This window comes from Pedobacter sp. GW456-11-11-14-TSB4 (assembly GCF_059424425.1).
Genome location: NZ_JBWKZK010000002.1, coordinates 907,924 through 1,023,254, shown reverse-complemented (window position 1 = coordinate 1,023,254; position 115,331 = coordinate 907,924). Strand labels below are relative to the sequence as shown.

Sequence of the window (115,331 nt, the reverse complement as noted above, 5' to 3'; positions counted from 1 at the left end):
TTTCGAGGGGCCCACCCTCATCATTCACAAAGCATCTAATCACTGTATTCAGCCAGTAATTAGTTCAGGGCACACTCGAGTTTTAACATATTCTCCTGTATCTTTCCCAAGATGCTTCCGAAGATATTAGCTATGGGAAGCCACAAGAATATGTTCACATATCTTGCCAGCCAAACCGTTAAGGTATTCTGAAAACCATCGAATACCGCAAAACCAAATACCAGAGGTCCCAAAATGGCCAGAACGATCAGAAAAAACGTTCTTACGGTATTGATGCACAGTGAAGCGGCCGCATAAAGCACCTCAAAAACTTCTTTCATCCATTGCTTGATGGAATTGCGGAAGTTATAGGACTGCTTCTCCATAAAAAACTGGATATCATGCCCTAAACCATCTAATATACCTTCACTACCTTGTTCCGGAAAAGTATACTTCAACCATTTTTCACGGTCTCCACTCCCATTTTCTCCAACGTACATTTGCCAATGCTTGCTTTTTTTAATGGCCGCTTCCTTGGCTTTAAGCAAGCGTTCTATTGTTTTGTTGCTATCACTTACCATTTTTCCCGTTGCCGAAACCGTTGGTTGTAACACTCCGTTCATCATTGAAATAACCAGCGGAAATATCATGATAGCCATTCCCAATGCAAAAGGTCTGAGCAATGGGTAAAAATCTATGGGTTCGGCACTGGCAATCTGGCGCCATACGCGACTGGCGATATACCATAGCGCACCAAATCCAGCTATCCCCCTGCCCACATCGATAAGCCGACTGCATAATGGCAACATCTCGCTGTACACCCTGTCAAGAACGGGTTGCATTCCACCCAGTGTTTCCGATATGCCCTGTGCATATGAGCCCAATGGCGAGAGCAAGGCAAATATCCCGATGCATAACATAATTATTTTTTTCATCACAGCTCAATTTTGGTTATAATATCTTCTGGTGGCATTGATATCCAATTTTTCTTTTTGCCTTTGTAGGTTCAGTATGCTCGCCTCTTTGTTGAAACTTCTTAAAAAGATGAGCTTATCCTGCATATCCAGAAAAATTCGGTCAATTGCCCGCAAGCGTTCATCATCGCTCATTCGTAATTTCGATGAGGTAATCACCGTTAAAAGTTCATCCAGGTTATCAATGCTCTGATCGAAAAGCCGCCCATAAATACCGGATAGGTAACTTAGTTCTTCAGGACTAAAAGTGTCGTCATTTCTGAAACGGTTGTAGGCAGATTTGTATTCTGAAATCAAATGCTGCTGATAGGTGATGATGTCCGCAACCCTTTCATATTTCCTGATTTCGGGATTGACCAGCATCAGACCGTCAAGGAATATCTCATGTATGGAGAAATTGCCCTGTGAAATATTTTTCACCGCATTATATCCATTGGCGACAATGGTATATCCACGCTTCATATCTGAAAGGATATTTTTTAATTGGCTGAGCTTCTCTACATTTAGCAGGAGCTGCTGCACTTCTGTAGACTGTGCCTTTAGCTTAAAAAACGTAGATGAAAGGCAAATGACAAATAAAGTCAGCATTAAATAAAGAGTGCTTTTTACACTCTTTACTCTAATTATTCTAATTGTTTCCATAAATTTCTCTTAAATGGTTAATGGATTTTTGTTCGTTCTTTCTTTGATGGATGAGCAGGTTTACTTCGCCTGTAAAACTTTGCACAAATACAGCTTTATCCCGCATCCTTTCATAAATACTATCCAATCTTTCTATCCGTTCATCGTCACTCATTTCCAGCCTTCCAGAAGTAATAACCAGCAGTAGTTCCTCCATGTCACCAAGGCATTCATCGGTTACCCTATCCTTTACATCTAATATGTACTGGTTGTCAGAAAGTTTCAGTCCATCATTATCGCCAATACTTTTAAAAGCCTTTACGATGGATATTTGCAGAGAAATAATACTGGAAACTTTTGCATTTTTTCTGATGGCAGGGTTAACGCTTTTGAGCGAGGAAAAAAAGGTGCTGTGCAAACTGAACTCGCCATTCTTTATATCCCTAACAGTACCTATTCCACTGCCGACAATATCATAGCCTTTCTTGAGGTAGCTTGCATACATCTTCAAAGCAACAAGTTGTTCGAGCAGGTATTTTTTCTGCGTTTTTTTTTGGCTAAAGAATTCGCCCCAGGTTTGACCAAAAGCGTTTGTACCTACAAAAAGTAATAGAAATACAAGCCCTAAAAGGCTGATTGGTTTCGATACAGACATACCTTTATGGCTATAACTACTTTGTTGTTGTCTATTGAATTCCATACAATTCTTTTAAAATGGTTACCTCATCCAACGATTTTGCCCTTTGAATGCTCAACAGGCTATTTTGGGTATTGAAAGATTTTAGGTCGCTAAAGTTGGTATTCATCTGAGCGGCGGCAGCACTGATGATTTCCAGTCTTTTGGCATCGCTCATCTGCGTTTTAAATGAATTAACCACGAGCAGGATCTGGTCTAAATTTTTGATACTTTCATCCAGTATGCCCGAATAGACTTTCTGCATGTGTTCCAGCTCATCAGCGGTGAAATGTTTATCTTTCTGGAACAAGCCCCAAGCCCATTTGTACTCATCTACAATGGCAATCTGTTTTTCGGTCAGGTCTTTAATTCGCTTGTAATAGGCAATGGCCGATTTAACTTTCCATAGCTCTTCGTAATAATTTTTGTAGAGTTCTTTCTGCTTTTCTGTCCAATCGGCTATTTCAGTCAGCTTTAATTTTGAAAGCTGGTTTTCCAATACTTTTTGCGCATTTTGTAGCCAGATGGTTTCGTTCTGTAGGCGCTGAACCTTAAGGTCTACAGCTTTGATTACTTTTTTTACTCCTGCCTTGATGACTTCCAAAACGGCTATCTGTGCATTTGCCCCTGTGGGTATCGATACAAATAGCGTCATGGCACTCACCGGAAGGATGACCATGTATTTTTTCATAACTTTTTTGATTGCACTGATGCAGGCAAACGCACCAGTTTTGTGAATGGTTATCATAACTGATTATTGTTTATTTTTTAATTCATTTGCTAGTACCGCTATACCCTTTTGGATGCTTCCATATTGCTGCGCATACTTTTGAACCTGTAGCTTTTCGCTTTCCTCAGTGGTGTAGGCGAGATACTCGCTTGTTGATACTTCTGTTCGGTAAACCTTGCTGTACTGGCCACCGAGAGAAATAAAGACTTCCTTGTATTTAAGCTTGGGATCATTGGCTTTGTTCATCGAAAGTATCTGCGACTTTTCCTTTTCTGTAAGCCCCAAAAGTTCCTGTATGGCGTCAAACTTGTTCTGGTATTTGGATTGGTCTAATAAAATCTTACAGTCTGAATTATTGATGATGGCCTGTTTTACAATCGGCGAACTGATGATATCCTCTACCTCTTGGGTTACCACAATGGCTTCTCCAAAATACTTTCTTACCGTTTTGAAGAGGTATTTGATGTATTCTGCCATACCCTCTTTTGCAATGGCTTTCCAGCATTCCTCAATTAGCAAAACCTTACGTATCCCCTTCAACTTTCTCATTTTGGAAATGAACATCTCCATCAGGATCAGTGTAACCACGGGAAATAATATCGGATGGTCTTTGATATTGTCCAACTCTATTACAATAAATGGCTGATGCAATAATTCCAGATTTTCAGATGCGTTCAACAGGTAATCAAACTCGCCTCCACGGTAGTATGGATTAAGGACATACAGAAAATTATTGATATCAAAATCCCTATCTTTTACCTTACTGGTTTCCAACACCTGTACATATTCATTGCTCAGAAACTCATAAAATGTATTGAAACAAGGGAAAATATCAGGTCTGTTTGCCAGTTGGGCAAAGTAAAGCGTCAATGCATTTGATAAGGCTACATATTCCGAACGCCTGAAATTTTCATCGTCTTTTTTCCATAAGGCAAGTAATAACGTTTTAATGCTTTCCTTTTTCTCCGTGTCCAAAACATCACCTTCAGAAAGGTAAAATGGATTGAATTTAATGGGGTCGCTCTCGCTGTAGGTAAAATAATAGCCTCCTACCAGATCACACAAACCTTTGTAGCTATGTCCCACATCCACCAATACCACATGAGCCCCTTGCTCATAGTAGGAACGAACCATGTGGTTGGTGAAAAATGATTTTCCGCTACCACTTGGCCCCAAAACAAACTTGTTCCGGTTGGTAGTAAAACCCATCCTCATAGGTTCGTCAGAAATATCGACATGTACGGGCCTACCATAAAGGCGATCACCTAAACGTAATCCAAATGGACTGAGAGAAGAACGGTAGCCCGTTTCCAGATTGAAAAAGCAGGTTGCCTGTTCTATAAAAGTGTCGAAGGTATCGTTCATAGGAAAATCGGCAGCATTTCCGGGAAGTCCAGCCCACCAGATTTGAGCTTGACCATCGGTTTCCTGTTTGGCAACTGCATCCAACTGTGCCATTGCCGACGATACGAGATTTTTAAGGTCTCTGCTTTTTTCTTGGTCTTCCGACCATACCAATACATTGAAATGTGCCTTGATAGGTAATCGTTGCAGGGCAATTGCCTCGTTCAGAAAGTCGTTTGTGGCATCTCCTGAAATTGAATTTTCTCTCGAATAGGCAGATAAGGATTGTAGACGGAGCTTTTTGGCTTCCAATCTTTTGATGGTTTTCTGCACATCTGATACAAAAACATATTGGCTCAAGATATGGTTGCAATTTAAGAGTGAACCTAATGGACTTGCAAAACCAACGGAAAACTTGCTCCTGTCCGTACTGTACTTATCATAATTGATACGGCTTCCGCAAAGTGCAGGCATATTTTCCGTATCACATAAAGTGTAGAGTTCAACTTTTTTATCGCCAACTACGATCTCATCTTTCACGTGGATATCACGGATCATTGGTTGGTTATTCTTGTTCAATAAAAAGCAATATCTTTCTATAATGCCAGCTTTGTTTGCAGTTCCAGCCAACTCATCATCGTTCAAACTTTTTAGTCCAACAAATCCACTATCAGTCAGTATGCGCTCAAACTGCCCCGCACTGTCCAGAAAATCCTTAAAAAGTATAGGAGAAATGGTTTGGCTGGGTACAATGGACTTTCGCAAAATATTACTGTATACCGAACTGGAAAGCTTTCTTTCTTTTGGTTTCTGGGTTAGGAAAATATAGCACTCATGATCCAAAAATGGTCTTTCGTTGAAGAATACCTCACTGCTACGGGATAGGAAACTGCGATCAATAGTATAATCAGCTTTGTATTTGGTTTCGGTAAACCAGTCCTGCTTTAGGAAAATGCTGTGCTGTGGTAACAATTTAATTGCCTTTACCCAAGTCTGGTGATACGCCTCGTAATCTCTTTCTGATAAGGTAAAGATTTCTGGAAGCTCCACTCTATAGCCAATGGTTACATCGCCATGCATCGAAATAATGGCGTTGTTCTCCACCTTGTAAATGGGCAATATGTCTTTTGCTTCTACCATTGGATTAGTTTTTAAATGATGTTGTTGGAATATTCGATTTGCTTTTGAGCGAGGTAAACAATCGTCTGGAACGGAATTTCAAGTAATTTGGAAGGCTACGTTTTGCCCAAAATTTCATCAAGCCATGCTCACCAAAACGGTGGCTTAAGCGGAATACACCGAAAAAAAGTGTTGTTCCAAGGGTGATGATCAATGGTAATAGCACCAAAAGGCTCAGTCCAGAAATGTAGAGAATGGCAAAGCTGATGAGTAATAGAACCAGTCCTACAGCTAGATAGGCAATGTACTGTGCCTTTAAGCCTCTAAATTCTATAGGTCTGGTTACACCTTTGTTGATTTTATAAACGCTGGCCATGGCTATATCCCGAAAAATGATTGAAGAACAGTTGCCACTACCACCAAAAAGATACAGCTACCGAACCAGGCTGCAGCTACCTTGTTGGTATCAGGCTCTCCGGCATTCCACTTATTGAAAACTTTAATTGCCCCTATGATGCCAACAACTGCACCGATGGCATACATCAGGTCGGTTCCCGTGTCGAAATAGCCTTTTACCTTGTTGGTTGCTTCCTGTATCCCTGCATTTCCATCCTGGGCGAAAAGAGACAGACTGGTCAACAAATTGTAGATACAAAGGGTAAATAATAGCAATAGAGACTTGCCTAAATTTTGGTTGACGTTATTATTGGATTGACGTTTCATAATGTTTTTGATTTTACAGCTTGAGAATAAATTTTGATGCTAATTGGTAGATGTTAATCCCAGAGATTTTCCAATTCTTCTTTCGAGAGGTGGAATGGGGCATGTTCAGCAATAAACTGGTTAATCTGAACTATGCGTGGGTTGGAACCAATCTGTCCATATTTTGCCCTGACCATTTCCATCATATTGAAAAAGTCCTGTTTGTTACCGTCCTCTTTTTCCAGAATGGAAAAAATTTCTTTCAGCTCCTGAAGTACATCGGGTATCAATCCAAGCTGTTCAGATTTAGCATTTTCATCCTGTCCAAAACTGATTTGCCCCATACTGACCGTACTGGTTCCCACAGCAGGTTTAGAAGCGCCCAGTAGTCCATCGTGTTCTTCAGGTTTCTGATTGGGTTCTTCTACCCGATCTGACCAGCGGTGCGGAAGCGGTTCTTTGGGATTTGAACCTTTGCTAAAAAATGAATTAAGTTCTTTGCGGTAATACAGCAGGATGATGCCCGAATACCAGAGTAAGGTGAGCAGGAGCATTGCAAGCCAAAACTCCTGCCATGTAAATTGTGCCAACATAAATTCTTTGCTTTTCTCCCAAGCACCATTGCATTGGGATTTGATGAAGCAAAGTTTCTAAGCTTTCGATTTTTTGTTTGGCAACCAGTTGGGTACTACCCAAAAATAAAAACATAATAACCTAATAAACAGGCGATTAATAATTACCTAAAATTAGGCTTTGGAACAAACTCATCGTCTTCATCTATTCTTTTATCAATAGCGGTTTTCATTTGATCGAGATATTTGGTCTTGCTTAGCCTTTTGCGCTGCTTGATTTCAGCAAATCTCCTTGAAGGTTTACCTATCGCAATATTGAATGTCGTTTCAAATAGTCTTACTATCTCAGCTATTCCAGCATGACCATTATTGATTTCACCAGTGTAATACAAGCCATAGGCAAGTTCCACTAGATTAATTGCCTCACCTGTCCATCGGTATTCCTTTTTGTCTGCAGAACCATTTCCAGTAACATTACCATCCTGCAGTTTTACTATTTCTTCGGCCAAATAAAGCCTGATTTTTTCCATTGCTAAGATCTTTGCCACCAAATAATCTGCTGGTGTTGAAAATCTTTCATCACGTTCAAGCTTAGGCTTGAGTAACCAATGCGGATGTTCCTCAACTTTTCTTAAGAAGAGTTGTTCATCCATCTCAGTTGCTCCCGAATAGTAATAATTGAGGAGATTTTGGTTGTAACAATGAAAAGAGCAAATCTTCTGAATTTCATCGGTATAGAATTTCTTCAATATCTTCTTGCAGCCCTTCGGTTTTTTAAAAGTGATATCTTGCAATGTCAAATAATAAATCTGCAAAGACCTGAACTTGGGCTTCACCGTCTTAAAAAACAGAATTTCTTCCTGCTGATCAACAAAACTTCCTGTGAGCACCAGTGATTGCAGGGCATTCATAAAATGGTTTGCAGTTTTAAGGTAAGGTGCAGGATCGATTAGAACCTCCCTGTTATCCTGTTCCAATTGCTCTATAGTTTCTAAGAGCTCTTCAAAAAGTGTTGTTGCTGCTGTTAAAATCATATTCAAGAAAATTATACAGCTTATAGCCGTTGAGTAAAGATTAAACTTTGAGCGAAATTTGGTCATAACATGTATGATCTTGCTTTAAGTATCGCTTGGTGTATCTTTTACAAAAGTTTGAAAATGAACATTGTTTTTTAGGTGGAAAGACCTTACTAATTATTCCACCTCAAGTACATAAAATTCACTTGAAGCAGCATATTTAGAAACTTGCAGATGGATTGGAATGTCCAATAATTCTAATAAAATCTGGAGTTAATTAATTTGAATGCTGATGCAGAACGCATCAGCGACAAATGTTCCGATTGGAAAGAATAGTACCATCAAATAGTAAAGAGAAAATAACGTAAGCGTATGTATTCTCTAAATATTAGTAGTATGATTAAGAGAAATTAAAAGGCTATCAGGATGCAGCATAAAGAAAGATACTTCTCATCTATTTGCTTAATTAACGATTGTAATAACGCTTTAACTTTTATTGCGGTAACTCTATTATTCTCGGCATAGGTGTTCTGCATATTTCCAATGGAAAGGTTATTTTTTTTGGCAGTGCCAACATGAGCGTGGATAAATTCATAGAGATCAGCCTTGCGCTTGACTAATACAATGCCTTTATCGATTAAGAGCCGAAAAATGAACAAAAACTGCTCCATAGATATAGAGATTTTAAAGTAGAACTGTTGTAGAAAATATTTTGTTCCACTTCCCTCAAAGATTTTTTTATTCATATTGATCAACTTCTTGATACAAACAAGTTCATTTTCCAATGTATGGCAGAGTACTTCCCTTAATTCAACAGCATCGGCATCATAGCTATATCCCCGTCTAATAATCAATTGCCTCAACTTTCTTATCTCGACGGTAATCTTGATATATTCCTCCCTATAATTATCAACGGCATTATAATCAAGTTGCAATCTTGATATGTAGTATTGAATAAGAGGTGCATAATTGAAATTATGGTAGCAAAAAATCCTTCGCAGATCCAGTTCATTCTCATCCATACTTGCTGAACTAATTTTAATAAGGTCATGTGTAAGCCCTTGACGAAAATCCAGCAAATGGAAACTGGTTTTTTTAGTATTTTTCATTTCCAGGAAATATCCCTTAAGTATTTCATTTAGTCCTTCATCTATCCCAGCTGATTTAAATGATTGGATAAGCTTATCAGAAATTTTGGTTAATGTTAAATCTGTTTTTTGTTTATAACGAACAGGTACCACCATTTTAAAGTTAAAGCAGTAGTTGTAATGGTCTTTTAAATGGTCAAAGAGATTATTAATTGCATCCAGCATAATTAATAGATATTCTTTGACATATGTTTCAATTTGTGCTTTTTTATCAGGCAAAATAAATGTATTGCATTCTTCTGACAACTGTACCAATTCTGATTGTAGATGATCCATAAAAACAACTGCATTCTCATCCAAATGCAATTGCATAAATAACAAATCTATGTGTGTGCCTGCAATAACACTATTGATTTCAAGAATAAATTGTTCCTTACTATCTGGGAAAGATTCATGACTAGATTGCATTAGATCATGCGCAATTCTTCGTAGTTCATCAAGTGCTTTAATATAAAATTTTGGGTTCTCATTTTCCATAATCCGACACAACTAATTCCATATCCTCATTTTTTATCAAATGCCCAATCAACAATCTGTTCTATAGTCTTTAATATTTCTATTTGGCCCTCCTGGGAATTGATGTCTATTCCGCAGATCGTTGATTCATTCTTTTTGGCATGAAGTATCATATAGTAGATTGCACTCACCATCAGTGCAGTAATACCTTTAAGGCTCTTTTTGCTATTTTTAAATAAAGGCGCTGACTTTTCAAGCAATAGCTTCCCTACCTCTTCTCGAACATGTGAGATGCTATTGAGTAGGTCAGTCTTTTCGGTAATTTCCCATAAGATAATCGAGCGCATTTCTTCATGCGTATTGAAATATTCAAAATGCCCTTTTAACAGATCCGATACCAGGTTTTTTAAAGTTTCCCGATCTGTATTGCCACTAGCTTCTCTATTTACGTCTTTAGCTTTAGCTATCCAATAGTCATTCTTAAGGACATAAGCTTCAACTAATTGATCAACTCCTCCAAAATACCTATGAATTAAAATTTTACTAACATCCGCTTCTTTGGCAATGGTATTCAGCCCTAGTCCTTTATAACCTTTGTGCTTGATGATAGTGCCAACGGCATCTATGAGCCGTTGCATGGTCTGTTCCTTATTTTTTACATGACCAGAAATGTTTATATATCTGAGAGGCATAGGCTGTTAATTTAGGGTTTTGAAATAGATAGTTTACGATCCACATGAGTAAAGGCATTCAGCACCTTGTCCAAATGTTCCTTGGTATGGGTAGCCATAATATTTAGCCTTACCCTGGCATTCTTTTTTGATACTGCTGGATACATTATTGGATTTGCATATACCCCTGCATCAAGCAATAGCTTTCCAGCTTCCAAGGTTTTTCCTATATCGCCAATCTTAACAGGTATAATCGCTGATGCTGTTGTACCAATATCGAGCCCCATACCTAACAATCCTTCTTTAAGGTAATTTACATTTTCCCAGAGCCTATCCTTCCAAAATGGCTCTTCATCCAATAAATCCATTGCTTTAAGTATACCCAAAGTAGTTGGCGTGGCTGTAGTAGAGAAAAGATGCTGTTTTGATTGATATTTTAGGAAGTTGATCAGTTCGGTATCTGCCACTACATACCCACCTATGTGAGCAAATGCTTTGCTAAAAGTCCCCGTTATAATATCAACCTTATCAAATAGGTCATATTCTTCAATTGCACCTCTGCCCGTCTTTCCAACAACTCCAGTTCCATGGGCATCATCAACTACCAAATAAGCTCCATAGTGATGACTAAGGTCAACAATCCGATCCATCGTAGCCAAGTCTCCATCTTGAGAATATACACCATCAATGATTACCATTTTGGTGCGAAAGGTATGTTGTGCATGCTTCAGTGCGAGCTCTAACCCCTCCATATTGTTGTGTAAAAATGTTTTAACATTTGTAAGCTGGCAACCTTCATATACACTTGCGTGTACAGCCATATCAATAATTGCAATATCCTCCTTTTGCAAAAGACATTGCAATGTTGCGCTATTTGCAGTATAACCTGTAGTGTAAAGTATGGCACTTTTTTTCTTGAAAAATTTGGCAATCCTATCTTCCAATTGCCGATGGTAAACAAAATGACCACCGATAGCGGGAGATGCACCTGCACCGCTGCCAAATTGTTCAATTGCCTCTTGTAATGCCACTTTAATTGCAGGATGTTGTGTAAATCCAAGATAGTCATTGGATACAAAACAGGCACATCTCTGTGCTTTACTTTTTCCTGGCAAAAGCAGATCCATCTCTGGAGCACATCCTGATAGGGATTCTATTCTGTAGTTCAAGTGCCCGTTCGCACTTAGATAATCTAGAAACAACTGGAACTCTCCAGCCCTTTCCATTACATCAATTCCAGGAATATTCTCAAAATCCCTGAAACTCGCATTAGCAAAGTCAATATTTTTCATAAACAATAGGGGTTAAAACTCAATTTAGCACCTATTTACATTAAAAGTGGTAACATGGTGATTTTTTGTTTAAGATTAGTCTAACTATTAATAAGCTAAAAACAAACCCTTAAAAATAATAGGACAAAGAAATCCACCCAGAAAAGTCGCTGTCAAGACAAGCATCATAGGTAAAACCCTTACGGGTGGAAAAACAGCAACTAGGCATTACACTTGACTGCGATATAAAAACACTCTTCTTTTGCCATCAAAAACATGAAAAACCAAAAGCTCATCGATAAACTTCATGAAATGCCACATTGCAAAAAGGAGATGAAATTTCTTTTCTCAGAACAGTTTCTTTCTGTTGATTATTTAAAAGGCCAGACTATTATTGGTCCTAACCTCTTTAACAATTCATTATACTTTGTAAATAATGGTCTGTTAAGACGCTATCCTTTAAAATTAGGATTGGCGGGAACAAGCCAACTATTTATTATAGGAGATTTCATTACTCAAAATGGCCTATATCTTAAAAGACCAAGTCTTGAATATATTGAATGTTTAAGCCAAGTTGAACTACTTACCATTAACCATAAACAGCTTGAACGCTTTTTTAGGCAACAGCCAGAAGCGATAAAACTTTTGTTGTGCATTTTGGAAGAGCAAAAATTAAAGGAAATTGAAAATGCAGAAATGATGCGTCTAGAGCCTGCTATAGAAAGGTACAGATTTGCCTCAGCTTTATTGGGAAAGTTTATTCATGATCTTCCCAAACGCGTCCTTTCATCCTATCTACGGATCAGTGAAAAGCAACTGAGTCGGTTACTTGTAGAACTAGCTCACGGTAGATAATTACTCGGATTATATGGACATACGTCCAGTTATTTTCTGACATATTGCCATTTATTTAGCGACATCCGTCCGGTTCATTGTATTGTAAACAACTTAATTTTGGTTTAAGATAAACAACTGAAATAAAGGAACTAGCAATCATGAAAAAGGAAACCATATTAAAATTTATCTGCGGTCTTATTGCTGCATTATTTTTCTATGCGGCTTTTAGCAAACTAATAGACTATGATAAATCTGTTGGAGAAATGCGCAATCAGATATTTTCGGCAGCAATTGCAAACATATTAGCATGGCTAATCCCTACCATTGAAGTTATTCTAACGTTCCTCCTTTTATTTCCAAATACTAGGAAAATAGCACTTTGGGCTTCTTTGTTCTTATTAAGTGCTTTTACTTTATACATAGGTGTTGTAATGACCAGAATATTTGGAAGAATACCATGTAGTTGTGGAGGTATTTTGAAAAACATGAGCTACGGAACACACTTGATATTTAATCTCTTTTTTGTTTCACTTGCCTTATTGGGTCTTGCCATTGAGAATGGCTGGATATTATATAACAGATTTTTTAACCTTAAAAAAAGAAAGGATCAACTACAAAACAGTGGCTAAATTAATTTGGCAGGGAACGAGCTTAACTTGCAACAAAACAAATGAAATCAAAGGTCCAGAAGATCTAAGCTCAAGTGATCTGAAAGACAAAAACTGTTGTACTCATAAAAAAGAAGGGTACGATTACAATACTTACAATCATGGAAAAATTTAAAAATGCGCTTAAAAGCGTTAACAAATTCGGTTTATTAGCATTGGTGTTTGTTGCCTTTGCAACATTGGCTTTCAAAGCTCCTACTAAAGATACAGATGTATTATACAAAAGAGATAATATTAGTGGGGTGTGGTCTCCAGTTACTACTAGTAATTACTACTGTGATGGGGATTTAAATATCTGTACACAATTGTATCCAGCTGGCAAAAACCCGACTGACAATCCAGATGATTATATTGAAGAAACGCCGGGTGTATATACTCCATTTTAGGTCATCAAGTTTAGTTTAACTAACAACACATCCAGTAAAATGATTTCATCTTACTGGATGCGTTGTTTAACGGAGATTTTGTTCTAAACCACTTAAAAGAGTTTCTAATTTTGGAATTGGAAATGTATATCTGTTACTATTTGGAAGTAAAGTATATGTTTGGCCTTCTAAAGTATGGGAAATGGAAATTTGATAACGATTATCTTTATTTAAACGCCGTAAATCACCCCATCTTAATCCCCTAAAAACTAATTCTTTCCTTCGTTCTTCTAGTATTTGATTTAAAGCATCTGTAGGGTCTACGGCCGTTAATGTTTTATAGTTAACTGTATTAGTGTATCTATTTTTTAGTAGGATATTTAAATTGTCCATAGCATTTTCTAATTTGCCTGCACGTGCTTCACATTCTGCTTTAATCAAATAAATCTCATCCCTTGCCAAACCACTAAATAGTGTTCCAATGCTTCCTGTATACCTTCCCTTAAACCATGAAGGGTTGCTTCCAGTAAAAAATATGATTTTTCTTAAATCATCTCCTGAATAAGACCCATAAAGCGAATTGTCCACAGTTGCATTTGTGGCGCCCCCAAAAGTGTATGTAGTCATTCGAGAATAGAATATGGTTTCAATATTCACATTATTAGGAGCTACCGGAAATGGAGTAATGGCTGTTTTGCTCAATGTATTGTAATCGATAAGTGAACTATTAAATTTTAAAACCGCTGTTGCGTACAATAAAGCATTATCATAATCTTCCATATTGAGATAAACCCTAGCCAAAAGGGCTTGCGTAGCTATCTTATTAGGTCTAGTTTGAAAGTTTGAATTATTTGGCAACAAGATTTCAGCTTCTTTTAAATCTTTAATTACCTGGTCATAGGTTTGTTGTAAAGTTCCTCTACTTGATTTTATATTTACATCACCTTCTAACCGAATGGGAATACCTAAGTCAGACCTTGCAGTACTTTTATTATATGGCTTAGCGTACATCTGAGCAATATTATAAAAAGCAAATGCCCTATGAAAAAGTGCACTTCCTTTTATTCTATTCCACTCTTGTTGTTGACTGGAAATTGGTTCAATGTCCAATAGCCCATCCAAAACAATATTGGCATAAAATATCTGTTGATAAGGTGTATTCCAGTCCAAAATTGATAATCCTTCATCAATGTCTTCTGCCCATATATAACTGTTTTTCTGGTATGCCCCAATGTAAGTGTTAACTTTAGCACTAGTAGTATAATAGTCATCAGAAGCGATAACAGGCAATGATGGAGTGATATTAAAAACATTTAAATTATCTAACAGATTTTCAAAATCTGTTAGAGTCTTAGGTACTAATAATGCCTTATCCGTTTTATCTTTTAAAAACTCTTTTTGACAAGATAGAAAAGCGGAGGTTAATATAATGAGTATATAAATATTCTTTTTCATTTTTTCTTTAATTAGAATGTTAAAAATCAATTTTTAGTCCGATACCAAAAGTCCTGACTGGTGTAAAATCTGCATTAGAGAAATCTGGGTCAAAATCTGTTTTGGTAGCCTTCCATATAATCCCGATGTTATTAGCGTAGCAATAAATTTGGGTTCGTTTAAACGAGGATATATGTCTCTTATTATTAATTATATAAGTCAAATTAATATCCTGCAAACGGATGTTATTCCCTTTTTCTACAGTAGCTTCTGAATAATTATATAAGATATCTCTATTGCCGTTTAAAGATAACGGCATGGATGGAACGTTTGTAAATAGTTCATCACCCTCTTTTTGCCAGCGTGTAGTGTATCTTCCATAAGCAAAACCTTGTCCAGTCAAAATATCATTATAAGAGATTAAAGGTGTTCTGAAAAAATAATTGAATCTGTATGTAATGTTAGCTGAAATGGAAATCTGCTTATAGCTAAAGGTATTTCGCAATGACCCAAATATTGTTGGGCGTGCAGACCCATGATAAATTAGATTATCTGGCGTAGCTGCATTCAAAATGTTTGTATAATCCTTACTTACCTGTCCATTTAGGTAACCCTGAGGATCTCCAGTTTTTGGGTCTAGTCCAGCCCATTGATAACTGTACAACGCATAAAATGGTTTACCTTCCAACGGATAAACATTGGTTTCTCCAAATTGGGTATAAAAAACCGCCGATTGCTTTAATTTATAATCGACTACCTTATCCGTTACGTAACTATAAAGAACATTGGTTTCCCATTTAAATACTCCACTCACGTTTTTACTATTAAGTGTGATATCTACCCCATGACCTTTTGTATTTGCTGTGTTGCCCCTAAAAGTATTAATACCTGTTGATGGTGCATAGGCTATATCTCCTATAAGGTCTACACCTTTTTTATAATAAGGTTCAATACTTCCACTTAGCCTATCGCCTTTGGTGTTAAAATCTACACCGAAATTAATCATTCTTACTCTTTCCCAACGCAACTCGGGATTGGGAGGGTTAATAATCGTAGCATAGATCTGATTTATGGCATTGCCAGAAGAATATCTTGCTGTGGTGTATGCGGATAGTGTTTTGTTTATATTGCCATTATAACCATAAGTCGTCCGAATTTTTAGATTAGGCAGCCAATCTATCTTATAAAATTTTTCTTTATTAACATTCCATGCAAATCCTATAGAATAAAGAGGGACGCCTTGTTGGTTGGCATTTACCCCAAACAAGTTACTTCTATCAAGTCGTCCGCTAATAGATATCATGTATCGGCTTAAATAAGCGTAAGATGCATTCGCATAATAGGATAGATAACGGTCTGTAAGTTCAGTTGAGGAATCACTAAATGGAATTGTAATTGAACTTCCAGAGTTAAAATATTGACGATATGTACTTAAATAATCAACTTTCGACAGAGTGGCGTGTTCTTCGTCAAAGCCGTACATTCTATTACTTGTACCTATTGTATGGTATTCTCTAAGTTCATAACCTGCTATACCATTAACCTCATGCCTATTATTCCAATATTTAGAAAAGTTTAACTGAAGCCTAATATTTTGGTTCTCAATATTGCTATTGCTTAAATCATTTATCCCCCCTTTTGGTATTGGATAGCTTAACACACCTGTAGAGCTTTCTTGTGTATACCTATTGATAAGGTTTCTGGTATAATAGCTCTGTTCGCTACGCAAGTTTCGGTTAAGTATGTTGGTACTGCCATACTGATATAAAGCTTCTGCATTTAAAATGGGGAATATTTTATATCTTAAAGATGTATTTATGCGGTAGTCTTTTGAATTTTTTGTGTTATTACCCAAATAGATTTCATCTAAGGGTTTGTAAGTCCAATCGATCAAACCTGCATTTTGTGCATCACGAATAAATTTAACTCTATAATCCTGTGTCATTGCCAGAGCATTTCCTTCGTCATCAGCAAGCTTTGCATATGGATACAGCGAGGTAGCTGAACCTGTATTCATACCAATGGCTCTTGTGCCTGAGTTATTGCTAATTGCATTCCCTTGTGTATAATAAATATTGGCAGATGCTTCTAAATGGTCATTAAGTAAAGAAAAATTGTTACCGAAGTTTAATGTTACTCGGTTATATCCATTGTTTATCAGATTGTCAGTATTGTGGTCGTAACCTGTAGATACATAATAGCGATATTGCTTTCCTCCACCATTTATATTCAAATTATACTGTTGTTTAATACTGTTTTGATAAAAGTATTTTTCGAAATCGTTCCTCACATCGTTATTTTTTAACATTTCAATTTCTTCATCAATCTGGTTTGCTAGCAAAGGATTGTCTCTTTTTTTAATGAGCAGCTCTACTACAGGCGTTAGTGCTGGGTTGTTGGCAGCGGTTTCAAACTGTTTGTAGTAACTCTGTTCAAATAGCTTTTTTTCGATTTCAATAAAATCGTCTGTAGACATACGAGCCTGATAAAATAAATTGGGCTTTGCACCTATGGTGAGGTTACTATTAAAGGATATTTTTGGGGCTTGATCATATTTGCCTTTTTTTGTAGTAATTACAATTACACCATTACCTGCCTTTGAGCCCCAAATACTTGCTGCAGAAGCATCTTTAAGTACAGTAATACTTTCAACATCGTTTGGATTGATGTTGCTTAGCTCTCCCTCATAAGGAAAATTATCGATCACGATTAAGGGGCTTGAATTGCCGTAAATTGTATTTTGCCCTCTAATGCTAATGGAACTGCCTGCTTTTCCTTTGTTAAATACCATACCTGGCGTAATATCCTCTAACCTATCGATGATATTTGTACTTATTCTGCGATTGAGCAATGCATTGTTTAATTGTACAAAAGAGCCAGTTGCTCTTTCCTTAGGTAAACTTTGGTAGCCGGTACTTACAATGTTTACTTCGGCTAATTCGTCAATTGCTTCAACTAAAACTATCTCTAAAGCTGTAGCAATTGGTAAAGTAAGGTTATATTGCTGCGTAACATAACCTATTGATGAAAAGCTGAGTACTACTTTATTTTCTTTTAAATGGACAACAAATTGCCCATTTTGATCTGTTGCAGTATTAATGTTTGTTTTTGTTCCTTGTATTTTAATTGAAACCGATGGCAAGGGTTTACTATCTATTGCAGAAACCACCGTTCCAGTTACTTGCTGTTGCGCAAAGCCTATAAAATGACAATACAGTAATGCGATACTAAATAAAAGAGTTCTCATATCGATTATTTTAAAGGTAATACTTGCTTTTTATCTCTAATGATGAGCATATCGATGTACGCCTCTTTCTCAACAAATTTCAAACTGTATTTTTCAAGTGCTTGATTTAACTCTATCACGTTGCTTAAGTTGGCTTTTATAGAAATATCTGCCCATTGTTTATAATTGGTGTCGTCAAACAATGGCAATGGATGGCTTTGTAAAAAAAAACGCATGCGTGCTATAAAAACTGATAATGGGCAATTGGTCATTTCTCCACCAAAACCGGTAAATAGGGCGGTGGATTCCCCTTTTGAATTTGGAATTTCAGAAGTATTTGATGTTCTTATTAGCGCAAGACACTTGACTTTTCTTTTTTCTATACTTGCTTTATATTCGGTGAAAAAAGCATCCAAATCTTTCTGCATAATTTGATTACTATTCATGGTCAGATAATTTCCATTAATCAACTCGTAGCAATAACTATTTCCATTTCGGCGCCATTCTATATAGTCTGCGGATAGATTGGATTTAAAAACTATGCGTGTAGTATCTTCTACTTCAAATAACATTTGTTTAAAATCCTTTTGATATGCATAATGGTACAATTCTCTAATTGTGCTGTTTCTTGCTAGGATACGTTCGAAACGATTATTTCCCAATTGAAAATTGTTTTTTGAATATCCTAAGCCAACTCCATCTATATAACCTGAAAATGTTGATTGTTTTAAAACTGTGGTTTTATCCAAATAATCTGCAAAGAATAGCGGTTTAGCTTTGTCGTATACAATCGGAATATCAACTTTTGCTTTTGCTGTTATATTTCCATTTGTTAGCATCTTTTTGATATATTCACTATTCACATAATAACTCTCTGTAATAGCCTTTACAATCCCCTGTCCGTCAACCCAAACATAATGTGGCAAATAAACATGCGGAAATAGACTATGCAATTCCTTATCGGATGTTACTAGGGGCAAATTGTAATGTTTCTTTTTTTGGGCTTCAAATTTCTCTAAAAAAGGCAATACCTCTTTCTCCGTTTGATAAGTCACCGAAAGGAACTGTATTTTATCTCCGAAAGACTTTTGTAAACTATCCATCTTCGGTATCATGGCTACGCAGGGCGAACACCAAATTGCCCAAAAGTCCAGTATCAATAGTTTGCCTTTAAAATCTGAAAGTTTAGCTGTTGTGGCTAGTTTGCCATTAGTGTCCTTATAATTGTGCAAACCAGTAATGGTAATATCTGGCACCACCTGCCCTATCTGAATACCTTTTAATGTTACGTCTACCGCTTTATTGTCTTGTGCCCTTACCCAAAAATTTAGGCATAGCAAAGCCAATACGATGTATATCGTTGTTTTTTTCATGTTTAAATTAGTTGTTGATTAAAAAATGTTGCCCAAATGGTTTTGGTTAAAAACCAAGACAGGAAGAAAGAACCCTGCTCCTTTAAAATGCTCATTAACTATTATCACCTAAAATTATGTTAGATAAAGGAAGCAGGGTCTAATACTCAAACAGGACTTTTTATGATTAGCTGGAACAGCTGTTTTGTAGATTTAACCGGTTTTGGCAAACTAAAAACAACATAACCCTCCCCTGCCTCTTTTGTAAAAACTAAGGTAATTTTGATTAGTGTTTTTGGTTGTTTTTTCATTGCTCATCATTTAGGAAACAATGAGCCTATTGCTTGACATAAATACCCAACCCTATAGAAGGGGGCTGGACAAATGCATCTTATTGCAGTCGAGGTACTGGTAGGACCCGCCTCGTCTCCAATAAATTGAAGATTTAGCTTCATCATCTCTTTTCAGAGAGACTATCGTACAAAAATAAGCAAACGCCAGCCCCCACCTATTTTAAGTAGGGACTGCAAAGATAAAATCTTTAGCGTAATACTTACCATCGTACGAGAATTACCAGTTTTCGACTACGAGGCTCGTTTTACCAATTTAACAAATATACACTCGTTATTTATTAATCTACAGTTAAAGATGATTAGTAAACATTAAATGTATTTATTTCAAATATAAAAAAAATAACCATTAAATGTGTAATTATAATCATTAAAAATACATAAATAACCATTAAATGATTATAAAGCGCTGAAAATCAACAATTTGAAATTATATATATTTGTTTTAAAACATTTATATATGCTAAAGCCTCGCTTAAATAGAATCAGTATTATACTTGACGAGTTTAATTTTTCTCAAAAGGATTTGTCAATATATCTTAAAGTAAGTACTAATACGGTTTCCAGATGGTGTAGAAATATCAATCAACCTGATTTGGAAAAGATATATGAAATTGCGAAGTTCTTCAGAATTGATAATAGGAGATTATTTGAGCCAACATCCTGGGACAAAGAGCAAGGTAAAGCACCGTATCTAATTTATTTGGAAGAGAAAGAAAAAAACATTTAAACTCTACTAGAGATATTAATTTTTCATCATTACTATTGCAAAAAATACCATTTATTTTGTTATTATTGAATAGGTTAAATTTTGCTCTCAGCTTTCAATATTCCCATTCTTAATATATTGATGCTCTCACAAGCGATTTGACCCATAAATCGATTATGGAAGAATTAATTAAGCAAATTGTCGAGATCCTTAAGGATTATCGAAGAGAAGATATTAGCTGGATATATAAGACAGAAATTAACGAAGAGCATGTTAACAAATGGATAAACCAATTTGATGAAGGAGATAGAGAATTCATTTTGACTGAATTTCTTCATCTTTTGCCTATGAGTTATTTGACGAAAGAGCGCACGCTTGCAATCATTAGTTCAGAATTTGAAGTTTTAAGGAAAGATTTTGGTTACGATAACGTGCAGGATTTTTTGAACGAAACAAAGTTCTTAGATTGTCAACAACCAGGAAAGAGCCAAAAAATCTTGTTGGGATTTATTGAAGAAGAGTTAAAGGAGAAATTTGGTTATTCATTAGCCGATTGTGGAAAAAAAGAAATTAAAAACTGGATTTATTTTGATGATGTTTTAGCGTCGGCTGGTAATTTTAAAAAAGATATTTTACTAGAAATTACGAATTATGGCGAAGAAGATTTTAAGAAATCTGACATTAGGATTATAGCATCCTTCGTAATTCTACACACTTGGGGAACAGCTAATGTTAGATTTTCTATTGATACAAAACTAGATATTAACCTAGGCAATAGACTGAAATTTTACAGAGTTGCAGAAATAGAAAATAATCCTCGCATCAACTACTTCAATTCAAATCCAGAACTAAATCACATATTCCCAGAACATTCCGATTTGGGAGATGAAATGTTAGAATATATAGAAAGTTTATTCGAACGAGAATACAAAATGATTAAAATGGAATTTGCATTTAGAAACACCGACTACCCTAAAAAAGAAGTTTTTTTTTACAAATCCTGAAATTAGAAAAAGATATGAGAAGATTTTGTGTGAAAAAGGCTATGAGATAATGAAGAGAATTGAAAAACCCAATGCTCACAGTTTAAGACCATTAGGTATGACCCCTCCATCTTATAAAACTCTTGGAACTGGAACTCATTTTTTTACCTGGCGGAATATTTCAAACACTTGCCCTTTAGTATTTTGGTGGGGTTCAAATGACTGGTATCCACTATTTCCAGCTAAAAGAGGAGCTAATTGGGATATATGGGATTAAGCACTAGGAAATATAATAAAAAAGAATGCATTACCTTTAAAAGCACTAGTGGTAAATACGGTGCTTTGTCCAATATGTCTCCTGGTTATCCAGTAACCATAAATAAGGTGATAATAAGAAATGTTGAGTTGCTCTACCAAGCCTTAAGATATCCCGATTATCCTGAAATACAAAAAAGAATAATTGGTTATTCCAGCCCAATATCTGCTAAGCAATACGCAAGAACTCATATTGAAAAAACGAGAAGTGACTGGAATACTCAAAGATTTAAAATAATGAAGTTCTGCATTGAGTTGAAATTGCATCAGAATAAAGAATTATTTAGTCAGGCACTATTATCTACGTTTGATTTGCCAATAGTAGAGTTTACAAGTGAAGATAAAGTCTGGGGGGCGACAGATGAAGGAGATTATTATTCTGGAACAAATGCACTAGGAAGATTATTGATGGAGTTAAGAGAACGTGTTAAAAAAAATGAGTTTAAAATTTCGATACCGCCTATTCCCCAATTAATTTTCATAAACGTTGAAATAACTACAGATAGCATTAAATTTACCCCAAACAACACTTTGCCTTTCAAATCTATTTAAAAATAGTTCTGCATTGATTATGATACATCTATATTTTGAAGCTCCTAACCTATCCGACTGGCTAACCTTTATCGCATCTTTTTTAACTTTTTGTGTAAGTATGGTAACGCTTTTTGTTGGTTACAGGGCTTTAAATACTTGGCGAAATGAAAAAAGGCATAACATAATAGTGAATGCGCTTTCTATATCAACCAGAGCGAAAAATTACATAGAAGCATTACGTAGTCCTGCACAAATGGAGGGCGAGTTAGATGAAAAAGTAATTGAACTTTATAAAGACAAAAACGTCCCTAGTGAAGTTTTAATCATTGAATCACGTAGAAAAAATTTCGGAAATCTTTTAAAAGAAATTTATTTAAACAGTGAAATTGCATTGATAGAACTTGGTGACAATCATATAATTCACCAATACTTAAAAAAGGTAATCGAAATTGATAATGATGTTTTAATAGCATCAGATGCTTACGCTAGATTAAAAATTTTAATTGACAAAGAGCAAATTGAAGAATCAGAAGTTAGAAAAGAACTAATTAATCTTAGGAGAAGAATATACCAATTTAGAGATGATGAACAATTTAGCACACTATCAGAATTGTACGAAAAACTGGTTATGTTTAGAAAATCATTACCTAAAGCTTGATCTTAATTTAATTTTAAAAAAAATAAGATGCTTACCTTATCTATCTCTTTGCGGAAATGATAATTTAGGTCATTAGTTTTTTTCATCACGAAAATATTCTTTTAAGGTAGTGGTTTAGAGGTTAAATGAAAACCTCCACAAACTTCACAGAAGTATGAGCGGATCGGGATTTTATGGTCATTTTTCATATCACCTATTCTCTTTAGCTCAGCTTTGGCAGCATTCTCAGTGGAATACACTATTTTCTTGCATACGATGTGCAGTTCTGGTATTTCTAACGTTCCAATCGCCCTTGCTTTAATCCGTGACAGATTTTTTTCAATATACTCGTAAAGTTCAGGGTAAGCTTTGTTCTTTTTTGCATGTAAGTTGAGTAGGTATTCTGGCGGAACCCTACAAAGAGCTGTAAATTTATACTTACCCTTGGTTAATATGGTATCATCTGTATACATAAAGAAAAGATGAGTTAAGTTAGATTGGCAACCATTTAAAATACCTGAAAATAAGCTCATTTTTACCTCCAGGAAGAATAATTTCTATGCATCCTTCTCTATTCAATCGATTAGTTTCTTGTATACAATTAGTGGTTAACTCTAATAATTTTTCTGGATTAATCTCAGTAAAATAATCCTCACTTATATTGTCAAAATTGCCGTCCCATGCTACAGTGGCAGGTTTAATAACATCAGCATTGGTAAAGGAATATGTAAAAATGTAATTTGGATGGGTAGGCTTTAATCCTTTGGAAAAAAAACTGGCATTATGAACTATCCCATTCCTTAGCCCATATAGCGTCTTTGCAAGTTCACTGTCTGGATTTTGATCATAAAAATAGTACAATGCCTTTTTTAAGGGACTTTGATCTGAATTTGGATACTCACCGATGTCAGTCCGTTTATATGCTGTTCCAAGTTGTTCGATTATTGCAACCATACCCATAATAGGTAAAATATTCTTTGAATTATCAAAGGAAATTGCACTGCGAACCTCACGTTCGGTTACCGCTAGAGTTGATAACACATTGTAGTCCTTCGTAGCACGTGCATTACCAGCAGTTAAATGTAAAAAGATTAACGTTTCTAAATTTAATGCGTCGAATTCATTTTCATGTATTAATTGTAATGCCATATAATTCTGGTGTTAAATTTCAAATATACATCGGATTTTCAAACTTCAAAAATTAATAAATTGCCACCTATTTTAAGATTTACAATCATTTTAAATTCCAAAAATTACCAATTGGTAATTGATTAAACCATTTGAATACCTTAAATTGAAATTATAAAGAGGGAGTAAGTTAGATATAGAATTCGAGAGATATATGAGATATTTCTAGTATTTAATATAATTTTCAAACCTATCTTCCAATATCAAAAATTGACGTTGGAAGATAAGTTATTAAAAGCTATCTTTTAATAAGTACATCTACAGCGTTTTCATCATGCCTTATTTCATAATGCTTAATTGCTTGAGCATAAATATTTACATTTTGATGTGGTGCCGCTAGAGTTACCTCTTCTATATAGTGTGCATTTCCCCACAATTTTTCTTCGATTTCCGACGCCTCATATCCTAAAAGCTCCTTCTTTAATGGATCTAGCTTTCCACATAACCGTTCGATGTATCTAATCTGGTGTAGGTCGTCTAAATTAAGTTCATTATCAGGATCGTAAGGACTGAGTATAATCATCTTATCCCTTGCCCGGCTTATGGCAACATTTAATATATTTTTCTTATTTATAAAACTCCTTACACTTCTACTGATTTTACGAGGAGGGTTGAGTACAACTATCATAAGGTTGCATTCATCTCCCTGAAAACCATGCACAGTTCCAACTACAATTTCTATCTTTCCTTCACCAACAGATTCAATCAGTTTTGAGATTAAACCGCTCTGAATTGCATACGGACTAATTATACCAATTTTATATTTTTCTGCGCTAAGTTGTGCATTAGCCTGAATATATTTGATGAGTTCAACAGTAAAAATCGCTGAATATATATGATAGGGGCTTCCCTTTACGCTACGTGAACGATAAACTCCACCATATTTATTTACAGGAAACCTTATTATGTTCAAAGCTTTTAATGGCAGATTTTCTATCTCTATTTGTAAAGGAGCTATTTTAGGGTCCAGCTTTATTTCATCCTCTGTTCTGTTATGGCTGAGTGCATCTGAATATCTATACTTACTAAATAATTTACCAATTGCCTCAATACTCCTATACTGCTTATTTAGGTTGTGAACTTTGAAAGGATGTGGACTAGTTCTTGGATTAATAAAGCTATCATCAGCCATAAGTTCAGTAAAGGAGTAAATATTTCCTCCGTCTTGCTTCCAAGCCATTTGATTCCCATTTTCATCCAAAATTGGCTGTTTATTATCGTCAAAAGCAGGGTCAGGTATATAGCTCCAAAAAGGATATTCAAATTGAATTATTGGCGGAATTTGAAATGGGTCTCCTCCTATAAAAAATTTCACTTTTGGGTTGATTTGTTTCGCATAAAATATAACGTATAAAAGCGAAGCCTGCCCAATCATAGAAGCTTCATCAAAAATGATTACATCCCAATTGAAATCTTTGAGTGCAGTTTTCGAAATAATCTTATCGCCATCTAAAAAATTGAACGAATCATAAGGAAAACGGGCTATAGTAGTAACTAACGTAAGTTTTTGTTCTAGAGAAATATTCAGTTTCCTATCTCCAATAAAACTTGTACTTTTTTCGAGACTTTGAGTTTGACCAAACCTTACTAACCATGAAGGGTAATCGTTTTCCTGCTCGTAATTATTTATTATCCTTTCAGCAACCACATCAGCAGCCTTGTTAGTGGGAGTTAGCACTAATACACGACAATTTTCGCTATCCATAAATGGTTTTATCTCTTCTTCACAAAAATCTAGGGTTTGAGGATTTTTACCACCTATAAGCCAAGAGATGTATGTTGTTTTTCCAGTTCCTGGAGGACCAAAGATAAAATTTAGATTTTCTGGTAAATGATGTTTCGATTTCAGATTATCTGCATTATCAAAGTTCAATCTACTAAAACCATTTTTTAATCTCTCCAAAATAAAATCAGGAGAAGAAGCTTCGACAATAGCTCTGTTTATTTCACTCATTTTTAACGCTTTAAATTGATTATCATTTTTCAATCTAATTTGGAGTGACTTCTTTCGAATACCAATGAGTTCTCCTTCAACAGTTATTTTATCATCCGATTGGAAAACCTGTATAGATAGATCACCAATCTCTTCGATATTGGATGGTATTAAAGAAGTTTCAGACAACACCATAATTCCATCATCACCGAGTTCAGCTTTATTAAATAAAATCTTTAAAGGATTTTTTTTTACACGGTCTTCTGCTGTAAAGCTGTCTTCCAATTCTAAAAGTGTTTTAAACCATCCGAAAGAATATGGCTCGAAGCTTCCAGCTAGCTCAATTAATTGGTTTCTGCGAAGATCGACTTCAAGCTCTCTTTCAAACTGCTTTTTAATTCTCTCCCCTTGATCTTTTTGATATTGCATTCCAATTACTGCCTGCCCTACAAAACCTCCAGGATTTTCAGTGTAGCCTCCATTATTTTCATTATTCCAAAAATCTTTTGAAGTTGGTGCGGAAGGAATTACTCCAGAAGATAGTGTATTATTATTGAACGTCTTTGATGTATTTTGTAGCGGTTGATTTGTCCAACTATTTAATAAGCCTTGAGGAGATGTAGTGTCTTCATCTTCTTCATCACTATTTTGCTGACTTGAATTCTGACTAGCCTGCTTGGATTTCCTTTTTTGATTTAACAATTCAGCCAATGCATCCTTAATTTCTTCTGGCGAAAGTTCTCCAAGTATTGGAATTAAAACTTTAAGAAGTTTACGCTCTTCCTCAAAAAGTTCGGCAAACCGATCCTTTTCTTGTTCAACGATGCCGCCAAGTGCTAAGTGGATAATTTTAAAATTTTCTGGATAATCTTCATGCAGGGCTCCAACTTTTATTTCATTTGCTAACTTTTTAACGCCATCATAATCGAATAACCACTTAGTCTCCCTCAATAGTGGCACCTTTATGCTCCAGTCAACATCTAACATTCTAACCACAATCTTGGAAAGGAACACGGAACTCTTTAATGTGACATTTTCTAAGAAACTGTCAACCCCTACTATGGTAGAATTCCCATTTACATTTAATTCGAATTCGACACCAATTTCTTTAAGAAATGATTCTATTTGTATTTCATCATTTATACCTAGTTCCAATCCATCTAATCTAAGCCAATTATAATCTTCGGCATGTTCACCAAAATATTGGAAAAGTTCTTCCTTGGGAAACCAAACATAATTCTTGAAAGGATTTGCTAACTCAAGCTCTTCACTGTTTTCTACTGGTACAAATGCAATATTCTTTAGTTTCTCAACTAAAATCGTTTTCTTAGTTATCGAAAGTTCGGAAAGCATTGTTCGAATGGTTGAAAGGTGGCTAGAAACCTTTTCTATAGTCAATCCATGGTCTTCTTCATCGTAAATACTCAATTCTAAGATAAAATCGTCGAATTCATCTGGAAATTGAAAATTAAGTACATTTCTCATAAATGTATTTACTTCGCTGTCTGCCAATAGATAATCTGCAGCTACCAACCTTCCTTTGATTCGAGGTCCACCCATTTTAACTTGAGGTTCACCTTTTAAATTATTGGGTTTTACATACTCTGTAATTCCCACATGATTTATTATTGGAATAAATGCTTTATTCCATAAGGGTTGATTCTTCATTAGAATAGAACTTGCCCTATCAGAAAGTAATTTAAAAAATAAAAGGTTCAATGCTGGAGAACTGTCATTCAACATTGATGTACTAAATTTAGAGCCAAACCATAATGGATTTAACTCGCTTTTTTCCTGAATAAAGGTGGATATAAAATAATTATACTGATTAGAGTTTGACCAGACGGCACCTCTTTCATTCATAAATATTTTAGCGGTAGGTTTAGAAGTTACTTTCTTAAGCATGTAATTATTGTCATATTCTAATAGAGATGCTAAAGATTTATCCAAACATACATATGCATTGGCGGCAGTTATAAAACCATCTTTTGTAGGTAAGTATTCACCATTTTTTATTTTTGTAATAAGCTTATTATGGATTGGCAGAAATTCTGGCGAGACAACATTTTCTACTGGAATTGTTGCTAAGAATTCTTCTGTCAAATAACCAAGTGATTTGAGTATTTCTACAGAACTTTCCATGAGCCTCGCAAGTTCGTTAACTATCTGATTGTTTTCTGTGCGCTTTTCACGTAATGCCTCTCTATTTGGTGTGAGGATAAAAGGTGCATTGATGATATAACTCAAGCCCGTATTCTGCCTAGTAGGAAAATAACACCACGCATATTTAAAGAAATGCTCAAAATCGTTAGTTGCTGTAACTTTATCATTCTTTCCGATGACAAATGCTAGATTTATTGGCAGTGTATGACTAATACCCTTTTGATCTACTATAGGAACTTTTCTGTCCAAGCTTAGAAGTACATCTTGGTTTAATCTTATTTTAAAAACCTCAACATCTGACACAACTGAATTTTTTATCTTGTCTTTTTTTCTTGTAAATTCTCTTGTTTGTCCATTATTGATTATAGCAACATTTTCCAACGTCCTTAGAAATAAAAGAGGATTATCCATTTTTGAAAGTTTCTCAGAAATCTCAAAATAAACTTCTTCTTTTTTTTGTTCAATCTTATCAAATGGCAACCAAGTCAAAGTTGTTTCTCCAGCCCTAAATGCTGAAGGATTTGCAACAATTTCCTCGGGAACCATGTAATCAACGATTTTAAAATTAAATGGAGGATTATAAATATGTGGGGCGTTGGTATACTGGAATACAGATTTAAAACCAATACCAAATTTACCAATCTTGTTTTCGATATCCTCTCGCTTACTTGAAAGCGAAAAAGTTGTTATTGCATTAATATGCCCGGCAATAACCCCAGTTTGACGTTCGACGTTCGGGTCACTCAATGAGAATGGTATTGTTCCATTATGTCCGAACCATATACCTTCAGGTGTAAGTTCCAAACGGGCCTTTGTAGCTAATACATCATCAGCATTTTGTAGTAGTTCAAATAAAAAGTGAGCAGATTCCCGATAGGTATCAACGATATGACTAATTATAAATTCAATTAGTTCTGTTTCTTTAAGAGCTGCATATATTGCTCTACGTTTTTTGGTTAATTCAGGAAACCAGTAAGTGTCTTGCATGAGAGTTTTAGTTAAAAAAGTTTCATCAGCAATCTGCAAAAAGAATGTGTAAGTTCAAAATAATCGCTTAACAGCACATTAATATATTTGTGATTAATTAGTAGGATTAAGCATATTGATTGTAGGAATAAAATGAAATCGCATTAATTTGGCTATCATCTAAACATCCGCTAAACGCATTGTTCATAACAACTAACCATGTTACCACTTTTAATATTTTATAAGTGTATTTTTAAGTGAGGCAATCAAATGAAGATGCTATGAATACATATTTTATAATCGGAATTTTAATAGTGCTCTTTGGAATATACTTGCACTACTGGATTAATCGAAGAAGATTTAATAGAAGAAGCTTAAATGGACTAGAGCGTTTTTCTAGTTATGAAAAATTAGTCGCTACCCGATCTGTTGAGGGACTTTGTAAACTGCTTGCTTATGCGTTTATTTTGGTTGGACTGTTTTTAGTCATTAATAACTGGTGAACGATATTTTCTTTAAATTAGAATAGAATTTATCTAGGGAGAAATAAAAACTGTTTAGAAAATGAAAAAAATTAAAGCTCAAATCCTCTCCTTCCTCAAGGAAATTTATAGCGTTTGGTTTCCATGGCTCGACATCGTCATACTGGCGTTTATCTATTTCTTTTTATGGGGAGAGCACATTAATCCGTACAGACATTATCAATTAATAAAGCATGGGGAAGTTGCACTTGGAAAAATTTCTGGGGAGTCTGGTCTTTACGAGTATTCAGACCACCCAAGAATGCGGAACTTTGACTATACCTTTGCGCTACCAAATGGCAAAATAATCAAGTCAAGTTCGCATACTTTTACGCTAGATAAAAAAGATTGGAAGAAACCAACTTACCCCGTGATTGCTAAAATATCCTATCTTCCGTATCAACCAGAGATTAACTGGATAAAGTCAGACCTTTCTGATAACCTTGGAGATTTCTTTTATAGAAATTTAATATTTGGAACGTCATTTATTGCAATGACATACCTGATAGCAATGATTGTGTTCAGATTAAGTATACTCCATTATCGAGAAGAAAAGCGGATCAAAAAATTGGCTAAGCAGGGACGTATTTTAATTGAATTGCCAAAGGAGATGTTGAATTAGCAATAGAATTTAAATTACCCAAATTACTGCAATTCTATTTGTCTTTAAATTTCTCGACATAATCTTCAAGCACTTTAAGGTTTTCTGGAGATACAGAACCAATACCAGGCAACAGCATTTTAACTATACTAGCCAACTCCTTTATTTCGACGTTCTTATCTGATAATGCTTGCTGATATCCCACCACATATCCCTTAGCGGCAATTTTACGTTCATTATTTTCGACATAAGTTGTATCTGCATACTGAGTTGCAAATTCAATCACTTTATCTTCTAGTCTTTTATTTGGAGCTTCCATAATTTATATAATATTGTAAAAATATTGAATAATATTCAATATAATGAGTTTAGTAAATTGAAATATTTATCAGGATGATTAAATATTGATAAAGGTATAAAGGATGATAAATTCAAATTTACGGTTTCCCGTAATCTTCATAAATTTAAAATCAATAAGCCTTTGATTTAGGAATTTCCTGTAGATTTAATATCTAATGTTTTAACTATGATAGAAATATACAGATCAGAAGTGTTGAACTTCTACGAAAAAAAAAAGCATTAGGTAAGCTCTCAACTAACCTAATGATACCTACCTGTGCCAACCTCCGCAACGAGTTTCGATTACTGTACAATGCCGGATGCGACAATGGAGATAAGCGGGTAATAAGAGAATTTCTTCAATTACCTTTTGATAAAGAACTTACAGATTTAGCAGTTAAGAAATGTGACGTCGATAAATTTAAGCCGCTTTGCAACTTCATAAACAGGAACCTCAAAACTCATGAAAGAAACTTTGAGCTTCTTGCATGGCTTGTCAATTTCCCAAAACGTCCATATTCAAAATACTGGCGCATCACAAACGGCAAACCAGATTTACTTTCAGAATTATCAATCACAACCAAGGGCGTTGTTGAGGAGAGTTTAGAAGAAGATTTTCACCATCGAAAAAATGCATTAATTGCAAAAAATGCCAAAATTAATTCTGGAAACGCCAAACAAGATTTTTGGGTAGAGACTGAAGAACCAAGATTGGACAATTATACATCAAACAATAATGATGATTTCGCAAAAAGAGAGATAACGCTAGAATATCCCTCTGGCGTAAAACTATCAGTAGATGCAACTGACATCTCTTTAATTGAAAAATTGGTTAAACTTTGGTAGCATATTGTCGTAATGGGACGTAATGAAATAATGAGGCTATCTTGAATTGTGTGCACTTCCCAAAATCCAGACCAGTTAAAAGTAGAATTCTAGACCGAGCGCAGCGAGGCTATTAGAAAAACTATTAATTTTAATTGGTAATATGAAAAGAATCAAGTTTACGGAATCCCAGATTGTAAAAGCAATCAAGGAACATGAGAGCGGCAAAAACGTGCATGATCTCTGCAGAGAGTTAGGAATTAGCACTGCAGCCTTTTACAAATGGCGCCAAAGGTATGGCGGAATGGAAGTCAAAGAACTATCGAAATTAAAGGCGCTGGAAGAAGAAAATGCACGTTTAAAGAAAATGTATGCGAATCTTAGCCTCGTGCATGAAGTTTTCAAGGAGGCTGTAGAAAAAAAGCTTTAACGCCTGACGAGAAAAGGGATTTAGTTGATGAAATGGTAAAAAGGATAAGCCATCGTCAGGCCTGTAAATGCGTTGGATTGAACCGAAGCAAACATTATTATCAACATAAACGACGGGATGATAGTGAAGTAGTTGATGCACTTTCACTTCTTGTTGAAAAGCACGTCTCCATAGGCTTCTGGCAGTGTTACTACCGATTGCGTCGAAAAGGGCTTAAATGGAACCATAAAAAGATTTATAGGATTTATACCTCAATGAGGCTTAATATCCGCCGCAGGGCAAAGAAGAGGCTGCCAGAAAGAGTCAAAAAACCCTTATTCGTGCCAGAAACGGTAAATGAGGTATGGTCCATGGATTTTATGAGTGATGCGCTTTGGAATGGAAGGAAATTTAGGTTGTTGAACATCGCTGATGATTATAACAGAGAGATGCTTATTATGGAGATAGATTATTCACTTCCAGCATTGCGAGTTATAAGAGCCTTGGATGAGCTAAAACAATATAGGGAGCTTCCAAAAAAAATAAGAATGGATAATGGGCCGGAGTTTATCTCGCATAAGTTGGATGAATGGGCAAAGGAAAACAAGGTTGAACTAGTTTTTATCCAGCCAGGAGAGCCAACACAGAACGCATATATTGAAAGATTGAATGGAAGCATCAGAAGAGAATTGTTAAATGCCTACATATTTCACTCCCTGGATGATGTAAGGGAGAAAGTGGAGGAATGGATGGTGGATTACAATTACCATCGACCACACCAGGCATTGAACTTCAAATCTCCTGTAGATTTATTGCAGGAAATTTGAGGACAAAATTATACTTTTGAATGGTCTGAAAAACAGGGGAGCTTACAATTGGAGTATGGCCTCATTATATTAATTTCTTGTAAATAGATCCTTTCCTACATGTACATAACTAATCCAAAATAGGATTTTGTTTAATTGGCAGCTTGGCAAAACGTATAATTTCAATTGAAGGGAAATCGAAATCTAACACAACTTTGCCTTCTATAAGGTAACAACCTGCTCCTCTGAAAGGGTATGTAGGTGTAGAATTTGGGAAATGAGTGGTATCAAAAAAGTTTCCTTGAGGATCTAAAAATGTCCCGAACCACATTTTTTTCTTATTCTTGGTAATTACGGTTTTTTCGGTAACATATAGGCCTACAATCCTGATGGTCTTCCCTACCGAACTCATTAATTGGCTTGCCGTAAAATCGCCGCGGTAATCTGTTTTCAATAAATCGAACATAGATAAAGACAATGGAAATCCTAATAATTCCAGTTCATGGTAAGCGTTTTCTAAGGTGGTATTAACTAGTTCTGGCATGGAATAATCCTTATGCTCTATGGCAAAAAGTTCAGCGTGTTTATTTGGCCGTACCTTTGAACCAAAAAGTAAATGTACTTCCCAAAGCATTTCCTTTTTGCTTTTTTTAGTAAAACGTAATGCTCCTACTCTGATTAGGATAATGCATTGCTCCAATGAAATTTCGCTACGTTTCACAAAATCTTCCAAAGAAACAAAAACGCCATTTAGCTTCCGTTCCTCAGTGATGACCTCTATATACTTTCCCTCGAAACCCTGAATACCTATAAACCCTAAATAACAGTCATCACCATAGATTGCTACTACACCAAAACTATTATTTACACATGGTAAATAAACGTTAGCACCAGCTTGTTGAAGTTCATGCACATATAACGATCTTGAATAGAAACCGCCATAATTATTAAGCACAGCTACCATAAACTCTTTCGGATAGTAGGTTTTTAAAAATAGGCTCTGATAACTCTCAACAGCGAAACTTGCGGAATGTGCCTTTGAAAAACTATAACCAGCAAAAGACGATACTTGACGCCAAACTTCCTTAGTGGTTTCTTCTGGTCGGCCAAGCAATGCTGCTCCTTCATGAAATTTAATAACCAGCCTATCGAATTCAGCACTCGAACGATACTTTCCACTCATCCCTCTTCGAAGGATGTCGGCATCTGTTCCGTCCATCCCAGCATAATGTATGCAGATTTTGATTACATCTTCTTGGTAAACCATCACGCCATAGGTTTCGCTCAACTTCTCTTCCATTATTGGATGCAGATAATTTACACCGCTAGGATGATGCGCATTTTGGATATAGGTTTTCATCATTCCAGAACTAGCTACCCCTGGTCTGATGATGGAACTTGCCGCAACCAATGTTAAATAATTGTCGCAGGTAAGTTTAGTCAGCAATTGTCGCATTGCCGGAGATTCAATGTAAAAACAGCCAATGGTGTTCCCTGTTTTCAGCCTGTCATTTAAGTTCTCATCTTTAATCAGCTCTTTTACCTTATGAACATCTACCTTGCGCTGCTGATTAATCTCAATCAGCCGAACGGCCTCTTTAATGTGACCAATACCTCGTTGTGAAAGAATATCATATTTATCAAAACCAATCTTCTCTGCTTCGTACATATCCCATTGTACCGTCGGCATTCCTTTTGGTGGTAAATCCAATGCAGTGTAATAAGTAATCGGTTCTTCCGAGATCAATACCCCGCCTGCATGAATACTTCGCTGGTTTGGCATATTCTGCATCAGGTTATAAATGGCAGTGATTTTTTTAAAAGTTGCATTATCACGATTGATAGATGCTCGTGACGGGTCGGTAAAACCGTCAATCTCGGATTTGGGTAACCCCATTACTTTACTAATTTCGCGAATTACAGAACGATCTTTAAATGTTGACATGGTTCCCAACAACGCGGTATGCTCTCGTCCGTACCTCTTAAATATATAATCCTGTACATCTTCTCGCTCATCCCAAGAAAAGTCAAGGTCAAAATCTGGCGGAGAAGTTCGCTCTGCATTTAAAAATCGTTCAAAGTAAAGGTCCAATTCAATCGGGTCAACATCTGTTATGCCCAAACAATAGGCTACTGTAGAATTTGCACCAGAGCCCCTACCCACGTGGTAATAGCCCTGATCTTTTGCATACCTGATGATATCCCAAGTAATTAGAAAGTACGCACAGAAGTCAAGATCGACAATTACCTTGAGTTCAATTTTAACCTTTTTTAAGGCTTCAGCATTTTTGCTGCCATAGCGATAAATTGTACCTTTCGACGCAAGTTTCTCTAGTAATGCCTTATCATCTTTCTTTGAACCGGTAAATGTTTTGCGGTTTAGATTAATCCTTCCTAAAGGATAATCCATTACGCAATCATTCATCATGGAGCGGGTATTATCCAAGATAAAACTGTGCTTGCTAAACTTAGACTCCATATCGCCAGCCTTAAGAAACATATCGGTTGACCGGCATTTGTCCATCGGCTCTACCATCGTGAGTAAGGTATTCATATCAATTCCCCGCAAATATTCGTGCAGTCTGTATTCGATTTTATCAGCAACAAAAACGGGTTGCAAAGCCACCAACTTAGTTCGTATTAACGAGATATCTACATTGAATAATTCGTGTAACTGCGAAAAATGGATGCCCAGATACTCATTGGAACGAAGCTTACTTTCGTAACCAAACGGATAAACGACATTTGCGTTTAGAAAGGCTGGAGCAACATCTGGTAAATCTAATTGCTCCAAATTATGGTAGGTTAGAAAATCATTAAGTTCTTTCATGCCCTCTTTGTTTCGGGCTATCCCTATAAATAACAATTGCTTATTTCTTCGGAACTCTATACCAGCAATGGGCTTTATATTTTTGGCACTGCATTCACGAAAAAACTCCATTACGCCAGTTGAATTGTTAATATCTGTAAGCACCAACTGTGTAATACCATATCCAATAGCCTCCGAAACAATCTTTTCGATTGACATAGTGCCATACCGCAAACTATATTGTGAGTGGACATTGATGTACATGGTATTAGATATCGAGGTTTAATGTAGAAGCTAAAGAAATGGAACCAACTCCAAACCGCTTTCTAATCTTGTCCATTGCTTGGCAAAGCGAATAGGCTTCCTTAGAAGAGGAATACATATCCATTTGCTCAAAACCAGAAACAAGGTGTGAAAAACGAACCCCTACCAATCGTAAAAGCATTCTCTTTGAATAAAGGGATTTGAAGAGTTCCTTAGTTTTGGTTAGTAAAACCTGATCTAAGGACGTGTAAGGAATCATGGCTTGTTTTGTTACCGTTTCAAAATTGGAATAGCGTATGGTCACGGTTACGCAGGCAGTTAATTTCTGTTTCTCACGCAGTTCAAAACCTAAGTCCATAACCATTGCAGCGAATAATTGATTGATGGCTTCCACATCAATCGTATCTGCTTTAAATGTACTTTGCGTACCGATGCTTTTTTGTTCGGTGTAAGGGATAACAGGTGAATTATCTATTCCCTTTGCTTTGTTTAAAAGTACCAATCCGTTTTTACCTAATACAGAAACCATCATATCAGGATGAACTTGCGAAAGATTGATAATCTTCTTGATACCCATATCTGATAATTTTACAAAGGTCTTTTCGCCCAAGCCCGGTATTTTTTTTATTGATAATGGATTTAAAAACGGGAGTACGTTAGTCTGCTCTATATTCAATTCCCCATTTGGCTTGCACTCATTGGTCGCCATTTTAGAAACCGTTTTATTAACAGATAATCCAAAAGAAATTGGTAGGCCAGTTTCCTTTATAACTAACGACCTTAATTCATGTGCATATTTCATTACACCATGAAAACGGTCCATGCCCGTCATATCAATATAGTGTTCGTCTATACTCGCTTTTTCAATCAGCGGCACTCGTTCACGAAGAATGTCTGTAATTTCGAGTGAAGCTTTTGAATATTCATCCATATTCCCGCGAACAAAAATAGCTTGTGGACATAAAAGTTTTGCCATTCGGGATGGCATTGCAGAATGTACCCCATATTTACGAGCCTCATAACTGCATGAAGCAACCACCCCACGGTCTGCAGTACCGCCAATAATAACGGGCTTACCAATCAGAGATGGATCTTTCCTGACCTCCACGGACACGAAAAAAGCATCTTGATCCATGTGGATGATGTGCTTTGAAGTATTCATAAATTAGAATGAACAACAAAGCTAGCGAAGGATTTTGGTAAAACAAGAATAATTACTAACAATATTAGTAATAAAGAAATAAAAAACTATTGTAATTAGCTAAAACTCTATAAAATATCTTCACTATTGAACTAAAATGTGGTTATTGCATTTTCTTAATACTTATTGAGTAATGTAAATGCAGTTAATTTTGGAATTCGATCATTGGCAATATTTTTGTACGCTGATTGTTTAATAAGGATGCAAAGGATCAACGTAAATGGGTTTTTGATAGGACGACTAAATACTGGTATAGCCCCAATGAATTTATAAAAGATACAACGGTGTTTGTTCCAATTCACAAATACAAGCCGAATTATTCTAATTGGGAAATACTTGATCCAAGAGATTATATATATGTTAGACGCGCGAAAGTAAATGAGCTTTTAAAGGAAATTGAAATAATGGAAAAAAGAATGTGGCAATATTATAATTTGGTGCCTAAGAAATAAAATTACAGCTTATATTTTAATAGATTTAGCAATTTCACAAAAAGAGAATTCAGGCTTTTTTCCTATATTCAATTGAATTTTCATTATGGCTAAGAATTTTATAGAAGTGCTTGACGACCTTCCAGCGGAACAAAAGCAACCATTTATTGACCACTTTGTACAAACTATGCTAGGGAAACCTACATCTCCGCTTATCCAAATAACCAGTAAAACCATTTCTAACGATGCCAGCCTAGACGAAAGAATAAGACTGACAGCAGAAATTTATGGGATTGATCCGCTGAGAATTGACAGAGAAGAATTTCTTTTAGGTGAGCAACAAATTGCAGAATCCAAAATTCAGGTAAAAGAAATTATTAAGGACTATTTCGGTAAGGAAAACAGCACTGGCCAAAAAAGTAAAGACGATGAACTGATAAGTTTAGGAAAATTCTTGTACACCACGCAACTGAAATTTGATATCACACCAACAGAAATTCCAGACTTTATCCTAAAATCTACTGAAGTTATTATAGGATTAGAACACACAAGACTGGAAGTTGGCAAGGATAAAGCATACATTGCTGAGATCTGGAAGAAATATCTAAATAGTACCCTATCAATCCTCTTAACTAGCTCACCTAAGCTGAATGGTGTCATCAATCTAACCTTGGATACAGATTACAAGTTATATGATGGTAAATCTCTCAGGGATTTCAATGATAAATCTATTAAAGCCAACACAGCAAAAATAGTTACCGAATTAGCGGATTTTATGGCTTCTGCAATCGAAGGCAAGGCTTTAGTTACCCCTAAACATGTCAAGGCATTTAGCTATCAGCCTTCCAATGAACCACTATCAATAAAATACAACCAAGATTACTTTGTTAGAAATGATTTTACAAAGATGGTTCTTGCTGGGATTGAAAAAAAGAAAAAGAGGTTACCAGCATATAAAGCAAATGCTAATATTAATGAGTGTTGGTTGTTATTGGTATTTGGCGATGCAAATTTGTCTTCTGGCTTTAAAGTTAATGAGCATTCGCTTACCTCGCCAGTAAATAGTGACTTTGACAGAGTTTTTCTTCTAAATGGTTTTAACCAGGCTTGCTTTGAGTTGGAAAAAGGTACTTCTAACTTGAAGTATATTGCGAAAAAGCAATTCGTGGAGTTAAAAATTAAACCTCTCAATACCTAATATGTCTGATGAACCACTCATAATACTCCGAAAGTCAATTAGACAGAATATTAAGACCGTGATGGATTTTATTGATCATAATTACATTAGGCGAGAAAGTGACAAGGCAGTAAAACCAGAAAGTCCTATTTGTATGTTTTGCGGTTCCATTGAGCCCATCACAAAAGAACATATATTACCGCGATGGACTTTTCAGAATGATACAGAACGTTTTTTTAATATTACCCTAAACGGTCAGAGCCAAACTTATAATAAGTCAACAATTCCAGCCTGCCAAAGATGCAATTCCGTTTTGCTAAATTATTTAGAGCGAAAAATACAAACCTTATTTGGCGCCTTCGACCCAGAGAACATTTCATTTAATAATCAAGAATTGCAAAATATAATCCTTTGGCTGGAGATCATCGACTATAAATTTCACATAATGAATATTAACAAGCGCTTTTTGAGCCCAAAAAATGCAGTTCACATTCCGTATTTAAAAGATTTCCCTATTTATATGCCACTCCCAAATAAAGATTATTCACCAAGTAAAGTGTTAACAGAAATTAGAAAAACACTGTATCGTTTAAGCGTTAAAGACAAGTTGGGATCTCTGAATTCTCTAGTGATATTTAAGACGAGCAATAAATCAGATTACTTTTTTCATACCTTAAACGATTTTATCTTCCTCGAACTAGCCAAATATAGTATTGCCGTATTTTACTTTTATAACAGGACTTTTAAAAATAATGAAGCCGCATATAAAGCAGCTTTGAAAATAGTTAAAGAAGTGTACTAAGTCAATCCACCAATACTATTTTAATATTATCTTTCGAGTAACACTGTCAAATCTGTAATTCACTAGTGTTCCCATTATTAAAAGATTTATAGCTTCATCAATTATTAGCAAAGGTACTACAAACCATTCTCTAACACCCCCCTGTTTATCTTTTAAATGGATAGACAGGGGCGTTTTTGGCCGCCTCTAAGTGCTGAATAAGTGATTTTTAAGGCAGAACGAATCTAATTGAAAAATAGATTGTAGAATTACAATTTATTTTTCAATAAAACTTGTTTTGAACCTAGACATAGCTTAACTTTACAATTGTAATTCTACAATTAAATTTTTCATGCCAAGAAATAATAACAGTTTTAACGTTGACGATCTCTTGAATACGCTATTTCCAACAGAGAATTTAGCAGACCTCTTCAGTAAAAGACTTAAGGAATTGGACATACCTCCGACTAAAGCATTAGAGGTGTTGGATATGGAATATCGAGCATTGAATGGAATTCTGTATGGCACAAGTAAGCTTGTTGATGTTGTAAACTTTATCAAAATTGCGAATTTCCTGAAATTGCCAAAAGATAGAGTGATCAGCTTATACTTCAATTCACTTGATAAAAACTATCCAAAAGACAAAATCGATTTTATAAACGAAAATTTTGATTTGGCAACATTGAAGCGGGCGGGCTTTATCAATGATATAACTGATTACAGACAAATTGAAGAAAAAATTAATACACATTTCGGATTCAAGTCGATTTTCGAATATAAACTACCTTCAAGAGATGTAGCTTTTAGTGCTGGAGTAATTCAGCCTAAGAATATTTATAGTCGAGGTTTCTGGATCAATTCGGCTATTGAAGCATTTAACGAAATAAATAATCCATATCCCTATAATCAGGATGCCTTAATCAAATATATTCCAGAAATTAGATGGCAGTCAGTCAATATTGAAAAGGGTTTAATTAACGTAATTAGCAACCTATATAGATTAGGCTTGACAGTATTTTATCAATCTTCATTACCTGCACTACATTTAAGGGGCGCTACGCTTTCGATTAGCGAAAAACCATGTATTGTACTTACTGATTACAGGGGTTTTTATACTACCCTATGGCATACACTCTGCCATGAAATATCACATGTTTTATTTGACTTTGGGCAGATTAAACAGAATGGATACCACATATCAAATGAAGAACTTCAAGATTTAGCAGTATCTGAAAAGGAAAAAGAAGCTGATCATTTTGCACGAGAATTTCTCTTCGCTACAGAGAAGTCGCAAGCAGTAAGGCCACACATTTCGAATTCTAAGTTTATTGAAAAGTATGCCCTAGAGAATAATGTACATCCAAGTTTTATATACACCTATTATGCCTTTGATAGTGGAAAAGACGATGAAAAAGCTTGGATTAAAGCAAAAAAGAAAAATCCGGAATTTAAAGAGTTTTTAGAGAAAATTGAAAATCCATGGTTAAGTTCAAAGCCAATTGCGGAACATGTTAAGTTTTTAAAAGAAAGCAGTATTTATAGCTAATTATATGAAATCAAAAGAGGAGAAAGATCAGAAAAAAGAAATCAATCTTTTAATTAAGGAACAAGAGATTGCTAACAGGCAAGCTATTTTAAATTTTGTAACCAAACAAGCAGATGAAAAAGCTAAAGTTGATTATGATGCAAAACTTGTCAGAGAAAAAATAGAGTTTCAGTTGATTAATGGTAGGATAACCTCTATTTATGAGGAGAAACTAGCTCAAAAACGGATGCTTGCTGAATACCCTCAGGATCATGAACCTAAATTCGCTGAATTCTTCCCTGCACTAGGGAGATTGTTAAGTTGGACCGAAGAACAGCAAAAGGCATATAGAAAACCACAGATAGCACCAGATACCATAAATGAATTAATCTATGACCGTTTCCCAAAAGATGTAAGAGAATACATTCATGCAAAGAATCCGTATATCAAATATTGTGTTAGAGAACATAAGAATTATAGATTTTTAGGAGATGATGGTATATTATTGCTTGAACAATATATTTATGACGCCATTGTACTAATGCGGGAATGTACAACTTATTATGAATTTAGAATTAAACATTCAAGCAAGTATAACAGTAGTTTCCAACAGCAATTATTTGTTTTATAATGTTATTGAATCATTTTAAACCAAAGCCTTATTTATAAAATCTTCCATAGTAGACACATGTTCCATTTTAATATTTGAACCATCACTAGCTAGCTCCCTAAAATGCGCTTTACCGCATTCAATTTTCCCTTGCTCAGTTGGTCTTAAAAACTCATATCCCATAGCCCCTTTACTTTCCAGTATAAAGTATAACCTTTCTTTACCATCTACATCAATTAAAACAGCCCAGTCAGGGTTATACATACCTAAAGGTGTATCTATCTTAAACCATGATGGTAATTTAGCATAAACCTTAATATTGGTATTCCTTTCAAATTCCGATGTTAACTCTGATTCTACACCACTATCATATACCACATATTCATAAGGGGATTTGCTACTGGAGCGCATATTTGATTTTAAATAGCCAGTTAACTGTTCGTTTTCAAATAGTTCTTGACTATAAACTTCATTTTCTCCGATTTTTGAGTACACAATACCATCAACAATGTGTAAGCGCATTTGAGCATTAATGATATCTATGCAACCCTCAATAAACTTCTGTGGATTTACCTTGAAATACTTTAGACTTAAGCAACCTTTTAAAATTTCTACTATTGATTTTCTTGTTAGCTGGGTTTCATTTTGCAGATAACTTACAATATCGGGTAGTGTAGAAACATCCTGATTAATTATGCCATAATCTGTTTTGGGCTCTTCTGCCAATAAACCTCCATGGTCAATCTTAACAAGTGCTTTTTCGTAAGTGAGCTTGCCTCGGTTAACTGTTATTTCATTAATTTGTTTTTGACAAGCTTTAATTAAGCTTTCAGAATCAAATTCTACAGCATAAGTGGTTTTATATTTAATTTTATCCCATAGTTCTTTGAACTCGGGACTTAATAAAACCTGCTTATTTACTCTAATAGTTTGTTTTTCATCGTTTCGCTTAATTTCTAATTTGCCAGCAGTTTGTTTTAGTGTCGAGATGATTTGAGCTTTTACATGCTCTGCTAGATCTTCTGGCAAATCAACATTGTTTGAAATTAAATCTGCTTTTAATAAATCTTGAACTTTACCTTTTGGATTTACATAGCCTTTTAGCATTAAGAAATCAAACAATTTTTCTGATGCTTGTTGGCCAAAAAACACGGGCTCTGAACCCTCCATTGCGACCGTTATATTGTTAAAGCTATGAGGTTGAAGTAAGCCGAAAACAATACCTGTTTCTTTCTCCATTTCCTTTTGTAGGTTATCTACAAACTCTTCATAACTCTCGCTCGCCATTACTGTAAGTGTATTCACATCGAAACCTTTAACTCTATCACCATCTTGATTTACAGCTAGACGTAATCCTCTTCCAATTTCCTGTCTTCTTCGAATTTCTGAACTTCCAGCCTCCTTTAATGTACAAATTTGAAATACATTTGGATTATCCCAGCCCTCTTTTAAGGCAGAGTGAGAAAAAATAAATCGAAGTTTGGAATCGAAACTCAACAACTTTTCCTTATCCCGCATAATCAAATTATAAGTGCTTTCATCTGCCGAAACGGTGCCACTTGTATCTTTGAAGTATTCGAATTTCTCTTTCTTGTTACTAGCTTTTGCTTTTTTATCAATAGAGAAATAACCATCATGAATGTCGTTAACCTCATTCTGAGCATCTTTTAACTCATTGAAAAGTGAGTGGTATTTCGGTTTTTTTATGGTTTTCACATACTCTTCTTCGAACATTACTGCATAGTCGCCATTCTTTTTATTTCCATCTTCATCATATTGACGGTAATGTTTTACGGCATCGATAAAAAACAGGCTTAAAACTTTAATGCCTTTAGGATTAAGTACAAGTTCTTTATCTAAATGCTCCTCAATGGTTTTGCGTATCATCATTCGCTTTATTAAACCATCATCCACAGAGCCAATAATTTCTCCTAATTTGAGGATTGTTCCGTTAAGGAACTCCACATATTCATTTCCAGCCTGTGTGTAAATGTCATTTACAAAATAGCCCTCGTAATCTTGTATTTTAGTGGTTTGCAGTAAATCATCATTCTTTTTCAGTTCAACGGTTTTTGGTTTGATATCTCCATTTATGAGAACATTAACCTCCATCTTGGCTGAGATACCTTTTTTATTTTGAACAGATAACAACTTAATATAAGCCCCACTACTCGCTCCTCCATCTACTTTTACCGATGCTACTTCTATTTGCTTAACCAATTGCTTATTGTAAGCATCTATAGCATCCAGCTTATACATTTGGTTTGGTTTATCATCTGTTTTATGCGTTGCGGAATACCTTAAAATGGCCAACGGCTTTAAGTTTTTAACCGCTTTTTTTCTGATAGGTGTGCTTAATGTGGTTTGTGGCTCATCAATAATTACTACTGGTTTCGCATCTTGAATTAATTGTAATGGTTTATAGCCCAATTTATCATTGTAGCGATGAATGATATTTACTGTTTTGCTTGCATCACTTTCATTTTCGAAACTCTTACTAAAAGCATCAATATTGATAACCATAATTTGCAACTGGTCGTTTGTAGCAAAATCTCTAATGTCATTTAATCTCGAACTATCATATATAAAATATTTATACGGTATATTGTTATAGTGCTCTGCAAAGTGCGATGCTGTAATCTGTAAACTCTTAAATACACCCTCTTTAATAGGAATTGATGGTACAACAATAATGAATTTGGTAAAACCATATTTGCGGTTCATTTCCATCATAGTACGTAAGTACACATAAGTTTTACCAGTGCCAGTTTCCATTTCAATAGAAAAATCTAAATGACTTCTATCAATTTCATTTGCTAATGATGGTTTTAAGCCATTACGTAACTGAATATTTTGTACATTCTCTACTATTTGCCCCTCCGTTAAAGCTAACTTATTGGCGTAACCAATTTGATTGAATTCTAAGTTTTTCTGTTGCGCCAGAAAGGCTGGAGAATAAACCGTAAAATTAGAATTGCAGATTTCCTGTCCCTTAAATATATCAACTATAGCATTAATAGCATCTTGCTGATAATCTAATTCTCCTTCAAATTTTATCTTCATTTTATATGCTATTTACTTCGGTTATGCCGTAGCGTTTTAAAATTTGGATGGAGTTTGTTTTATCTACATCACTAAAGCCGTTATCTTTAAATATTACTTTGCAGGTTACTGGTGCTAGCTCTTCTTTCCATTTACCAATGCCCTCTGCAACGTTTGTGGTTGTACCATCTGCCAAGCAAATAAATAATGCACCTGCACCAACACTATACACCGTTTTATCTGCAATAATTTTGGTGGCAATTGGCAAGGTTAAGTTTAATCCATTTTTCAACAGAATTTCGTACAAAACATCATCTTCTGTACGCTCTGCTTTAATATTATCTGCTGAGTTAAATAAGTTCTGCTCAAAGTTTTCTACACTTCCATCCCAAGCATTTATATTGCTACTATCTAGTTTAAAAGCTTTAAAACCAATATCAAGTACATAATCATTTGTAGCAAATAAATCTTCTTTTTTGGTTTGTTTAATTAATTCGCCACTTCGTCTGATACGTTCTTTTGTAACATCTGAAATCGTTTTGTACCCTCCTTTAAACGCTTCTGATTCTTTCCAAATTCCTTTGTCGTTTTTATGCCTTGTCGGCTCATCAAGTTGAACAGAAATCCATTTTCTATCAATCTTATCTTCCGAATTCAGTCTCATCACAGCGTGTGAAGTAGTACCAGAACCAGCGAAAAAATCTAAGACTATTTCTTTGCTTTTAAATTGTACAGAGTCAATTAAGGTATCCAATAAGTCTAATGGTTTTGGATATGAAAAGTAACTTTTACCATCGAATATTTTCTCTACTTCTATGCCACCATTACTTTTAGTTGAAAGTATTGAACGTAGTAAAAACCTATCCGCCTCATCTAAAAAATTAATAGAACTTGTTTGTGTTTTTTCATCTTTAGCAAACCAAATTCGTCCACAAACATAACTTCCATCTGGTAACATTTTGATGTCGGAATATTCTCCATTTATCCTTTTGCTTGCGAGGTCAAAAGTTTCCTCTTTCCATCTCCAGCCTCTATCGGGCACCTTTACTGCTTTTTTAGTGGCAGGATGAATTATATCATATCTTGGCCCATAAGTATCAGAATTTGGCCAACTCATATTAATTTTACCCCATAATCTATAATCATCGCTTAATGAATTATATAGTGTTATGCCACGGTCGTAACCTTTTCTTTTATATAATTTTTTTATTTCTTTTTCAGCCTCTTGCAATGGAATTCCATCACTTTTTAATTTTTGAAGTAATTCATCAATCTCTACTAACCCATCTTTTTTCATCAAGAATTCATGTGGCACCTTGGAATCTTTAACGTACATTAAAATGTATTCATGAATATTACCAATGCCCTTATCATTTTTTGGAATTCTTTTATTCCACGTTATGCACTCAATAAAATTTTCTTCTCCAAAAACTTCATCGCAAACTTTACGTAAATTTTGAATTTCATTATCATCTATACTGATAAAGATAACCCCATCTTCTTTTAACAGATTTCGAGCCAACTTTAACCTCGGATAAATCATATTTAACCAATTACTATGATAGCGCCCATCGGTCTCACTATTGGTACTTAACTTTTTTCCCTCTTCATCCGTTTGCCCTGTTAAAGCCAAATAATTACCTAAGTTATCTGCATAATTATCCTTGTAAACAAAGTCTTTACCTGTGTTATACGGTGGGTCTATGTAAATCATTTTAATTTGGTTGGCATAGCTTTTTTGCAAAAGTTTTAAAACCTCCAAATTATCGCCCTCAATAAAAATGTTTTCTGTGGTATCCCAATCCTTGCTTTCGGCTTTGTTTGGTCGCAAGGTGGCTGTGCTTGGTTTATTGGCTTCTTGCCTTGCCATTGCTTTACCTGCCCAAGTAAAGCGATAATATTCCTCATTGGTTTCCACATAATCGCCCAATAATGCTTTCAACTCTTCTACATCCAGTTTTCCCTCTTTTACAATAGTTGGAAACAGTGCTTTCAGCTTTTCAATATTTTCGTTAACCACATTTAAACTTTGGCTATCGGGATGTTGGGCGGTAATTTTCTCCATCATTATTCGGCTACGATTTGTAATTCCAATTGCGCCATTTCTGAACGCTTATTCTGTATTTGCAGATTTAAATTAACCTGCTTATTTAATTGTTTTTCTTTTTTTGCCGTATTAGTCAAGTTTTCAATCTCTTGTTGTAGTTTGGCAATTTTATCTAACAAAAGCATATCATGCTGAGTTCTACTTTTTGTTCGAACTGTAAATGTACTGTTTAGGTAACTGGCTTGCAACGCAAAAATACGCTCTGTATAACTGTTATAAAGTTCATATAGATTTGATTTTCTTAAACCACTAAATGCTAGGCTATTTAAAAAATCTTGCTGTAATGCTGTTCTATCGTGTATAGGAATTATTGCTGTAAAATGTCGTTGGGCTATAATTCTTTTGTTGATATCTTTTTGATTTATTCGTTTCTCAAAAGTGCTCCAAACCATCTGCTCATCATTAAAAACACAAAGTAAAATTGCATAAGGAATATGTTTATGTATTAATTCTGCAACTCTTATGTGGTCAGTTTCGAAATTACCATTAGCAATATTTGCAATAACAATTACAATTTCATTATAACTAATGTCGTCTGCTGAATATAAATTGATATTTGTATTTTCAGGATTTAGGGAACCGAACAACTCTGTAGTTACAATTTGCTTATCCAATAGCGTTTTTTCAGCAACTGTTAAATCAAAATTACGTTTGAAAAACGCCTTTGTTATTTTTTTATTTAACAAACAACGACTTGGTAATTGCAATATACTATTCCATAAATCCATTTATTTTATAATTAAAAACGATATTAATTCGTAACGATTGGCAATAATACGATTGGTTAATTTTAATCCTCCTGGCATTGCCAAGCTATCTAAACCAACTTCATCATCTACACCATTCAAATGGGTCATCGCAATTTTAAGCAATGCGGTATAAACTTCCATGTTTTTGCCTTTATTAGTTTCTTTTTGAAAACTGTTAATCAATTCTGGCAACAGCTCTGCTTTCCCTAAACAAAGCTTCTTAAAATAATCCAAGCATCTTTTAGGATGATTTGCTGGAATAAAAATTTCTCCTTCTAAATTAATGTAACATAAGCTGAAAGGATATATCGCATTATTTGCATACGCATTCTCAACGTTCGCATTCACCTCTCGTAAACAAAAGATTACACCACTGGGTGCATCCTCAATATTGGCGTCTGTGATAGAGCAAATGGCTTTAGGAAGTGTTGCGTAATATTCCTTTTCGTGAGAGGTAAATCTATCAGCATCTATTTTAAAATCATTAAAAGTAAGGTCGGTTATACTAATACCCCCCTCAATATCTTCTAAATCCAAAACTTGGTCTTTCAGCTGATTCAACTGCCTTTTCCTATACTCTAAATCTTGATTCTGACCTGCGGTTTCATCTATGATATTATCGTCTCCGGTCGCAGATACATCAAGCATCTGCATCCTACCCTTAACTCTGCCAATTAAATCAATGTAGTTATCTAAATCTACATTTGGAAAAAAGTTAACCAATTGTATTTGGTTGTTTTTGGAACCAATTCGGTCTATTCTACCGAACCTCTGAATAATCCTTACAGGATTCCAATGTATATCATAATTAACTAGATAATCGCAATCTTGTAAATTTTGCCCTTCCGAGATACAATCTGTACAAAAAAGGACATCAATTTCACCTACACTAATTAAAGTTGAACTAGATTTTTGCTTTGATATGGGAGAGAAATTAGTTAAAATCGATATGAGGTCTGGTCTACAATCTGGAAGATTCGTTTTGTTGTAATCTCCACCTGTAACTTGTGCACTAAACAACCCTAAATCTTTATATAACCAGATAAAAAGTTGGTCGTACAAGTACTTAACTGTATCGGCAAAGGCTGAAAAAATAATTACTTTTTTATTGTTTGGATTTAGGGGGTTGTTAATTTTATCAACGATGAGTTGTTTTAGTTCACCTAACTTAGCATCTCGGTCGGCATCTATTACTTTAGTTAAGGCTAGTAGATTGAGAATTCTTTTTTCGTCATCAATTAAATCCTCCTTGCATCGTATCAAATCGATATCTTGAAGTAAAACTTTGATTTTTCCACCTACTACTAAATCTTCTAATAACTCATCATCAAAATCAATATCGTTAATATCTAAATCTTCCTCAAAAAATGCATTGCTATTTGCATGTTCAATTTTTGATAACAGTGATTGAATTTGTCGCAGAAGAGATTCTAAAGTTAAGTGGAACGAATGAACAGAACTTTCCAAGCGCTTTAACAAGTTAACCCGCATTAAGTGTATTAAACTACTCTCACGTTCAACCTGTTTAAAAACACTACCGTTAGCGGTAGTTATATCATACTTATCTTCGTAACGTTGTTTCTTATCTGCTCGAACATATGAAAGGGGAGAATAAAAGTTTAGGTTTAGCGCATTTAACTCGTTGTTTACAATATCGATAGTTGGAAAAGTACCCTGTGTATCGAAGTCGGTATATTTTGTTATCGGTTTAAGTCTTTCTGGAAACTGTCCAATATCTTTTGTGTCGTAATATTTTTGGATATGCTTTCTAGACCTAGCAATAGTTAGTAAATCTAAAATTTTAAAGTATGAGCCGTCCAAACTATCTATAAGGGAATCTCTCTGGTAATCTTCATTTTTTCGGTTTTTTAGCCAGCCGTTAAACCGTTGTTGTGCTTGCCTTAAAGTTTGGTCGATGCTCTTAATTCCATATTCCTCAAAAGCATTATCATTCTGTTCGGTAATGAATGAAATTTGATTTTTAATATCATTCATTCTGGTATTTACAGGCGTAGCAGAAAGCATCAAAACTTTTGTTTTAACACCAGCTTTAATCACATCGTCCATTAATCTTTGGTAGCGTGTAATGCTTTCCCTACGGGGAGGGTTGTTTCTAAAATTGTGTGATTCATCAATTACAATTAAATCATAATTGCCCCAGTTTACAGTACCTAAATTAATATCACCAGAAAACCCATTTTCTCTTGAAAGGTCTGTGTGATTTAATACATCAAAATTGAATCTATCTTTTGCGAGTATGTTACGAATATCATTCTGACTATAAACCATCCAGTTATCACGCAGTTTTTTTGGGCATAATAACAAAATACGATCGTTACGCATTTGGTAATATTTCATAATTGCCAAAGCCTCGAATGTTTTGCCTAAACCAACGCTATCAGCAATAATGCACCCACCAAAAGTTTCTATCTTGTCAATAGCGCCTAAAACAGCATCTTGTTGAAAATTGTAAAGCATACTCCAGATAAGGGTGTGCTTAAATCCAATTTTATTAATTCTTTGTTCAGATATCTCATCAATAGTCTTGTTCTGAAATATGTTAAACAAACTAAACTTATAAAGCTCATCTGGTGAATAAAATTGTCCTGCTTTTTTGATTTGAATAAGTAATTGAGCTTTTAAATCTTTATCGCTACTTTTCCAAGCCTGATCAAATAAGGTATAAAATTGATTGCCCACATCTTCAAAAAAGCTAGTTACGATAGGAAAATCAGATTTAACTAACCCAAGAGTTTGTAGATTTAAGTCTTGAGGAACGATTGAGAAACAATAGATTTTCTCTCCATTTTTAACAAGAATAAACTTTTGTCCACCAGCCTTTCCATGGCGGACTTCAAATTTTTCATTTACCAGATTATATACAAGTTCCGCATTATATCTGCCAGTTAAATTTAGGTATTCTGCCCATTCAAGATTATCATAGGAAAATCTTTGGTCTTTTTCAATATCAGTATCTAATAGAACAGATACCCTTTTTACTGACTGAAATTGATTAATTAATGCGAAAAGTGCATTTATTGAATTGTAAGAATTGCAAATAAATATTTCAGATTCTGGATGTATTACAGCCTTTATTTCTTCGAGAAGTAATGTTTCTTGGTTGTTAATTAATTTCATTTACAAAAATTATTGTTGAGTTTGTGCAACTGCGGCAATATCCAGCATTGCAATAGAGGACTTAGTATCTAGCTGCAATCCATATTTGAGATAATCATAAAAACATATAATTTTTTTTAAATCAGTTAGTTTTTTGGTGTCATTACTATAATTTTCTTTTAAAAATTCCAACAACTCGTCTAAATCAATATTTTCTCTTTTTAAAAATGGAATATAATAGAATGCGTGTTTATTACCATAAGTTTCAATCACATGGTTTACCCCCGTACAGGCATCTCTAACTTCTGCATGTCGTCTTAAATAACTAATACCTTTTGGATAATAAACTTTAACATTGTTATCTCTAACTGCTTTAATTACTTTGGCCTCAAATCTTTCAGATTCAAACAATTGTCCATTATCATCTAATTCTCCAGATTGACGAAGATATTTGTACAGAGGTAAATATGTATTTCCCTTCAATAATTTCGGTATAACATCTTTGATAACGATTTCAAAATCCCACCCTTTATTGTCGTAAATTATATCCTCGAAGATATCATCATTTGATATGCCGAGATAGCCATGTTCAGAATACTGGCTTGCCACACCAACTCCGATTACAAATTGTATATCGTCATCATCATTAATATTTTCTAAGTCACCAATGAGCATTGTTTTTACTGGATTGCTAGTCTTCACAAGGTCGTATACCGCAGTCCTGCATTTTCGAAGTACTTTTACAGGCAACCTTTGTTTTAAAGTCGCTAGTATCTTAAATAGAGGAACGAAGCTATTGAGTTTTATGTGTTTAATTGGCAATGGAAGCTTGTCAATAACAATATTACCATCAAGTATCTGAGGATCACCATATTCTGCATTCCATTCTACAAATATCAACCTATCTCTCAATTTTTCTATATTTTGATTATCAACACACTCAACTATAGAATTTAAAATATCTATAATGTTTGAGTCAGATAAGGAATATCCCAAAAAGATAATAGGATGTTCAGCGAAAATTGTAAATAGCTTTGCCGCTAAAAATTGATTTTTTTTATGAAACGAAATATAGTCCTCTTTTGTAACTATAATGCTATCTGGTTGAGTTATGGAGCCATGAATTTTATAAATTTCTCCAATGGCAGTATTGTCAGAAAATAACAGTTGGTACTGTCCAACGAAAATCTCAAAACCATCAAGCAAATTGTTTGTAAAATCATCCCAATTGGTGGTGATTATTCCGTCAATTATAGATGATTTAAGTAATTCTATTTCATCATTGTATTGCACATCCAAGATACCTCGTCCAGAAACGAAAAGCGCTAATTCAATTTTGAATGGTTGTTGTGTATTAAGCTGTGCTTCCTTATTATATTTTTTTCGATTTTCTGTAAAAGTTTCCGAAGTCCACCAAATCTTATGAAATTCGTCAGCAAGAACTGAAGCTAATTTTGGTAGATCACCCTCAATTTGAGAAGCATAATAGCCAAATTCATAAGGTAGTTCTAATTTCTTAGAAAACTCCTCCAGCAGATCATACCAAGTTGGTAGTTGTAAATATCGTCGTGATAATCCAGAGCCAATAAACAAATAGGGACTGGTGTTAAATAATTCTAAATGCGATTTGAATTTAGAATTAAAGTGCGTTAAGCTCATATATTTTAATATTACCTAAAAGTAATAAATTTCGCTTGAGTTTCTAAATTTAAGAATATGCAATATGTATAGTTATTCGTTTAGCTTTAAAGCTATTATTTTCTTACAATCTTCAATAAAGGTTCGACATTTGTACCATAGGGGTCACGAAAGGCGCAAGAGATTGCGCCTTTTCTGTTTAAAAGATATTTTAAACCGCAATTCTGAAAAAATATCACCTGAGACATCATTAATAATTACATAGAGACAGATCGCCCATTTCCAGATTGTTCGTTTTCTGCCTCATCCTTATTTACTGCTTTTTGATCCTCACCATTTTCAACCTTTGGTTTCCTATCATCAATCTTTTTAAGCTCAACCTCAAATATCAACTCAATATCAGCCTTGATTTTTAGATAATTCTCTTGGATATCCGTATCACTTACTTTCTTAATTACTGGGATAGCTTGGTAAGCTTCCTCTTCTACAGTAATTGCTTTATGGTCATTTTGGATTTCACTATGAAAAATCTTCAGCTTTATTTTCTGGTCGGGGTTATCGGCAACAATGCCCACAAACTCACCCGAAGATAAGGATGAGATCTTCGAAGCTGGTATTGCATAATCCAGTTGTGTAGATTTGGAAACGGATGTATCTGAACTATTGATGCTGAGACTTGTTCTATCCTGCATAATTTTACCGAAAGTTTCCGATAGCTTTTTAGCCGTACTTCCTGTTACTTGGCCGCTGATGATATTACCAACAATGCCGCTGATTACATCGGCCTGTTCTGCACCATAATCCTTTTTAAGCTGGCTAAAATCCTGTACGGCCAGCGTAGTTGAAACTTTATTACTTCTGGCGGTAGCAATCAAGCTATCCATATTATTGAAGTAAATCGTTGGGAACTCATCGAATACCAAACTGCTCTTGAGTTGTCCCTTTCGGTTAACAAGTTTAATCATTCTGGAAATGTAGAGCGACAACACAGCTCCATAAGTTTGTATCTTCTGTGGATTATTACCCACGCAGATCACTTTAGGCTCCAATGGATTATTTACATCAAGTGTAAAATCATTACCGCTAAGCACATAGTATAATTGTGGTGATGACAATCTCGCAAGCCCAATCTTCGCACTGGCAATTTGTCCTTCCAGCTGCTCCCTTGCCTTATTCTGAAATGCAGAAACGAATGGATTTATTAGTACTTTAATCTCTTCTTCCTCTTTCAATATAGCAAACAATGGATCATAATCTGCCTGCATCAGCTCAATTACATGTGGCAAAGTACAGTATTTCCCATTTTCATATTTACGCAGGTACCAGATGATACCAGTTAAAAAGTTGATTGGACTTTCTACGAAAAAGTCTCCCTGCTTCTTTATCCAGTCCCTGTTAAGTCCCAACATGATGGTTCGGCTTGCTTCTGTAGCATCGGTAATATCCTCCATGCCATCGGGATCAAGCGGATTACATCGATGCGTTCGATTCAGGTCATCAAAATTAATGATATAAAATGCGGGCTGTACCTTAAAGTTCTTACGATATTTTAATAACTTGTTATAGGCTATTTTGGTTAAATCGTCGTACTTGAAATCATAAATGAACATAGAAAATCCCTTTCTAAGATGCTGGTCTATGATGTGCCTGATTACAAAATATGATTTTCCAGCACCTGGCGTTCCTGCAACCAACATCCCCCGAAATGGATTGATAAAATTGATCCAGCTGTCCCTAGTCTTGTTCTTCAATCTGTATTTGGCCGGAAGATTAATGGAATACTCATTTTCGAGCAGTCTTTCCTCTTGCGGAAAGGTTTCATTTTCATCATTAAAAATATCCTTATCGAGTTTTTCCTTTATCAACCTCGACAGCATAGCTCCGCCAGATAAGATGAGCAGGAAGCCAATTACGGTTACTGTTATGTACAGGATTGCAGTTGTATCTTGAGCCAGATGTAAATAGTAGAAAAGCCCACTGGTAAAATATAATACCAATCCCGAAAACAAATATTTAATGATTAATTTAAGTTGTATGTTTTCATCCTTCTTGCCTTTTAAACCAATTAGGGATATTCCTAAAAAGAGCAATGAGGCCAATTTTGCATTCGTGGTATGATTAAAAACTGCTGTCTTTGAGATATTCAAGATTATCCTGTCGATGATCTCCGCTGTCAAGCTCCATTCGTTAAAAACCTCATAACAAAAAATGTAAAAATGAATGCCCAAAATTACAACGCTAATGAAGCGGGTAAAATCTACGATCTTTCTGAGCCCTTGTGCATCCTCTCCTGTATTCATGGTTGTTTATTTAAATTATATTAAATAAGTATTTCCCTAACGAGCAAAACTTTTGTGTTTTTTTCGCTTCTTCTTTTTTTGTCCAATAGTTGGTACTTGGTCAGTATTATTACTTTCCGTCAAGTCTTTTAAATAATTGGTTGGTGCAATAGGTTCCAAATAAGATTTGGTTTGTTCGCTGGTTTTAAGGTAAATTTTAGGTCTGTTAGTGTTACCCAAGCGATCCAGCAATGCCTTTGCACCATATTCCCTACCCAAACCACTACCTTTAAAAACTGATTTACTATTATGGTCTATAAAAGTTGCGCCATAAACAAGCCCCTGATCGTTCTGTCTGAATATTAACGCTATTCCTTGATTTTTAAGCTCCGCTACCAAAGTCGTCTTTGTTATGGCCTCATATTTTGAAAATACTTTTTCGATACGTTTTTTAAGCCCTTCTTTATAGGGTATTCGTTTCTCGGCATTTCGCTGGAACTTTTTTTCTACAGTATCTAGCGTGGGCCTGGTTGCCAATTCGCTTGCCTTAAAGGGAATACCGACCCTGTAACCATTTTTATCAATGATGGAATAAACAAGTCCCCGCTTTTCGAACATAACCGTATCCTCTTTTCCACGGTCGGCAACAACATTAAACTGTTTCAAAACAGCATTGTATTCGGCAAAAGAGGTAAACTTGTAACTTCGCATCACTTCAGCTACAACACTATAGATTGCCTTTTTAGTTGGTACCTTTCCATAATTTGCTGTTTCTACCAAAATTGGTGCGATTGAAATTGCCTCGCTCCTATTCCTGCCTTCAGCTTTTATAAGACCATACTCAATCTCCAGGTCCTTTCTTGCAGTTTCAGATAAAGTTCTGCCAAGACCATGAATATCTATACGTTTGCCATCAAATTGTATATTGGTCGTCACGATGTGGATATGGGGATGACTGACATCCTTGTGCTGATAAACCAAAAATGGTTGTTCGCCCAAACCGATACGATCCATATAGGAAGAAGCAATCTGCTGAAACAATCCAGTGTTAACCTTGTCGCTCCTATCAAAATTTAGCATAATATGCAGGGCATTTGTTTTAACTTTAATATTTCGATTGGTCAGGTGCTCAAAGCGGTTGAGTTTATTATTGAAGTCCAGCCTTTCAATATCAGTTCCGAAACGGCTAGCCAAGATTAAAGTTGCTTCATTGTTATTGACCTTGCCTTCATTATAATTAAGCAATCCCCTTATGCTTTTGCCACTGATTATCCTTGCAACCATTTTTCGGTAAGTTTTGTAATGAGCAACAGAAGTCTATCCACCTTTTGATCGACCTTTTTATACAAATCTGCCACCTTCAGTACATAATAATTTCTGTTGTTTTCAGAGGCCTTCTCCTGATTGAATGTCCTGGTAATCTGGTTGATGTTGATACCAATTGCTTTCAGTTCTTTTCTGATACTGACCAGTTCTTCCATGGGCGCATTCATACTTACATCTGTATAGAAGCAATTGATCTTCTTGCCAGAAAGTATCCTGCGTACAATTTCAGCGACCGTTTGGCAATTGCTTTCTATCCTAAGTTTTTCAAGCTTATTAAACTGGGCTGCATCCACCCTAACTATCAAATTATGGCTGAGTATTTCGGCTTCATTTTTAAGCTTTTTCCTTGGCATACCTATCACTTTAAGAAAGTTCCAAGATTTGCGAGTTCCGAGCAAATCCCCGACCTCAAGGGCGGCAAGATTTTTTCGCGCATGCGAAAATACATCTTGCCAAACACAGGGGTGTTTACACGTAACCGACAGAACATTGGTTTTGGAACTTAAAACTGTAAAATTTAATGGTTTGTTTCTCTGTTAATTTCCGTGGAATAATGCTCTTACTTTTGGGAAATTAATTAGTTCTAGATTCAGGGTTTCGAAATTGTTTTCTTTCCCTCCACGAGTGCAATCACATCGTCGTACTTGTAGAACATCAACCCACCAACCTTGTTAAACTTGAGTTTGCCAGTATCTCTTAGGCCCTGCAAAGTTCCAGGCGATATACTCAATAACTTACGAACTTCGTAGCTTTTCAGCCATTCTTTCTGTTCGCTGATTTTATGTAGTCTTTGCCCGGGTCGCCTTAGTTCAGAAAAGAGTTCCTGCTTAAACTGTTCAAGATCCTCTTTGGTTATAAATTCAATTGTTGCCATAATTTGAATGTTAAATGATGTGGCAAAATTGGGCAGGATATAGAATAAGCATTGGGTATTTTATGGGTAGTACCTACAAATATTTAAGATTTGAAAATACAAAAGTCTCTAATCTTTATTTCTTGTCATTAAGTAATCTGTGAGAAACTTATTTATTCTAAGGTGGTCTATTTACTTATATTTGTTATAAACGGATTATTAAAATATGAAGCAAACTTTATTAACACTTCTCAAGTATACTACTGAAAAACTTAAGGCCTTCATTAAAAAAATGGAAAATGTTTCTGATCAAAATTCAGCTTCTCCATCAAAACATTCTTTCAACTCTCTTTCCCCTGTAGATAATGCTGATCCAGAGGGAGAATACGTAAATGCATTAAATTGGGCGCTAAAGAACAGAAAAACTGCCGATATTAAAAACGTTGCTTTAACTGGGCCCTATGGTTCTGGAAAAAGTAGCATTCTGAAAACATTCCAAAACCAGAATTCGGATCCTGATTTGTCCTTTCTTAATATCTCATTAGCTACCTTTAAAGAGGAAATCGAGAATGAGAACTCGCCAAAAGGTGCTGATTTGCTCAGATTGATAGAATTGAGTATACTTCAACAGATGTTCTACCATGAAGAAGATCATAAAATACCTGATTCCCGCTTCAAAAAAATTAAAAGTTTCAAAAAAGGACATTTATGGTCTTTGTCACTTGGAGTATTTTTCCTTGCTGCTGCAACCATTCATCTTTCTGATAAGACGTTCTTTGAAGGATTGACAGGATTTAATGCCAATCCGTGGTTCAACATTACAGTTAATATGTTAAGCATAATAACCGTTGTTTTAGGATACTTCTTCATTATTTTCAAATCTATACGTACAATTAGCAGTATTACAATCAATAAACTAAATATTAAGGATGCTGAGATTACTATCAGTGATAGTATTAGCAAATCGATTCTTAACAATCATATTGATGAGATACTTTATTTCTTTGAGGTAACGGACTATACTGTGGTTATTATCGAAGATCTTGACCGTTTTGAGCAGACGGAAATTTTTACCAAATTAAGAGAGCTCAATCTTTTAATTAACTATTCGAATAAGATTAAAAGAGATATTGCCTTTATTTATGCTGTACGTGACGATATGTTCAAGGACAAAGATCGTACAAAATTCTTTGACTTTATTATTCCGGTTATTCCTGTAATCAATTCCTCTAACTCGAATGAGAAGTTAATGGAGATTGTAAATAAAAACAAGTATGATGTCAAGCCTCAATTGATTGAAAATATTTCATTCTTTATAGATGATATGCGGCTTCTATATAATATCACAAATGAATATTATATCTATCATAAGAAACTTGGCAAACTGAATCAGGACAAGCTTATGTCCATGATTGTATATAAGAATATTTACCCTAATGACTTTGTAGATCTTAGTAATGGCGAGGGCAAACTCTACGATGTATTTAATAAAAAAGATATCTTTCTAAAGGAGAAGCAGATAGCAGTAGATGATCAAATTTTAGAAGCCCAAGAAGAGATAAAGCAACTTGATGCTATGTTGATCATTGACATACAGGAGCTGAGGAGAATTTATGTTTATAAGTACATCGAGAAACTACAGGGGATTTATAGTTTTCTTATAAATGGAAATAATTATCAGTTCTCTGAAGTAATTACCAATGATATCTTCAAGTATTTTACTAACGATAATGTAAGTTATAACTTTTATAGTCACTATACAAGTAATTACCATATCCCAACAAATGGAAGCGTATCAATAAAATTTGCCGATATAGAAAATGAGGTTGATAATGAAAAAACTTATCAGCAGCGTTTAGAAATGGTTCAAGATTGGAACAATGATAAAAAAGAAGATCTGAAAAATAAGATTGCCGAACTAGAGAAAGAGAAGAATAAAATCAGACAATTTAAAATTCGCGATATAGTTGCAATGGGTGGGTGCCAGCTGGAGCTTGAAAACAAAAAACAATTGCAGCTGGTAAATATTTTAATTCGAAACTCTTATATAGGTGAAGATTATTTAGATTATATCTCAATTTTTTATGAAGGTAGTATAACTAAGGAAGACCGTGAATTTTTACTTAATGTAAAAGCACAGATAGCTAGCAATTATGATTACAAGCTTAATAAAATTGAAAAATTAATTCCAAAGATTGATCCTGTTGATTTTGCCCAAGAATATATATTGAACTACAATTTAGTAGATCATTTGATAGCAAGACCAACACTGAAAAATAGAAAAAACGAGGTTCTTGGTATTCTAAAGAACGAGTCGAAGGTTTCAATAGATTTTATAAATGGATTTATTGACAATAGTAAAAACTGCGGTTCCTTTATAAAGGAGATTGCTAAAGTATGGCCGAATATGTGGCATTTTATTAAGCAGTCAACCATGCCAAAAGAAAAGCTTCAAACATATTTTAAATTGATTTTGAAACATGCAGATATAGCTGATATCAAGGCCATAGCTGGAAAATCAAAATTGGCAGAAGAGATTTCAGATATTGAAGATTTTTTAACCATTGATGTAGATAAGGAAAAACTTAAGGATATTATTAAAACCTTAGAGATCAAATTTAATCAGCTTGATTTTTCAGATGGTAATGAAGACGTTGCACTTTATGTTTATAAGAATAACCATTATGTTCTAAATGACTTAATGGTTAGAACCGTGATAAACAAATATGGACATTTTGAGGAAAACAACTTCAATACAAAGAACTATTATTCTATTTCAGAATCTGGCTGTCATGAACTTATTTCATATGTTGAAATAGAAATCGAATCTTACATGGCGAGTCTTTATCTCAATCTAGCAAACAACACAGAAGAACAAGAAGGAAAATTTATTGAGCTTTTGAACCACAATAATCTTTCCTTAGACACTAAGTTTAAGTTAATAGATAAAGTAAATACTAAAATAAAGGAATTAGAAAATATTGAGGATAGTGAAATAGCAGAATACTTACTTCAAACCTCCAAAGTTGCTGCTATATGGAATAACGTTATTTACTACTATCATTGGGCTGAAGATTCGATTGAACAGTGCATTATTGATTTTCTCAATGTTGAGGATAATGCTAAAGAGTTTTCTAAAGTTAAAGTTGATATTGAGAATCCCAAACCTGATCTCGAAACTGTAAAGAAATTTTTAAGGGCTATGATACTGGAAGAAGATATTTCTAATATTTCATATGGTCTTATTCTGAAGTCTGTTCCGTACAACTATGGAACATTACCCCTCATTGATATTTCAAGAGAAAAAGTTCAAATGCTTATAGAAAACTTTAAACTTACCCTTAACGTGGCTAATTATGACCATTTGAGGTCCGAATTCAGTGGTCTTCATATTATGCTCGCGGAACAAAAACATACTTCTTTTATTGAAGGTCTTGCGGAATATGTTGTCGAAGAACCTGAGTTATTTGGATTATTATCTTCATCAAAATTGACTATTCAAGAAAAAAATACTTTAATCGCTTTTGTCGATGAAACAATTATTACCAACAGCGTCAGAATTGGAGGTTTAATAGGAATGCTTACTATTAACTTTGATCAGATAGTTGTTTCAAAGAATATCATCTTGCATATACTATTGAACAGATTAGATATTGGGCATAGAATACAATTGCTAATCAAGAAATTTGATCTGTTAACAAAGGAAGAAACTTACAGTGTTCTGGGTGCTTTACCAGAACCCTATTCTGAAATAACAATATTAGGCAAACGACCAACTCTTGATGGTAATCAGCTTAATTGGCAGTTGGCTGAAAAACTCGTTACACATGGTTATATAAAAAGGGCATCGGATGATAAGGGTAAAATCCGAATATCTACTTTTCGTCACTAAATACCACCTAAAACCACATTAATTCGGGTATAATTCCAATATGCTAAGCACTTAAGCTAACGAGCAGAGTTCTTTTATTACATGCCTCCTATTTTAAAATCCATCATGTTTATTTAAGGCTATACTCACATACCCCCCTCTTCCGCCATACTGAAATACCCACTTTCACTTATAATTAGGTGATCGTGGACATCAATTCCCAAAATCTTACCAGCCTGTACCATCTTTTCTGTCATTTTAATATCTTCACTTGATGGCCTCAAGTTTCCACTGGGATGGTTATGTGCCAATATTATGCTGCTGGCTGTCGCCTTCAGAGCAATGGCAAATACTACCTTACAGTCCATTACTGTTGAACATCCTCCTCCCGTGGATAGGTTAACGATGCCCAATACCCTATTATTTCTGTTTAACAATACAAGCTTGGCCTGTTCTATATAATTGATAAGGTCCAATTCCCAATTATCCAATAAGACCTTAAATGCCATTTCTGAACTGTTGATCTGTGGACGTTCCTGTGCCCTAAAATGTGGCCTATAACTCAGCTGCACCTCGGCAACCTTGTAGATTTCTTTCTGTTCCATCGTAATTGATTTAAATTAATGAATGGAACCCTACAAGTTTTCTGGCCAACTAAGCAAAGGAGGAACGGAATAAATGGGTTGAGCGCAAAGGCCACTTGAGCGTTTATGCCGTAGTTCCTTTAGGCGTGTTGGGCCAGAAAGCTTAATTTTGGGGAGTGATTAATTAGTCAACCTCAATTAGATAGAATTAAATATCTAATGAAAGTGATTTTGAACGGAGTGATGTTAAAGCTATCCGCGGAAATCTTATTTTATTTGCTTTTAAGCTGATTAATTTCCGAGCAAAGCATATCCAAACCACCACAACATCATTCATCAGCTCTTTAAATTTAGACATTGCCACACTAACAATGGGATCAGCTGCAATAAATCAGATACACTTAAAAATGAAGCTTTAACCTCGGTAAGAGCTAAAGAGAATCGATTTAATTCTCTTTAGTTTAGATGAATATTTGTCTTTCAATCGAATACAACCGATGGTTTTCACAAACTATCAACCTTCTCTATCATCGATACTGTCCTAGCTTATTAACAACATAATCATACTTATTAATTAAACTGGATTTCCAATTAGGAGTTTACTATTCAACCAGAATCGATGTACAGGAAGAGGTCATTCGCAAAAGTAGGAAATCGAAATTAGCTTTTTAAAAAAGCTAATAGCTACTTGACCAGTCTCAAAGCGGAATCCAAACGCATAGCCACATTATCCCAATTGATGATATTAAACAGAGCATCTACAAAATCTGGACGTTTATTTTTGTACTTGAGATAGTAAGCATGTTCCCATACATCTATTACAAGGATAGGGATCGCTCCCCATTGGGTAAGTTTCTCGTGGTTCTCACATTGAAGAACGGTTAAACTGTCGCTGTAAGGCTGATAAGCTACAATCCCCCAGCCATTACCATCTACATTTTTTGAAGTTTCAGCTATCAAAGACTTCAACCTCTCAAAACCTCCAAAGTTCTTTTCAATCCTTTTGAGCAGTTCACCCTTGGGCTCACTTTTTTTATTGGTAAGATTTGTCCAAAAGATTGAATGCAGCACATGGGAAGAAAAGTGATAGGACAATTTTTTAGTCCAAAAATCTACCGTTTCCAAATTATTATCGTCCAATGCTTTTTTGATCATCTGCAAGTCCTTGTTTGCCGCCTTTACTGCACCTCCATGGTGAAAGGTATAATGAAGGTGCAATGTTTCCGAATCCATATAAGGTTCCAAAAAACCTTCACTATATGGCAAAGGCTGATGAAAATAGTTGCCATTAACATCTACAAGTTTATCAATATCGTTGCTAACTATATTGTTAGAAAATGCATCTGAGTTTGGGAGCACCAATCCAGCACCGGCCAATGCCCCTGTTCTTAAAAAATCTGATCTGTTCATATAAATAATTTGATGATGATGCCCAATAAGGCAGCAATTGCGATAATGTACGGTTCCTTTAATTTCTTGATATAAATTAACGAAAATATACTGGCAACAGCAATTAATGCTGTCGGGATATCAGTGATACTTCTTGTGGCTATGATTACTACCGCACCAACAAGAGCTCCCACCACAACTGCGGTAATGCCATCCACAAATGCCTTGATACTGGCATTCTTGGCAATTTTCTTAAATGAAGGTGCCAATGCCACTGTAAAAAGATAGCATGGCAAAAAGGTAGCAAAGGCGGCAATACAGGCTCCAGGAAAACCTGCCACAAGATATCCTATAAATGCAACAGTGATTACCACAGGCCCTGGGGTAATCATCGCTACGGCAACCGAATCCACAAATTCCTGTTCTGTCAGCCAGCCAAACTGTTCTACAACACCCCCATGCAAAAATGGAACTATAGCCAGGCCGCTACCAAATACCAGTGCCCCAGCCTTCAAAAAAAACCATCCTATATCGTTAAGTGTCTTTCCCTCATATTCCCAAAACCCAGTTCCGACAATAAGTAATGATGGAAGCGCACTGGGTTTTTTCAACCATTTCGGTGGAGCTTTTACCAACATATATACAATTCCACAGGCGGCAAAAAGCAATACATCTTCCTTTTTTGTGATAACCGTTACCACAACTCCGATTGTATAAAAAAACCACAGTAGCCATTTGCCTTTTAACTCTTCGATGGTAAGTTTGCCAACAGACTTGATCGTCAACCGATAGGCGCTGATAGCAATTATACCAATTACCGCTGCACTCACGCCATAAAAAACTGCCAGCATCCATGGCAATCCACTATAAACTTTATAGGCCATTCCCAATAGAACCACCATAATAAAGGACGGTAGCACGAAAGCAAGCCCGACGAGCGTTGCCCCTAAAAATCTGTAATGTACAAAACCGAAATAAATCCCAAGCTGTGCAGCCAACGGGCCTGGAGCTAGTTGGGCAAGTGCCAAACCTTCCTTGTACTCTTCATCGGTAATCCACTTTTTGTTCTCTACCAAATCGGTGTTCATGTATCCGACCAAGGCAACAGGTCCACCAAATCCCCAAGTCCCAAGCTTCAGGAAATAGATGACCAGGTCACTAAGTTTATATGCCAATTTTTCTTTTTCCATCACTTAAAAAGCTATACCAAATTGAAATGCAACTGTAGTGGAAAACGGCCTATCGTTTCCAAACCTGAAAGGTACTGGTACAGCGGCAAAGAAACTACTATGCTTGTTCTTTATGATTACCTTATTCAACACCGGCGTAAATCCATATCTGCCTGAAGTTTCAAATGCGGCTCGGCCGGCAAAAGTAAATCCATTGCCGAGTGACACCAGCACTCCCGGGTGAATGAGCAGGTTCGACATTTTGCTCGAACCATCTTCTGCCCTTACATAGGGAACTACCTCAAAAGAAAATCCTACTTTTTTGCTCTTCCATAGGTTGATGCCGATGGGCATACCAACTACGTAATGGTCATCGAAGTTGAAGTCTGTACCAGCCGAGCTGAAAGTTGCGATGGGGTGTACAATACCTACATAACCTGCGACCTTTGGATAGTTTTCCTGAGCGGAAAGTGAAAAGCTGGTGATAAAAATGGCAATGAAAACGATGTATTTCTTCATGGCATAAAATTACCTGAGAGAAATGCGGCAAAATAGAACTGAATTAACTATTTGGTATCCTTTTTACCTTTCCTAGAAATTTTCCTATAGGCCGAAGGGTTTTCTCCAGTCTGTTTTTTAAAGATCCTGGTAAAATGGCTCTGGTCTGAAAATCCTGTGAGGTAGGCAATCTCGGTCAATGGATAGCTTGTAGTCTCTAAAAATGAAATGGCCTTGTCGATCCGCATCTTACGGATGTAATCACCGAAAGACAGGTTATCAAAATACTTGGAAAACTCTCTTGAAAGATAGGCAGGATTGATTTCCAGTTCATCTGATGCCTGCCTCAAACTGATGGACATATTGGTATCCATCTGGTCCTGTATCATTTCCCGAAGTTCCCTGGTCCAAGCTGGTGCTTTCTTTTTTCCCTCTTTAAGGTATTTATGGTAAACATCAAGTAGCAACTTTTCGACAGGGGCCTGGGTATGTTTTTGATTGAACAAATGCTTTGCCCAGGTATATAGGCCGTCATAGATCTTCATCCCTACTTCCAAAAGTTCATGGTCATTGTGTATATTATGGGAAAGCCCCAGGAATATGGCCGAAAGTCCAGCAGCTTGTGGCGCAAATTCCAACCGATCGGTATCAGCACCACGTATAATGGCTGCGATACGATCTAATCCCTCATCCTTCAGCTTGTGTTTTTTCAGAAAATAGTCAAAGGTACACTGGTCATCGTAATGGCTGTACTCCACTCCCGGTAGATCAAAAGGTATCGCATCAAGTTCCTTTGCTTTTAGCAAAACCTGTTCAAAAGGCACATAGATAATTTCAGCATCGGTATCAATAAAACGTTTGATCAGCCATGGGCATGCGATGCGATCTATCTTTGGTCGTTCACGGGTAATCCATTTCATAGTGGAAGACTTTAATGTAAATATTGTTTCAGATAAGACCGATCCCTTCAATAAAGAAAACGGGGAACGATCTGACCGACCATCCCCCATTTTTAATTAACGCTCTCGATAGCAAATATAATCAGGTGCATTTGAAAATCCAATACCTCAAAGCATAAATTTATACAGTTTTGCTATTGCCTGCTGCTGTTGAAGTTCATATTCAAGATAGGTATCCTGGGTCTTGTAAAGCGAGATGATCTCATTGTAATACTGTATCACCGATATTTCTCCATATTGAAGGGCTTTGGCCAGCAAACTTTCAGATTTAAGCTGATCCAGCAGCGATTTGTATTCTCCAACTAGGTAACTAGCCTCTTCATATTGTTGATAATAGATCTGGTTCTCCTGCCGGTGTTCCAATCTGTGATCCTCCATACGATCGTTGGCGACAAGCTCCTCCAGTTTTTTTTGCTGTACCGTATTCTTTTTCTCCCAGAGGGGAATACTTATTCCAAAATGGATTCCCCTGTAGTTCTGCCCTAGGATTGACTGGCTATGGTAGCCAGCCTGTAGACCAGGTAAGGTAAGGGATTTACTCAGTGATGTCTCCCTAGCGGCGATAGACTGCTGAACTTCATAGATTTTTAGGAGCGGATCACCTGCCTCGATAAGGCTGTCCAATACTTTGAAGGAAGGTATGGTTTCGCCTTTTGGGTAATCAACTGTATTAACCTCAACCAAACTGCCACCACTGTAGTTCACGAACTTCTGCTTCAATTGAACGGTTTGTTCGATATTTCGCTTTAGTTGCGTTTTTGTTTCCAGAAGCAGGATTTTAAGTTTGTTGAGGTCAAGCATATTTCCATCTCCTACCTCCATTTTCTTTTGATAGGCAGAAACCAGTTTGGTAACAGTAGTTAACCGCTCGTTATACCGTACCGTCATTTTGTTAAGATAGATCCATTTTAGCCAATCGAGCTTTACCTCAAGCAGTAATTGTTGGCTTTTTGAACGGGCAATATAGCTTGTCTGCCTGATTTTTTCATTTGCGGCCTGTTTACGGTAACCATAACTGGTCGGAAAATCAAAGCGTTGGGTCAGTGCAAAATCCTGCTGATTACCTGCATCTCTGGGCGTCCCAAAAAGCATTTCATATTCTGCAGTTGGATTTTCTGGATTCAGCCCCGTGCGGAAGGCCATAGAATTTGCTTCCCTTTCGGATTGATAAACTTTCAATGTTTTATTTTTGCTGCGTACAAGGTTTAATATGGAATCTAGTGTCTGTGCTTTTGCGAAGCTTAATCCCAGCACCAAAAGCAATGTTATTGTTATCTGTTTCATCTTATGCTGGATTAGTTTGCTGATGACTGTTTCTCTTTTTCATCAGGCTATTGTATACAATGGGTACAATGAAGAGGTTCAACAGCGTTGAACTCAATAGTCCGCCCAAAATCACGTTCGCCATCGGACTTTGGATCTCATTCCCGGGCTGGTCACTGGCCATCGCTAGTGGAATTAAGGCAAGTCCCGCTGTTAGGGCAGTCATTAGGATTGGGCTCAAACGGTCAATTGACCCTTTGATTACGATATCCAGATTGTACCCACCTTTTTCCTGCTCTAAGTGCCTGTAGTGTGAAACCAGCAAGATACCGTTCCTTGTGGCAATCCCAAACAGGGTAATAAAGCCAATGATGACCGGAATACTGATGATGCTTCCCGTCAGCCAAACACTTACTATTCCCCCAATAAGTGCCAAGGGAAGATTAATCAGGATGATCAATGACAAGGCAGAATCCTTGAATTCATGATAGAGTACCAGGAATATGGCAAGCAATGCAAAAATAGACGTCAATACCAAGGTTCGAGAAGCTTCTGCCTCTGCCTCAAACTGCCCACCGTACTCAATCCGGTAGTTCTGTGGCAACTTTATTGCTGTCATTTTAGCCTTGATCTCCTCAACGGCAGATAACTGGTCTCTACCGGCAACATTCGCCGAAACGACCAGTTTACGTTGGGCATTTTCACGATTGATCGTGTTAGGACCTTTGGTAGAAACAATTTCAGCCACGGTGCCCAACGATACCTTTGAGCCATCTCCGGCATCTATCAGCAGATCTTTAAGGTCTTCTATCCTGCTCCTTGCAGATTCTTCATAGCGAAGCACCAGATCAAATCGTTTTCCAGTTTCATAAATATCACCCACTTTTTCGCCACCAATGGAAACTTCAACAAATCTGCCGAAATCTTCTAGGCTAATTCCCTTGGCAGCAAGCAGGTCTCTTTTTGGCCTGATCTGTATCTGTGGGATTTGAATCTGCTGTTCAACGGAAATATCAACCAAACCCTCAATACCTTCAATTGCACTTTTGGTCTCATTGCCCAAACGGTATAGCTGGGCAAGGTCTTCGCCAAATATCTTAATGGCAATATTTGCCCTTGTGCCCGAGAGCATGTGATCTATACGGTGGCCGATTGGTTGGCCAATGGTAATATTGGCTCCGGTAATGCCTGCCATTTTTTCCCTCACATCTGTCATAAACTCCGCCCTTGAGCGCTCATCAAGATAGAACGGCACATCAATTTCAGAAGCATTTACGCCCTGTGCATGTTCATCAAGTTCGGCCCTGCCGGTTCTGCGAGTGGTGGTTTTTACCTCAGGCAGACTAAGCATTGCCTTTTCTACCTGTTGTCCGATGCGGTTACTTTCATCCAGTGAAATGCCTGGCATCGTTACTGCACTGATTACCAGCGAACCTTCATTAAACTCTGGCAAAAAACTCCTCCCAAAGCTGGATAACAAAAAGATTGCTCCTACAAAAAGTGCGACCACCAAGCCAACCAGCAGTTTTCTGTAAGTAATCGCTTTTTTCAACATGTTATGGTAGCCACTGTTCAGATGTCTAACCAGCCAGCTTTCCCTTTCTTTTCCATTTAGCGTTTTATCAGATGTTAAAAGATAGCTGCAAAGTACGGGAGTAAGGGTAATGGCAACAATGAGTGAGGCAAAAAGAGCAACAACAAATGCTACCCCAAGCGGTACTAAAAGTCTTCCCTCCATGCCTGTTAAAAAGAACAATGGCGTAAAGGCAATGATGATGATAAATGTCGCATGGATGATCGACGAACGTATCTCTGTAGAGGCATTATAGATAACAGTTAGCTTGTTTTGCTGCTCTGCCTTTGGCAGCATTGCGTTCTCTTTTAACCTTTTGAGTACATTTTCTACATCTATGATGGCATCGTCCACCAAATCTCCAATAGCGATGGCCATGCCTCCAAGGCTCATGGTATTGATGGTAAAACCCATCCATTTCAAGGTTACGATGGCAACAAGCAAAGAGATCGGTATAGCAATGAGGGAGATAGCCGTTGCTCTCCAGTTTAAAAGGAAAATAGAAAGAATGATCACAACGAAAATAGAGCCTTCTATCAACGTTTTTTCGATGTTTCCGATTGAGGCCTCAATGAAACTGGCCTGACGGAAAATCCTGGTATTTACCGTGACATCTTTTGGCAGGCTTGTCTGTAGTGAAGCGATCGTCTGGTCGATCTTTTCTGTCAGTTCCAGCGTATTGGTATTGGGCTGTTTCATCACCGTCATGATCACCGCAGGCTGTGCATTCAGCGAGCCATCGCCAAGCTTTACCGCTGCGCCAATCTGCACGGTGGCCACATCGGAAAGTTTTACCGTTTTGCCGCTGCTAGTCCTGATCAACGAATTTCCGATATCTTCAGGCTTATTGCTGCGCAAAATCCCTTTGATCAGGTATTCATTACCGTACTGGTTGATCAGTCCGCCAGAAACATTCTGTCCGATAAGGTTGGTCGCTTCAAAGAGTTCATTCATCGAAACACCATAAGCCTTGAGCATTGCAGGCTTTGCCAAGATCTGGTACTGCTTAAAGTCGCCACCTATAACCACCACCTGCGAAACACCTCCAGTGGCGAGTAGTACCGGTCGTATATTCCAATCGGCAATGCTCCTTAATTCCATCAAACTGGTCTGTTTTGCGGTAATGCTAATGAGCATGATCTCGCCCATGATCGAGGTATTGGGAGCAAGAACGGGCTGGCTAACGCCCTGCGGGAATTTTCCAGATAGGGTAGCTAATTTTTCGGCAACGATCTGGCGTGCCTTGTAGATGTCTGTTCCCCAATCGAACTCTACCCAAACGATAGAAATACCGGCAGAGGCCGAAGAACGGACACGCCTCACATCTGTTGAGCCATTTACAGTAGACTCAATCGGAAAGCTGACAAGCTGCTCGACTTCCTCTGGTGCAAGCCCATGTGCCTCGGTAATAATGGCTACCGTGGGAGCTGTTAAGTCTGGAAAAACATCAACTTCCATTTTCACTGCGACGTAACTGCCTCCTATGAGCAGTAGCATCGATGCCAGAAGAACCATTAATCGGTTCCCCAGGGCAAATTTTATAATCTGATTTAACATAGCAGGCGATTAATGTTCATGTCCATGTGCTGGTGCTGATCCCTGTGCGGCTGCAAGTTTGAGATAATAAGCACCCTTGGTTACCAGAATATCTCCTTCCTTCACTCCTGAAATCACTTCAACCATCTTTCCGCTAGATTTACCGATTTTCAGATCACGCCTTTCGAAATGTTCTCCATCGTTATGTACGTAAACAAAATAGTTTCCCTGATCTTCCATAATTGCAGTTTCTGGCACCTGAAGGGCCGAAGTTTTGGAAGAGGTCAAAAGAAAGGCTTCCACGGCTACACCTGGTACAAATTCCGAACGGTTTTGCAACGAAAAGATAACTGGCAGCAGTCCTGATGGGGAAATCGAACGACCATAAGAAACCAGTTTTCCTCCAAGTGATGAAAGTTCATAAACCTTTTCGCCTATCTTAAAATTGGCCGTTTGCACATTGCCCAGCTGCCCGGCATAACTGGCGGGCACATCAACAGAAAGCTGTACGTTTTTACTTGCCGCTACGATTGCCAATTGCTGTCCAGCCTGTACATAATCACCTTCTTTTACCAATAAATCGGTCAGATAGCCAGTTCCAGTGGATCTTATAGCCACGCCGTTGCCAGAGAAATTACGTGTAAGTTTGCTATAGTTCAGCTGCTGCTGCTGGTAACTGTTCAACGCCGCCTGATAATCCCTTTCGGAGATGATCTGATCTGGACGTAGGGCCTTTGCCCTTTCATACTCCGACTTTGCTTTTGCCAAGGCAAGTTTGGCCTCCTGTATGGCGGTATTGAGGTTATCGCCTGTAATGCTGGTTCCCGAAATCGAAAACAGCGATTGACCCTTGTCCACAGCAATACCGGAAGTGAGCGGACGTTGGAACTTGATCACTCCAGCGGCCGTAGCGACTACGCTCTGTTGGTCGCCGGTTGCAGGGATGATTGTGCCTGGAGCCTTGATCACTCCCGAAAAATTATCTTTTCCAATCCTAGCAACACCAAAATCAAGCTTCCAGCTCTGCTCCTTTAAAAACGTAATCTCACTGGCAGAGCTTGATGCCGGCTTATGCTGCGCCGCAAATTCTTCATAACTACTGAACACTTTTGCAGGAATTTTGAACCTGTGCGAAATCCCGTTCAGTACGATATCAAAGCTGAGCGTACCACTCCCTATAGACTTTGGCGTAAGTGAAATCTTGTAGATACCGGGTACGGTCGAAGAATCCAAAACTTTTCTCACACCCTTATCTCCAACCACGAGGCTAGTGCTAACCTTGGCAGTCTTCACTGGTTTGTAATCGGCAAGTGTAGTTAAATGGATGGCAAACTTGGAAATAGAGTCCTTAACGAAAGGATCGTATTCTGCAAATATTTCGACCTGTTGATCCAGGTCAGTTAGCGAGAGTTTAACCTTTTCTCCAGCGGCAGCTTCCGACTGGGATCTCTGCTGGCAGGAACTAAAAAGCACTGCAGCTATCATTATTAAATATATTCTTTTCATGGTCTTTTAATATTTTACCAGTTATGGCTTAATGCCATAACTGGTTGGATGGCTAGTGCGTGTGCGACTTTCCATCATCATGTGAATGTGCAGCAGTATCTGCCGCTACCGAGTCAACTTTAAATTCTTCCTGTTTTGTAGTATCAACAGGGGTTTCATCATGGTCGGCATGTGTTGAGCCATCTTCATGCTGATGGGCACCTTCTTCTTTTTTTTCGTTACTGCACGATGCAGCAAAAAGTCCAATGGCAATAGCCAATGAAAGCATAGTCTTTTTCATGTTCTTGAAATTTGGGTTTAAAAAAAAATGGATATAATTAGGCCATTGCAGGCGGGCCTCGCCTGCTTTTGAAAAGAATGACGTGTTGTTGGGGCTTGTGCTCTGGTGGAGTATAGCCAAGTGAAGTTAGCTGGTAATCGTCGATAGCTAACTCAACCATTGCTGTAGCGGCAACAGGTAGAATAGAGATGACCTTACAGTAATCAACTTTGATCTGGCTACCTGATTGGACAGGGCTGTCTGCCTTACCATGGTTGATCAGCGAAAGCAGTTCATCTAATATATTTTTGTCCTGTTGTGGTTTGCTATTTGTTTCAGCCTTATGGTGGTGATGATGGTCGCTACCTTCTCCATGAGAATGGGCTTTGGCAATAACTGGTTGATGGTGGTGGTGCGGAAACAGCTGATGGGCAAGGTGCAATGAAAATGCGCCAAACAGTAATACCAGCAGAAATTGTTTCTTACCAAACATCATGCAATATTACAAATTATTAAACAGAATAAGGCAAGCTCCTGTTGGTTTATGTTATATTTGCCATCACCTTAATACCCAAAAATTTGGAAATTCTGATCATTTTTATCCTTACCCTTCTCAACGGGTTTTTTGCCCTATCGGAGATTGCACTTGTTTCTGTAAAAAAAAGTAGGATTGAACACCTCGCTGCCCAGGGAAGTTCCAAAGCCAAAATGGTACTCAAGTTGTTGGAAAATCCAGAAAATTTTCTCTCATCGGTACAGGTCGGAATTACCCTGATCGGTATTATTTCGGGCGCATACGGTGGGGCAACGCTTACCGATGATATGGAAGGCATTCTTTCCCAGTTCACGTTCTTGGGAAGTTATGTACACCTTGTTTCATTGTTTATCGTCATCGGTGGCATCACCTATTTTACGATCGTAGTTGGAGAACTTGTGCCAAAAACAATCGCCATGAACAACTCAGAAAGTATTGCGCTATTTTGTGTGCCAATTATAAGGGTATTTACAATGATAACCTTCCCATTTGTAAAACTTCTTTCGTTTTCTACCAACCTGATCCTTAAACTATTTGGTGTTAAAGAGAATGATTCGGAAAGGGTAAACGAAGAAGAGCTTCGTTTTATGCTCAAAACAGCGGGCAAACAGGGAGTGCCGGAGAGTGAAGAAAGCCAGGCGATGCAGAACCTCTTTTCTTTTACAGACCAGACGGCCAAATCACTGATGACCCATAGCTCGGAGGTAGAATGGATCAACTATAATTGGGACAAGCAAACTATCTTCAACAAGATAAAGGAAAGTGCGCATTCACGTTTCATCGTAGCAGATGGGACGCTAGATGTACCAAAAGGGATGATCAACATCAAGGATGTGCTGGAAAATTATAGTAACGAGGACTTTAGCATAGACCAGATCCTGACAAGGCCTATTTATGTGATACAGAATACACCAGCTTTTAAAATATTGGCACTATTTAAGGATAGGAAACAATATTTAGGTGTGGTGGTTGATGAATTTGGTAGTGTGCTGGGGATCATTACACTTCACGATCTGATTGAAGCCATTGTTGGCGACCTGCCAGATGAGGACGAAACCGATGAAAAGCATATTATACCCCGTGAGGACGGAAGTTATCTTCTCAATGGTCGAACGTTGATCTTCGAACTCAACCAGTATTTCTCAAAAGAAGTAATCGAGGACAATATCAGTAGCTATTCAACAGTTTCTGGCTTTATGATAGAGCGATTAAGAGCGATGCCACATGCAGGCGATATTGTTTTATATGAAGAATATAGGTTCGAGATTGTGGATATGGATGGCGTTAGGATTGATAAGTGGACAAACCAATACATTTGACCCCTTCTCGCCAATTTGCTAATATTCTGCCAAGCAACAATTTACAGCAAATTTATTTCCGGTGAGACGGGGTCAATCTACTCTGGTTTATCCAATCTGGTTTCCACTAGAGATTTCTTGTCGGAACTATTTATAGATGGATTTGAATTTGTCAGCTATCCAAGGGATAGGAAAATCTATAAGAGTAGTGATATCTACTGTTTTATATATCATAAAGATGCAGAAAAACATGCTCAACTCAATGGTGACTGGTGCGTAGAACTATTGCAACCACTACTAAAAAGTATGATGGAAGTGACCAAAGCGGAGCAATTGCCGGAGATTGTAGAAACTGGACACTATTATTATTTACATAATCAGAAAAACATGAACAGAAATTCATTAGAAAATTTTAGAACAGAAGCAGCGACACTAAAAGTCCCTGAAAAAATGATTACAGCCGCAGAATCCATGATGGAACAGGGCATAGAAAAATTTGCCATTCGTGGACAGATTCCCGCAGATAAGGGAATGATGGATTTGACCATACACTTGAAAAAGTCTGGACAATCGGATTATTACTACTTTAACAAATTTGATATCGCACATAGCAAGGCTAAACCATTGGAAAAGGAACACCAGTACATAGTCATAACACCTGATGATAAAGGTAAAAACCTGATCCGAAAGTTTGATAGTGCTGCACAGGCAATGGACTTTTTCAGAGAACAGCCCAAATCATCAGAACTTGCAACTGGCAAGGTAACCGATAAAGACTTGCAATACAGGGATACCCTTGCCACCATGAAAGATGGAAAGGTAGATTTTGTTAAAAAAGAGTTTCAACAAACTTTTTATAGCCCTGTGCTGAAAAACTCCCATTACATCGACCGTGGAAAAGGTTATACCGTAGAACAAGTTGCCAATATGCTACAGGGACGTTCAGCTTACCGAGATGATATGGTCAGTCGTGCAGGTGTACAGTACAAGGCATGGAGTGTTTACCAATTCGATCAGGCAAAGGACAAATATGGCAATTACACCATTAAACAGTTTGGCGAAGGTTATCGGGACGTTTTTCATAATCTTCAGTGGGTTCAAGCGCAATGCCCAGCCGTTTAACGCGAACAGGATCTCCTTTTGAATTAAAGACAACCCTCGCTATACCGATACGCGAATAATTGCCTTTAGCTACTATTCTGGGAAATAGATAAAGTTCGCCATCGTGCCCGCGCGCTACTGCCGGGTTTAACACACCCTCTGCTTCCATTTCATTACCTGGTTCAGGTTCCATTATTGTACCCAGCCGTTGCAAGTTGAAAATACCCATTTTGATTTTTATTATTCTAAACCCTTAGTGAATGTAACCGTTGTCGTTCTTAAAACTTATACTATCCAACGGTAATCATTTCAAGATTGTAGCTTTTTTAAAACCGTTGATTGCTCAATCAGGGAAGGTAAGTTAAGTAATCGCGAAGTTCCGCATCATACCCATATCTTCATGTTCAAGATTATGGCAATGGTATAAGAAAATCCCTTTAAAGGTTTTAAAAGCTAGAAGTACTTTCACGGTCATGCCTGGCATCAGCAAAAAAGTATCTTTCCATCCCTCATCAATAAACCCATCTTTAATGTTTTCCCATAAATCGGCATCCATATCTTCGATATTCCGCTCAATTATATTAAATTGTACTTGATGAATATGGATTGGATGCGCGACATTATTTTTTCCCATCATCCCATGGCCACCATGAACAAATTCCCATATTTCTGTCGTGTTCAGCTTGACCGTTTCATAATCTGTTACTTCTTCTGTTTTAAAAGTCCTTCCATTGATTGTCCACCTTCTCATACTCCCGGAGAATTTAAAACTCCTTGGTTCATCTGTATTTAAAGCATCCTTAGCATCCAGCTTGTTTAAATTGATTAACCTTTCAGGAAGCGTATATTTATTCCCGTCCGGTTTATCTATTTTAAGTTTTACGATTAAATATTCACTGCCCAATGGAATTTCCTTTTGGCTACCGCCCATCATTCCGCCGCCCATTTCACCATCTGCTCCATTTAAAAAAGAAAGGCTGTTTAAAGTCATTTCGGTACCAACCGCATGAGCACTCAGGTCTAACCACAGATCGAGCCTTTCCCCCGAACCCATCATTATGTAAGGTACATCTCTCGGTTTTTCGAGTAAACTTCCATCTGTACCAATAACGGTTACAGGGGTGCCGTCTTCCCAGCCCAATTTATAATAACGGGAGTTAGAACCATTTAACAAGCGCAGACGGTAAACCCCCTGTTGTACAGATATATTTTGAGCAGGGTTACCATTGATAAAAATCTGGTCACCCAGAAATCCGTTACTGTTTCGCATGTGGCCATTTTTCAGATAGACCAACTGGTTGTCATCATCAAAACTTTTGTCCTGGATAACTATTGGAAAATCGAATTTTCCAGCGGGGAGATCAAGTGCCTGTTCAGCTTCATCGGTAACAATAAGCATTCCTGCCAATCCATTGTAAACCTGGTGACCTGTGCGCTTATGGGGATGGGGATGGTACCAGTAAGTGCCAGCCTTGTTCATTATTTCATACTCATAGATATAAGTTTCACCTGAAGTGATTACGTTTTTAGGATGTCCGTCATATTGTTCAGGTACATGCATACCATGCCAATGAATAATACTTTCTTCGCTTAACCTGTTTATAAAATGAATACGTACTTTTTGACCTCTGCTAACATGGATCGTTGGGCCTAAATAACTTTCATCAATTTGAGTCAATGAGCCGGAATCACCTTTTATTAATTTACTTTCAAAGACCATTACGCTTGTCGAAGTGCCGGGAAAGATCGATATAGTCTTTTCAACTGCGGTAAGCTCAAATTCGAGATCTGGTTCAAAAGATGGGACTGCCTGATCTCTGGAATTACTGTTACATGCTGAAATGAATGGCCATGCCATTACAGTTGCCGCACCCAGCACGCCATAGTGAAGAAACTTCCTGCGTTTAAATTTTGATTCTTCCTCCTTTTTCATCTTTTAGTTTTATTGATTTGTCATGAATATATTGCTAATGCCTTCTTCCTATTCAATTTAATAGCGAAGACTAATTCCTGCGCCTGCACCATAGTCGCTGTCGTAGAGGGTGCTGATCGAAAACGTCCGGGTAAGAAAATAGCGTAGACCCACTGTATATTCTTTATCCGTGTTTACGCTTCCATCAAAAAACAATCTTGTTGTTATAGGCATATCCCTTCTTGCCAGTTGTGCCCTAAGTTTTCCTTTCGGATCTAACCGTACTTCAGCTTCCAGAAAGAAAGGAAGTAAATACAGTAAACCTACTTCAAATTGCCTGCGGTTATCTTTTGTGTTTGATTGGTCTGCTGTATTACCATTTTTATTTAAACGATAGTCATACCCAATGAAAGCGGCGAGATAATCCTGTTTGTCAATAAAGCGAAGCAGGTGAGTTTCTGTTTCATAATTCCCTTTCCAATTTACACGGCCATTAAAGCGTAGCTGGTTTTTATTGTTTGATAAAAAGCCTTCAAACCAGGCACCATTGGATAGGACATTTAAATCAGCCCATTTATATAGGGCATTATCTTCTTTCTTCAATTCTTTATAACCGGTTTTTGCGAATTCATTTTGCTCTGAGCCTTCATAGCTTACAATCCGGGCCATTCCTGTAGCCATGTGATATAAAATATGGCAATGAAAGAACCAATCTTTTTCTTCATTCGCTAAAAACTCGATGGTAACGGTTTCCATCGGTTGAATGTCGAAAGTGTGCTTAAGTGGTGAATAATCTCCTTGTGCATTAACCAATCGGAAGAAATGACCGTGCAGGTGCATCGGGTGCCGCATCATCGTATTATTGAACATCTTGAACCGGACTACTTCGCCTTTTTTGATCATTATTTTATCGGCTCTCGAGAGCGGTTTATCATCGAAAGACCAGATATATCGAATCATGTTTCCTGTGAGGCTTAAGGAAACAGTCCGAACCAGTATGTTCTTATCAAAAGCGGTAGGCTCAATAGATTGCAGCATATCATAGCTCAGTGTGCTAACGGTTTTTCGGTCATTCATTTTCATGCCTTCCATGCCTGATTTTTTAGTAGTGTCAATGACTTTCTTCTTTGCACCCATGTTCATACTTTCCATTTTCTGTGCAGGGGCGGTTTTCTTTTGCATATCCATGCCAGCCATGGGGGTACTTTCCTTATTGGTTGCATCCATGCCCATACCTTCAGGTTTTTCAGGACTTTCTTTTCCACCCGGCATAGCCATGCCGGGCATTGTCCCTTTTGTACCTGTACCACCCATGCCCATTTTATTTCTTTCCCGAAGCATGGCAAAATAATCCAGCTTAGGTATATCCGGGGCGTTCACTTTTTTACCGCTGCCAAAATAAACTGAACTATAGCCTGAAATATCCGCAGATGTAGCCCTTAACTCATAAGCCCCTTCAGCAGGGATCGTGATCAGCACGTCGTATGTTTCGGCTATGGGGAAATCAATTTTATCTACTTTAACCGGCTGTACATCTTTGCCATCGGCAGCGATTACCGTCATTGGCCCTCCGGCGAATTGTACCCAGAAGTAGGAACCGGCACCGCCATTGATCAGTCTTACCCTTACCGTTTCACCCGGTTTAAATTCAGGATAGGCCGATGTTTGCATCCCGTTGGCAAGGAAGGCATTATAATAAACATCAGATACATCCATTGGCGGCATACGGCTCCATTCCTGTTTTGCCTTATCACTTAAATAGCCTTTTACTAACGCCTCTCCCCAGCTTTGCACAGATTTCCTTTTTATGCCATACCATTCGTAATTCGCTTTTAGCGAACGCACAACAGTTGCCATCTTTTCATTGGTCCAATCAGAAAATAAAATCACCTTTTCTTTTTGCATGATTTTGTTTTTTGGATAAATGACAATCGCGCCATATAGACCTACCTGCTCCTGTAATCCCGAATGTGAATGATACCAATACGTGCCATTTTGGATGATGGGGAAGCTAAAGGTATAGGTAGTGCCTGGCTTTATCGGTGGTGTGGTCAGGTACGGAACACCATCGGCAACGTTAGGCAACAATAAGCCATGCCAGTGAATGGAAGTTTCTACTTTCATAAGGTTGCGAACATAGATGGTAGCCGTATCCCCTTCAGTAAAATAAAGTGTGGGAGCTGGTATAGTGCCGTTGATGGCAATAGCAGGCTTTAATTTTCCTTTTGCGAAAGTGACAAGTGTATCGGTTACATCCAGATAATAGGCTACAACCTTACCAAGAACTTTTGATGTTGTTATTGTGGTTTTTGGCATGTTCAAACCGTCCATGCCATCACTTGATTTTTCTTTGGCTTTCGGCATGTCCATACCATCCATTTTTTTGTTCATGGATGTATCGCTGGGCATTTGCATTACCGCCTTTTTCTTAGTGGTTGGGACTGTAGCGGGTGCAGTTTTTTTCTTTGCCACAGGCGATTTTGCTTTTTCTTTTTTGGGCATCTCCATACCCTTCATTTCCTGGGCAGATGCAAAAGAATACATTGTCATTGCTGCGATTATTACTAATATTTTTTTCATTTTGTATGATGTTTTTTCAGCGTCATTTAGACAATTTCAATGAAAGTCCAACCATGAAAAAGCGCATGTCCAAATAATCAAGCTTATTCGAAAATCTGATATATTTAGTTTGTATAAATGTTTGTAACCTTTCCCCTGTTTTGTGACTTAGCCCCAGCGCAGTTCCTCCGGCAACCCCAACATTCTTAAAATCTGAAACAATAGAAAAGGTTGGCGCCAAATAAGGTGTGATAATTTTATTATCGTAAAAAAACATACCATTAAAATTAATAAAACCATCAGTATTATCGCTGAAGGAAGTCTTGTTCAGATCTGTTTTTATACTGGTAAAGTACCAGGCTTCAGCAGAAGCACCCCAGCTAAAAAAATTCTTCTTATTTGTTCTCCAAAATCCGGCTTCCACATCCAAGGCCGGGGTGAAATAAGAATCTTCCATGGAAGGGGAAAAAAATACTCCTGCATTAAGAAATGACATCGAAGGCATCGTTTCCTTTGGAGATTGTGCATTCAATACCTGACCATTTACTATTCCAATAAAAAGTAACAATTTCCAAGGCTTACAAAATTTTATTAATCCTGATAACTTGTTTATAAAACGCTGATTGTACCCGAGGGAAATGAGTGTTGTTTTAGTATTTTCCATTTGCATTTTAAATTTCATTTGTTGAAGAATTAAAGTCAATTACTCATCGCACGGTAGATAAAATCACCCGGTATAACGAATTAAAATGGGTCTGTGAGTTCGCTAACACGAATGAGTTTTTTATTTACAAACTCATCTATGCCCAATGCTGATAATTCTCTTCCGTAGCCGGAACCTTTGGTTCCTCCAAATGGCAGATCCGCTTGTGTCCATGTAGGATGGTTGATGAATACCATACCGGTATCAATTTGATCGGCGACCCTTTTACCCCGTTCGATGTCCTTTGTAAACACCGAACCGCCCAGACCGAAAGGCGAATCATTGGCGAGGTCGATGGCAGCCTGTTCATCTTTCACTTTATAAAATGAAGCGACCGGGCCAAATAGTTCTTCGTGGTATGCTGGATTATCCGAACTTATATCGGTAATAATGGTTGGCTGCATAAAAGCGCCCGCGCGATCTGATCGTTTGCCACCCAATAATACTTTAGCCCCGGCATCCACAGCCCGCTTTACCTGGTCGGCCAGCCCCACTGCTGCCGCTTCACTGCTAAGGGGGCCTAATTCGGTGGCTTTGTCCATTGGGTCGCCGACGATAATGTTGGACAACCGATTTTTGAATTTTTCTAAAAATTCGTCAGCAATCGATTCCACAGCAATAAACCGTTTTGATGCCACGCAACATTGCCCGTTATTGTTCATTCGCCCAACTACTGCCCATTCCACGGTTTTATCTATATCGGCATCTTCCAATATGATAAAGGCATCACTACCCCCTAATTCAAGAACAGATTTTTTTAAATATTTTCCGGCTTGCGAAGCTATGCTTGATCCGGCGGCCTCACTACCTGTCAGTGAAACGCCTTTTATCCTTTTATCGCTCACCAATGCGGATGCCCTGTTTCCCGATATTAGAAGGTTAGTATATATTCCGGCGGGGGCACCTGCTTCTTTAAACAGATCTTCTATGGCAATACCGCATTGGGCCACAATAGAGGCATGTTTGACTAAAATGGTATTGCCGATCATCAAGTTAGGAGCCGCAAAACGCGCGACCTGGTAAAATGGGAAATTCCACGGTTCGACACCGAACAGTACGCCGATAGGGCTATGACGGATTAACGCTGAACCATGTGTTGGCCCAAGTATTTTATCAGCAAGGAATTTCTCAGCATGGTCGGCATAATAATCGAAAATATCGGCACTTAACAAGATTTCGCCTTCTGCCTGGGCAATGAGTTTGCCCATTTCCGAAGTTATTATTTTCGATAACAGCTCTTTTTTATCCCTCATCAAACCTGCGACTTTGTGCAGCAGGAGCGCTCTTTCTTCGTAGCTTGTTTTCCTCCAATCCTTATAAGCATTTTCGGCTTGGATCACGGCAGTATCCACTGCCTCGTCGCTCATTTCTTCAAAAGATTTGATGGCCACATTGGTGGCCGGATTAATTGTTTGTATCGACATGATGTATTGGTTTAAGTTTTTATTGATTATATCTCTTGTAGTAAGTGATGAGTTAATTAGTGATGTTTATAATAACCTGCTCCCTGAATATCGTTCCATACGGTGGTTTTGTGGCAGGAGTAGCATTGACGGACGCTTACATTTTTACCTTCCTGTCTTGCTATTTTTTTAGAAACCATTTCAAAGTGCATCATAAAATGGCTGGGTGGTGCCTGGTGACAGGATGAGCAGTTGGTGGAAAGTACCCCCGGATGCTGGAATTTTGGGATCGTCCATTGTGTAGCTGCATGGCAGGATGCGCAATTGGTTCCCATCATACCAACGTGCTTGTCTTTTGTGCTATGGCAACTGGCACAATCAAGTTTGGCTACCAAGCCCGATACGAGCGGGTGATCAGCCGGCATCAAAGATTTATCCAAACTGAATGATTTTTTTCCATCCCCTATTATCTTTTCCCCAATACTTGCCAATGCCTCATGATCCATGACCCGCAAATTCGCATCTGCGCCCCGGTGTTCGATATGGCAGGAAGAACAGTTACCGATCATGCCGTGAAAGGCGGTAGGCTGCCGCTCGAGCAAAAGTTTGTTATCGCCATGGCAACTAATACACTTGTTATTATCTATTACCTTTCCGGCGGTATGGCAGGATGCGCAATTAGCGGCAAGCATGGCATGGGCCGCAGTCAGCTTGCCCGGACTTGCTTGCGTTTGCCAGGTATTCTTTTGTGCGAAATCTATATTGCCATAGTAGGCTAACCCAACTGCAAAAGATAAAATGACCAGAATGACAAGTAGTTTTTTCATTTAAGGAACCTTAACGCAAAATAAACGGCAGACCAAATGTGCAGTAGAAGTAGGATATAAAATGCAGAGGATGTTATGATATGTATCTTCAGCCAGCCGGCCGTTCTTCGCTTTAATAGTTCGTGTGTCTTTATGGCATATTCAAGGTCGGCGATTGATTCAGCCAAACGCATAGCCCGTTGCGATAGCAGCGATTTAGCGTCTGTTGCAGCCTGCCGGATACCGACAAAACTGTTGAAGGCGCGGCTTATACTATTATTGGAAACAACAAAAGTAGGTTCGGATTTTGGTTGCTTGCCTATCTGATCGATCAATTGGTTGTATTGTGTCGCCAGCAGGTTTAGTTCGGTCTGTTTTTCGGAGATCTCTTTTGATGAATAGCTAAGAAAGTACCGGCCTATGAAACCGCTTAATACCGTGAGCATCAGCGTAGCCGTGAGTGCTATACCCAGATTGCTTTCAAAGCGGTGGCCTGTGTGCAATATCGCGAGTATTGCACCGACAATACTGGTATAAACGTGCCAGTTGAGTAAGGTGCCGATAGAAATGCGCCTGGAAATCTTTTCTTTAAAAAATGCTATTCGTTTAGTGGCAGAGTACAAAAGCGGCGGCACGATCAATAGGAATGCGGCAGTAACTGCCAGTAACGTACCGGTCAGGCTGCCCGGAAACCGTGGGGAACGATGCACCAAAAAGCCTAACCACAAAACAAGCTGTAGTATAAGCATGGAGCCAATAATGGTTCGTTCCTGTTTCATTTATTTTATTTTTTATACAAATGTTAAGCATCAACTGAAACTGCTTCGGTTGCTTTTGCCTGGCAAGCCAGAATTATATTTTGTGCCCTATCATCTTCGGTCAATGCATCCTCTACGGCCATGGTTATGTTGCCTGAGATCAATTTTATTTTACATATTCCGCAGGTACCAACACGGCAGGAATAATCAATGTTAACGCCAACCTCCTCGGACGCTTCGAGTATCGATTTGTTAGCTGTAAGCACCGCTGTTTTATTTGATTTGGCAAACGTGACTACCCCGCCTTTGTCCTCTTGGGCGCCTGCAGACTTCCCGTTTTCCGGCACGGCAGCTTGTTCTCCTTCCGGTTTAACGGGTTGTTGTCCTGGTTCATTACCCTCCGCTGGTTTTACAGGTTCTGTTGACGGTGGTTTTGCAGCAGGTGACGGGCCGGCGAAAATCTCCACCATTACATTTTCTTCAGGTACTTTTAGCTCTTCCAGCATCACCTTTACCGCATCCATCATAGGCTTTGGTCCGCAAATGTGGATCATCCGGGATATAAGGTCAGGCACCCGTTCTGCTATTATTTCTTTTGTAATGTGACCGGAGACAAAGTCGACGCTGGCCTCGCCTTGCTGCTGGCTAAGCACAAAAAAGACGTGCAGGTTCGCGTATCTTTTTTGCAGGTATAGGATCTCTTCCCGGAAAATGATACTGCTTTCATCTTTACAGGTAAAGAAAAAATAGATTTCTCCCTTCCAGGAGCGGTCGGTCAAATAGCGAACGGCGCTCATCATGGGCGTTAAACCTACGCCACCGCCAATAAATACAGCGCTTTTAGCATGTGTTTCCGTAAAGGTGAATTTACCGGAGGGTGCGGTGAACTGCATCAGTTCGCCGATATGCACTGCGGTATGCATGTAATGTGAAACGGTACCTTTTTCTTCGTGTTTGACCGTTATTTCACAGTATTCTGTATGCGTAGGCGATGAAGCGATAGTATATGACCGTTTTACAGGAACACCCGCAGGGTTAATGGTTACCGTAATGAACTGGCCGGGCAAAAAATTGAACGGGATCTTTTTGCCCTCCGGTTCTGTAAGCCGAAAGGTTTTTACGCTTGGAGTTTCTACGAAAATTTCTGCAACGAGTAAAGTACCCGTCCATGAATTTGGTTTTGAGGGCGCGGCCTCCGGGTTTACGATGGGCGGCGATCCGGCTTTTTCAGCAGCAGGAGCAGCCGGTTTAGTGCCTGGGTTTTCCGCAGGCGGTGCACCTGGCTTATTGGTACCAGGAGGTGGGACATTTGCGGATGAATTACCGGTTAACTGATCGATAAGGGCATTGGCACGTTTCATCTTATGGAAGTACATCCAGACCATGATTACCGCAAATGCAGTGAGTAAAAACATGGTAATGTAATGGAACCAGGAAAGCCCCATAAAACTATGCTTATCTGCATTTTCAACAGCGGCAAGGTTCATTTCCCGGTTGAACCATTTTAAAGCGGTAAGCCTCGGGTCTTTATTTTCTGCCAGTGCCCGTTGCCCTTCCAGGCCGCTTTCCAACATCATCTGGCCCTGACGTATCCGTTGGTTCGCGGCTTTCATAGCCTCCATATCCTGCATCCTTGTGGCACCGGAAAGCTCCTTTAAACCAATGTCCAGAATCGCATTGCCTTCAGTGATCTGTTTGTTTGCCAACTGGTTTATTTCGATACGTTTTTCAGGTGTGAGATCATTGGCCTGCATTAATGTAGGGTACATTTCTTTATAGGTGGGCTTTCCCATATCCTTCATCATATCGCCCATACCTGCCCCCATGCCACCAGCCTTGTTACCGGCAGTGGTGTCCTTCATGGCAGCGCCCTTATCCGCTGGTGCACTTCCTGGGTGATGGCTGGCATGCTCATCCGGGGTCTGCGCTATAGCCGAAGAAGCTGCAATAATCAATAAGGCTGTTAAAAAATTAACAGAAACTATAGTGCGAAACCATTTCATTGTGGATTTTTTTACTTAAAAAAGAATTACATGTCAGTCATGGGGGCATCTTTTTTTGGCATAGGTTTTTTATCTTTTTTCATTTTATCTGCGCCCATACCCATCATGCCCATCCCCTTGTCCATCATGTCCATACCTTTATCCATCATATCATCATCCATCATGGGCTTGTCCGGAGGACCCATCGCTTTAGCGGCCATACCTTTGCCCTTATCCATCATATCCATTCCTTTATCCATCATATCCATATCATCGGCCATCGGTTTGTCGGACATGGCGGGACCGTCTTTGCCCATCATCTCTTTACCCATGGTTATCATCGCCATACCCTTGTCCATCATATCCATACCGGTTTGCATCATCGGCCTATCTTTGTTTTTTTGGGCATGCATGGTAACCATTTTGCCAGATTTCGCAACATCCAGTCCCTGATGAATCATAGCCATTCCGTTATCGCCCATATCCATATCTTTCACACCAGACTTTGCTGCACTGTCGCCCATAGCCATTTTATCATCCATTCCTTTATGTCCAGGTTGTGAACCCTTCACGCCGCCTCGTCCGGATCTTATCATGTCCATCCCTTTCTCCATTTCAGCAACCCCATTATCTATCATTGTCCTGTCGTTGGCTTTTTCTCCTTTATTCACCATATCATTGCCGGCTTTTATCATTTCCATGCCCCGATAGACCTCGGCAGAGCCGTCATCATCCCGTTGCGCGTTGGATTGTGCCGTAGTGTCGGTTTTAACAGTGCTTTTGTTGTTCCCCGTGCAGCCAATAATGGAAAAAGATGTAAATAAAATAAGGGCGAAGCCCATTATTATTGGTCTGGCAGAACCTCTATTCTTTTTTATCATTTTAATACCTGTTTCAAAGGGCATGGAGGCTTTCAGGTTTGAAGTTGTTGTTTTCATGGTGATGATTTTATTTATGTAATGATTTATTTACCAGTATGACCTCTATCCATTAGCTAAAATAACCTTCAAGGCCTTCTCTTTTTGGGCATTCCCAAAAACCTGGTAAGCCTTTATTATGTCATTTAATTTAAAATGGTGTGTGATTAGTTTATTGGGGTCTATTTTGCCAGACGATACTGTTTTTAAAAGCATGGGCGTTGTATTCGTGTTTACCAATCCCATGGTGATGGTGATGTTTTGAATCCAGAGCGTTTGAATTTGCAGATCTACAGGATGACCATGAACACCTATATTAGCCAGGTGACCACCTGGACGAACAATATTTTGGCAAATATCGAACGTGTCAGGAAGACCAACAGCTTCGATGGATACATCCACGCCATCTTGTGTTTCGGCCATTATCCTTTTTACCGCATCTTCTGATGATGAATTAATGGTATCTGTTGCTCCGAATTTTTTAGCCAATGCCAAACGGTTTTCATCTACATCAATCACATAAATTTTGGCAGGGGAATAAAATTGTGCGGTTAGCAAAGCCGCGATACCTATTGGGCCGGCACCCACAATTGCGATGGTATCACCGGGTTTCACACAACCGCTAATTACGCCTATTTCATGACCGGTTGGCAATATATCACTTAACATTACCATGGCTTCCACATCCGAATTTTCCGGGATGGCATGCAGACTGTTGGCCGCATGGGGGATACGTACATATTCTGCCTGCGTTCCATTAATCAGGTTGCCCAAAATCCAGCCACCGTCTTTGCAGTGAGAATACATCTGTTTCTTACAATACTCGCAGGTGCCATCAGCGGTAATGCAGGAGATAATTACAAGATCACCTTTTTTGAAATTTTTAACCGCCAAACCAACTTCTTCAACAATACCAACACCTTCATGGCCAAGGGTGGTTCCGGGCTTAACAGAAGGAACTTTACCTTTTAAAATACCGAGATCAGTTCCACATATGGTGGTATTCAAAATCTTTACCAATGCATCTGTAGTCTTTTCAATAACAGGCATGGGCACGTCTTTCCATTCGATTTTACCAGGGCCGCCATATACCAGGGCTTTCATGGTTTGGTCTTTTTTTCTGTCGGCAGAAAAGCCATTTGACTTTTGGCTTTTGGACGGGGTTGCTATTATGCTCATTTTGCTTGTTTTAAATAGTGATCCTTGAAAATTTGATGTGGCCTTTTTCTTGCGGACAGCCCGTAAATCAAGACGCTGATTGGCAACATACTACATTGGCATCTTGCCCATTTTACTTTTGCTGCCTGTTTTTTTCTTTATAGGCATTTTTCCCATTTTACCGTCCATGTCCATCATATCCCCTTCTTTCATCTTCATTGTTTTACCGCCCTTCATTTTGCACATTCCGTCGGCCATGACAGTGGTGCCATTGCCCATGGTCATTTCTTTATCCATGTGGGTTGTCTTCCCGTCCTTCATTATGTGCATCTTCCCGTCCTTCATCATTACATGATCCTTTTTCATGTCAATTTTTTGTTCCTTGTTGTCCTGGTTGCCCATCTTTCCCATATCGTGGTCTTGGGCAAATGCGCCTGAACTTAAAGCACAGGCAGCAATTAAAATCATTAATTTTTTCATATTGTAAATGTTTTGGCTCAAGCAGCTTTACTGATTGGTTACTGTTAATTTATAGTGATAATTGAGACGATTATTCTACTAATCGTTTTGTATGTGCTTTTTCCGCTCATTGTATTCTTCGGTATCAATTGTACCGGCAGCGTAACGCTTTTTGAGAATATCTAACGGGGAGTCTTTTTTTGATTTTTGTCCGGGGATGTCATAAGGTGTGGCGAAAATCCAAATTATAAAAACAAACCAAATGAACCACCAGATAAGGTGCATTCCCCAGAAATCATAACCATTGTACATCATAGCTCTTCATTTAAATTTTAATTAATTGTATCACTATTTCACTTTCTTCTGCGCCAAGAAATAGCAGTGGGCGGCACAGGCATGAAGCTTATAGTTCTTATGGGTCGTGCCTAGGGAATGACCCTTTGGATCCAGTATTTCACATTTTTGGGCATCAATATCCCGCACGGTAATTATATTCTCTCCGTTGGCGTTGTAATAGTTACCGTTCTTTTGCGCCTTCCCCAGGTTTTTCCCCTTTGCATCAATTACGTTTCCGTTCCTGTCAATGAAATAGATGGTCTTTCCCTGGTTATTCTTTATGATATTATCCTTGGTGATAAAACCCAGTTTGTTCCAGCCGTGGTCATGGATTTCGCCCTTTTTGTTGATGAATATTTTTTCAGAATTAGCGGTGTCTGTTTTGGTCTGACCAGACACGTGAACGGCAAACACTGAGAGCACCGCCAACATTAACATAAATAAAAGATGTTTTTTTTCCATGATTTCTATAACTTTGTTTTACCAAATGTATGCTTTTAAAAATCAAGAAATATTGATTTCCAACATGTTAAAAAGTGATACGCATCACTTTTTAACAGTGATGACATCAAATATATAATTATAGATACCAAAAATATTTAACAAATTTTAACTTTTTGAGCCTTTGAATAACAATATATAAGAAACACAATCAATTGCACGGCCAGTTTACACCTTTTGCTTTATCCTGCAACCCGGGAAATCTTTTCCATAATTAAATGACTGTCACCAAACTTACACAACGCATCGCAATGCTCACGTAGTTCTGAAAAGCAAATATATTTAATGGGAACATTTGATTTTTTAATTGCTGGCCTAACCAACTGAACAATGACATCTTTAACCCGTTTATCTGGTATAATTAAATAAAGAGTCTCATTTCCTTTTCCGATGGTATAACTTAAATCACTCAAGCGCAAAATTCCGGAATAAATGCTAGTGCTTTTTTCGACCTCAAAAGCAGCAACGACCTTACTAGTGCCTTTTTCAAACCATAGCACATCAATCAATTTAACAGAATTTAGGGCTTCTTCTTCACCCGGAAATTCAGGAAACTTCTTTAAAGAGATGAACGAAAAGCTATTATTGTTCCAAGATCTTGACCTGTCATTTGAAGCTGGAATAACATCATAGCCTAATGAAGCACCGATACGCAGTAAATGGTACTGCATTTCAGAATGTAAGTGCTCATCTTCTTTTTCCTTGCGAGCTTCAGTATGACGCTTTTCAATAAGCTTTTCCAACTTATTGCGGTCTTGCTCAGAGAGATAATCGTCTGAACCAAGTATTAACTTTTGTGTACCAACCTCGAAGAGCAGACCGGAGATAGCTCCTAGATCTAGTGAAAGCTCCCGGCAGTACTTTTTATTAATATCGATAAGCACTTCCCTTATCTTCAGGTATTCTGTCCAGCTGCCCAGTTTTTTTTTATCCTTGAACAATGTGTTAAAGCCATTTACAATAGCGGTGTTGGATGGCGGCATAAGAGTTGGGTGGAGGAAGTAAATGATGCTCGCTACCGCCGGACCCAAACCTTTAATCTTAGCCCTATCCAGCTTTATAATCTCTCCGATCAGCTGTTCTTCGTTCTTAGCGTTTAAACAATTTTCCAAAAACTGCCCAAAGAGGACTTTATTGCCTTCATTTTCATAAATATCAGGTATTCTTAATTTGGGTTTCCAGTAGAAAGGATGAGACGCCCCTTCAAAAACCTGCTTTTGCTCACTGATACAGGATAAGACAAACTCAAGGGAACTTCCCTTGAAATCATTTCCAAATCTTTTGTGGCGAATATCATCAACCACTTGGATTACGCCACGCCGTATTGACCTGAAAGCTTTTAGGCGTTCTTCATTGTTGATAAACCAGGTGTTATAAACTGATTCACTGTCGGCTTTATATTGATGGATGATGTTAGTTAAATCGCTGCTCATTTTATTGATTTAACAACGAATATATGTGTGTGAGTGTGTTTTAGGAAATTACCTGCAACATTTCTTGACAAATAAAACCTTAAACAGCCAGATACATGCCTTTTTCAATGCTTTCATGATTCCAATATAATTAATAATCTGCCCTTTCTGGGCAGATTATCAAAGGTAAACTAAGCAGCTGTTGCCATTTTCCTGCAAGCTTCTGCGCATCTGCGGCAAGCTTCAGCACATTCTTTACAGTGATCCATGCCCATTTCGGCATGTTTTTCACATTCTTCAGCGCAGGCACTACAAATGTCAGCGCAAATGCGGCAAAGCTCTTCGCTGTACCCGCTGCCCAGGCTCATCACCTCTGCCGCAGAACGGCAGATTGCCGCGCACTCTATATCTAACTGGATACAGCGGGAAAGCATTTTTAGATCTTCTTCTTTTAAGCATTCGGTAGCGCAATGGCTACACGCTACTGCGCAGGCTACACAAGCCTGGATACAGTCCTGAAATTTTTCATGTGACATAATTTTACTGTTTTAAAAGGTGAACTATTTATTTATTGTTATTTGCTAATAACCACTCCTGTAATTCCTTGATCTCTTTTTCCTGGTCTTCAATGATCTTGGAAGCCATTGTTTTCATCTCCGCATGGGTTCCGTAATCCAGTTCCATTTTAGCCATTTCAATCGCACTTTGATGGTGCACGGTCATCAGGATCGCAAAGTCATGGTCAGCCCTTCCGTTAAGACGACAGGCGGTGCATTGCCCTTTGGCCAATCCATCGGTTTTACCTCTTTTTGGGAAATAAAAAGTTCATTAAAATTCGTTGGGAAAGTTAAAATGGAAAGGGCAGAGAAAAAAGGGCTGCCCGCAGTCTGAATATTTTCACTGATGGCATACTGGCCATGCTGGTCACAGCATTTGCAATCCTTGTCTTTGGAACACGGTTCCTTTTGATGGGAATGTGGCTTGGCCTCATTGTGGGATTTGGCTTCTTCGCTGGGATGACTATTGTTTACCTGCGGTTTAAGCAAATATTCGCCTGCACAATGAACAATACAGACAAACATCCCTGTTGTTAATAACAGGTAGAATGCTGCAAAACTTATGGCACAGGTTTTCCTCATTAGCAGGTAAATACCTTAAGAACAACTAATTTATATGTTTTGTTCTAAATTTTTATTTTTAAATGCAACAACATCAAGCCGACCAGTTTGCTTGATGTTGATAAAACATAATGGGCTTAATGACTAAAGCTTTTCTGCTTTATAACCTGCATTTTCAAGGGTATCGATCACTTCCTGGTCATCTATTCCCGGCTTACCATCAATGGTTAATATTTTATCAGGGCTTTGGGTGTCCACGTCCCACCTTTCGATATCCGAAAGTTTGTTTAAATGAGGGGTTACGGCAGCTATACATCCGCCACATTTGATATTGGTTTTAAATTTTAATGTTTCCATGATTGTTATTTTAATATTAGTTGAGAAAATTTAAGACGAAGGCTATTACTTACTACCGATACCGAGCTTAGTGCCATTGCTGCACCGGCAATCATCGGGTTTAACAAAAAGCCGTTTACCGGGTATAAAATACCAGCAGCAATAGGGATACCTATCAGGTTATAAATAAATGCCCAAAACAGGTTTTGCCGTATGGTACGAACTGTTAGTTTGGATAAACGCAAGGCTTTCGGTACCTGCATCAGGTCGGAAGACACCAAAGTGATTTTAGCCACATCAATGGCAATATCAGAACCTTTACCCATTGCAATAGATACATCTGCCTGTGCCAGCGCCTGGCTATCATTGATACCATCCCCGATCATAGCGACTACTCTGCCCTGCGACTGTAGTTGTTTAACAAACTCGGCCTTATCCGAAGGCAATACTTCGGCTTTAAAATCAGTTATTCCGGCCTGTAAGGCAACGGCGGCAGCCGTTTGCTGATTATCACCGGTAAGCATATACACAGCTATCCCCTGATTAATCAATTCAGTTACAGCTTTTGCAGATCCTTCTTTAATCTGATCAGCAATCGCAACAATAGCCAGTACCTGGTTTTTGTCTGCGAAATAAATAACCGTTTTAGCTTGTTGCTGCAAGGCATCAACTTCACGCTGTAAGATTTCATTTATTTGGATCTGCTGATCTTTCAATAGCTTATGACTTCCCGCCCAATAGATTTGTCCTTCAAATTCTGCCTGTACACCTTTTCCAGTCAGGCTCTCAAACTTGTTTACCTGTACCGCACCAACGTTTTCGTGTTTTAAATGGCGAACGATGGCATCCGCAAGCGGATGCTCTGATTGCTGTTCCAAAGCAAGGAGTATCTTTGTAAGGGCTTTCTTATCTTGTACTAACCCATTCTGCCAGACTAATTCTGTTACTTCTGGTTTACCTTTGGTAAGTGTACCGGTTTTGTCCAAAACAACAACGGTCACCTTATGACCCAATTCCAGTGCTTCTGCATCTTTAATCAGGATGCCGCTTTCTGCACCTTTCCCGATGCCTACCATAATGGCGGTAGGTGTTGCCAGTCCCAACGCACATGGGCAGGCGATCACAAGCACGGTTACCATTGCAAGCATACCCTGGGTGAAAGCATTCTGCCCGCCAGCCATTACCCATATCAGCAAAGTAACTAAGGCAATACCTATTACTACAGGTATAAATATTCCGGCTATTTTATCTACTAATTTCTGTACGGGGGCTTTAGATCCCTGTGCATCCTGAACCATTTTAATGATCTGTGCAAGCATAGTTTCGCCACCCACTTTTTCAGCTACAAAGCGAAAGCTGCCTTTTTGATTGATCGTTCCTGCGAAAACTTTATCGCCATTGTTTTTCGCTACTGCGACCGGCTCGCCGGAGATCATACTTTCATCCACATAAGAATTTCCCTGGTAAACTTCCCCGTCAACCGGGATCTTTTCACCGGAACGCACCAATATCTGATCACCAATATGAACTTCTGAAAGCGGGATTTCCTTTTCTCCATTTTCGGTAACAACCAGCACTGTTTTAGGTTGTAAGCCTATAAGTTTTTTAATAGCAGAAGAAGTATTGGATTTGGCCCTTTCTTCCAGCAATTTTCCGAGCATGATGAAAACGATCACTACAGCTGCCGCTTCAAAATAAACATGCGGATGCAATCCCCGGCTATGCCAGAACTCCGGGTAAAAAGTGTTGAATACACTAAAAAGATATGCAATTCCTGTACTTAGGGCAACCAAAGTGTCCATGTTGGCCCGGCCATGACGAGCTTGCTTAAAAGCGTTGATGAAAAAATTTTTTCCGAACACGAACAATACGGGAGTAGTTAAAGCCAGCATGTAATAATTAGCGTAAGATATATTCATAAAGAACATACCTATGACGACTACAGGCAGTGTTAAAATCGCCGCCGCGATCATGCGTTTTTTTAATGCCTTATAATTACCTCGCTGGACTTCTTCTTGTTTTTCTTTGCCACTTTCAGTATCCAGTATCAGGTCATAACCAATTGACTGAACTGCCTTCTGAAAAGAAGTGGGCTGGATCTGATTAGGATGATACAGAACCTTAACTGACTGGGTGGCGTAGTTCACCTCGGCTTTATCTACCCCAAGCTGTGAGCCGATCATACTTTCTATGCTGACTGCACAGGCAGCGCAGGTCATACCAAGAACTGGCAGGGAAAGAGTTTCTATATTTTCTGACGTATTCATTTTCTTTATTTATCATACAAAGATAGGCTTGCACTAATCCGGGATTTTTACAGTTTTTTGTGAAAAAGTTGTAATATTCCGCACAAACGGCTGCATTTATACACTTATAGATAAAAATTACGTTATTTGTGTTATGAAGTTAATGGCCTTTCTTCTCGTGGCTTGTTTAATGTTCCTTTCTTTTTCAGGAATGGCGTCCCGTATCCACGCTTCAAAAAAAGAAAGTTGCTGTGAAAAACCCACCTGTAAGCATGGGCAAAATCAAAAGCAGAAAAAAAACTGCGATAATGGCCTTTGTAACCGAATGCTTACCTGTAGCCGTTGCGGATTTTTTACAGTCAGCCAGTTATCACTTTCAAAGCAGTTTGCATTGACTGCAAAAAGGAAGACTTTTCAGACCACTATTGGTATGACTTCTGACTATCCCGAAACCGGCTGGCATCCTCCGAAAGTTTAATAAAATTGTCTACTGTACATCATCCATGTACCTTAATTATTATTAAACAATTAAAATTAAAAATCATGAAAAAGTTTCTTTTCATCACAACGGTGATGCTATTCTCTATATTCTCTATTTCTTATGCCAATACCCCTTGCTGTAACAGCAAGATGAACAACTGCACAAAATGTTCAAAGACCTGCGGTAAGCCGAATTGCATGGACACCTGCAGTAAATCTTGTAAAGCATCAGGAGAGTGTACTAAGACCTGTAAATAATAATAAAGCCGGGATAAAACCCGGCTTTTATTATGATAAATAGTACAACTATGATGAATTTGTTGTTAACTTCAAACTAAAAGCATCAATTTTGCTATCATTTAACTGGGCGCGCTGTCCTGATCTGCGGATGCTCCGACCTTGGTATGATAGCCTTTAGTAATTAATGTATTTGTAAATAGTGCTGTTACTTTTAATGTTAAGGGTTTTCCTGATCTGCGCTATACTCACATTGGAAGCATACAGATTTTTAACTGCTTTCATTTTTAACTCGGCATCAGGTGTTAAGCCTTTTGGCCTTCCGCCTACCCTGCCCCGGTCTTTAGCTGCTTTTAATCCTGCTACAGTCCTTTCGATTTGAACACTTCTTTCATTTTCTGCAAGGATGGCATTTAGGCTAAACCAAATTTTGCCCATTGGCGTATCAGTATCAATACCCTCACTAATTGATATGAAGCGTATATCCTTATCCTTAAAATCGGTCATAAGCTTAATTAGTTCCCATGCTGTTCGGCCTAATCTATCAATTTTCCAAACCACTACAGTGTCACCGCTCCTTAATTGTGAATACAAAGTATCCCATTCCTTCCTGAATTTAACTCCGCTCTCTTTCTCAAAATAAACCTTATCGCACTTAAAGTTATTCAGTGCGTCATCTTGAAGGTGCAAGTTTTGGTCTTTCTTAGAAACCCGTTTATATCCAAAAACCATATTATCGTATTAAACTATTTTACTGTTTCGCTGATTTTTTCCCTATCATCGTCCAGCCAATTTTGTAACACTACCGCCAAAATCGTATTGAGTGCAACACCAATAATCATTAATAAAACCATATCAGTATAGTTGGCTCATGGACTGGGTATTATTGCCCTAGCCATATAAGGCTAAATAAACGTCCATTTCCATCATCTTTTGATTTTATGCTCTGCGGTCTGCTGACTAACTAAATAATCATTTATATCATTCAGTCCTTTTTCTGCATAAAATGCGCTCTTGTCAATGGCAGATTTTATGAGTTCGATTGCCTTTTTTGTGGCATGCTTCCCGCCCACTCCATCACGGCCATTGTCAAAATATAAATGTACTGGGATGCCCTTTTCTATTGACTTTGTATTTATCTTTTCGCAAAGCACCTTAGTAAGATTTCCAGTGCCATTGAGCAGTATTACATTATAGATTTCATCAGGAAACAAATGTCTGTAACTGGCAAAATCCATCGAGCCTTCAAATAATTTTATGCTCTGCGGATTATTGCCGATAGTAAAAGTAGATATACCTCCACCATTCAAGTTACCTTTATATGCTGTTGATCGAACGGCATAGCCATTACTTGCATTTGGAAAACCAATAGCAAAGAAATTACTGCCTCCATTTGACCAGTGTACTTCCTTTGCTACTCCTGCAATATCTTTAATTTCTAAGCCCCTCTTTTGTAAGTAGCTTAACAAAGCCGGATGCTGAACCTTATCCAGTACTTTTTTTATTTCAATGTTATATTCTGTTTCACCATTCTTTTTAAAAAATGCATGGTAACCGTCTGCAACAATATCAATATTGTTAGACAGGCGCTGTATGGCCTCTACAAAAGTTTTATTCTCAAATTTCTGTACGGCTTTAATTATGTCGCCACCTTCGCCCAGGGCATGGTCATACCATACGTTGGCCTGATCTTTAATACTTATAGAACCTGTCTTTTGATGGTCGAACCCGAAAAAGTACTCCTTACCTTTTTTTCCATCATACCGAAGTGCCCCGATACTTTCCAGTTTAAAAAAGTAGTCAAGTAAGGAAATTTCAGATTTAATCCTTGCAGCTTCTGCGGTTAAAGCTGCGTAGTCATTTTTGGTATTCATAATCTTTACATTTAAAGGTATCAATAATTTTGTTACGTGTAATCATTTTGTGTAATAGTTTTTTGTAATATCAAAAGGCCAAAAAAAACCGACTGTTGATCGGTTGCGGCAGATTACAATTAAACGTTCGTTTTTTTGTAATCCAAATTATCAAAAACTCATCATCAAAAACTAAAATTATGATTTGAATAATGGAATGGGTTTATGATAATCAGCAAAAAGAAAAAGAGATATTTAATGCTTATCTGGAACGGTTTACTTTGCTTAAAGGCATCGGCATTTGCTCACAATCGATTATGAAAAAATGAGGGAATAATGAAAATAAAATGAATGGAATAAATTTGCCTATTTATAAAAATGAAAGGGCAACTAGAATGCTGCCCTTAATCAATTAATGCTCACGGTGATTGGCATCTTAAGCAGCTACTCCTGTCATTCTTCTGCATTCTTCCGCACAAGCCTTACAAGCATCTGCACATTCCTGACAATGCTGGGTATGATGATTACTACACTCATCTCCGCATTGCTGGCAAATATCTGCGCAAATACGGCAAATGTCTTGAGCAAAAGAGCTACCCATACTCATCAATTGAGCGGCAGAGTAGCAGATGGCTGCACATTGCATATCAAGCTCAATACACCGCGCCATCATTTTCACGTCTTCTTCCTGAGTGCATGAACTTGCACAATGATTGCAAATTGAAGCACACTTTAAGCATGCATCAATACAGTTTTTCCATTCATGGTATCCCATAACTTTAATTTTTTAGGGTTATAAAAAAAATTCCTATATAGATAACATGGTTATTTCCAGGCGGTTTCATTTTGTTTAAGAAAAGCTTTAATCCCGTGATATGATGCTTGTTTAAACGGTAGAAGAATAAGAAACTGGTTCTCGTATTCAAATAAGGAGGAATAGTGATAAATTAAATTCTCAACACCTACTTTAAGATTTTGCACATCATTTTATTAGTATTATATTTGCAATACGGAAATGGTGTCCTTCCGATTCAACCGCTTTTTTCAAAAGCTGATGGCGCCTACAATAGAAATTCCAGCAGGTAATAAAATCTGCCGGTCAAAGTATTGTAGGTGAAAAAATTAAAAATAAATTCTCAACTCTTATTGCTGGCAGCTATCTTAATTGCGCTTGTCTTACTTTGTCTGTCTGCCAAAGTGAGATCAGTGTTAGCAATGGTCCTGCCGGTTGAAACTGAATGGTTCTTGTGGATAAATCAGCACCATAATGCATTCTGGGATACGATTATGTACTGGGCCAGTGATAAGCGTTTTTGGCTTCCTTTTTATGCCTTCATTATTTATTGCCTCTTCCAGAATTTCTGCAAAAAAATTTGGCAGGTTCTTATTACCATTGCGCTACTAGTTGCTAGTGCAGATCAGATTGCTTCAGGACTGATTAAAAACACCGTTAAGCGTCTACGCCCTTCCCATGAACCGAATCTAACTACGATCATTCATTTAAGTAAAGCAGGTGCGGGTGGGATGTATGGATGGCCATCCGCTCTTTCATCACCTATCTTCAAAAGCATTCTTTCCGCTGGTTCGGCATTTACCGGATCATTGCCGGAGCAACGGTTCTTGTACTCATTTACTTTGGAATTATTCAATAACGGAAAATTAACATAAAACTATGTGGTGGATCTACGCGCTATTATCAGCTTTCTTTGCTTCCCTTACGGCCATCTTTGCAAAAGTCGGCGTAACCAATGTCAATTCTGATTTGGCTACTGCCATACGAACGGTGGTAATACTGATTGTAGCCTGGGGGATCGTAATGGCCAGAGGCGAACTTAAAGGAATTACGGAACTGTCAAAGCATAACCTGCTATTTCTTTTTTTATCTGGCCTTGCCACCGGCTTGTCCTGGATATTCTACTACAAGGCTTTGCAGATCGGGAAAGTGTCCCAGGTCGCCCCTGTTGATAAGTTGAGTGTTGCCCTAACTATTATACTTGCAATGGTGTTCCTGAAAGAAGCTCTTACCCTGAAAGTATTCTTTGGTGCCCTGCTGATCATTGGGGGAACACTGGTTTTGATCTTTTGAGAAACTCAATTATTTGTAAGCAACCGAAATACTAAAAATCAATATAAAACAAAAAACTATGAAATTAACTAAAATTCATGCCCGTGAAATTTTGGATTCCAGGGGCAATCCGACAGTAGAAGTAGAAGTCACTCTTAACGGAACAACAGCAAGGGGTATTTCTCCATCCGGGGCAAGTACGGGTGAAAAAGAAGCCGTAGAGCTTAGAGATGGTGATCCAGAGCGCTATAATGGTAAAGGCGTGGAAAAAGCAGTAAAAGGGATTAACGTCGAAGTCGGCAAATCAGTCACCGGCTTATCCTTTGAGGGTCAGCAGGCCTTCGATGATCATATAATTGGTCTGGATGGAACCGAGAATAAATCAAGGCTCGGCGCAAATGCGATGCTTGCGGCCTCAATCGCCTTCGCCCGGGCTTCGGCCGTTGCAAAAGGGATTCCCTTGTATAGGCAGCTAGTGGAAAGGGAAGGTTACGTAATGCCCGTACCGTGCATGAATGTCATTAATGGGGGAAGGCATTCTGATAACAACATCGATTTTCAGGAATTTATGATTGCCCCTCATAACGCCCCCTCGTTTAAGGAAAGTATCCGTATGGGCGAAGCTGTTTTTCATTCCCTGAGAAGTCTGCTAAAAGCGAAAGGCTATTATACCGGAGTTGGTGACGAAGGTGGGTTTGCGCCAAATCTGAGTTCTAATGAGGAAGCCGTCCAAATCATCATGGAAGCGATACATATTGCCGGTTTTGCTCCAGGCAAGGATATTTCCCTTTGTCTTGACCCAGCGACCAGCGAAATGTGGAATAATGGAAAATATGAATTTTATAAAAGTTCTAAAGAACGGATCACAACAGATGAAATGATTGGCTTTTGGGAAGGATGGTTAAAAGAGTACCCAATTATCCTGTTGGAAGACGGGTTGGGCGAAAACGATTGGGAGGGATGGAAAAAGCTGACCAGCCTTTTGGGAGACAAAGTGGAATTGGTTGGAGATGATATATTCTGCACCAACCCGAGTATTATCCAGCAGGGAATCGACCAGGGCATTGCAAACAGCGTACTGATTAAATTGAACCAGATCGGTACAGTTTCCGAAACGCTAAAGGCCGTAGAACTAGCCCAAAAAAACGGTTACAATTGCTTTATTTCTCACCGCAGTGGTGAAACTGAAGACACGACAATTGCGGATCTGGTTGTCGCTACCGGTGCGGGGCACATCAAAACAGGAAGTGGCTGCCGCTCTGAAAGGGTATCTAAATTTAACCAGTTGCTTCGGATAGAAGAAGAACTTGGTGATAGGGCATCATTTGCAGGAATCAATACTTTTTATAAAAAATTATAAATCAGCCGCTAACCTACAATGAAACATAATAAATTTTTATTTGAACACCTTTCGGTTTTTAAATATGCGGTTCGATGGACGCTGCTTATACTTCCTGTTGCCATTGCAATAGGAAGTATGGTTGCCTTGTTCCTTTGGCTGCTAGGCTGGGCCATTCACTTTCGCTTTCAGCATACCTGTCTCATTTTTCTGCTACCTTTAGCAGGTATTGTGATCCACCTGATTTATCAGTCAGTTGGTAGGTCCTCAGAAAAAGGAAATAACCTGATCATGGATGAAATCCATAGGCCGGGTGGTGGAGTGCCCAGGCAGATGGCGCCAGTAATCTTAATAACTACAGTGATTACCCATTTGTTTGGCGGATCGGCTGGAAGAGAGGGAACCGCGGTACAAATCGGAGGAAGCATCGCAGGAATGTTTAGCCGCTGGTTTAAGCTAAATGAGGTAGACACCAAGATGCTCCTTACCGCGGGAATTGCAGCCGGGTTTGGGGCGGTGTTCGGAACACCGCTCACCGGTGCCATATTTGCAATGGAAGTTCTGGCCATTGGAAGAATAGAGTACAAGGCTTTACTTCCCGCATTAATTGCCAGCGTGCTTGGTGATCTTACTGTCTCTGCCTGGGGCATCCATCATACCGCTTATCACATCGATCTCATAGAGAAAAGTGCCTACTTTCTATCTGAATACCTGCCGGTAAACCTACTCCTGCTTAGTAAGGTTATTCTAGCATCCACATTGTTTGGTCTGGCCAGCTACCTGTTTGCTGTAATGGTGCATGAGATCAAGGCCTTTTTTTCTAAAGTATGTAAGATCCAGTGGCTTATTCCTGTTATCGGTGGTCTGATTATTATAGGCTTGACTTACGCCATCGGGAAACCGGATTACTTAAGTTTGGGCGTGGATAGCGAATACCAAGGAGCCGTTACAATTCCCTCTGCTTTTCAGCCTGGTGGAGCAGATACTTGGAGCTGGTTATGGAAGACCATTTACACAACTTTAACATTAGGAACTGGATTTAAAGGTGGTGAGGTAACGCCTTTGTTTTATATTGGCGCAACATTAGGCAATGCACTTTCGACCTTATTAAATGCTCCAGTTAGTTTGTTTGCTGCCCTTGGATTTATTGCTGTTTTTGCTGGTGCAACGAATACACCCCTTGCCTGTACGATTATGGGTATAGAACTTTTTGGTAGTGAATACACCATGTTTTTTGCGGTAGCCTGTTTTACAGCCTATTTTTTCAGTGGCCATTCAGGTATATATTCTTCACAGCGTATTGCGGTACCCAAAATATTTACGGGAACATAAAATATTGACTTATCCTGTTCCTGTGGATTATCATAAAGAGGTGAAATTTTTATAAGATCCTTGACCAATGCAATCAGCAATTTATATCAAAAAACAACGCTATATCGACCGCTTTCCTTCCTCTCTTTTCTAAAGCATCAAGTACAGATGATTTAACTGCCTATGTTGTTTTAATAAGGTAGAGCAGTAAAAGTATACTAGCTATGAAAACTAAAGCGGTTAAAACTTTAACAAAAAGTGTTGAATGGTAATACACCCCCTGATTCAATTGTTCTTTCGTTGAATTATATCTTAAGTAAGAACAAATGATAGTAATTGCTCCCAGGGCAACTAGAAAAATCCCGATAATGCGGGAATCTCCGGTTTGGTGCAGGGGCACTTTACTCCCCAGTGCGGCACTGATCTGCTTGATAAATAGCGAGAATTTCATCACCACGAAGCCAAATCCCATGATACCAATACTGGTTCTGATCCAGGCCAAAAATGTTCTTTCATTAGCCAAATGGTCTCCTGCATGCTGTTTGGTGTTTTCCTGATCTTGAATTTTCATCTTGTTCTGTATCGGTATATTACAGCAATATATTTGCATGTTATGTCAATATCGATGCCAGTTTGGAGATGATAACCCTGGTATCCCGGATGCAAGTAAGCCTGTTTGATTCAGTGCCGGCAGGATAGCAGGTAACTGCAATTTCTTCGATAAACGATAAGCCTGATAGGTCAATAGATTCTTTAACCTCTTGTTCAATGCTTTTCATTAGGATCATGATTAATCGGGGTTGATATGTTCTGATTTTATGAGCTAATTGCTCTATTCCCCCCTGCCTCTGGTTTTTTCTGATTTTAACTGACGATTTATCAATAGGTGTACAAGTTAGATGTTCCAAAAAGCATCCCGTGCCTTTAAAGAACTGCAAAAAATCTTCTACAGATTTAAAATCGCCAAATACCTCACTAAATGCAAGATAAATTGTTCGAAACAGATTAGTATTTCCCAGGTAAAAATGTTTATCGTCACCTCCAGGAGCTTCAGAAACAAAGAGCAGCAGCACTTTAGCTGGCTGATATTGCCTCGAAATTTCGGTAACACTATACATTATAGTTGTAGCTTTTAGCGAAGCGCATAAATAGTTCCGCCAGAGCGTCCTGCTGACCATGAAGCTGAATGAAATGAAACGGCCTTTCGATAACCATATCCTTGATATCTATGATGCGGCATTCATTATTCTTGAGCTCTTTCAATATGGAGTGGATAGATAAAAAAGCCAGGCATTTGCTGTGAATCAAATAGGATTTAATGCTTTCGGTACTACCTAACTGCATTTCTATATTTAAGTCCCCCACCTTTATCTGGTGTGCTTTTAAAGCATATGCAATAACATCTAGTGTACCAGAACCAGGTTCACGAAGTAATAAATCATAATCCTTCAACTCATTCGGTTTGATCATTTCCTTTTTCATGGCATAATTGTGACCAGAACACACCAGCACCAGCTCGTCTTTTAGATATTGTTCGTATTTAATCTGTGGGTTCCGGGAGATGCCTTCAATGATTCCAAAATCTATTTCCTTAGCAATCAAACGCTGCTCTACATCTTCTGTGTTTCCGGTAACCAGTTGAATTTGTATATCCTTAAACTTATTGTGAAACTGTGCCAATACAGGTGGAATGATATATTGTGCCACAGTACTGCTGGCACCAATCCTCAATATTCCTTTATGCTGTTTAGTAAGTAGATTCATATCATATTCCAGTTCCCGGTAAGTTCCAAAAATCTGTTCTGCGTAATGCAACAATAATTCGCCGGCTGGGGTGAGGCTGATTTTTTTGTTTCCACTGCGTTCAAATAATGACATTTTGAACTCCTGCTCTAATTCTTTAATGTGTTTGGTTACAGCAGGCTGACTGATAAATAACTCTGCCGAGGCCTTTGTAAAATTCAGCCTTTTAGCGACAGCATAAAATACTTGCAAACGGAAATCTATCATACACGGTTTTAGTAGATAACCTAAGATACAAACAATTTGTTTCAACGGGTACTGACATCATAACCTTACGTTATCATCAATAACTTTTTATGCTTTTTCTGATGAGTAGAATAAATGCACATTTGTAACAGAAAAATATTGGTTATGAATAAGGAATCAACAGAAAAAGAAATCAGACAAGCACTTATATATACAGCCAGGACAACGGCTATCATTGCGTTTCTATTTGTTGCTTGTGGAACCATTTTCATCTGCACTTTATTTTTTAATGGGCAGCCAGATGTAGTGACAGCAAAAACCAAACAGGATGTGGAAACCGGTATAGCTGCTGTTAACGTCAAAAGCCAGGTTGTACCTGCTGATGCCTGGAAAGCGCCTGATGAAAATACGATTCCGGCGGACACCAAGTACGGCCAGATGATCAGGTATGGCAAAGAATTAATAGCACATACGAGCAAATATTTTGGGCCAAATGGATCCATAGCCCGTATTACAAATGGTATGAATTGTCAGAATTGTCACCTCGAGGGTGGAACCAAACTGTTCGGAAATAATTATGCTGGTTTTATTTCCAGTTTTCCTAAAATGAGTGGCAGATCAGGAAAGGTTGAACCTGCATCGGCACGTATTGCAGAGTGCTTCAATCGAAGTCTTGCAGGCAAAGTACCAGACGAATCTAGTAAAGAGATACAGGCAATGCTGGCTTATATGAAATGGCTTGGAACAGGTGTAAAAAAAGGGGAGAAAGTGTTTGGAACGGGAACCGAAAAATTAAAATTCCTGGATAGGGCAGCGAATGTCAAACATGGAGCGATTTTATATACCAGTAAATGTCAAAGTTGTCATGGTGCAAATGGTGAGGGAATACTCGATGAAGACAAACTAACTTATGTTTATCCGCCATTATGGGGCAAACACAGCTACAATGATGGCGCAGGGATGTATAGACTCAGTAACTTTGCGGGGTTCGTAAAGAACAATATGCCATATGGTGCCAGATATGGAGATGCGCAGTTAAGTGATGAGGAGGCCTGGGATCTCGCTGCTTTTGTGAACTCACAGCCAAGACCACATAAAGATCAGGGAAAAGATTACCCTGATTTGTTAAAAAAACCTTTTGATGCGCCATACGGACCATATGCCGACAAATTTTCTGAAAATCAACATAAGTATGGTCCATTTGCACCAATTGTAACCTCCGAAAAACAAGTAAAACTAACAACTAAATAAATCATCAAAATCTAAAATCATGAAAAAAATAACCTTAATCTGTACATTATTTTTGCTGATCGCAGCAACCTCGGCCACTTTTGCCCAAGCTACACCTGCTAATTTTACAGGGGCAAAAGCCACCCTGAAAAATTATAAGGCACTGTATGTAATCAATAACGGTGATGAGAAAAAGATTGCAGGAACACTTCGAAACCTAAAAAATGCACTCGACGATCCCAGGTTAAAAGGGAAAATCAATGCAGAACTTATTGCCTTTGGAGATGGCGTAGCTGTTTACCAGAAGAACGGATCTTTTGAAAAAACATTGTTAGAACTGCAATCCAGAGGAGTAATTCTTGCACAATGTGAAAATACCGTCAGAGAAAGGAAAATCGAAAAAAATACCTTATTTGATTTTATCAGTTATGTACCCAGCGGCAATGGTGAAATCATCATCCGTCAATATCAGGGATGGGCAGTTGTACATCCTTAAACCAAATAATTAGAAAATCATGAAATATATAAATCACACCTTTTTAGCCACAGTTGCATTTTTATTGCTTTGTGGAAATGTTAAGGCCCAGGATCATCGCTTTGATCCGCCCTGGAATACTCCACCTGAAAGTAAAGTTCAGTTCACAGTACCTGGAGTAGACAATGTGCCTGATCTTTTTGGAGACATTAATGATCCCCAACTGGTGGTTTTCTTTGCCGGTAACCAGTTTATGTGCATTGACGAATTAATTGCAACCTTTAAAAAGTCATATCCACATTATCAGCGGGTATTTGCCGAAACGCTTCCCCCAGGCATTTTAGCCCAACAAATAAAAACCGGTAGCATTGTGGTGGGCAACATGAGAATTACCTTAAAGCCGGATGTTTATACAGCTGGTAAGAACCGGATAGACATGACCCCTGAATGGTTTAGCAAAACGACTTTATATGCTAGAAACAGGTTGGCAATCATGGTCCAAAAGGGAAATCCGAAGGCATTGAAGTCACTCAAAGATTTAGCAAATAAAGAGCTGAGGATCAGTATGCCCAATCCAGAGAATGAAGGGATCGGTAAACGTATTGAAGAAGCCTATGTGAAAGCTGGAGGGGAAACATTAAAATCTACCATCATGGAAGATAAAGTTAAAGATAAGACTACTTATCTTACCATAATCCATCATCGCCAATCACCAATGAGGATCCTATACAACGAAAGTGACGCCGCTCCAGTATGGTATACTGAGGCCTACTATCAGAAAATGATTGGCCATCCTGTTGAGCTCATTGAAATTCCTGAAAAAGAGAATATCCATGCGCAATATATAGCGGGACAGTTAAAAGATGCGCCACATCCGGCCGCTGCAAAAGATTTTATGGATTTTTTGATCAGTCCGCAGGCTGCTGCCATCTACAAAAAGTTTGGTTTTGATTTACCTTAAACATAAACACAATGAAAAATATATTTTTAACCATATTGTCAGTCGTTGCTGTAGTGACCATTGGGAATGCACAAATCCCAAACGATACTTTATATGTCTATGGTCCCGGTGGGCCGCTCGGACCGATCAATGAATGTGCGAAGGTTTTTGGAAAGCAGCATGATATCGTAATTAAAGTCACTGCCGGGCCAGATAATGAATGGATGCCGGATGCAATGAAACATGCAGATCTGTTCTTTGGAGGAGCAGAATACATGCTTTCAAAATTCATGTCTGACCACCCAAACATGATAGTGGCGAACTCTCGGACAGAGTTATATAAACGTGCGGCAGCGATCCTGGTACGGCCCGGCAATCCTAAAAACATCAAAAATCTGGGCGATCTCTGTAAACCAGGTGTGAAAATTCTTGATGTGAATGGGGCTGGGCAAATGGGGCTTTGGGAAGATTTGGCAGGTCGACAAGATCTGATTGCAAACATACAGCAGCGTATAGCAGGTACATTTGCAAATTCGGCATTGGGTATTGCTGCATGGAAAAATGATCCTCAATATGATGCCTGGATAACATTTGGCTCCTGGCATAACCGTTTACCAGACCTCACCTCAATGGTTAGGATTCCTGTTACACAAACAGTCTATAGAGGTACACCTGTAGTGAGGGGTAGCACTGGTACGCATAAGTCGGAAACTGAGGATTTTATCAAGTTTATGCAATCCGATAAAGGACATCTCATTTTCAAAAAATGGGGTTGGGAATAAATAATGTCTAAAAACTTATCTTCTATAACATGAAGTTATGGAAGATAAGTTTTAATGATTTGATCGGGGTTTATTAGTTATGGATCTTTGAATTAGAAAATAAAGACAATCAAAATTATGACACAAATCAAAGACAATTCAAATTCTTCTAAAATAAAGGCGGGTAACCTGCTAAACTTAAATTTAAACACCCGTAAAATTATCTTCATCCTGGCAGTTTTGCTGTGCCTCTTTCCATTTATGTCGCCTCCTTTAGCCTTATTGCTAGGATTAGTATTGGCGCAACTAATGGAACATCCCTATCTGCATTTAAATCACAAGGCCACAAACCTGCTGCTAAAAATTTCTGTTGTCGGGCTAGGATTTGGAATGAATGTATTCAGTGCAATGAAAGCAGGAAAAGAAGGCGTACTGTTTACCGTAGTTTCTATTTTCGGAGTGCTTATCATTGGTTTTATCCTGGGAAAAGTATTTAAAATAGAACGTAAAACATCTTTTTTGATATCAGCTGGAACGGCGATCTGTGGTGGAAGTGCTATTGCTGCATTGTCGCCTGTAATGAACGCAGAAGAAAAACAGATCTCCGTTGCAATGGGTACTGTTTTTATACTCAACTCGGTGGCCTTATTTCTTTTCCCCGCTATCGGACATGCGCTTAACTTGTCACAGTCACAATTTGGTATGTGGTGTGCCATTGCTATTCACGATACCAGTTCTGTTGTTGGGGCAGCCAGTAAATATGGTGAACAAGCACTACAGATAGCCACAACTGTTAAGTTAGCCAGAGCACTATGGATTGTTCCCGTAGCGTTTGGTACATCTTTCCTGTTCAAAAGCAACAATAGCAAAGTTAGTATACCCTATTTTATAGGGCTATTTATCCTGGCAATGATCGCCAACACCTACTTACCTTTTATTAAGCCTTTTGCGCCCTACTTTGTAGCATTAGCAAAAGCAGGCTTAACTTTAACCTTGTTCCTGATAGGAAGCGGACTCTCATTTACTATCTTGAAAGCAGTGGGGATAATGCCACTGTTACAAGGCGTAATTTTATGGATAGTAATTTCAAGTGCTGCATTATGGGCAGTTATATCTTTGGTTTAAAATACATTAGTTACTGATCATCACCAGCTTTTTTGAAAGATCATCAATAAGAACCACATGTTTATAATCGGCGCCACCTGTTCCTACACTCTTAATTATCCCCGAGGATTGACCGCTAAAAGCTCCTTTTTCATCGGTCTTAAAAGAATTGATGACATAATCTGCGTTAAACGTATCATTTGAGGAGTTGGTTAACGCTAAAGTATACGAAGTATTTGGCTCGAGTTTTTTAAAGTCCTGTTGGACAAGATCAGTCAAGCCTACGCTTCTTACGTTTAGCATGCCTGATGACATTGAATTATCCTTATTCATCAATTTAATCACCTGACTTTTGTCTGCAAGATTAAGCGGGGTTAAATTTTCTTTTGAGGCATTTGCAGGGCTGGCATTAGCGGCGTACAACAATGCTTGCGGACATTGTCCAATAGCAATGGTTTTTACAACGGCCATTTTTACCAGATCAACCACTTGTACCTGGTCATCATTTTCTAATCCGACATATGCAAATTTACCATCTGCCGAAGTCCAGACGCCATGTGGCAATGATCCTGTCGCAACGCTATCAGTAAGCTTGAAATCTTGTGAAACACTAAATACTTTTAAGCTGTTTTCTCCGCCAATGGTTGCCAGCATCACAGGTGAATCATTAACTAAAGTAAAAGTGACATGGTTGGTAATTGGACCTGTATTTAGTACTGTATGTATCGTATTTGTCTCCGTGCTGATGACAGTGATCTTCCCTACATCCTTATGTGTCAATGCAATCCATTTCCCATCAGGACTACAGAATATATTTGGAGAAAATGGACTAACTACTGGAATACGCTTTACAATAGCATAAGAAGTTGCATTCACTACATCCACTTCTGCAGTAAAGCTGGAACAAATATAAGCCCATTTTCCATCTGGAGTAAAAGCAACCATTCCCGGGCCGTCGGCTACTGGAATTTGCTTGATTTCAATCAGTTTATTTGCATCAATTACGCTGATATACGATTCTCCTCTTACCGATATCCATGCCTGTGATCCTGAAGGGTTAAAGGTTGCCTCATGCGGTGAACGTCCGATATAAACAGTTTTTAAAACTTTATTTTTTGCTGTTGAAATAAAGGTTACTGAATTTGATCCAATGGAAACCGCTGCTAGTAATTGCCTTTTAGGGGAATAACCCAGGCCATGAACCAGGGCCTGTCCCTTATATAGAGGACTTAAGATATCAGGTTGGGGTTTACCAAGAACAATATTTCCTAATAGCGTTTGTGTTGAGGGATCTAAGACAGAAACCGTATTAGATATCTGATTGCCTGTATAAACCCTGTCTTGGGCATAGATTGATTGTGCTTTTGATTGTAGGGCAAAACTGAATATTAATAGCGTAAACAAGGATATCTTTTTCATATGTTAATGGGAGTTTGTAAATGTCTTCATTTGTTGGATTTCTATCTGTTCATCTGAGATAATATTCTCGGCCAGTCTTTTTACATTTTTATTTTTTCCATACCGCAACTCAACTTTAGCCATGTCGATGGCAGCCTGATGGTGAGGAAGCATTATCCTTGCAAAGGACAGATCAGTATCAGACAATTGTTTTTCTTCAGGCATTTGTTCCATCATCACTTTCATCATCTTCTGGTTGGCGTTTTGATGTTGGTTGCCTGTAGCGATAAATCCTTCAGGATGGCTGAGCAGGAGTCGCATTTGCTGAATCTGGGTTTGTTGCTCAGCTTTGATACTTTTAGCTAGCTGAATCATTTCTTTATTTTTTCCGGTCTTAATCTCTTCTTCTGCCATATCAATAGCACCCTGGTGATGTGGGATCATCATTTGTATGAAATCTCTGTCTGCAGATGTGGTAGCTGATATTTCATCCATCTTCATCATCATATGAGCCATTTGCCCAAGGAAGACATTTTTTTTAGTTGCCATTTGCATGTGTTCATGTTGTGCTCGTGCAGAGAAACTAGCAAATAGTAGAAGTATAGACGTGAATCTGATCATGGTTTGATGTAGAATATTAATTGTGATAAACTGTTTATGCCAAACAAGCCTTATGCGATAACCGCAAGATCCTGAAATTTGTTCTTATTGAGCTATATTACATCTACATCAATTGGCGAGATAAAATTAACCATGTAAGTTCTTCTGTCTAAATCATGCTCCATGGGTTGCGTTTTGCCATTTTGATCTGTCGCTCTAGCCATTAAACTATATCTTCCAGTCTTAGCAGGAACCACCCATTCAAATTCAAATAGCTGCCAGGCGAAAGGGATAGCAGGACCAATTAATTTTGCTGGTTGCCATGAATTTCCTTTATCCGTGCTTATTTCTACTTTCGATAGGTTACTATCACCTGACCATCCTGCACCCCTTACTTGATAAGGTTTTCCAGCCGGCACCGCTTCAAACAATACCGGCCTTGATATTTCAGACTTAACCAATGTAGTGGTTACGGGCGTCAAGGTAGGTAGTCCTTCAACACGCTTCCAGTAAGCATATTCAATCGTCTGCCAATAGCCATCAAACGGCTTTTCAGATGCAGTAATTTTCATCAGCCATTTCACAGATGCCATACCATACCATCCTGGAATAATTGCCCTTGCCGGGAAACCATGTTCAGCACTCAATGGTTTTCCATTCATTTCATAGGCGATGATGATGTGATCCTGCATTGCTATATTTAACGGAATGCTTCGGGCGAATTTGATTTTTCCTGGTGATTTCGGCTCTTCTGTAATCATCCCCTCATCATTCCCTTCCAAAATAATGTCTACCGTACCCACCTTTATGCCAGCCTTCTTTAACAATACGGATAAAGGTACTCCTGTCCATTCAGCATTGCTGATCCCACCTTGTTCCCATCCTAAACCCTTCACTTTTGGGGCGAGGTTAGCACGTCCGTTTCCGGCACATTCTATAGTAGCCATTACCTTTTTTGCAGGAAGCTTTTTAAGTTCGCTCAGATTGATCTTTATGACATGATTGGTGTTGCCGCCAATCTCTAATTCCCAATTTGTAGCATCAATATTGGGAATATTAAAATGACTCCTGATGAAGAACTGGTTATTTGGAGTAATCCTGTTTTTTAACGTAGGAAATGGAAACTCCATATTTAATGGCTTTTTCTCTAGCGTAATAAGTCCTGGAAAGTCATTGTCTTCTCTGGTTTGTTGAATCTCCTTCGCCGAAGCCCAGGATGGTATTGTTGCGCCAGCTATCACCGGGATAATTCCAGTAACAAAATTACGTCTGTTTAACGTGTAGTTTTGTGATGTTTTGTCGTTTTTCATTTCAATAAATGTAGGTGATTACAATATAGCCAAAAATCTCTCATAGGATAACTTGTATTCTTCCTTTTTCTTGATGGTTGAAAGGAAACAACTGTAGACTTTACTTCATCGCTGGCCTGCTAGAAAAGACACAATAGTTCTATAACTGTTTATCAAATACTCATCTCAATTTCTATCAAAAAACGGTGGAATAATGGAATATTCACCATCGTTTCACGTATCTAGTGTTATATATAGTTTATTATATCTTTCTGTAAAATTCTTTAGAGAAATGCTTGTCATTTACCATCGAGAAAAGCTCATTAACATGACTTTGTTCTTTTCTTCTATGCGGATCTTTTGTCCCATGATAACCAACATTTTTCTCAAATTGTTCTGTTTCGATCTTAGCTAAGATTAACCGTATCTCTTCACAAACTAACTCATAGTCATAACATATATTTTTAAGTTCCATAGTTTTAATATCTGTAATTATATATCTATGAACGACTTTGTTCCTCAAATCATAAAGTTTATAAAGTTGGTTGTATTGTACTTCAGATAAGATTTCCATTTCTCTGGCTTTTTGGTAAATCTTCTTTTCCATAATAGGCTTATCTATTTCCGCTTGATACAAGTATTCAAGTTTAAACAAAAAAGTATTTTCTATGATTTGATATTTATGAACAATACACAGACGCAAGTATGCATCGATTTGATTTGCGACAATGATTATTAGCTCTATGAAAGAACGATTTTTTATTGCTTTATTTTTCAAATCAAATGAGGCAGCTAAAGAAGCATTGAATTTGTCAAACCTATCATAATTAACAGCAAATTCTCTGCGGTCCAAACTTAAACACATTAATGTTGAAAGACTATCTTCTACTTTTGCAATTTGTTTTTTAACAATATTCAAATTTTGCTTCGTTGGTTGACAAACAAATTTTGCCATAAAAAAATAATCTTCAACTACTGTTGCCCAAAGCAAAATTTTAAATTCATCGTCAGGAAGTTCAGTTTTAATGAACTCTAATTTATCATCGTTAAAACATCCTTTGGGTAGGTGAGGATTTATTATTTGCTCACTTTTATGGTAACAGCTTATTTGAAAACATCCTTGGGTATTTTGAAATAACTCAAAGCTGAACGGAGATTTGTTTTCATAGCCTGCGACTTCATTTTTGTAATGCCAGTTTAATGGAATTTTAATCTCAAATATTCCTTGTGGGTGTGTAAAATACTTCATGGACTTAAGATAAATCTGCTCTTATAGGTGTAATATCCTTGTGTAAGGATATCCATTAACGGTGGAATAATGATAATGGCTTACACCAATACCTTCGTTTTATTGTAACAGATATTACGGGATTAATTAAGACGTTTGTTTCCCATAATCTAATAAATCAATGTGAACTGGCGTTGATTTATATTTTCCTGATTTCATGCTATCTATAAATTCTTCTTTAGATATGCCGAACGCACTGGATATATAATGAAAATGCGCTTGGCCATCCTTCCAATTTTCTTTTCCGCTAATACTATTATATGTTATAAAAAAGCAGTGCCATAGATCATCATTTTCAAAGAAATGGGAAACGATAACCTTTCGATGCTCAATAACATTTTTTAGTTCGCCATCACTAAGATCTGTTTCTCCTACCTTATCAATAGAACCGTCTTCTTTCATCCGAAACATTTTTGGCAGTTTCTTCCCTTCCAATCCTGCAGGTAAATTTTCAAATAAATACTTACTGTATAGTAATCCGAAATCAGAATACGATTTAAAAATGAGCGACATGAGTTCGTCTGGATTAAATTTGATACCTTTTAATAAGCTTATTTGGTCCTTTTTGCGACTTGTCTTTAGTAGCTCTAATAAACTACCATCCACCTCTGTCTTTTCAAATGCTTCAAAAAACTCTTCCAAACCAACTTTAGCATTCTTTATATAAAAATCTTTGCTCACCATTGACGCTAAAAATGGGTCTTTAGCACTTAATAAGTCATGCAAAACAATAGCTCTTTTTTCGAGTTCAGCGGATTTATAAAATTCAATTGGATTTACTTTCTCTACTTTATCAGTTGAAAAAACTCGAGTAAAGCCCTGTCCATTTTCGTCAAATATTTTTTCTGTATGCATGTGATGATTGTTTAGCGGTCGAAATACTATAATAGGTTATTGCCATCTATATTTTTAAGTTTAATCATTGTTAAATTTATAAGCCTTATACGGATCGTAGCTTTGACTTTTGTTTTTAGAAGCATCCCATTTCAGACGGTTTTGCTTTTTCCTTTCGGCATCCTCCGCTAACAAATCATCAACGTCATCTTCTGATAGACTTTCTAAATATTTTTCGTGTTCATCATAGCGCTTTTCTTGTTCTTCCTGCTTTTGCCATTCAGCATCAGCTTTTTCCATCAAAAAATCTTCTTCGTTTTCCATTTTTATCTTGTATTTAACAACTGACCCGCTAATTTGCCATATAATCTGAATACTTGAAAAGATCAGTATGTACAAATCTCTCGGTATTGTCTTGGATAACTCCGTCATCACCAAACATAATAGCAACATTATATCCATTTATAGGAACCAATACAGGGGCACCACCTAAAAGCAATTCGTTTACAATTTCTTGTGTAATTGGCTTATCCAGGCTAAAGTTTTCATCATTGAAGAAACTTGCTAACCAATTGTAGACCTCGGTTTCATTCCTGCACATTACAGGGTTGATAAGCGCCTTTGGTTCATTTGTTTTAATAAATCCTATTAACAGCATACGGTCGAAATGTTATAATGGTGAATTTGTCTTTAATAATAAGCTGGCAAGAGAACCAGACTAAGTTTTTTGAAGTAGTCTCTGAAAAAATCACAGGGTACAGTTCCAGAATTTAACGTTGAACTTGTTATTGGACTATTAGTATTGCCAATAGGCGTTGGGCTTATAATACCTTTTCTGTTAAACCAGGACAAGAACCTGGATACTATCTGTCTCAATGGCGTAAATGAGCTTGCTCATTTCTCCCTTCTTCCTAACAAATGAACCGTATGGATATTTTCCAGGGATCGCAAGTGACCATCAGCCTGATGGATTTTTGTGCCTCCGTTGTCCGGGCAGTTAATACTCTGAAGGAACCTTCAAAATAGACCAGTCTACATGTTCCACCAAAATGAACTGGAGGAGTCCTGGTCTGCATCACTTTTGGTGCATTATGCAATTACCACATAGCGTTAAAGATGAGTTTCCTGTTCTTCATATTTGCCCATCTCCAATTGTATAGTGGTATGCCTTATTTTATAATTGGCGGTTATTGTGTCATTAATTAATTGCAGGGTGCTGTGATAAGATAACCCTTCATTTATTACGATGTGTGCACTCATGGCGTTAAAGCCTGATGTAAGTACCCAAACATGGAGGTCGTGCACTGCTTTTACGCCCGGAATTTCAGTAATACCGGCTCGCAACTCTTCCACGTTTACATCAGAAGGTGTTCCTTCCAGCAACACCCCTATCGCATCTTTCAATAATATCCATGTACGCGGTAGTATAAATAGCCCGATGCCCGCAGAAATTAATGGATCGGCATACCACCAACCGGTAGTTAGCATAATGATAGCAGCTATAATTACTCCCACCGATGTAAGCATATCGGAAAGCACTTCGAAATATGCCCCTTTCATATTGAGGCTTTCGTTAGAGCCTTTGCGCAAGATGAGCATCCCGATGATATTTATAACCAGTCCAATGCCTGCAACTATAAGCATCGTTTTACTGGATACCTCAGGAGGATTTTTAAATCTTCCGTACGCTTCATATAAAATATATATCGATATCCCTATGAGAACAACAGCATTGGCAAGTGCTGCCAGAATTTCAGCACGGTAATATCCATAGGTACGTTTGTTCGTAGCGGCACGCTGGGTCATATGTATGGCAAACAATGCTAGGGCTAGTCCGCCAACATCAGTAAGCATGTGTGCTGCATCAGCCAGCAGCGCTAGGCTTCCAGTTAGAACGCCTCCTATTACTTCTGCAACTAGGTAAGAGCCTGTCAATAATAAAACTATTTTTAACTGTTTCTTGTTTTGATAGCCTGCTGAGGCATAATTTTCTGACATGATTAAATGATTTATCTAGATTCATTAATAGCTGTTGCAAATGGATAACCTAAAATTCGCTATAGTGTGCAACTTAAAAATCGAACAAATTTCCCAAGAAACCTCTTTTGCCATGCTTGCTGTAACCGCCGTGATGTCCGCCATCTCCATGATGGCCGCGCTGATTGTAAGGGTCGTTATAGTTTTGGTTTTGTTGGTTTTGGTTTTGGTTTTGTGGATTTTGGGCCGGTGCTTCCTGCTCAAGTGATTTTTCGATTATCTTATCAAGCTCGCCTTTGTCGAGCCATACGCCGCGGCATTTAGGGCAGTAATCAATTTCTATTGTCTGCCTTTCGGTCATCAATAATGTTTCGTTACAGGATGGACAATTCATAAATTATGGTTTTAAGTTAAAATTAAAAAAAATTGATCCGCCATTCGGCGGGGCAGACAACAATGATAACAAACAGAGCGTCTCGCTGGCTTGTCAGCAAATCATACTCTCATCTTCTGAATCCTGACCGCGTTTACAATAGCTAATAATGCCACTCCCACGTCTGCAATAACGGCTTCCCAAAGGCTCGCAATACCTCCGGCGCCTAACGCAAGTACTATGGCTTTGACCACCATGGCCAGAATAATATTCTGCCATACTATATTCCTGGTAATCTTTCCGATTTTAATGGCAGATACAATTTTAGAGGGTTGGTCGTTCTGAATTACTATATCTGCTGTTTCTATTGTTGCGTCGCTTCCTAGACCTCCCATCGCAATACCAGCATCTGCCAGGGCTACCACGGGAGCATCATTTACTCCATCACCTATGAAGGCTATGCGGAATCCCTGATCTTTATAAACCTGTACTTTCTCAACTTTCCCTTCTGGCAATAAATCGCCGAAAGCATCATCTATCCCGATCTGTTTGGCAACATTATCTACCACCGACTGCTTATCGCCGGAGAGCATTACTGTTTTGAGGTTTAGTGCATGCATTTGTTTGATTGTTTCTGCTGCGTCCTCCTTTATTTCGTCAGCAATAGTAATATACCCGGCATATTTATTGTTCACCGCAACAACCACAATGGTATCAACTACCTTTTCCACTTCGGGAGGAAAGGCTATGTTAAACTTCGTCATCAGCTTCACATTTCCTGCAAGAACTTCTTTTCCGTCAACAGTTCCTTTGAGGCCATGGCCCGAAATTTCCTCTACATTTGTGGCTGCCATTGTGCCTACCGAATTTCCAGCATGTTCGACCACTGCTTTCCCTACCGGATGGGTAGAACTTTTTTCAAGTACTGCTGTAAGACGAACCAATTCTTTTTCATCAATATCCTGGACAATAACCTTTTGGACTTTAAAAACGCCTTTGGTTAATGTACCGGTTTTATCCATGATAACGGCGTTAATCTTAGTCATTACATCCAGGAAGTTTCCTCCTTTAAACAAGATGCCATTTTTGGATGCCAGACCGATGCCCCCGAAATAACCTAGAGGGATTGATACCACAAGTGCGCAGGGACAGCTGATAACCAGGAATACTAAGCCTCGATATAACCAGTCGTTGAACACATAGCTATCGACCACAAAGTAAGGGACAACCACTAACGCTAATGCAAGGAAAAATACTATCGGCGTGTAAACCTTTGCAAACCTGGAAATAAA

Annotated in this window: 100 protein-coding genes, 1 pseudogene and 1 riboswitch (1 of these 102 running past the window's edge); of the genes and pseudogenes, 27 read left to right on the top strand and 74 right to left on the bottom strand. The window is 37.9% G+C overall.

The window, feature by feature from the left end; genetic code table 11:
- Positions 1-74: 74 nt before the first annotated feature.
- The 12 genes and pseudogenes from traJ to AC07XU_RS11655 all read right to left on the bottom strand — a co-directional run.
- Positions 75-914, bottom strand: a pseudogene (traJ, locus tag AC07XU_RS11710) (conjugative transposon protein TraJ); the annotation flags it as partial.
- Between the two features lie 6 nt (positions 915-920).
- Complete coding sequence (locus AC07XU_RS11705) at positions 921-1,541, bottom strand: TerB family tellurite resistance protein (protein WP_494943811.1); 621 nt, start codon at positions 1,539-1,541, stop codon at positions 921-923.
- A 40-nt stretch (positions 1,542-1,581) separates the two neighbouring features.
- A complete protein-coding gene (locus AC07XU_RS11700) occupies positions 1,582-2,274 on the bottom strand; it encodes a hypothetical protein (protein ID WP_494943798.1) in 693 nt (230 codons plus the stop codon).
- On the bottom strand, positions 2,261-2,998 hold the full coding sequence (locus AC07XU_RS11695; RefSeq protein WP_225871350.1) for a conjugal transfer protein TraI: 738 nt from the start codon (positions 2,996-2,998) through the stop codon (positions 2,261-2,263). The genes AC07XU_RS11700 and AC07XU_RS11695 overlap by 14 nt, the downstream gene beginning before the upstream one ends.
- A 6-nt stretch (positions 2,999-3,004) precedes the next feature.
- Positions 3,005-5,464, bottom strand: coding sequence for a TraG family conjugative transposon ATPase (locus AC07XU_RS11690; RefSeq protein WP_136877745.1), 2,460 nt, complete (start codon positions 5,462-5,464; stop codon positions 3,005-3,007).
- Between the two features lie 4 nt (positions 5,465-5,468).
- Positions 5,469-5,819, bottom strand: coding sequence for a DUF4133 domain-containing protein (locus AC07XU_RS11685; RefSeq protein ID WP_090993252.1), 351 nt, complete (start codon positions 5,817-5,819; stop codon positions 5,469-5,471).
- 2 nt (positions 5,820-5,821) lie between these two features.
- Positions 5,822-6,166 (bottom strand): DUF4134 domain-containing protein, encoded by a 345-nt coding sequence (locus AC07XU_RS11680; RefSeq protein WP_494943797.1) that lies wholly within the window; start codon positions 6,164-6,166, stop codon positions 5,822-5,824.
- A 53-nt stretch (positions 6,167-6,219) separates the two neighbouring features.
- A complete protein-coding gene (locus AC07XU_RS11675) occupies positions 6,220-6,738 on the bottom strand; it encodes a hypothetical protein (protein ID WP_494943796.1) in 519 nt (172 codons plus the stop codon).
- Positions 6,739-6,881: 143 nt separating this feature from the next.
- The gene (locus AC07XU_RS11670) at positions 6,882-7,751 is read right to left on the bottom strand and encodes an RteC domain-containing protein (RefSeq protein ID WP_494943795.1); all 870 of its coding nucleotides are present in this window, start codon (positions 7,749-7,751) and stop codon (positions 6,882-6,884) included.
- 392 nt (positions 7,752-8,143) lie between these two features.
- A complete protein-coding gene (locus AC07XU_RS11665; RefSeq protein WP_494943794.1) occupies positions 8,144-9,358 on the bottom strand; it encodes a hypothetical protein in 1,215 nt (404 codons plus the stop codon).
- A 26-nt stretch (positions 9,359-9,384) separates the two neighbouring features.
- The gene (locus AC07XU_RS11660) at positions 9,385-10,029 is read right to left on the bottom strand and encodes a TetR/AcrR family transcriptional regulator (protein WP_316805331.1); all 645 of its coding nucleotides are present in this window, start codon (positions 10,027-10,029) and stop codon (positions 9,385-9,387) included.
- Between the two features lie 11 nt (positions 10,030-10,040).
- On the bottom strand, positions 10,041-11,300 hold the full coding sequence (locus AC07XU_RS11655; protein WP_494943793.1) for an aminotransferase class I/II-fold pyridoxal phosphate-dependent enzyme: 1,260 nt from the start codon (positions 11,298-11,300) through the stop codon (positions 10,041-10,043).
- A gap of 255 nt (positions 11,301-11,555) precedes the next feature.
- Here AC07XU_RS11655 and AC07XU_RS11650 point away from each other — a divergent pair, with 255 nt between their 5' ends.
- From AC07XU_RS11650 to AC07XU_RS11640, 3 genes are all read left to right on the top strand, one after another.
- Complete coding sequence (locus tag AC07XU_RS11650; RefSeq protein ID WP_494943792.1) at positions 11,556-12,134, top strand: Crp/Fnr family transcriptional regulator; 579 nt, start codon at positions 11,556-11,558, stop codon at positions 12,132-12,134.
- A 140-nt stretch (positions 12,135-12,274) separates the two neighbouring features.
- Positions 12,275-12,745 (top strand): MauE/DoxX family redox-associated membrane protein, encoded by a 471-nt coding sequence (locus AC07XU_RS11645; protein ID WP_494943791.1) that lies wholly within the window; start codon positions 12,275-12,277, stop codon positions 12,743-12,745.
- A 140-nt stretch (positions 12,746-12,885) separates the two neighbouring features.
- Complete coding sequence (locus AC07XU_RS11640) at positions 12,886-13,170, top strand: hypothetical protein (protein ID WP_494943790.1); 285 nt, start codon at positions 12,886-12,888, stop codon at positions 13,168-13,170.
- Between the two features lie 66 nt (positions 13,171-13,236).
- On the opposite strand, the gene AC07XU_RS11635 is transcribed toward AC07XU_RS11640, so the two are convergent.
- Genes AC07XU_RS11635 through AC07XU_RS11625 form a run of 3 tightly spaced genes read right to left on the bottom strand, consistent with a single transcriptional unit; the run spans position 13,237 to position 19,182 of the window.
- On the bottom strand, positions 13,237-14,604 hold the full coding sequence (locus tag AC07XU_RS11635; protein WP_494943789.1) for a RagB/SusD family nutrient uptake outer membrane protein: 1,368 nt from the start codon (positions 14,602-14,604) through the stop codon (positions 13,237-13,239).
- Positions 14,605-14,623: 19 nt separating this feature from the next.
- A complete protein-coding gene (locus AC07XU_RS11630; protein ID WP_494943788.1) occupies positions 14,624-17,830 on the bottom strand; it encodes a SusC/RagA family TonB-linked outer membrane protein in 3,207 nt (1,068 codons plus the stop codon).
- Between the two features lie 5 nt (positions 17,831-17,835).
- Positions 17,836-19,182, bottom strand: a complete 1,347-nt coding sequence (locus AC07XU_RS11625) for a TlpA family protein disulfide reductase (protein ID WP_494943787.1) — start codon at positions 19,180-19,182, stop codon at positions 17,836-17,838.
- A 789-nt stretch (positions 19,183-19,971) separates the two neighbouring features.
- Here AC07XU_RS11625 and AC07XU_RS11620 point away from each other — a divergent pair.
- From AC07XU_RS11620 to AC07XU_RS11600, 5 genes are all read left to right on the top strand, one after another.
- The gene (locus AC07XU_RS11620) at positions 19,972-20,241 is read left to right on the top strand and encodes a helix-turn-helix transcriptional regulator (protein ID WP_494943810.1); all 270 of its coding nucleotides are present in this window, start codon (positions 19,972-19,974) and stop codon (positions 20,239-20,241) included.
- A gap of 155 nt (positions 20,242-20,396) precedes the next feature.
- Positions 20,397-21,224 carry a phosphoribosyltransferase-like protein gene (locus AC07XU_RS11615; RefSeq protein ID WP_494943786.1) on the top strand — a complete coding sequence of 276 codons (828 nt, stop codon included), beginning with the start codon at positions 20,397-20,399 and terminating at the stop codon, positions 21,222-21,224.
- A gap of 49 nt (positions 21,225-21,273) precedes the next feature.
- Complete coding sequence (locus AC07XU_RS11610) at positions 21,274-21,480, top strand: phosphoribosyltransferase-like protein (protein WP_494943785.1); 207 nt, start codon at positions 21,274-21,276, stop codon at positions 21,478-21,480.
- Entirely contained in the window at positions 21,471-22,070 is a 600-nt protein-coding gene (locus AC07XU_RS11605) for an NADAR family protein (protein ID WP_494943784.1), read from the top strand. Before AC07XU_RS11610 ends, AC07XU_RS11605 begins: the two co-directional genes overlap by 10 nt.
- Positions 22,071-22,089: 19 nt before the next feature.
- On the top strand, positions 22,090-22,710 hold the full coding sequence (locus tag AC07XU_RS11600; RefSeq protein ID WP_494943783.1) for a hypothetical protein: 621 nt from the start codon (positions 22,090-22,092) through the stop codon (positions 22,708-22,710).
- 101 nt (positions 22,711-22,811) lie between these two features.
- Here the strand turns inward: AC07XU_RS11600 and AC07XU_RS11595 are convergent, their stop codons facing one another.
- The 3 genes from AC07XU_RS11595 to AC07XU_RS11585 all read right to left on the bottom strand — a co-directional run bounded on the left by AC07XU_RS11595 (position 22,812) and on the right by AC07XU_RS11585 (position 28,960).
- A complete protein-coding gene (locus AC07XU_RS11595) occupies positions 22,812-23,222 on the bottom strand; it encodes a hypothetical protein (protein ID WP_494943782.1) in 411 nt (136 codons plus the stop codon).
- Positions 23,182-23,838: a hypothetical protein gene (locus tag AC07XU_RS11590; protein ID WP_494943781.1), complete on the bottom strand. Its 657-nt coding sequence runs from the start codon at positions 23,836-23,838 to the stop codon at positions 23,182-23,184. Before AC07XU_RS11590 ends, AC07XU_RS11595 begins: the two co-directional genes overlap by 41 nt.
- Before the next feature lie 277 nt (positions 23,839-24,115).
- On the bottom strand, positions 24,116-28,960 hold the full coding sequence (locus AC07XU_RS11585) for a DEAD/DEAH box helicase (protein WP_494943780.1): 4,845 nt from the start codon (positions 28,958-28,960) through the stop codon (positions 24,116-24,118).
- Between the two features lie 543 nt (positions 28,961-29,503).
- Between AC07XU_RS11585 and AC07XU_RS11580 the strand changes: the two genes are divergently transcribed.
- Positions 29,504-30,082: a hypothetical protein gene (locus AC07XU_RS11580; protein WP_494943779.1), complete on the top strand. Its 579-nt coding sequence runs from the start codon at positions 29,504-29,506 to the stop codon at positions 30,080-30,082.
- Between the two features lie 34 nt (positions 30,083-30,116).
- Here the strand turns inward: AC07XU_RS11580 and AC07XU_RS11575 are convergent, their stop codons facing one another.
- The gene (locus AC07XU_RS11575; protein WP_494943778.1) at positions 30,117-30,380 is read right to left on the bottom strand and encodes a hypothetical protein; all 264 of its coding nucleotides are present in this window, start codon (positions 30,378-30,380) and stop codon (positions 30,117-30,119) included.
- Between the two features lie 284 nt (positions 30,381-30,664).
- Between AC07XU_RS11575 and AC07XU_RS11570 the strand changes: the two genes are divergently transcribed.
- Positions 30,665-31,246, top strand: a complete 582-nt coding sequence (locus AC07XU_RS11570; RefSeq protein WP_494943777.1) for a hypothetical protein — start codon at positions 30,665-30,667, stop codon at positions 31,244-31,246.
- 142 nt (positions 31,247-31,388) lie between these two features.
- A protein-coding gene (locus AC07XU_RS11565) for an IS3 family transposase (protein WP_494943776.1) occupies positions 31,389-32,461 on the top strand; the annotation gives its coding sequence in 2 pieces (ribosomal slippage) (positions 31,389-31,650 and positions 31,650-32,461; 1,074 coding nt in all).
- A gap of 109 nt (positions 32,462-32,570) precedes the next feature.
- Here the strand turns inward: AC07XU_RS11565 and AC07XU_RS11560 are convergent.
- Both AC07XU_RS11560 and dinB read right to left on the bottom strand, forming a co-directional pair.
- Entirely contained in the window at positions 32,571-35,513 is a 2,943-nt protein-coding gene (locus AC07XU_RS11560) for a DNA polymerase III subunit alpha (RefSeq protein WP_494943775.1), read from the bottom strand.
- A gap of 4 nt (positions 35,514-35,517) precedes the next feature.
- Positions 35,518-36,675, bottom strand: coding sequence for a DNA polymerase IV (gene dinB, locus AC07XU_RS11555; protein WP_494943774.1), 1,158 nt, complete (start codon positions 36,673-36,675; stop codon positions 35,518-35,520).
- Positions 36,676-37,251: 576 nt separating this feature from the next.
- On the opposite strand from dinB, the gene AC07XU_RS11550 reads away from it, so the two are divergent.
- From AC07XU_RS11550 to AC07XU_RS11535, 4 genes are all read left to right on the top strand, one after another.
- On the top strand, positions 37,252-38,343 hold the full coding sequence (locus AC07XU_RS11550; protein WP_494943773.1) for a hypothetical protein: 1,092 nt from the start codon (positions 37,252-37,254) through the stop codon (positions 38,341-38,343).
- 61 nt (positions 38,344-38,404) lie between these two features.
- Positions 38,405-39,124 carry a hypothetical protein gene (locus tag AC07XU_RS11545; protein ID WP_494943772.1) on the top strand — a complete coding sequence of 240 codons (720 nt, stop codon included), beginning with the start codon at positions 38,405-38,407 and terminating at the stop codon, positions 39,122-39,124.
- Positions 39,125-39,455: 331 nt separating this feature from the next.
- Complete coding sequence (locus AC07XU_RS11540) at positions 39,456-40,649, top strand: ImmA/IrrE family metallo-endopeptidase (protein WP_494943771.1); 1,194 nt, start codon at positions 39,456-39,458, stop codon at positions 40,647-40,649.
- 4 nt (positions 40,650-40,653) lie between these two features.
- A complete protein-coding gene (locus AC07XU_RS11535; RefSeq protein ID WP_494943770.1) occupies positions 40,654-41,259 on the top strand; it encodes a P63C domain-containing protein in 606 nt (201 codons plus the stop codon).
- Between the two features lie 15 nt (positions 41,260-41,274).
- Here AC07XU_RS11535 and AC07XU_RS11530 read toward each other — a convergent pair whose 3' ends face one another.
- From AC07XU_RS11530 to AC07XU_RS11490, 9 genes are all read right to left on the bottom strand, one after another.
- Complete coding sequence (locus AC07XU_RS11530) at positions 41,275-44,301, bottom strand: type III restriction-modification system endonuclease (protein ID WP_494943769.1); 3,027 nt, start codon at positions 44,299-44,301, stop codon at positions 41,275-41,277.
- 1 nt (position 44,302) lies between these two features.
- A complete protein-coding gene (locus tag AC07XU_RS11525) occupies positions 44,303-46,348 on the bottom strand; it encodes a site-specific DNA-methyltransferase (protein ID WP_494943768.1) in 2,046 nt (681 codons plus the stop codon).
- Complete coding sequence (locus AC07XU_RS11520; RefSeq protein WP_494943767.1) at positions 46,348-47,115, bottom strand: DUF4391 domain-containing protein; 768 nt, start codon at positions 47,113-47,115, stop codon at positions 46,348-46,350. Before AC07XU_RS11520 ends, AC07XU_RS11525 begins: the two co-directional genes overlap by 1 nt.
- On the bottom strand, positions 47,116-50,274 hold the full coding sequence (locus AC07XU_RS11515) for a helicase-related protein (protein WP_494943766.1): 3,159 nt from the start codon (positions 50,272-50,274) through the stop codon (positions 47,116-47,118).
- 9 nt (positions 50,275-50,283) lie between these two features.
- A complete protein-coding gene (locus AC07XU_RS11510) occupies positions 50,284-51,912 on the bottom strand; it encodes an SIR2 family protein (protein ID WP_494943765.1) in 1,629 nt (542 codons plus the stop codon).
- 236 nt (positions 51,913-52,148) lie between these two features.
- Complete coding sequence (gene mobC, locus AC07XU_RS11505) at positions 52,149-54,191, bottom strand: conjugal transfer protein MobC (protein WP_494943764.1); 2,043 nt, start codon at positions 54,189-54,191, stop codon at positions 52,149-52,151.
- A gap of 36 nt (positions 54,192-54,227) precedes the next feature.
- On the bottom strand, positions 54,228-55,454 hold the full coding sequence (locus AC07XU_RS11500; RefSeq protein WP_494943763.1) for a relaxase/mobilization nuclease domain-containing protein: 1,227 nt from the start codon (positions 55,452-55,454) through the stop codon (positions 54,228-54,230).
- Positions 55,439-55,849, bottom strand: a complete 411-nt coding sequence (locus AC07XU_RS11495) for a plasmid mobilization protein (protein WP_494943762.1) — start codon at positions 55,847-55,849, stop codon at positions 55,439-55,441. Before AC07XU_RS11495 ends, AC07XU_RS11500 begins: the two co-directional genes overlap by 16 nt.
- A gap of 236 nt (positions 55,850-56,085) precedes the next feature.
- Entirely contained in the window at positions 56,086-56,370 is a 285-nt protein-coding gene (locus tag AC07XU_RS11490; protein WP_494943761.1) for a helix-turn-helix domain-containing protein, read from the bottom strand.
- A 271-nt stretch (positions 56,371-56,641) separates the two neighbouring features.
- Between AC07XU_RS11490 and AC07XU_RS11485 the strand changes: the two genes are divergently transcribed.
- Positions 56,642-60,241, top strand: a complete 3,600-nt coding sequence (locus tag AC07XU_RS11485) for a YobI family P-loop NTPase (RefSeq protein ID WP_494943760.1) — start codon at positions 56,642-56,644, stop codon at positions 60,239-60,241.
- Between the two features lie 125 nt (positions 60,242-60,366).
- Here the strand turns inward: AC07XU_RS11485 and AC07XU_RS11480 are convergent, their stop codons facing one another.
- From AC07XU_RS11480 to AC07XU_RS11435, 10 genes are all read right to left on the bottom strand, one after another.
- Positions 60,367-60,825 (bottom strand): JAB domain-containing protein, encoded by a 459-nt coding sequence (locus AC07XU_RS11480; RefSeq protein WP_494943759.1) that lies wholly within the window; start codon positions 60,823-60,825, stop codon positions 60,367-60,369.
- Positions 60,826-61,488: 663 nt separating this feature from the next.
- Positions 61,489-62,214 (bottom strand): superoxide dismutase, encoded by a 726-nt coding sequence (locus tag AC07XU_RS11475; RefSeq protein ID WP_136878547.1) that lies wholly within the window; start codon positions 62,212-62,214, stop codon positions 61,489-61,491.
- Positions 62,211-63,383, bottom strand: a complete 1,173-nt coding sequence (locus tag AC07XU_RS11470; protein ID WP_136878546.1) for a chromate transporter — start codon at positions 63,381-63,383, stop codon at positions 62,211-62,213. Before AC07XU_RS11470 ends, AC07XU_RS11475 begins: the two co-directional genes overlap by 4 nt.
- A 3-nt stretch (positions 63,384-63,386) precedes the next feature.
- Positions 63,387-63,881, bottom strand: a complete 495-nt coding sequence (locus AC07XU_RS11465) for a hypothetical protein (RefSeq protein WP_136878545.1) — start codon at positions 63,879-63,881, stop codon at positions 63,387-63,389.
- Positions 63,882-63,928: 47 nt separating this feature from the next.
- On the bottom strand, positions 63,929-64,780 hold the full coding sequence (locus tag AC07XU_RS11460; RefSeq protein ID WP_136878544.1) for a chromate resistance protein ChrB domain-containing protein: 852 nt from the start codon (positions 64,778-64,780) through the stop codon (positions 63,929-63,931).
- Positions 64,781-64,927: 147 nt separating this feature from the next.
- Complete coding sequence (locus tag AC07XU_RS11455) at positions 64,928-66,103, bottom strand: TolC family protein (protein WP_136878543.1); 1,176 nt, start codon at positions 66,101-66,103, stop codon at positions 64,928-64,930.
- A 1-nt stretch (position 66,104) separates the two neighbouring features.
- The gene (locus AC07XU_RS11450) at positions 66,105-69,212 is read right to left on the bottom strand and encodes an efflux RND transporter permease subunit (RefSeq protein ID WP_136878541.1); all 3,108 of its coding nucleotides are present in this window, start codon (positions 69,210-69,212) and stop codon (positions 66,105-66,107) included.
- A gap of 9 nt (positions 69,213-69,221) precedes the next feature.
- Complete coding sequence (locus AC07XU_RS11445) at positions 69,222-70,697, bottom strand: efflux RND transporter periplasmic adaptor subunit (RefSeq protein WP_136878540.1); 1,476 nt, start codon at positions 70,695-70,697, stop codon at positions 69,222-69,224.
- Positions 70,698-70,749: 52 nt separating this feature from the next.
- Positions 70,750-70,977 (bottom strand): hypothetical protein, encoded by a 228-nt coding sequence (locus tag AC07XU_RS11440; RefSeq protein ID WP_136878539.1) that lies wholly within the window; start codon positions 70,975-70,977, stop codon positions 70,750-70,752.
- 37 nt (positions 70,978-71,014) lie between these two features.
- The gene (locus AC07XU_RS11435) at positions 71,015-71,452 is read right to left on the bottom strand and encodes a DUF6769 family protein (protein ID WP_136878538.1); all 438 of its coding nucleotides are present in this window, start codon (positions 71,450-71,452) and stop codon (positions 71,015-71,017) included.
- 83 nt (positions 71,453-71,535) lie between these two features.
- Here AC07XU_RS11435 and AC07XU_RS11430 point away from each other — a divergent pair, with 83 nt between their 5' ends.
- Positions 71,536-72,810, top strand: a complete 1,275-nt coding sequence (locus AC07XU_RS11430; RefSeq protein ID WP_494943758.1) for a hemolysin family protein — start codon at positions 71,536-71,538, stop codon at positions 72,808-72,810.
- Positions 72,811-72,927: 117 nt separating this feature from the next.
- Positions 72,928-73,911, top strand: a complete 984-nt coding sequence (locus AC07XU_RS11425; protein ID WP_494943757.1) for a hypothetical protein — start codon at positions 72,928-72,930, stop codon at positions 73,909-73,911.
- Between the two features lie 340 nt (positions 73,912-74,251).
- On the opposite strand, the gene AC07XU_RS11420 is transcribed toward AC07XU_RS11425, so the two are convergent.
- From AC07XU_RS11420 to AC07XU_RS11320, 21 genes are all read right to left on the bottom strand, one after another.
- Positions 74,252-75,823, bottom strand: coding sequence for a multicopper oxidase family protein (locus AC07XU_RS11420; RefSeq protein WP_494943756.1), 1,572 nt, complete (start codon positions 75,821-75,823; stop codon positions 74,252-74,254).
- A 57-nt stretch (positions 75,824-75,880) separates the two neighbouring features.
- The gene (locus AC07XU_RS11415; protein ID WP_481863406.1) at positions 75,881-78,382 is read right to left on the bottom strand and encodes a multicopper oxidase domain-containing protein; all 2,502 of its coding nucleotides are present in this window, start codon (positions 78,380-78,382) and stop codon (positions 75,881-75,883) included.
- A 22-nt stretch (positions 78,383-78,404) separates the two neighbouring features.
- On the bottom strand, positions 78,405-79,025 hold the full coding sequence (locus AC07XU_RS11410; RefSeq protein WP_494943755.1) for a hypothetical protein: 621 nt from the start codon (positions 79,023-79,025) through the stop codon (positions 78,405-78,407).
- 80 nt (positions 79,026-79,105) lie between these two features.
- Complete coding sequence (locus AC07XU_RS11405) at positions 79,106-80,488, bottom strand: NAD-dependent succinate-semialdehyde dehydrogenase (RefSeq protein ID WP_481863408.1); 1,383 nt, start codon at positions 80,486-80,488, stop codon at positions 79,106-79,108.
- Positions 80,489-80,544: 56 nt separating this feature from the next.
- Positions 80,545-81,294: a multiheme c-type cytochrome gene (locus AC07XU_RS11400; RefSeq protein WP_481863409.1), complete on the bottom strand. Its 750-nt coding sequence runs from the start codon at positions 81,292-81,294 to the stop codon at positions 80,545-80,547.
- On the bottom strand, positions 81,291-82,052 hold the full coding sequence (locus AC07XU_RS11395; protein ID WP_481863410.1) for a hypothetical protein: 762 nt from the start codon (positions 82,050-82,052) through the stop codon (positions 81,291-81,293). Before AC07XU_RS11395 ends, AC07XU_RS11400 begins: the two co-directional genes overlap by 4 nt.
- A gap of 23 nt (positions 82,053-82,075) precedes the next feature.
- Positions 82,076-84,034 (bottom strand): 2Fe-2S iron-sulfur cluster-binding protein, encoded by a 1,959-nt coding sequence (locus tag AC07XU_RS11390; protein ID WP_494943754.1) that lies wholly within the window; start codon positions 84,032-84,034, stop codon positions 82,076-82,078.
- A gap of 26 nt (positions 84,035-84,060) precedes the next feature.
- Positions 84,061-84,951 carry a hypothetical protein gene (locus AC07XU_RS11385; RefSeq protein WP_494943753.1) on the bottom strand — a complete coding sequence of 297 codons (891 nt, stop codon included), beginning with the start codon at positions 84,949-84,951 and terminating at the stop codon, positions 84,061-84,063.
- Positions 84,952-84,996: 45 nt separating this feature from the next.
- Positions 84,997-86,109: a zinc-dependent alcohol dehydrogenase family protein gene (locus tag AC07XU_RS11380; protein ID WP_494943752.1), complete on the bottom strand. Its 1,113-nt coding sequence runs from the start codon at positions 86,107-86,109 to the stop codon at positions 84,997-84,999.
- Positions 86,110-86,199: 90 nt separating this feature from the next.
- Positions 86,200-86,568, bottom strand: a complete 369-nt coding sequence (locus tag AC07XU_RS11375; protein WP_481863372.1) for a DUF6799 domain-containing protein — start codon at positions 86,566-86,568, stop codon at positions 86,200-86,202.
- A gap of 78 nt (positions 86,569-86,646) precedes the next feature.
- Positions 86,647-86,862, bottom strand: coding sequence for an SHOCT domain-containing protein (locus AC07XU_RS11370; protein ID WP_481863373.1), 216 nt, complete (start codon positions 86,860-86,862; stop codon positions 86,647-86,649).
- A 33-nt stretch (positions 86,863-86,895) separates the two neighbouring features.
- The gene (locus AC07XU_RS11365) at positions 86,896-87,345 is read right to left on the bottom strand and encodes a hypothetical protein (protein WP_481863374.1); all 450 of its coding nucleotides are present in this window, start codon (positions 87,343-87,345) and stop codon (positions 86,896-86,898) included.
- A 221-nt stretch (positions 87,346-87,566) separates the two neighbouring features.
- Positions 87,567-88,817, bottom strand: a complete 1,251-nt coding sequence (locus AC07XU_RS11360) for a type II restriction enzyme NmeDI-related protein (protein ID WP_494943751.1) — start codon at positions 88,815-88,817, stop codon at positions 87,567-87,569.
- 170 nt (positions 88,818-88,987) lie between these two features.
- A complete protein-coding gene (locus AC07XU_RS11355; RefSeq protein ID WP_481863379.1) occupies positions 88,988-89,332 on the bottom strand; it encodes a four-helix bundle copper-binding protein in 345 nt (114 codons plus the stop codon).
- A 28-nt stretch (positions 89,333-89,360) separates the two neighbouring features.
- Complete coding sequence (locus tag AC07XU_RS11350; protein WP_494943750.1) at positions 89,361-89,489, bottom strand: DUF305 domain-containing protein; 129 nt, start codon at positions 89,487-89,489, stop codon at positions 89,361-89,363.
- Positions 89,490-89,518: 29 nt separating this feature from the next.
- Positions 89,519-89,935, bottom strand: a complete 417-nt coding sequence (locus AC07XU_RS11345; protein ID WP_481863381.1) for an HYC_CC_PP family protein — start codon at positions 89,933-89,935, stop codon at positions 89,519-89,521.
- Positions 89,936-90,058: 123 nt separating this feature from the next.
- Positions 90,059-90,271, bottom strand: coding sequence for a heavy-metal-associated domain-containing protein (locus AC07XU_RS11340; protein WP_481863382.1), 213 nt, complete (start codon positions 90,269-90,271; stop codon positions 90,059-90,061).
- A gap of 5 nt (positions 90,272-90,276) precedes the next feature.
- Positions 90,277-92,517 (bottom strand): heavy metal translocating P-type ATPase, encoded by a 2,241-nt coding sequence (locus AC07XU_RS11335; RefSeq protein WP_494943749.1) that lies wholly within the window; start codon positions 92,515-92,517, stop codon positions 90,277-90,279.
- 873 nt (positions 92,518-93,390) lie between these two features.
- The gene (locus AC07XU_RS11330; protein ID WP_494943748.1) at positions 93,391-93,945 is read right to left on the bottom strand and encodes a recombinase family protein; all 555 of its coding nucleotides are present in this window, start codon (positions 93,943-93,945) and stop codon (positions 93,391-93,393) included.
- Between the two features lie 194 nt (positions 93,946-94,139).
- A complete protein-coding gene (locus AC07XU_RS11325; RefSeq protein ID WP_494943747.1) occupies positions 94,140-95,087 on the bottom strand; it encodes a DUF8464 domain-containing protein in 948 nt (315 codons plus the stop codon).
- A 415-nt stretch (positions 95,088-95,502) separates the two neighbouring features.
- Positions 95,503-95,841 (bottom strand): four-helix bundle copper-binding protein, encoded by a 339-nt coding sequence (locus AC07XU_RS11320; protein WP_008245450.1) that lies wholly within the window; start codon positions 95,839-95,841, stop codon positions 95,503-95,505.
- 227 nt (positions 95,842-96,068) lie between these two features.
- A riboswitch (Fluoride riboswitch) is annotated at positions 96,069-96,137 on the top strand.
- A gap of 42 nt (positions 96,138-96,179) precedes the next feature.
- Between AC07XU_RS11320 and AC07XU_RS11315 the strand changes: the two genes are divergently transcribed.
- From AC07XU_RS11315 to AC07XU_RS11300, 4 genes are read left to right on the top strand one after another with little or no spacing between them, the layout of a single operon-like run.
- On the top strand, positions 96,180-96,734 hold the full coding sequence (locus AC07XU_RS11315) for a phosphatase PAP2 family protein (RefSeq protein ID WP_124910972.1): 555 nt from the start codon (positions 96,180-96,182) through the stop codon (positions 96,732-96,734).
- A 4-nt stretch (positions 96,735-96,738) separates the two neighbouring features.
- The gene (locus AC07XU_RS11310; RefSeq protein ID WP_008245453.1) at positions 96,739-97,152 is read left to right on the top strand and encodes an EamA family transporter; all 414 of its coding nucleotides are present in this window, start codon (positions 96,739-96,741) and stop codon (positions 97,150-97,152) included.
- Positions 97,153-97,210: 58 nt separating this feature from the next.
- Complete coding sequence (eno, locus tag AC07XU_RS11305; protein ID WP_008245454.1) at positions 97,211-98,491, top strand: phosphopyruvate hydratase; 1,281 nt, start codon at positions 97,211-97,213, stop codon at positions 98,489-98,491.
- A gap of 18 nt (positions 98,492-98,509) precedes the next feature.
- Entirely contained in the window at positions 98,510-99,802 is a 1,293-nt protein-coding gene (locus tag AC07XU_RS11300; protein ID WP_008245455.1) for a voltage-gated chloride channel family protein, read from the top strand.
- A 160-nt stretch (positions 99,803-99,962) separates the two neighbouring features.
- Here the strand turns inward: AC07XU_RS11300 and AC07XU_RS11295 are convergent, their stop codons facing one another.
- Genes AC07XU_RS11295 through AC07XU_RS11285 form a run of 3 tightly spaced genes read right to left on the bottom strand, consistent with a single transcriptional unit; the run spans position 99,963 to position 101,791 of the window.
- Positions 99,963-100,352 carry a YidH family protein gene (locus AC07XU_RS11295; protein WP_008245456.1) on the bottom strand — a complete coding sequence of 130 codons (390 nt, stop codon included), beginning with the start codon at positions 100,350-100,352 and terminating at the stop codon, positions 99,963-99,965.
- 40 nt (positions 100,353-100,392) lie between these two features.
- Positions 100,393-100,899, bottom strand: coding sequence for a hypothetical protein (locus AC07XU_RS11290; protein ID WP_056095394.1), 507 nt, complete (start codon positions 100,897-100,899; stop codon positions 100,393-100,395).
- A complete protein-coding gene (locus AC07XU_RS11285) occupies positions 100,892-101,791 on the bottom strand; it encodes a LysR family transcriptional regulator (protein ID WP_056095397.1) in 900 nt (299 codons plus the stop codon). Before AC07XU_RS11285 ends, AC07XU_RS11290 begins: the two co-directional genes overlap by 8 nt.
- Before the next feature lie 144 nt (positions 101,792-101,935).
- On the opposite strand from AC07XU_RS11285, the gene AC07XU_RS11280 reads away from it, so the two are divergent.
- The 5 genes from AC07XU_RS11280 (at position 101,936) to AC07XU_RS11260 (ending at position 106,301) form a co-directional block, all read left to right on the top strand.
- Entirely contained in the window at positions 101,936-103,021 is a 1,086-nt protein-coding gene (locus tag AC07XU_RS11280; protein WP_082491480.1) for a c-type cytochrome, read from the top strand.
- Positions 103,022-103,040: 19 nt separating this feature from the next.
- Positions 103,041-103,496, top strand: coding sequence for a DsrE family protein (locus AC07XU_RS11275; protein WP_008245470.1), 456 nt, complete (start codon positions 103,041-103,043; stop codon positions 103,494-103,496).
- A gap of 19 nt (positions 103,497-103,515) precedes the next feature.
- Positions 103,516-104,436, top strand: coding sequence for a molybdate ABC transporter substrate-binding protein (locus AC07XU_RS11270; RefSeq protein ID WP_494943746.1), 921 nt, complete (start codon positions 103,516-103,518; stop codon positions 104,434-104,436).
- An 11-nt stretch (positions 104,437-104,447) separates the two neighbouring features.
- Positions 104,448-105,197, top strand: a complete 750-nt coding sequence (locus AC07XU_RS11265; RefSeq protein WP_008245473.1) for a substrate-binding domain-containing protein — start codon at positions 104,448-104,450, stop codon at positions 105,195-105,197.
- Positions 105,198-105,314: 117 nt separating this feature from the next.
- The gene (locus tag AC07XU_RS11260; RefSeq protein ID WP_008245480.1) at positions 105,315-106,301 is read left to right on the top strand and encodes a YeiH family protein; all 987 of its coding nucleotides are present in this window, start codon (positions 105,315-105,317) and stop codon (positions 106,299-106,301) included.
- A 6-nt stretch (positions 106,302-106,307) separates the two neighbouring features.
- Here AC07XU_RS11260 and AC07XU_RS11255 read toward each other — a convergent pair whose 3' ends face one another.
- The 10 genes from AC07XU_RS11255 to AC07XU_RS11210 all read right to left on the bottom strand — a co-directional run.
- Complete coding sequence (locus AC07XU_RS11255; RefSeq protein ID WP_056095402.1) at positions 106,308-107,699, bottom strand: beta-propeller fold lactonase family protein; 1,392 nt, start codon at positions 107,697-107,699, stop codon at positions 106,308-106,310.
- Between the two features lie 3 nt (positions 107,700-107,702).
- Entirely contained in the window at positions 107,703-108,233 is a 531-nt protein-coding gene (locus tag AC07XU_RS11250; protein ID WP_056095405.1) for a DUF305 domain-containing protein, read from the bottom strand.
- Positions 108,234-108,391: 158 nt separating this feature from the next.
- On the bottom strand, positions 108,392-109,408 hold the full coding sequence (locus AC07XU_RS11245) for a sulfite oxidase (protein WP_316783311.1): 1,017 nt from the start codon (positions 109,406-109,408) through the stop codon (positions 108,392-108,394).
- Between the two features lie 421 nt (positions 109,409-109,829).
- Entirely contained in the window at positions 109,830-110,816 is a 987-nt protein-coding gene (locus AC07XU_RS11240) for a hypothetical protein (protein ID WP_494943745.1), read from the bottom strand.
- Positions 110,817-110,942: 126 nt separating this feature from the next.
- Positions 110,943-111,710, bottom strand: coding sequence for a hypothetical protein (locus AC07XU_RS11235; protein ID WP_494943744.1), 768 nt, complete (start codon positions 111,708-111,710; stop codon positions 110,943-110,945).
- Between the two features lie 60 nt (positions 111,711-111,770).
- On the bottom strand, positions 111,771-112,013 hold the full coding sequence (locus tag AC07XU_RS11230; protein WP_494943743.1) for a hypothetical protein: 243 nt from the start codon (positions 112,011-112,013) through the stop codon (positions 111,771-111,773).
- A 28-nt stretch (positions 112,014-112,041) separates the two neighbouring features.
- Positions 112,042-112,347: a hypothetical protein gene (locus tag AC07XU_RS11225; RefSeq protein ID WP_494943742.1), complete on the bottom strand. Its 306-nt coding sequence runs from the start codon at positions 112,345-112,347 to the stop codon at positions 112,042-112,044.
- Between the two features lie 452 nt (positions 112,348-112,799).
- Positions 112,800-113,687, bottom strand: a complete 888-nt coding sequence (locus tag AC07XU_RS11220; RefSeq protein ID WP_494943741.1) for a cation diffusion facilitator family transporter — start codon at positions 113,685-113,687, stop codon at positions 112,800-112,802.
- A 73-nt stretch (positions 113,688-113,760) separates the two neighbouring features.
- A complete protein-coding gene (locus tag AC07XU_RS11215) occupies positions 113,761-114,060 on the bottom strand; it encodes a TFIIB-type zinc ribbon-containing protein (protein WP_494943740.1) in 300 nt (99 codons plus the stop codon).
- A 101-nt stretch (positions 114,061-114,161) separates the two neighbouring features.
- On the bottom strand, positions 114,162-115,331 hold the 3' portion of the coding sequence (locus AC07XU_RS11210) for a heavy metal translocating P-type ATPase (RefSeq protein ID WP_494943739.1). The gene runs 864 nt beyond the window's last position; 1,170 of the gene's 2,034 nt are visible here — the last part of the coding sequence; its start codon lies beyond the right edge, outside the window; its stop codon occupies positions 114,162-114,164.

Coding starts and splice junctions, on each gene's coding strand:
- AC07XU_RS11240 (WP_494943745.1), bottom strand. CDS start 110,816: ATGAAGTATTTTACACACCCACAAGGAATATTTGAGATTAAAATTCCA.
- AC07XU_RS11480 (WP_494943759.1), bottom strand. CDS start 60,825: ATGGAACAGAAAGAAATCTACAAGGTTGCCGAGGTGCAGCTGAGTTAT.
- AC07XU_RS11470 (WP_136878546.1), bottom strand. CDS start 63,383: ATGGAAAAAGAAAAATTGGCATATAAACTTAGTGACCTGGTCATCTAT.
- AC07XU_RS11680 (WP_494943797.1), bottom strand. CDS start 6,166: ATGAAACGTCAATCCAATAATAACGTCAACCAAAATTTAGGCAAGTCT.
- AC07XU_RS11525 (WP_494943768.1), bottom strand. CDS start 46,348: ATGATGGAGAAAATTACCGCCCAACATCCCGATAGCCAAAGTTTAAAT.
- AC07XU_RS11550 (WP_494943773.1), top strand. CDS start 37,252: ATGGCTAAGAATTTTATAGAAGTGCTTGACGACCTTCCAGCGGAACAA.
- AC07XU_RS11370 (WP_481863373.1), bottom strand. CDS start 86,862: ATGATGTACAATGGTTATGATTTCTGGGGAATGCACCTTATCTGGTGG.
- AC07XU_RS11285 (WP_056095397.1), bottom strand. CDS start 101,791: ATGATAGATTTCCGTTTGCAAGTATTTTATGCTGTCGCTAAAAGGCTG.
- AC07XU_RS11660 (WP_316805331.1), bottom strand. CDS start 10,029: ATGCCTCTCAGATATATAAACATTTCTGGTCATGTAAAAAATAAGGAA.
- AC07XU_RS11330 (WP_494943748.1), bottom strand. CDS start 93,945: ATGGTTTTTGGATATAAACGGGTTTCTAAGAAAGACCAAAACTTGCAC.
- AC07XU_RS11580 (WP_494943779.1), top strand. CDS start 29,504: ATGAAAAAAATTAAAGCTCAAATCCTCTCCTTCCTCAAGGAAATTTAT.
- AC07XU_RS11530 (WP_494943769.1), bottom strand. CDS start 44,301: ATGAAGATAAAATTTGAAGGAGAATTAGATTATCAGCAAGATGCTATT.
- AC07XU_RS11230 (WP_494943743.1), bottom strand. CDS start 112,013: ATGGAAAACGAAGAAGATTTTTTGATGGAAAAAGCTGATGCTGAATGG.
- AC07XU_RS11455 (WP_136878543.1), bottom strand. CDS start 66,103: ATGAAACAGATAACAATAACATTGCTTTTGGTGCTGGGATTAAGCTTC.
- AC07XU_RS11400 (WP_481863409.1), bottom strand. CDS start 81,294: ATGAAAAAACTACTTGTCATTCTGGTCATTTTATCTTTTGCAGTTGGG.
- AC07XU_RS11495 (WP_494943762.1), bottom strand. CDS start 55,849: ATGCCAAGGAAAAAGCTTAAAAATGAAGCCGAAATACTCAGCCATAAT.
- AC07XU_RS11510 (WP_494943765.1), bottom strand. CDS start 51,912: ATGAGCTTAACGCACTTTAATTCTAAATTCAAATCGCATTTAGAATTA.
- AC07XU_RS11630 (WP_494943788.1), bottom strand. CDS start 17,830: ATGAGAACTCTTTTATTTAGTATCGCATTACTGTATTGTCATTTTATA.
- AC07XU_RS11385 (WP_494943753.1), bottom strand. CDS start 84,951: ATGAAAACAACAACTTCAAACCTGAAAGCCTCCATGCCCTTTGAAACA.
- AC07XU_RS11380 (WP_494943752.1), bottom strand. CDS start 86,109: ATGAGCATAATAGCAACCCCGTCCAAAAGCCAAAAGTCAAATGGCTTT.
- AC07XU_RS11220 (WP_494943741.1), bottom strand. CDS start 113,687: ATGTCAGAAAATTATGCCTCAGCAGGCTATCAAAACAAGAAACAGTTA.
- AC07XU_RS11320 (WP_008245450.1), bottom strand. CDS start 95,841: ATGGGATACCATGAATGGAAAAACTGTATTGATGCATGCTTAAAGTGT.
- AC07XU_RS11310 (WP_008245453.1), top strand. CDS start 96,739: ATGTGGTGGATCTACGCGCTATTATCAGCTTTCTTTGCTTCCCTTACG.
- AC07XU_RS11415 (WP_481863406.1), bottom strand. CDS start 78,382: ATGAAAAAAATATTAGTAATAATCGCAGCAATGACAATGTATTCTTTT.
- AC07XU_RS11610 (WP_494943785.1), top strand. CDS start 21,274: ATGAAGAGAATTGAAAAACCCAATGCTCACAGTTTAAGACCATTAGGT.
- AC07XU_RS11335 (WP_494943749.1), bottom strand. CDS start 92,517: ATGAATACGTCAGAAAATATAGAAACTCTTTCCCTGCCAGTTCTTGGT.
- AC07XU_RS11225 (WP_494943742.1), bottom strand. CDS start 112,347: ATGCTGTTAATAGGATTTATTAAAACAAATGAACCAAAGGCGCTTATC.
- AC07XU_RS11265 (WP_008245473.1), top strand. CDS start 104,448: ATGAAAAATATATTTTTAACCATATTGTCAGTCGTTGCTGTAGTGACC.
- AC07XU_RS11450 (WP_136878541.1), bottom strand. CDS start 69,212: ATGTTAAATCAGATTATAAAATTTGCCCTGGGGAACCGATTAATGGTT.
- AC07XU_RS11560 (WP_494943775.1), bottom strand. CDS start 35,513: ATGTACATCAATGTCCACTCACAATATAGTTTGCGGTATGGCACTATG.
- AC07XU_RS11490 (WP_494943761.1), bottom strand. CDS start 56,370: ATGGCAACAATTGAATTTATAACCAAAGAGGATCTTGAACAGTTTAAG.
- AC07XU_RS11645 (WP_494943791.1), top strand. CDS start 12,275: ATGAAAAAGGAAACCATATTAAAATTTATCTGCGGTCTTATTGCTGCA.
- AC07XU_RS11590 (WP_494943781.1), bottom strand. CDS start 23,838: ATGGCATTACAATTAATACATGAAAATGAATTCGACGCATTAAATTTA.
- AC07XU_RS11575 (WP_494943778.1), bottom strand. CDS start 30,380: ATGGAAGCTCCAAATAAAAGACTAGAAGATAAAGTGATTGAATTTGCA.
- AC07XU_RS11500 (WP_494943763.1), bottom strand. CDS start 55,454: ATGGTTGCAAGGATAATCAGTGGCAAAAGCATAAGGGGATTGCTTAAT.
- AC07XU_RS11635 (WP_494943789.1), bottom strand. CDS start 14,604: ATGAAAAAGAATATTTATATACTCATTATATTAACCTCCGCTTTTCTA.
- AC07XU_RS11540 (WP_494943771.1), top strand. CDS start 39,456: ATGCCAAGAAATAATAACAGTTTTAACGTTGACGATCTCTTGAATACG.
- AC07XU_RS11280 (WP_082491480.1), top strand. CDS start 101,936: ATGAATAAGGAATCAACAGAAAAAGAAATCAGACAAGCACTTATATAT.
- AC07XU_RS11420 (WP_494943756.1), bottom strand. CDS start 75,823: ATGAAAAAGGAGGAAGAATCAAAATTTAAACGCAGGAAGTTTCTTCAC.
- mobC (WP_494943764.1), bottom strand. CDS start 54,191: ATGAATACAGGAGAGGATGCACAAGGGCTCAGAAAGATCGTAGATTTT.
- AC07XU_RS11700 (WP_494943798.1), bottom strand. CDS start 2,274: ATGGAATTCAATAGACAACAACAAAGTAGTTATAGCCATAAAGGTATG.
- AC07XU_RS11445 (WP_136878540.1), bottom strand. CDS start 70,697: ATGAAAAGAATATATTTAATAATGATAGCTGCAGTGCTTTTTAGTTCC.
- AC07XU_RS11650 (WP_494943792.1), top strand. CDS start 11,556: ATGAAAAACCAAAAGCTCATCGATAAACTTCATGAAATGCCACATTGC.
- AC07XU_RS11365 (WP_481863374.1), bottom strand. CDS start 87,345: ATGGAAAAAAAACATCTTTTATTTATGTTAATGTTGGCGGTGCTCTCA.
- AC07XU_RS11690 (WP_136877745.1), bottom strand. CDS start 5,464: ATGGTAGAAGCAAAAGACATATTGCCCATTTACAAGGTGGAGAACAAC.
- AC07XU_RS11640 (WP_494943790.1), top strand. CDS start 12,886: ATGGAAAAATTTAAAAATGCGCTTAAAAGCGTTAACAAATTCGGTTTA.
- AC07XU_RS11270 (WP_494943746.1), top strand. CDS start 103,516: ATGAAATATATAAATCACACCTTTTTAGCCACAGTTGCATTTTTATTG.
- AC07XU_RS11260 (WP_008245480.1), top strand. CDS start 105,315: ATGACACAAATCAAAGACAATTCAAATTCTTCTAAAATAAAGGCGGGT.
- AC07XU_RS11665 (WP_494943794.1), bottom strand. CDS start 9,358: ATGGAAAATGAGAACCCAAAATTTTATATTAAAGCACTTGATGAACTA.
- AC07XU_RS11485 (WP_494943760.1), top strand. CDS start 56,642: ATGGAAAATGTTTCTGATCAAAATTCAGCTTCTCCATCAAAACATTCT.
- AC07XU_RS11340 (WP_481863382.1), bottom strand. CDS start 90,271: ATGGAAACATTAAAATTTAAAACCAATATCAAATGTGGCGGATGTATA.
- AC07XU_RS11695 (WP_225871350.1), bottom strand. CDS start 2,998: ATGATAACCATTCACAAAACTGGTGCGTTTGCCTGCATCAGTGCAATC.
- AC07XU_RS11325 (WP_494943747.1), bottom strand. CDS start 95,087: ATGAATACCAAAAATGACTACGCAGCTTTAACCGCAGAAGCTGCAAGG.
- AC07XU_RS11410 (WP_494943755.1), bottom strand. CDS start 79,025: ATGGAAAATACTAAAACAACACTCATTTCCCTCGGGTACAATCAGCGT.
- AC07XU_RS11235 (WP_494943744.1), bottom strand. CDS start 111,710: ATGCATACAGAAAAAATATTTGACGAAAATGGACAGGGCTTTACTCGA.
- AC07XU_RS11275 (WP_008245470.1), top strand. CDS start 103,041: ATGAAAAAAATAACCTTAATCTGTACATTATTTTTGCTGATCGCAGCA.
- AC07XU_RS11350 (WP_494943750.1), bottom strand. CDS start 89,489: ATGGCTAAAATGGAACTGGATTACGGAACCCATGCGGAGATGAAAACA.
- AC07XU_RS11685 (WP_090993252.1), bottom strand. CDS start 5,819: ATGGCCAGCGTTTATAAAATCAACAAAGGTGTAACCAGACCTATAGAA.
- AC07XU_RS11390 (WP_494943754.1), bottom strand. CDS start 84,034: ATGAAATGGTTTCGCACTATAGTTTCTGTTAATTTTTTAACAGCCTTA.
- AC07XU_RS11375 (WP_481863372.1), bottom strand. CDS start 86,568: ATGAAAAAATTAATGATTTTAATTGCTGCCTGTGCTTTAAGTTCAGGC.
- AC07XU_RS11405 (WP_481863408.1), bottom strand. CDS start 80,488: ATGTCGATACAAACAATTAATCCGGCCACCAATGTGGCCATCAAATCT.
- AC07XU_RS11675 (WP_494943796.1), bottom strand. CDS start 6,738: ATGTTGGCACAATTTACATGGCAGGAGTTTTGGCTTGCAATGCTCCTG.
- AC07XU_RS11295 (WP_008245456.1), bottom strand. CDS start 100,352: ATGAAAATTCAAGATCAGGAAAACACCAAACAGCATGCAGGAGACCAT.
- AC07XU_RS11215 (WP_494943740.1), bottom strand. CDS start 114,060: ATGAATTGTCCATCCTGTAACGAAACATTATTGATGACCGAAAGGCAG.
- AC07XU_RS11705 (WP_494943811.1), bottom strand. CDS start 1,541: ATGCTGACTTTATTTGTCATTTGCCTTTCATCTACGTTTTTTAAGCTA.
- AC07XU_RS11535 (WP_494943770.1), top strand. CDS start 40,654: ATGAAATCAAAAGAGGAGAAAGATCAGAAAAAAGAAATCAATCTTTTA.
- AC07XU_RS11620 (WP_494943810.1), top strand. CDS start 19,972: ATGCTAAAGCCTCGCTTAAATAGAATCAGTATTATACTTGACGAGTTT.
- AC07XU_RS11255 (WP_056095402.1), bottom strand. CDS start 107,699: ATGAAAAAGATATCCTTGTTTACGCTATTAATATTCAGTTTTGCCCTA.
- AC07XU_RS11600 (WP_494943783.1), top strand. CDS start 22,090: ATGATACATCTATATTTTGAAGCTCCTAACCTATCCGACTGGCTAACC.
- AC07XU_RS11515 (WP_494943766.1), bottom strand. CDS start 50,274: ATGAAATTAATTAACAACCAAGAAACATTACTTCTCGAAGAAATAAAG.
- AC07XU_RS11570 (WP_494943777.1), top strand. CDS start 30,665: ATGATACCTACCTGTGCCAACCTCCGCAACGAGTTTCGATTACTGTAC.
- AC07XU_RS11460 (WP_136878544.1), bottom strand. CDS start 64,780: ATGAAATGGATTACCCGTGAACGACCAAAGATAGATCGCATCGCATGC.
- AC07XU_RS11245 (WP_316783311.1), bottom strand. CDS start 109,408: ATGGAGTTTCCATTTCCTACGTTAAAAAACAGGATTACTCCAAATAAC.
- AC07XU_RS11440 (WP_136878539.1), bottom strand. CDS start 70,977: ATGAAAAAGACTATGCTTTCATTGGCTATTGCCATTGGACTTTTTGCT.
- eno (WP_008245454.1), top strand. CDS start 97,211: ATGAAATTAACTAAAATTCATGCCCGTGAAATTTTGGATTCCAGGGGC.
- AC07XU_RS11615 (WP_494943786.1), top strand. CDS start 20,397: ATGGAAGAATTAATTAAGCAAATTGTCGAGATCCTTAAGGATTATCGA.
- AC07XU_RS11595 (WP_494943782.1), bottom strand. CDS start 23,222: ATGAGCTTATTTTCAGGTATTTTAAATGGTTGCCAATCTAACTTAACT.
- AC07XU_RS11300 (WP_008245455.1), top strand. CDS start 98,510: ATGAAACATAATAAATTTTTATTTGAACACCTTTCGGTTTTTAAATAT.
- AC07XU_RS11670 (WP_494943795.1), bottom strand. CDS start 7,751: ATGATTTTAACAGCAGCAACAACACTTTTTGAAGAGCTCTTAGAAACT.
- AC07XU_RS11435 (WP_136878538.1), bottom strand. CDS start 71,452: ATGATGTTTGGTAAGAAACAATTTCTGCTGGTATTACTGTTTGGCGCA.
- AC07XU_RS11355 (WP_481863379.1), bottom strand. CDS start 89,332: ATGTCACATGAAAAATTTCAGGACTGTATCCAGGCTTGTGTAGCCTGC.
- AC07XU_RS11360 (WP_494943751.1), bottom strand. CDS start 88,817: ATGAGCAGCGATTTAACTAACATCATCCATCAATATAAAGCCGACAGT.
- AC07XU_RS11290 (WP_056095394.1), bottom strand. CDS start 100,899: ATGTATAGTGTTACCGAAATTTCGAGGCAATATCAGCCAGCTAAAGTG.
- AC07XU_RS11345 (WP_481863381.1), bottom strand. CDS start 89,935: ATGAGGAAAACCTGTGCCATAAGTTTTGCAGCATTCTACCTGTTATTA.
- AC07XU_RS11625 (WP_494943787.1), bottom strand. CDS start 19,182: ATGAAAAAAACAACGATATACATCGTATTGGCTTTGCTATGCCTAAAT.
- AC07XU_RS11520 (WP_494943767.1), bottom strand. CDS start 47,115: ATGGATTTATGGAATAGTATATTGCAATTACCAAGTCGTTGTTTGTTA.
- AC07XU_RS11475 (WP_136878547.1), bottom strand. CDS start 62,214: ATGAACAGATCAGATTTTTTAAGAACAGGGGCATTGGCCGGTGCTGGA.
- AC07XU_RS11545 (WP_494943772.1), top strand. CDS start 38,405: ATGGATTTTATTGATCATAATTACATTAGGCGAGAAAGTGACAAGGCA.
- AC07XU_RS11395 (WP_481863410.1), bottom strand. CDS start 82,052: ATGAAACAGGAACGAACCATTATTGGCTCCATGCTTATACTACAGCTT.
- AC07XU_RS11655 (WP_494943793.1), bottom strand. CDS start 11,300: ATGAAAAATATTGACTTTGCTAATGCGAGTTTCAGGGATTTTGAGAAT.
- AC07XU_RS11465 (WP_136878545.1), bottom strand. CDS start 63,881: ATGAAGAAATACATCGTTTTCATTGCCATTTTTATCACCAGCTTTTCA.
- AC07XU_RS11605 (WP_494943784.1), top strand. CDS start 21,471: ATGGGATTAAGCACTAGGAAATATAATAAAAAAGAATGCATTACCTTT.
- dinB (WP_494943774.1), bottom strand. CDS start 36,675: ATGAATACTTCAAAGCACATCATCCACATGGATCAAGATGCTTTTTTC.
- AC07XU_RS11585 (WP_494943780.1), bottom strand. CDS start 28,960: ATGCAAGACACTTACTGGTTTCCTGAATTAACCAAAAAACGTAGAGCA.
- AC07XU_RS11250 (WP_056095405.1), bottom strand. CDS start 108,233: ATGCAAATGGCAACTAAAAAAAATGTCTTCCTTGGGCAAATGGCTCAT.